At 72.3% G+C, this 115,343-nt stretch carries 100 protein-coding genes (2 of these 100 running past the window's edge); 50 read left to right on the top strand and 50 right to left on the bottom strand.

What is annotated here, in order from left to right; all coding sequences use genetic code 11:
* Nucleotides 1–348, top strand: the end of a protein-coding gene (locus AB0435_RS02245; protein ID WP_366425973.1) for an MFS transporter. Its footprint begins 993 nt before the window's first position; only the last 348 of its 1,341 coding nucleotides appear in the window; the start codon falls outside the window, past its left edge; it ends in the stop codon at nt 346–348.
* A 79-nt stretch (nt 349–427) separates the two neighbouring features.
* Here the strand turns inward: AB0435_RS02245 and AB0435_RS02240 are convergent, their stop codons facing one another.
* From AB0435_RS02240 to AB0435_RS02220, 5 genes are all read right to left on the bottom strand, one after another.
* Nucleotides 428–1,579, bottom strand: a complete 1,152-nt coding sequence (locus tag AB0435_RS02240) for a CaiB/BaiF CoA-transferase family protein (protein WP_366425972.1) — start codon at nt 1,577–1,579, stop codon at nt 428–430.
* Nucleotides 1,580–1,640: 61 nt separating this feature from the next.
* A complete protein-coding gene (locus AB0435_RS02235; protein WP_366425971.1) occupies nt 1,641–4,817 on the bottom strand; it encodes a glycoside hydrolase family 2 TIM barrel-domain containing protein in 3,177 nt (1,058 codons plus the stop codon).
* Between the two features lie 18 nt (nt 4,818–4,835).
* Complete coding sequence (locus AB0435_RS02230) at nt 4,836–5,492, bottom strand: lactate utilization protein C (RefSeq protein WP_366426037.1); 657 nt, start codon at nt 5,490–5,492, stop codon at nt 4,836–4,838.
* 92 nt (nt 5,493–5,584) lie between these two features.
* Nucleotides 5,585–7,033: a lactate utilization protein B gene (locus AB0435_RS02225; protein WP_366002386.1), complete on the bottom strand. Its 1,449-nt coding sequence runs from the start codon at nt 7,031–7,033 to the stop codon at nt 5,585–5,587.
* Between the two features lie 104 nt (nt 7,034–7,137).
* A complete protein-coding gene (locus AB0435_RS02220; protein ID WP_366425970.1) occupies nt 7,138–7,890 on the bottom strand; it encodes a (Fe-S)-binding protein in 753 nt (250 codons plus the stop codon).
* Nucleotides 7,891–8,017: 127 nt separating this feature from the next.
* On the opposite strand from AB0435_RS02220, the gene AB0435_RS02215 reads away from it, so the two are divergent.
* Nucleotides 8,018–8,443 (top strand): YjbQ family protein, encoded by a 426-nt coding sequence (locus AB0435_RS02215; protein WP_116215012.1) that lies wholly within the window; start codon nt 8,018–8,020, stop codon nt 8,441–8,443.
* A 203-nt stretch (nt 8,444–8,646) separates the two neighbouring features.
* On the opposite strand, the gene AB0435_RS02210 is transcribed toward AB0435_RS02215, so the two are convergent.
* The 3 genes from AB0435_RS02210 to AB0435_RS02200 form a co-directional block, all read right to left on the bottom strand.
* Complete coding sequence (locus AB0435_RS02210; RefSeq protein ID WP_366002290.1) at nt 8,647–9,573, bottom strand: serine hydrolase; 927 nt, start codon at nt 9,571–9,573, stop codon at nt 8,647–8,649.
* A 101-nt stretch (nt 9,574–9,674) separates the two neighbouring features.
* Nucleotides 9,675–10,160, bottom strand: coding sequence for an Lrp/AsnC family transcriptional regulator (locus AB0435_RS02205; protein WP_366002291.1), 486 nt, complete (start codon nt 10,158–10,160; stop codon nt 9,675–9,677).
* Between the two features lie 161 nt (nt 10,161–10,321).
* Nucleotides 10,322–11,830, bottom strand: coding sequence for an FUSC family protein (locus tag AB0435_RS02200; protein WP_366425969.1), 1,509 nt, complete (start codon nt 11,828–11,830; stop codon nt 10,322–10,324).
* 300 nt (nt 11,831–12,130) lie between these two features.
* Between AB0435_RS02200 and AB0435_RS02195 the strand changes: the two genes are divergently transcribed.
* A complete protein-coding gene (locus AB0435_RS02195) occupies nt 12,131–13,189 on the top strand; it encodes a lactonase family protein (RefSeq protein WP_366002387.1) in 1,059 nt (352 codons plus the stop codon).
* A 182-nt stretch (nt 13,190–13,371) separates the two neighbouring features.
* Here the strand turns inward: AB0435_RS02195 and AB0435_RS02190 are convergent, their stop codons facing one another.
* The 3 genes from AB0435_RS02190 to AB0435_RS02180 form a co-directional block, all read right to left on the bottom strand.
* Nucleotides 13,372–14,313 (bottom strand): hypothetical protein, encoded by a 942-nt coding sequence (locus AB0435_RS02190; RefSeq protein ID WP_366425968.1) that lies wholly within the window; start codon nt 14,311–14,313, stop codon nt 13,372–13,374.
* A 106-nt stretch (nt 14,314–14,419) separates the two neighbouring features.
* Nucleotides 14,420–15,448 (bottom strand): BadF/BadG/BcrA/BcrD ATPase family protein, encoded by a 1,029-nt coding sequence (locus AB0435_RS02185; RefSeq protein WP_366425967.1) that lies wholly within the window; start codon nt 15,446–15,448, stop codon nt 14,420–14,422.
* Nucleotides 15,449–15,461: 13 nt separating this feature from the next.
* Nucleotides 15,462–16,139: a uracil-DNA glycosylase gene (locus AB0435_RS02180; protein WP_366425966.1), complete on the bottom strand. Its 678-nt coding sequence runs from the start codon at nt 16,137–16,139 to the stop codon at nt 15,462–15,464.
* A 199-nt stretch (nt 16,140–16,338) separates the two neighbouring features.
* Between AB0435_RS02180 and AB0435_RS02175 the strand changes: the two genes are divergently transcribed.
* A complete protein-coding gene (locus tag AB0435_RS02175) occupies nt 16,339–17,436 on the top strand; it encodes an NADH:flavin oxidoreductase/NADH oxidase (protein WP_366002296.1) in 1,098 nt (365 codons plus the stop codon).
* A 97-nt stretch (nt 17,437–17,533) separates the two neighbouring features.
* Here the strand turns inward: AB0435_RS02175 and AB0435_RS02170 are convergent, their stop codons facing one another.
* Nucleotides 17,534–18,712 carry an Ig-like domain-containing protein gene (locus AB0435_RS02170; protein WP_366425965.1) on the bottom strand — a complete coding sequence of 393 codons (1,179 nt, stop codon included), beginning with the start codon at nt 18,710–18,712 and terminating at the stop codon, nt 17,534–17,536.
* A gap of 291 nt (nt 18,713–19,003) precedes the next feature.
* Here AB0435_RS02170 and AB0435_RS02165 point away from each other — a divergent pair, with 291 nt between their 5' ends.
* Nucleotides 19,004–19,366 carry a helix-turn-helix domain-containing protein gene (locus tag AB0435_RS02165; RefSeq protein ID WP_366002298.1) on the top strand — a complete coding sequence of 121 codons (363 nt, stop codon included), beginning with the start codon at nt 19,004–19,006 and terminating at the stop codon, nt 19,364–19,366.
* Between the two features lie 21 nt (nt 19,367–19,387).
* Here AB0435_RS02165 and AB0435_RS02160 read toward each other — a convergent pair whose 3' ends face one another.
* Nucleotides 19,388–20,737: an FAD-dependent oxidoreductase gene (locus AB0435_RS02160; RefSeq protein WP_366002299.1), complete on the bottom strand. Its 1,350-nt coding sequence runs from the start codon at nt 20,735–20,737 to the stop codon at nt 19,388–19,390.
* Between the two features lie 215 nt (nt 20,738–20,952).
* Between AB0435_RS02160 and AB0435_RS02155 the strand changes: the two genes are divergently transcribed.
* A complete protein-coding gene (locus AB0435_RS02155) occupies nt 20,953–21,510 on the top strand; it encodes a PadR family transcriptional regulator (RefSeq protein WP_366002300.1) in 558 nt (185 codons plus the stop codon).
* 51 nt (nt 21,511–21,561) lie between these two features.
* On the top strand, nt 21,562–23,277 hold the full coding sequence (locus AB0435_RS02150) for an acyl-CoA dehydrogenase family protein (protein WP_366425964.1): 1,716 nt from the start codon (nt 21,562–21,564) through the stop codon (nt 23,275–23,277).
* Nucleotides 23,278–23,333: 56 nt separating this feature from the next.
* Here the strand turns inward: AB0435_RS02150 and AB0435_RS02145 are convergent, their stop codons facing one another.
* From AB0435_RS02145 to AB0435_RS02130, 4 genes are all read right to left on the bottom strand, one after another.
* Nucleotides 23,334–23,939: an isochorismatase family protein gene (locus AB0435_RS02145; RefSeq protein WP_366002302.1), complete on the bottom strand. Its 606-nt coding sequence runs from the start codon at nt 23,937–23,939 to the stop codon at nt 23,334–23,336.
* A gap of 82 nt (nt 23,940–24,021) precedes the next feature.
* Nucleotides 24,022–25,005, bottom strand: a complete 984-nt coding sequence (locus tag AB0435_RS02140; RefSeq protein WP_366002303.1) for a DJ-1/PfpI family protein — start codon at nt 25,003–25,005, stop codon at nt 24,022–24,024.
* A 122-nt stretch (nt 25,006–25,127) separates the two neighbouring features.
* Nucleotides 25,128–26,447, bottom strand: a complete 1,320-nt coding sequence (locus AB0435_RS02135) for an aldehyde dehydrogenase family protein (protein WP_366426036.1) — start codon at nt 26,445–26,447, stop codon at nt 25,128–25,130.
* Between the two features lie 122 nt (nt 26,448–26,569).
* A complete protein-coding gene (locus AB0435_RS02130; protein ID WP_366425963.1) occupies nt 26,570–27,604 on the bottom strand; it encodes a hypothetical protein in 1,035 nt (344 codons plus the stop codon).
* 77 nt (nt 27,605–27,681) lie between these two features.
* On the opposite strand from AB0435_RS02130, the gene AB0435_RS02125 reads away from it, so the two are divergent.
* The gene (locus AB0435_RS02125; RefSeq protein WP_366002305.1) at nt 27,682–28,104 is read left to right on the top strand and encodes a MarR family winged helix-turn-helix transcriptional regulator; all 423 of its coding nucleotides are present in this window, start codon (nt 27,682–27,684) and stop codon (nt 28,102–28,104) included.
* Between the two features lie 79 nt (nt 28,105–28,183).
* On the opposite strand, the gene AB0435_RS02120 is transcribed toward AB0435_RS02125, so the two are convergent.
* From AB0435_RS02120 to AB0435_RS02110, 3 genes are all read right to left on the bottom strand, one after another.
* Nucleotides 28,184–29,041: a hypothetical protein gene (locus AB0435_RS02120; protein ID WP_366002306.1), complete on the bottom strand. Its 858-nt coding sequence runs from the start codon at nt 29,039–29,041 to the stop codon at nt 28,184–28,186.
* 10 nt (nt 29,042–29,051) lie between these two features.
* A complete protein-coding gene (locus AB0435_RS02115) occupies nt 29,052–29,618 on the bottom strand; it encodes a papain-like cysteine protease family protein (RefSeq protein ID WP_366425962.1) in 567 nt (188 codons plus the stop codon).
* A 586-nt stretch (nt 29,619–30,204) separates the two neighbouring features.
* On the bottom strand, nt 30,205–30,450 hold the full coding sequence (locus tag AB0435_RS02110) for an LLM class flavin-dependent oxidoreductase (protein ID WP_366425961.1): 246 nt from the start codon (nt 30,448–30,450) through the stop codon (nt 30,205–30,207).
* On the opposite strand from AB0435_RS02110, the gene AB0435_RS02105 reads away from it, so the two are divergent.
* Entirely contained in the window at nt 30,335–31,270 is a 936-nt protein-coding gene (locus AB0435_RS02105; protein WP_366425960.1) for an AfsR/SARP family transcriptional regulator, read from the top strand. The two genes, AB0435_RS02110 and AB0435_RS02105, sit on opposite strands and share 116 nt — an antisense overlap.
* 4 nt (nt 31,271–31,274) lie before the next feature.
* Here AB0435_RS02105 and AB0435_RS02100 read toward each other — a convergent pair whose 3' ends face one another.
* Entirely contained in the window at nt 31,275–32,087 is an 813-nt protein-coding gene (locus AB0435_RS02100) for a shikimate dehydrogenase (RefSeq protein WP_366425959.1), read from the bottom strand.
* 121 nt (nt 32,088–32,208) lie between these two features.
* Between AB0435_RS02100 and AB0435_RS02095 the strand changes: the two genes are divergently transcribed.
* The 4 genes from AB0435_RS02095 to AB0435_RS02080 all read left to right on the top strand — a co-directional run bounded on the left by AB0435_RS02095 (nt 32,209) and on the right by AB0435_RS02080 (nt 36,619).
* A complete protein-coding gene (locus tag AB0435_RS02095) occupies nt 32,209–33,237 on the top strand; it encodes an ROK family protein (RefSeq protein WP_366002312.1) in 1,029 nt (342 codons plus the stop codon).
* Between the two features lie 73 nt (nt 33,238–33,310).
* Nucleotides 33,311–34,855, top strand: coding sequence for an FAD-binding oxidoreductase (locus AB0435_RS02090; RefSeq protein WP_366425958.1), 1,545 nt, complete (start codon nt 33,311–33,313; stop codon nt 34,853–34,855).
* A 167-nt stretch (nt 34,856–35,022) separates the two neighbouring features.
* Complete coding sequence (locus AB0435_RS02085) at nt 35,023–35,532, top strand: winged helix-turn-helix domain-containing protein (protein ID WP_366002314.1); 510 nt, start codon at nt 35,023–35,025, stop codon at nt 35,530–35,532.
* A 55-nt stretch (nt 35,533–35,587) separates the two neighbouring features.
* The gene (locus AB0435_RS02080; protein WP_366425957.1) at nt 35,588–36,619 is read left to right on the top strand and encodes a 3-dehydroquinate synthase family protein; all 1,032 of its coding nucleotides are present in this window, start codon (nt 35,588–35,590) and stop codon (nt 36,617–36,619) included.
* 9 nt (nt 36,620–36,628) lie between these two features.
* On the opposite strand, the gene AB0435_RS02075 is transcribed toward AB0435_RS02080, so the two are convergent.
* Nucleotides 36,629–37,525 carry a hypothetical protein gene (locus tag AB0435_RS02075; RefSeq protein ID WP_366425956.1) on the bottom strand — a complete coding sequence of 299 codons (897 nt, stop codon included), beginning with the start codon at nt 37,523–37,525 and terminating at the stop codon, nt 36,629–36,631.
* Between the two features lie 124 nt (nt 37,526–37,649).
* Here AB0435_RS02075 and AB0435_RS02070 point away from each other — a divergent pair, with 124 nt between their 5' ends.
* Nucleotides 37,650–38,057 carry a PPOX class F420-dependent oxidoreductase gene (locus AB0435_RS02070; RefSeq protein ID WP_366002317.1) on the top strand — a complete coding sequence of 136 codons (408 nt, stop codon included), beginning with the start codon at nt 37,650–37,652 and terminating at the stop codon, nt 38,055–38,057.
* Nucleotides 38,058–38,154: 97 nt separating this feature from the next.
* Here AB0435_RS02070 and AB0435_RS02065 read toward each other — a convergent pair whose 3' ends face one another.
* From AB0435_RS02065 to AB0435_RS01995, 15 genes are all read right to left on the bottom strand, one after another.
* A complete protein-coding gene (locus AB0435_RS02065; protein ID WP_366002319.1) occupies nt 38,155–39,558 on the bottom strand; it encodes a cytochrome P450 in 1,404 nt (467 codons plus the stop codon).
* Entirely contained in the window at nt 39,555–40,418 is an 864-nt protein-coding gene (locus tag AB0435_RS02060) for a methyltransferase domain-containing protein (RefSeq protein WP_366425955.1), read from the bottom strand. Before AB0435_RS02060 ends, AB0435_RS02065 begins: the two co-directional genes overlap by 4 nt.
* Nucleotides 40,419–40,423: 5 nt before the next feature.
* Entirely contained in the window at nt 40,424–41,275 is an 852-nt protein-coding gene (locus tag AB0435_RS02055) for a methyltransferase domain-containing protein (protein ID WP_366002321.1), read from the bottom strand.
* A 62-nt stretch (nt 41,276–41,337) separates the two neighbouring features.
* A complete protein-coding gene (locus AB0435_RS02050) occupies nt 41,338–42,900 on the bottom strand; it encodes a serine hydrolase domain-containing protein (protein ID WP_366425954.1) in 1,563 nt (520 codons plus the stop codon).
* Between the two features lie 4 nt (nt 42,901–42,904).
* The gene (locus AB0435_RS02045) at nt 42,905–43,945 is read right to left on the bottom strand and encodes an LLM class flavin-dependent oxidoreductase (protein WP_366002323.1); all 1,041 of its coding nucleotides are present in this window, start codon (nt 43,943–43,945) and stop codon (nt 42,905–42,907) included.
* Nucleotides 43,942–44,658 carry an HAD-IA family hydrolase gene (locus AB0435_RS02040; RefSeq protein WP_366002324.1) on the bottom strand — a complete coding sequence of 239 codons (717 nt, stop codon included), beginning with the start codon at nt 44,656–44,658 and terminating at the stop codon, nt 43,942–43,944. The genes AB0435_RS02045 and AB0435_RS02040 overlap by 4 nt, the downstream gene beginning before the upstream one ends.
* Nucleotides 44,649–45,563 carry a transglutaminase domain-containing protein gene (locus AB0435_RS02035; RefSeq protein ID WP_366425953.1) on the bottom strand — a complete coding sequence of 305 codons (915 nt, stop codon included), beginning with the start codon at nt 45,561–45,563 and terminating at the stop codon, nt 44,649–44,651. The genes AB0435_RS02040 and AB0435_RS02035 overlap by 10 nt, the downstream gene beginning before the upstream one ends.
* A 70-nt stretch (nt 45,564–45,633) precedes the next feature.
* Nucleotides 45,634–46,782 carry an LLM class flavin-dependent oxidoreductase gene (locus AB0435_RS02030; protein ID WP_366425952.1) on the bottom strand — a complete coding sequence of 383 codons (1,149 nt, stop codon included), beginning with the start codon at nt 46,780–46,782 and terminating at the stop codon, nt 45,634–45,636.
* On the bottom strand, nt 46,779–48,020 hold the full coding sequence (locus AB0435_RS02025; protein ID WP_366002328.1) for a Gfo/Idh/MocA family oxidoreductase: 1,242 nt from the start codon (nt 48,018–48,020) through the stop codon (nt 46,779–46,781). Before AB0435_RS02025 ends, AB0435_RS02030 begins: the two co-directional genes overlap by 4 nt.
* On the bottom strand, nt 48,020–48,793 hold the full coding sequence (locus AB0435_RS02020) for an SDR family oxidoreductase (RefSeq protein ID WP_366002329.1): 774 nt from the start codon (nt 48,791–48,793) through the stop codon (nt 48,020–48,022). The genes AB0435_RS02025 and AB0435_RS02020 overlap by 1 nt, the downstream gene beginning before the upstream one ends.
* Entirely contained in the window at nt 48,790–51,084 is a 2,295-nt protein-coding gene (locus tag AB0435_RS02015; RefSeq protein ID WP_366002330.1) for an AMP-binding protein, read from the bottom strand. The genes AB0435_RS02020 and AB0435_RS02015 overlap by 4 nt, the downstream gene beginning before the upstream one ends.
* The gene (locus tag AB0435_RS02010) at nt 51,077–52,228 is read right to left on the bottom strand and encodes a radical SAM protein (protein ID WP_366425951.1); all 1,152 of its coding nucleotides are present in this window, start codon (nt 52,226–52,228) and stop codon (nt 51,077–51,079) included. The genes AB0435_RS02015 and AB0435_RS02010 overlap by 8 nt, the downstream gene beginning before the upstream one ends.
* A 39-nt stretch (nt 52,229–52,267) precedes the next feature.
* Nucleotides 52,268–53,050, bottom strand: coding sequence for a PIG-L family deacetylase (locus AB0435_RS02005; protein ID WP_366425950.1), 783 nt, complete (start codon nt 53,048–53,050; stop codon nt 52,268–52,270).
* Nucleotides 53,047–53,997, bottom strand: coding sequence for a glycosyltransferase (locus tag AB0435_RS02000; RefSeq protein ID WP_366425949.1), 951 nt, complete (start codon nt 53,995–53,997; stop codon nt 53,047–53,049). Before AB0435_RS02000 ends, AB0435_RS02005 begins: the two co-directional genes overlap by 4 nt.
* 4 nt (nt 53,998–54,001) lie before the next feature.
* The gene (locus AB0435_RS01995; RefSeq protein ID WP_366002334.1) at nt 54,002–55,159 is read right to left on the bottom strand and encodes a DegT/DnrJ/EryC1/StrS family aminotransferase; all 1,158 of its coding nucleotides are present in this window, start codon (nt 55,157–55,159) and stop codon (nt 54,002–54,004) included.
* 696 nt (nt 55,160–55,855) lie between these two features.
* Here AB0435_RS01995 and AB0435_RS01990 point away from each other — a divergent pair.
* The 6 genes from AB0435_RS01990 to AB0435_RS01965 all read left to right on the top strand — a co-directional run bounded on the left by AB0435_RS01990 (nt 55,856) and on the right by AB0435_RS01965 (nt 62,582).
* A complete protein-coding gene (locus AB0435_RS01990) occupies nt 55,856–57,397 on the top strand; it encodes an alkaline phosphatase family protein (protein WP_366425948.1) in 1,542 nt (513 codons plus the stop codon).
* Between the two features lie 81 nt (nt 57,398–57,478).
* Entirely contained in the window at nt 57,479–57,760 is a 282-nt protein-coding gene (locus AB0435_RS01985) for a phosphopantetheine-binding protein (RefSeq protein WP_366002336.1), read from the top strand.
* Between the two features lie 58 nt (nt 57,761–57,818).
* Nucleotides 57,819–59,231 carry an alkaline phosphatase family protein gene (locus AB0435_RS01980; RefSeq protein WP_366002389.1) on the top strand — a complete coding sequence of 471 codons (1,413 nt, stop codon included), beginning with the start codon at nt 57,819–57,821 and terminating at the stop codon, nt 59,229–59,231.
* A complete protein-coding gene (locus AB0435_RS01975; protein ID WP_366425947.1) occupies nt 59,231–61,066 on the top strand; it encodes a cobalamin-dependent protein in 1,836 nt (611 codons plus the stop codon). Before AB0435_RS01980 ends, AB0435_RS01975 begins: the two co-directional genes overlap by 1 nt.
* The gene (locus AB0435_RS01970) at nt 61,053–62,132 is read left to right on the top strand and encodes a phosphopantetheine-binding protein (RefSeq protein WP_366425946.1); all 1,080 of its coding nucleotides are present in this window, start codon (nt 61,053–61,055) and stop codon (nt 62,130–62,132) included. Before AB0435_RS01975 ends, AB0435_RS01970 begins: the two co-directional genes overlap by 14 nt.
* Before the next feature lie 12 nt (nt 62,133–62,144).
* Complete coding sequence (locus AB0435_RS01965; protein WP_366002339.1) at nt 62,145–62,582, top strand: type II 3-dehydroquinate dehydratase; 438 nt, start codon at nt 62,145–62,147, stop codon at nt 62,580–62,582.
* Between the two features lie 29 nt (nt 62,583–62,611).
* On the opposite strand, the gene AB0435_RS01960 is transcribed toward AB0435_RS01965, so the two are convergent.
* A complete protein-coding gene (locus AB0435_RS01960; protein WP_366002340.1) occupies nt 62,612–63,112 on the bottom strand; it encodes a hypothetical protein in 501 nt (166 codons plus the stop codon).
* 57 nt (nt 63,113–63,169) lie between these two features.
* Nucleotides 63,170–63,934, bottom strand: coding sequence for a phytanoyl-CoA dioxygenase family protein (locus AB0435_RS01955; protein ID WP_366002341.1), 765 nt, complete (start codon nt 63,932–63,934; stop codon nt 63,170–63,172).
* Nucleotides 63,935–64,026: 92 nt separating this feature from the next.
* Here AB0435_RS01955 and AB0435_RS01950 point away from each other — a divergent pair, with 92 nt between their 5' ends.
* Complete coding sequence (locus AB0435_RS01950) at nt 64,027–64,821, top strand: LLM class F420-dependent oxidoreductase (protein ID WP_366002342.1); 795 nt, start codon at nt 64,027–64,029, stop codon at nt 64,819–64,821.
* Nucleotides 64,822–65,057: 236 nt separating this feature from the next.
* On the opposite strand, the gene AB0435_RS01945 is transcribed toward AB0435_RS01950, so the two are convergent.
* Nucleotides 65,058–65,882: an LLM class flavin-dependent oxidoreductase gene (locus AB0435_RS01945; protein ID WP_366002343.1), complete on the bottom strand. Its 825-nt coding sequence runs from the start codon at nt 65,880–65,882 to the stop codon at nt 65,058–65,060.
* A 206-nt stretch (nt 65,883–66,088) separates the two neighbouring features.
* Between AB0435_RS01945 and AB0435_RS01940 the strand changes: the two genes are divergently transcribed.
* Entirely contained in the window at nt 66,089–67,471 is a 1,383-nt protein-coding gene (locus AB0435_RS01940) for an alkaline phosphatase family protein (RefSeq protein ID WP_366425945.1), read from the top strand.
* Between the two features lie 2 nt (nt 67,472–67,473).
* Here AB0435_RS01940 and AB0435_RS01935 read toward each other — a convergent pair whose 3' ends face one another.
* From AB0435_RS01935 to AB0435_RS01900, 8 genes are all read right to left on the bottom strand, one after another.
* Complete coding sequence (locus AB0435_RS01935) at nt 67,474–69,000, bottom strand: aldehyde dehydrogenase family protein (protein ID WP_366426035.1); 1,527 nt, start codon at nt 68,998–69,000, stop codon at nt 67,474–67,476.
* 105 nt (nt 69,001–69,105) lie between these two features.
* A complete protein-coding gene (locus tag AB0435_RS01930; protein ID WP_366002345.1) occupies nt 69,106–70,524 on the bottom strand; it encodes an FAD-binding oxidoreductase in 1,419 nt (472 codons plus the stop codon).
* A gap of 119 nt (nt 70,525–70,643) precedes the next feature.
* On the bottom strand, nt 70,644–71,831 hold the full coding sequence (locus AB0435_RS01925; protein ID WP_366425944.1) for a cytochrome P450: 1,188 nt from the start codon (nt 71,829–71,831) through the stop codon (nt 70,644–70,646).
* The gene (locus tag AB0435_RS01920; RefSeq protein ID WP_366002347.1) at nt 71,828–73,279 is read right to left on the bottom strand and encodes a hypothetical protein; all 1,452 of its coding nucleotides are present in this window, start codon (nt 73,277–73,279) and stop codon (nt 71,828–71,830) included. The genes AB0435_RS01925 and AB0435_RS01920 overlap by 4 nt, the downstream gene beginning before the upstream one ends.
* Entirely contained in the window at nt 73,269–73,637 is a 369-nt protein-coding gene (locus AB0435_RS01915) for a hypothetical protein (protein ID WP_366002348.1), read from the bottom strand. The genes AB0435_RS01920 and AB0435_RS01915 overlap by 11 nt, the downstream gene beginning before the upstream one ends.
* Nucleotides 73,638–73,727: 90 nt before the next feature.
* Complete coding sequence (locus tag AB0435_RS01910; RefSeq protein WP_366002349.1) at nt 73,728–74,120, bottom strand: VOC family protein; 393 nt, start codon at nt 74,118–74,120, stop codon at nt 73,728–73,730.
* A 178-nt stretch (nt 74,121–74,298) separates the two neighbouring features.
* Entirely contained in the window at nt 74,299–75,630 is a 1,332-nt protein-coding gene (locus AB0435_RS01905; RefSeq protein WP_366425943.1) for a nucleotide pyrophosphatase/phosphodiesterase family protein, read from the bottom strand.
* 219 nt (nt 75,631–75,849) lie between these two features.
* Nucleotides 75,850–76,221 (bottom strand): MmcQ/YjbR family DNA-binding protein, encoded by a 372-nt coding sequence (locus tag AB0435_RS01900; protein WP_366002351.1) that lies wholly within the window; start codon nt 76,219–76,221, stop codon nt 75,850–75,852.
* Nucleotides 76,222–76,725: 504 nt separating this feature from the next.
* On the opposite strand from AB0435_RS01900, the gene AB0435_RS01895 reads away from it, so the two are divergent.
* The 10 genes from AB0435_RS01895 to AB0435_RS01850 all read left to right on the top strand — a co-directional run bounded on the left by AB0435_RS01895 (nt 76,726) and on the right by AB0435_RS01850 (nt 89,340).
* Nucleotides 76,726–77,787 (top strand): methyltransferase, encoded by a 1,062-nt coding sequence (locus AB0435_RS01895; protein WP_366002352.1) that lies wholly within the window; start codon nt 76,726–76,728, stop codon nt 77,785–77,787.
* A gap of 50 nt (nt 77,788–77,837) precedes the next feature.
* A complete protein-coding gene (locus AB0435_RS01890; protein WP_366002353.1) occupies nt 77,838–79,478 on the top strand; it encodes a carbamoyltransferase C-terminal domain-containing protein in 1,641 nt (546 codons plus the stop codon).
* 43 nt (nt 79,479–79,521) lie between these two features.
* Nucleotides 79,522–81,243 (top strand): FAD-dependent oxidoreductase, encoded by a 1,722-nt coding sequence (locus AB0435_RS01885; protein ID WP_366425942.1) that lies wholly within the window; start codon nt 79,522–79,524, stop codon nt 81,241–81,243.
* Nucleotides 81,240–81,722 carry an adenylyl-sulfate kinase gene (locus AB0435_RS01880; RefSeq protein WP_366002355.1) on the top strand — a complete coding sequence of 161 codons (483 nt, stop codon included), beginning with the start codon at nt 81,240–81,242 and terminating at the stop codon, nt 81,720–81,722. Before AB0435_RS01885 ends, AB0435_RS01880 begins: the two co-directional genes overlap by 4 nt.
* Nucleotides 81,719–82,678: a sulfate adenylyltransferase subunit CysD gene (gene cysD / locus AB0435_RS01875; protein WP_366002356.1), complete on the top strand. Its 960-nt coding sequence runs from the start codon at nt 81,719–81,721 to the stop codon at nt 82,676–82,678. Before AB0435_RS01880 ends, cysD begins: the two co-directional genes overlap by 4 nt.
* A gap of 108 nt (nt 82,679–82,786) precedes the next feature.
* The gene (locus AB0435_RS01870) at nt 82,787–84,223 is read left to right on the top strand and encodes an MFS transporter (RefSeq protein WP_366002357.1); all 1,437 of its coding nucleotides are present in this window, start codon (nt 82,787–82,789) and stop codon (nt 84,221–84,223) included.
* Nucleotides 84,224–84,253: 30 nt separating this feature from the next.
* Nucleotides 84,254–84,739: a MarR family transcriptional regulator gene (locus tag AB0435_RS01865; RefSeq protein WP_366002358.1), complete on the top strand. Its 486-nt coding sequence runs from the start codon at nt 84,254–84,256 to the stop codon at nt 84,737–84,739.
* Nucleotides 84,740–84,877: 138 nt separating this feature from the next.
* Nucleotides 84,878–86,119 carry a xylan 1,4-beta-xylosidase gene (locus AB0435_RS01860; protein ID WP_366002359.1) on the top strand — a complete coding sequence of 414 codons (1,242 nt, stop codon included), beginning with the start codon at nt 84,878–84,880 and terminating at the stop codon, nt 86,117–86,119.
* A complete protein-coding gene (locus AB0435_RS01855; protein WP_366002360.1) occupies nt 86,116–86,391 on the top strand; it encodes a cysteine/serine endopeptidase inhibitor in 276 nt (91 codons plus the stop codon). The genes AB0435_RS01860 and AB0435_RS01855 overlap by 4 nt, the downstream gene beginning before the upstream one ends.
* A gap of 198 nt (nt 86,392–86,589) precedes the next feature.
* The gene (locus AB0435_RS01850) at nt 86,590–89,340 is read left to right on the top strand and encodes a discoidin domain-containing protein (RefSeq protein WP_366425941.1); all 2,751 of its coding nucleotides are present in this window, start codon (nt 86,590–86,592) and stop codon (nt 89,338–89,340) included.
* 40 nt (nt 89,341–89,380) lie between these two features.
* Here AB0435_RS01850 and AB0435_RS01845 read toward each other — a convergent pair whose 3' ends face one another.
* Both AB0435_RS01845 and AB0435_RS01840 read right to left on the bottom strand, forming a co-directional pair.
* Complete coding sequence (locus AB0435_RS01845) at nt 89,381–89,746, bottom strand: GntR family transcriptional regulator (protein WP_366425940.1); 366 nt, start codon at nt 89,744–89,746, stop codon at nt 89,381–89,383.
* A gap of 2 nt (nt 89,747–89,748) precedes the next feature.
* Nucleotides 89,749–90,684 carry a DUF1648 domain-containing protein gene (locus AB0435_RS01840; RefSeq protein WP_366002363.1) on the bottom strand — a complete coding sequence of 312 codons (936 nt, stop codon included), beginning with the start codon at nt 90,682–90,684 and terminating at the stop codon, nt 89,749–89,751.
* An 865-nt stretch (nt 90,685–91,549) separates the two neighbouring features.
* On the opposite strand from AB0435_RS01840, the gene AB0435_RS01835 reads away from it, so the two are divergent.
* The 18 genes in view from AB0435_RS01835 to AB0435_RS01750 are tightly spaced (at most 19 nt apart) and all read left to right on the top strand, a layout consistent with a single transcriptional unit that may run on beyond the window.
* Entirely contained in the window at nt 91,550–93,028 is a 1,479-nt protein-coding gene (locus AB0435_RS01835; protein WP_366002391.1) for a sugar transferase, read from the top strand.
* A gap of 19 nt (nt 93,029–93,047) precedes the next feature.
* Nucleotides 93,048–94,382 (top strand): nucleotide sugar dehydrogenase, encoded by a 1,335-nt coding sequence (locus AB0435_RS01830; protein ID WP_366002364.1) that lies wholly within the window; start codon nt 93,048–93,050, stop codon nt 94,380–94,382.
* Nucleotides 94,372–95,643 (top strand): glycosyltransferase family 4 protein, encoded by a 1,272-nt coding sequence (locus AB0435_RS01825; protein WP_366002365.1) that lies wholly within the window; start codon nt 94,372–94,374, stop codon nt 95,641–95,643. The genes AB0435_RS01830 and AB0435_RS01825 overlap by 11 nt, the downstream gene beginning before the upstream one ends.
* Nucleotides 95,633–97,000 (top strand): polysaccharide biosynthesis protein, encoded by a 1,368-nt coding sequence (locus AB0435_RS01820; protein ID WP_366425939.1) that lies wholly within the window; start codon nt 95,633–95,635, stop codon nt 96,998–97,000. Before AB0435_RS01825 ends, AB0435_RS01820 begins: the two co-directional genes overlap by 11 nt.
* Nucleotides 96,997–98,526, top strand: a complete 1,530-nt coding sequence (locus AB0435_RS01815) for a Wzz/FepE/Etk N-terminal domain-containing protein (protein ID WP_366425938.1) — start codon at nt 96,997–96,999, stop codon at nt 98,524–98,526. The genes AB0435_RS01820 and AB0435_RS01815 overlap by 4 nt, the downstream gene beginning before the upstream one ends.
* 4 nt (nt 98,527–98,530) lie before the next feature.
* Complete coding sequence (gene asnB / locus AB0435_RS01810) at nt 98,531–100,486, top strand: asparagine synthase (glutamine-hydrolyzing) (RefSeq protein WP_366425937.1); 1,956 nt, start codon at nt 98,531–98,533, stop codon at nt 100,484–100,486.
* On the top strand, nt 100,483–102,657 hold the full coding sequence (locus tag AB0435_RS01805; protein WP_366002369.1) for a bi-domain-containing oxidoreductase: 2,175 nt from the start codon (nt 100,483–100,485) through the stop codon (nt 102,655–102,657). The genes asnB and AB0435_RS01805 overlap by 4 nt, the downstream gene beginning before the upstream one ends.
* On the top strand, nt 102,654–104,636 hold the full coding sequence (locus tag AB0435_RS01800; RefSeq protein ID WP_366425936.1) for an alginate lyase family protein: 1,983 nt from the start codon (nt 102,654–102,656) through the stop codon (nt 104,634–104,636). Before AB0435_RS01805 ends, AB0435_RS01800 begins: the two co-directional genes overlap by 4 nt.
* Before the next feature lie 8 nt (nt 104,637–104,644).
* Nucleotides 104,645–106,168 (top strand): right-handed parallel beta-helix repeat-containing protein, encoded by a 1,524-nt coding sequence (locus AB0435_RS01795; RefSeq protein WP_366002371.1) that lies wholly within the window; start codon nt 104,645–104,647, stop codon nt 106,166–106,168.
* 1 nt (nt 106,169) lies between these two features.
* Nucleotides 106,170–107,468 carry an O-antigen ligase domain-containing protein gene (locus AB0435_RS01790; protein ID WP_366002372.1) on the top strand — a complete coding sequence of 433 codons (1,299 nt, stop codon included), beginning with the start codon at nt 106,170–106,172 and terminating at the stop codon, nt 107,466–107,468.
* An 8-nt stretch (nt 107,469–107,476) separates the two neighbouring features.
* A complete protein-coding gene (locus AB0435_RS01785; protein WP_366426034.1) occupies nt 107,477–108,751 on the top strand; it encodes a glycosyltransferase in 1,275 nt (424 codons plus the stop codon).
* The gene (locus AB0435_RS01780; protein ID WP_366425935.1) at nt 108,748–109,983 is read left to right on the top strand and encodes a class I SAM-dependent methyltransferase; all 1,236 of its coding nucleotides are present in this window, start codon (nt 108,748–108,750) and stop codon (nt 109,981–109,983) included. The genes AB0435_RS01785 and AB0435_RS01780 overlap by 4 nt, the downstream gene beginning before the upstream one ends.
* A complete protein-coding gene (locus AB0435_RS01775; protein WP_366002374.1) occupies nt 109,980–110,783 on the top strand; it encodes a glucose-1-phosphate cytidylyltransferase in 804 nt (267 codons plus the stop codon). Before AB0435_RS01780 ends, AB0435_RS01775 begins: the two co-directional genes overlap by 4 nt.
* Entirely contained in the window at nt 110,780–111,427 is a 648-nt protein-coding gene (locus AB0435_RS01770) for a PIG-L deacetylase family protein (protein WP_366425934.1), read from the top strand. Before AB0435_RS01775 ends, AB0435_RS01770 begins: the two co-directional genes overlap by 4 nt.
* 3 nt (nt 111,428–111,430) lie before the next feature.
* On the top strand, nt 111,431–112,456 hold the full coding sequence (locus AB0435_RS01765) for an SDR family oxidoreductase (protein WP_366002376.1): 1,026 nt from the start codon (nt 111,431–111,433) through the stop codon (nt 112,454–112,456).
* The gene (locus AB0435_RS01760; protein ID WP_366002377.1) at nt 112,444–113,727 is read left to right on the top strand and encodes a DUF4910 domain-containing protein; all 1,284 of its coding nucleotides are present in this window, start codon (nt 112,444–112,446) and stop codon (nt 113,725–113,727) included. Before AB0435_RS01765 ends, AB0435_RS01760 begins: the two co-directional genes overlap by 13 nt.
* Complete coding sequence (locus tag AB0435_RS01755; RefSeq protein ID WP_366425933.1) at nt 113,724–115,043, top strand: hypothetical protein; 1,320 nt, start codon at nt 113,724–113,726, stop codon at nt 115,041–115,043. Before AB0435_RS01760 ends, AB0435_RS01755 begins: the two co-directional genes overlap by 4 nt.
* On the top strand, nt 115,040–115,343 hold the 5' portion of the coding sequence (locus tag AB0435_RS01750; RefSeq protein WP_366425932.1) for a glycosyltransferase family 2 protein. Its footprint extends 644 nt past the window's final position; the window shows 304 of its 948 coding nt (coding positions 1–304); its start codon is at nt 115,040–115,042; its stop codon lies off the right edge, out of view. Before AB0435_RS01755 ends, AB0435_RS01750 begins: the two co-directional genes overlap by 4 nt.

Here is a 115,343-nt window from a genome sequence, read left to right as displayed (position 1 = left end):
GTCGGATTCGCCGGCCTCGCGGTGCCTCTGCTGCACGCGATAGACGGATCGTTCACCTCGCTGCTGTTGGTGCAGTGCGCCGGGATGGTGCTGCTCACGGGATACACCTCTGTGGCGGCGGCCGTGAACGCCGAGGTGTTCCCCGCCCGCGTACGGGCCGCTGGAATCGGCTTCCCCTATTCCCTGACGGTCGCGCTCTTCGGCGGCACCGCGCCCTATGTAGGCACCTGGTTCAAACAGTCCGGTCACCCGAGCGCCTTCCCCTGGTACGTCGCGGCGCTCTGTGTGGTCTCGGCCTGTGTCTATCTGGTGCTTCCGGAGACCGCGAATCGCCCGCTTGACCGCTGATACGGCAACCGCATCCGAGGGTTGTGGTCCTGGCATTCTCAGCGACCACGACCCTGTAAAGCCCCATGCGGTTGCGGTGCTAACGCGGGCCGGGGTCAGGGAACTCCGCGCGGATCGCCGTCGTGTGGGCGCCGAGCGCGGGCACCGCGCCCATCACCGGCTCCCGGCCGAGGGCCTCGACCGGTGGCAGGAGACCGCGCAACGGGCCCGTCGGCGAATCGAATTCGCGCCACCGGTCGCGCGCCGCCAGCTGAGGGTGGGAGGAGAATTCGGCGACTGTCCGAAGCCGTGCATGGGCGATTCCCGCTCCTTCGAGCAGGGCGAGAACCTCATCCGCCGTATGCGGGCGGAATTGCTTCTCGATCACGGCTGTCAGCTCGTCGTCGTGTGCCCGCCGCAGGGGGTTGTCCGCGAAGCGGGGATCGCGGGCCAAAGCGGGCTGCCGCAGGACCTTTTCGCACAGCGCCTCCCACTCGCGCTCGTTCTGCACGCTGAGGAAGACGCTGGCGTCGTCCCCGCAACGGTAGTGGCCATAAGGAGAGATGGAAGGGTGCCGGGCACCGCTACGGGAGACGGGCGGACCGCCGTATGCCTCAGCGAAGTATGGATGCCCCATCCATTCCGCGAGAGCGTCGAAGAGGGAGACGGACAGCTGTGATCCCTCGCCGGTTCGCTCGCGCTCGTACAGCGCGCTGAGAATTCCCGTGTAGGCGTACATGCCTCCGGCGATGTCCGCGATGGAGATGCCGGGCCGCGCCGGCGAGTCTGCGTCGCCGGTGATCGACACCAGTCCAGCCTCGCACTGCACCAGCAGGTCGTAGGCCTTCTTGTCGCGGTACGGGCCCGAAGTGCCATAGCCGGAGACATCGCAGGTGATCAGGCGAGGGTGCCGGGCGCGCAACTCCGCGCTGCCGAAACCGAGCCGTTTCGCGGCTCCAGGACCGAGGTTCTGTATGAACACATCGGCCCGAGTGAGTATGCGGTCCAGCAATGAGCGGTCCGGCTCGGATTTGAGATCGAGGACGACACTCTCCTTGCCCCGATTGACCCAGACGAAATAGGCGGACAGGCCCTTGACGCTGCGATCGTAGTCACGGGCGAAGTCGCCGCGGTCCGGCCGCTCGACCTTGATGACGCGCGCGCCGAGATCCGCTAGCTGACGGGTGGCGAACGGTGCGGCGACGGCCTGTTCCAGGGCGACGACGGTGATGCCGTGCAGGGGAAGGCTCAACTCGGCTCCTCGCTAGGTGAGATCATACGACCGGGGCTGTGGACAGCCCGTCACGCTCCGATCACTCCATGCCTAGTCTCGTGCCATGGACATCGGAGAGAGATTCAGCGTCGAAGGGTTCCACGGACGGTCGCCAGGAGGCGGGCCGCAGCCGGTAGGAGTAGCTGTACTCGCGGTCGGCATGCAGCAGATAGCGCTCCAGCGGCGCCGCTCCCCAGGAGTCGTTGCCGCCGACGCCCGTCTGCCGGTGATTGACGCACAGGAATGTCTGGCCGCGTGGCTGGAGCTCGTGCGGATGGCGGGGCCCGTCCAGGTCGAAGGGTGTCCAAGGGAGAGCGCTCACCTCCAACCACCCGGACGCGCCTCCCGGTTCGGCCAGCACGGTCAGCCCGACACCGTCCGGCCCTGTGAGCGAGACGTCGCGGACGCCTGTCACGTTGCCGCTCTCCTGCGGACGGGCGTACGGCATGGCGGCTGTGGCCAGGGAACGGCCGTAACGACCGACGAAGGAACCGGTGCACCGGTCCCGATAGTTCTCCCGCGGTCCTCGTCCGTACCAGGTGAGCGCCTGATAATCGGCCGGCACAGTCAGCAGGACACCCACCAGCGGCAGGTCCGGGAGGCCTCGGCCGGGGAGGAGCGTGTGGCGTACGCGGATCTCGCCGTCACCGCGCACGGTGAAGACGGTCGTCCATCGGGAGACGTCGGGGGAGGTCGGAAGGGTCGCCGCGACGGTGAGGACGACTTCTCCTGCCGCGGTCCGTGCGACTTCGACGCCGGTGACGGTGCGGTCGGCACCAGCGTCGCGCCAGGTGCGCGAGATGACCTGGGCACCACGTCCGATGTCGTTGTCGGTAGGCGCACGCCAGAAGTTGGGCACCGGACCGCCCGCCAAGAGTGTCCGCCCGGCATGGCGGTAGGTGGTGAACATTCCGGTGAACCTGTCCAGGACCAGGTCGAGTTCCGGGCCCATGACCGTGATGGCGCGCGTGGTCTCCGCGACAGAGACCGCCGGAAGGGCGGCCGCGGAGACGGGTGCGGATGCCGGGGCACGCCACGGGAGGGCGAACTGCTCGGCGGCGACGACATGGCCCGCTGCGGCCCAGGGGGTTGCGGTGCGAAGAGCGAAGGAGATGTTCAGCCAGTGCTCGGCGCCGGGCACCGGCTTCTCCGGTGGCTTCAACGGCAACTGCACGGTCGCGGATTCACCTGGCCCGGCCTGCGGCGGTGCAAGGGAACCGTGCTGGACGCGGGCTCCGTCGCGGGTGACCTCCCACAGCAGCTTGTATCCCTGGAGGTCGGTGAAGAGCTGGCGATTGGTGACCCGCACGGTCCCGGTGCCGGGCTCCACAGCGGACACCCGTACCGGCTGATAGATCTTCTTGACCTCCAGGAGAGCGGGCCGTGGGGTGCGGTCGGCGTCGACGAGACCGTTGCAGCAGAAGTTGCCGTCCGAGGGGTGGCCGGGCTTCCAGTCCCCACCGTAGGAAAGGTAGGTGCCATCGAGACCGCCTGGCAGCGGGAGACGGACTGCTTGGTCAGCGAAGTCCCAGATGAATCCGCCGTGAAGCAGGGGATGGGCGTCGATGATGTCCCAGTAGTCCTTGAGGTTGCCCGTGCTGTTACCCATCGAGTGGGCGTACTCGCAAAGGATGTACGGCTTGGTCGCGCCGGATCGTCCGTACGCCTCCACGGCGTCGGGCGCGGCATACATCTGGGACTCGATGTCGGCGACTTCGTTCATGCCCTCGTAGTGCACAGGGCGGGACGGGTCACGGTCGTGGACCCAGTCGGCCATCGTCCGGAAGGTGTCCCCCTGGCCGGCTTCGTTGCCCAGCGACCAGACCACGACGCAGGGGTGGTTCTTGTCCCGTTCGACGAGGCTGCGGATCCGGTCGAGGCAGGCGGGGGCCCACTCGGGGCGGCTCTCCGGCAGCGTGTCCCGCACGTCGTGCGTCTCCAGGTTGGCCTCGTCGATCACATAGAGGCCGTATTGGTCGCACAGTTCGAGCCAGTGTGGGTGATTGGGGTAATGGGAGGTACGGACCGCGTTGATGTTGTGCTGCTTCATGATGCGGATGTCCTGCACCATGCGATGCGGTGGGACCGCCTGCCCGTGGTCCGGATCGGATTCGTGCCGGTTCACCCCGCGGAAGACGAGGGGCTTGCCGTTGATGGTGAGTCTTCCCCGTGCGCAGGAGATGCTGCGGAAGCCGACGCGAGTGTGCTGGACTTCGAGCGTGCGGCCCTCGGGGTCGACCAGTTCGACCGTGAGGTCGTAGAGGTTTGGCGCCTCGGCGGACCACAGCAATGGCCCCGGCACATGGGCTACGAGCTCGACCGTCGCCTCCCCGGTGGCGGCGTCGAAGTGGGCGGTGCCGGTGCGGGAGAGAACAGGGGATCCGTCGGCGTCGTGCAGTACGGCACGGACCAGATGGTCGGCGGGGCCGGCCGTCGAGCCGGACCGCAGGGTCACCTGTGCCCTCAGGTCGGCGTCGCGGAAGTCGGCGTCGAGGCCGGTGCGGACGAAGAGGTCGTGCACATGGACCTCGGGCACGGAGACGAGATGGACGTCGCGGAAGATCCCGGACAGATCGATCATGTCCTGGTCCTCCAGCCAGCTGCCGTTGGACCAGCGGTAGACCTCGACCGCGAGACTGTTCTCCTCCGCGCCGGTGCCGCCGAGCAGATAGGGGCTGAGGTCGAACTCCGCGGGAGAGTAGCTGTCTTCGCTGTAGCCGACGAGCTCGCCGTTGACCCAGACGAAGAACGCCGACTTGACGCCCTGGAAAGAGATCAGCGTCCGGCGACCGTGCCACGCGTCGGGGACGGTGAAGGTGCGACGGTAGGAGCCCACCGGGTTGAACGAGGTCGGCGCGTGCGGGGGAGAGGGTTGCCCGTATCCGGTCCAGGGATAGCGGACATTGAAGTAGGTCGGCTCGGAGTAGCCCTGCGTCTCCCAGTTGCCGGGTACCTCGATGCGGTCCCAGCCGGTGTCGTCGAAGTCGCGGCCGTAGAAGTCCTGGGGACGATCCGCCGGGTTGCTGGACCAGGCGAAGCGCCACTCGCCGTTGAGCGAGCGGTAGTACGGCGACTCGGCGGGGCGGTGGGCCAGGCCGGACGGTACGTCGGCGAAGGGGATGAGCGGACTGCGGGCGGGTTCCCGGTTCAGTTGGAAGACCTCGGGGTATGCGCCGGTGACGGTGGCGGCGCGGGGGTCCGGGCGTGGTGCGCGCATGCGTCAACTCCGAACGTCTCAGGGGTACGCGGAGGCGGGTCGTGGATCTCCCGCCACGAGAATCACTTCCAAGGTGCGTGGACCATGGACCCCTTCGACCCGGTCCAGCTCGATGTCGCTGGTGGCGGAAGGGCCGGAGATCCAGGTCAGCGGACGGTCCGGGGTCAGACGGGGGAGGGCTTGCGGTACGGAATCCACGACCTGGTCCGCGGTCCGCACCACGCACAGGTGGTGGTCGGGCACGAGCGAGATGCTGCGGCGCCCCTGGTCCGGGCTCCCGTCGAGGACGATCGTGCCGGTCTCGGAGATCGCCAGGGCACAACCGGTGACGACACTGTCCATGGTGTCCAGGTCGCCCGGTGGCAAGGCGGCGGACGCGGAGTCGGGGACGACGTCCACCCGTGCCTCGGCGAGCCAGGTCCCTGGCAGCCCGGACGGCACGACCACGCGTCGCGCGCCCCGTTCGGCCAGCAGACGCGAAAGGAGCGCGGGCAGTCCGGAGGCGTCCGAGCGGTGGACGACGGCACGGTAGTCGGAGAGGTTCCGGGCGAGCAGATCGACGGACTCGGCAGGGGTGCGCTTCCCGTGCGTGGCGAGATAGTCGCGCACGACGGGATGGTCACCCGGGCGCTCGTCGCGTGGCACGTCGGCCAATGCGCGCCGGACACGCTCCAGAACCCGTTCCCTGCTCGACCCCGACCCCGACCCCGATCTCGACCCGGGCCCCGAACTCGATCCCGACACGGGCCCCGACCCCGACCACGTGCTCATGCCGTGTCCCCTCGCGTGCGGGCCCACCAGTCCCGGAAGGATTCGGTCGGCACATCGGGCAGTTCCCGCGTGTCCGTCCAGGCCCGGCCCGGGCCTGGGAGCCGGCCGGGGTGGAGTCGGCGGGTGCGGGAGAGCAGCCGCTGGCCGTGGCGCAGCGCGCCCGGGTGGTCGAAGGTCCAGCGGGCGGCTCGCATCATGACGCGCTCGGCCGTGTGTTTCCTGGCCGGCTTGATGACGGTGCGCGTTCCGCGCAGGGTCACCTCGCCGCCTTCCACGACCCGCTCGCGCAGGTGGACCAGGACCTCCGGGATGTCGATGGCGACCGGGCACACCTCGAAACAAGCCCCGCACAGCGACGAGGCGTATGGGAGGGACTCCTCCAGAGGGGAGGTGAGGCCGCGCAACTGGGGGGTGAGGATCGCGCCGATCGGGCCGGGGTACGGCGAACCGTACGCATGGCCGCCGGCCCTCTCGTACACGGGGCAGACGTTCAGGCAGGCCGAGCAGCGGATGCAGCGCAGTGCCTGGCGGCCGACCTGGTCCGCGAGGGTGTCCGTGCGTCCGTTGTCGAGCAGCACCAGGTGGAAGGAGCGCGGGCCGTCGCCGTCGGTGGTGCCTGTCCACATCGACGTGTACGGGTTCATGCGCTCCGCGGTCGAGGAGCGCGGCAGGAGCTGGAGGAAGACTTCCAGATCCCGCCACGTCGGCACGATCTTCTCGATACCGACGACCGAGATCAGCGTCTCCGGGAGGGTGAGGCACATCCGGCCGTTGCCTTCGGATTCGACCACCACCAGGGTGCCGGTCTCGGCGACCATGAAGTTCGCGCCGGAGACACCGACCTTGGCGCGCAGGAATTTCTCGCGCAGATGTGTCCGAGCCGCCTCGGCGAGGTCGGCGGGCCGGTCACTCAGACCCTCGGGGGCCGGGCGGCCCCAGCTCGCCATGCGGTCGCGGAAGATGTCGCGGATCTCGCCGCGGTTGCGGTGGATGGCGGGGACGAGGATGTGCGAGGGGAGGTCGTCACCGAGCTGGACGATCAGTTCGGCGAGGTCGGTCTCGTAGGCGTGGATCCCGGCGTTCTCCAGAGCCTCGTTGAGGCCGATCTCCTGCGTGGCCATCGACTTGACCTTGACGACTTCGGTCTCACCGGTGGCCCGCACCAGGTCGGTGACGATGTGGTTGGCCTCCCCGGCGTCGGCCGCCCAGTGCACTGTGCCGCCTGCCCGGGTCACCGACTCCTCCAGTTGCACGAGGTAGTGGTCGAGATGGCGCAGAGTCCGGTCCTTGATCGCGGCCCCGGCGGTGCGCAGTCGGTCCCAGTCCGCCAGTTCCGCGACCGCTTGGGCGCGCTTGGCGCGGATGGTGTGTGTCGCGTGACGGAGATTGGCGCGCAGGCGGTCGTCACGGGTCGAGACGGCGGCGGCCCGGGGAAAGGCAGGCATGCCCAGATAGGTGGCACCGCGCGTGCGGTCCTGAGGGCCGCCGTGGGCGGGGCCCGGCGCCCTGTCGGCCTGGCTGTTGACGGGACCGCTCCTGCGACCACTGTTCACCGGACGTCGCCCTCCCTGCCGGCGAGTATCTCCGCGATATGGACGGGGCGCACGGCCGAACCCTCACGGGAGAGGATGCCGCCGATGTGCATCAGACAGGAGTTGTCGACCGCGCACACGCCCTGTGCGCCGGTCGCCGTGATTGCGCGCGCCTTGTCGGTGCCCATCGCGGTGGACACGGCGGGGTTCTTCACCGCGAAGGTGCCGCCGAAACCACAGCACTCCTCCGCCCCTTCCAGCTCCCGCAGTTCGAGGCCCTTCACCTGCTCCAGCAGGCGCCGGGGGCGGTCGCCGAGGCCCAGCACCCGGAGTCCGTGGCATGTGGGGTGGTAGGTGACGATATGCGGGTAGTAGGCGCCGACGTCGGTCACGCCGAGGACGTCGACGAGGAACTCGGTCAGCTCGTAGGTCTTGGCCACCGCCTCGGCCGCCACCGTGGACAGCTCCTCGCCCCGGCCCTCCGCGGCGGCCTTCGCCGCGATCCGTGGGTAGTTGTCACGGACCATGGCGGCACAGGAGCCCGAGGGTGTGACGACGTAGTCGTGGTCGCGGAAGGCGGCGCCGTAACGGCGCATCAGTGGCTCGGTCTCATGGCGGTATCCCGTGTTGAACAGCGGCTGGCCGCAGCAGCTCTGTTCCGTCGGGAAATCCACCCGCACGCCGAGCCGTTCCAGCAGGGTGACGACCGCCCGGCCCGTGCGGGGGTAGAGAGTGTCGTTGACGCAGGTGACGAACAGTCCTACGCGCATGTCACCCTCCTCTTCCCGCCCTGATCATCCGGCGACTCATACTGCCGCAGCGGGCGACCGCTGTGAAGGACCGGCCGTGTGGACGGGGCGGCACCGGGGCCGTCACCACTCCGCTTGAATGTGAGGCATGGCTGATACCACCTTCACCTCCCGCACGATCGGCATCACGACCGGTTCCACGCAGACTGTGTACGACCTCACCGAGGAGTGCGCGGCGTTCCTCCGTGAAGTCGCCCCGGGGCGCGACGGACTGCTGAATGTCTTCACGCCTCACGCGACCGCCGGCCTGGCCGTCATCGAGACCGGCTCGGGCAGCGACCACGACCTGCTGGCGGCCCTCGGCGACCTGCTCCCCGCCGACGACCGCTGGCGGCATCGCCACGGCACTCCCGGGCACGGCCGGGACCACGTCCTGCCCGCCCTGGTCCCGCCGCACGCCACGCTGCCCGTGGTGGACGGCGAACTGGAGCTGGGGACCTGGCAGTCGGTCGTCCTGGTCGACACGAACGTGGACAACCCGGACCGGAAGGTCCGTCTGTCGTTCCTCGGCTGAGAGCGGTCGCGCCGCGCCCGTGGGAGTCGGCGCCTCGAAGCCTCGAAGCCCCGGCCCCCGGGCCCCCAGGCGGCCCGGACCCGGGTGCCCAGGTGCCCTCACAACCTCTCGCAAGCCCTCACAACAATGGCCCTACCAGGCATCCCCTGGTAGGGCCTTGGCGCATGGCCGGAAGGCTCATCCGCGGTCGCTCAGCGGGGCGATCAGTCCCGCTGAGCCGACTCCGGGAGCTGGCGCAGCTTGACATTGGACTTGGTCCGGTAGGCCCAGTCCAGCATCTTCACCGCGTCCGGGTAGCGGGAGACGGCGTCATTGAGGATGACGCCGACGACGGTCCGTCCGTCACGCTTGGCGGCGAACACCAGGCACGGCCCGGCTGCGGTGCCGGTGCCGGTCTTGATGCCGATCGCGCCCCTGTACGAGCCGAGCAGCTTGTTCGTGTTGTCCCAGTAGTAGGTCCGCTTGACGTTCGCGGCCTTCTGCTGGGTGCCGGTCGTCTTCACGACCGTGCTGAACGTGCTGTTCCCGATCGCGTGCCGGGCGAGCTGCGCCGAGTCACGAGGCGTCGTGTAGTTGGCCCCGGCCTGCGATATGCCGTCGAACGAGTCGTACTTGGTGTTCTTCATGCCGAGGTCGGACGCCCTCTTGTTCATCTTGGCGATGAACGAGCTCGTGCGTTCCTTCTCGGTGCCGCCGTTGCCGAACGTGTCGGCCAGCGCGTACGCCGCGTCGCACCCCGACGGAAGCAGGAGCCCGTACAGCAGCTGCCGTACGGTCATCTTGTCGCCCGTGCGCAGATCGGCGGTGCTCGCGCCGTTCCGCTCCACGTAGTCACGGTAGGACTGCTTGATGGTGACCTGCTTGTTCAGGTCGACCCCGCGTGTGTCCAGCACGACCATCGCGGTCATGACCTTGGTGGTGCTGGCCATCTGCCGCTTGGTGTCGGCGTCCTTGCTCCACAGCTGGCGGTTGCTGCCGCTGTCGAGCAGGAAAGCGCCCTTGGCGCCGGTCACCGCCGGGCCGCTCGCGGCCTGCGCGGTCGTCGCCGGCACCGCGACGGCGACCGCCGCGGCCGACGCGATCAGAGCGGCACCCCACCGGCGTGCCGGTCTTTCCCCACATCGCTCCATACATGCCTCTGTTTCTCGCGTGTTGAGTAGAGCGTGCAGATAATCGCACCTGCTTCTTCACGGTGAGAAACGGGGCCGCCCTCGCGCCGGGGAAGGCCCGTTCACGAACTCCGCTGAGCCGCCGCGCGCCCCACCGCGTCTACCAGCGGCACCACGCGATAGGGCACCCGCTCGCGCAGCACCATCTCGGTGCGCGTGCGCACCACACCCGGGAATTGAACCAGCCGCTGGATGACGTCCTCCAGGTGTCCAGCGTCCCGGGCGACGACGCGTGCCATCAGGTCGCCTCCGCCGGTGATCGAGAACGCCTCGATGATCTCCGGTACGTCCGCGAGCGAGGTGGCGACCGTGTCCAGGTGCCCCTGGGTGACCTCGATATGGACGAAGGCCAGCACGGGGTGGCCGAGTGCGGCGGGGGACAGCCGCGGTCCGGTGGCTGTGATCACGCCGTCGCGCTCCAGCCGGTCGAGCCGTGCCTGGAGCGTGCCGCGCGCGATGCCCAGCAGACGCGCGTACTCCCGCACGCTCGTACGCGGCTGCTCCAGCAGCAGCCGCAGAATGCTCGCGTCCAGCGTGTCCACGGCCATGGGCCGACGACCTCCCTGTGGTCGTACTTCTGGCCGGCAACAGTACCAATGGCTCAGCTCCACACGGCGTCAGGTGCCGTCGGCTCACTGCCACTCACGCTTGTCGGCGCTTTGCCGCTCGGCTGCTGGAGGAACTTCGGGGTCCGGCTGTCGGTCGCCGGTCAGGTCCCGAGCAGCGGAGACGGACGCGAGCTGTGCAGGGGCACCGCGAGTTCGGCCAGTGCCCGCTCCAGGCTGTGCAGGTGCGCGAGCGCCGGCTCGGCCAGCGAGTGCTCGGGCACCGCCGCCGTGGCCCCCACCGCGTCGCGGGCCTTGCCCGGCGTGGTCAGCGCCTCCACCGCGGCCTCCACGCGCCAGCAAGCAGCGGCGAGGCGGTTGTCGTGCGATGCCTCGGGGTCCGCCGCGACAGATGCCAGCCCCCGCACCTCGCGGGCGCAGTCGTCGAGGAGCGCCAGCACGCGGCGGGCCTTCTCCTTGCGGGCGCGGAACGGGTTCAACGGGTGGACGAGCGGGGCGAGCGAGAGCCGCACCCGGCCGAGCAGGAGCTCCAGTTCGGCGACCCGCGGGGCGGGGTCGGCCGCCTCGGAACCGGCGAGCCGTGCGGCGGCCTCGGCCGCGCAGGTGTGCACGCAGCGCAGGGCGCGCTGGATCCACGCGTCGGTCGCGGCGTGCGTGGTGACGGGCAGGACGACGAGGACGGCGAGCGCCGCACCGGCCGCCCCGACGCCGGTCTGGGTCAGCCGGAGTACCAGCAGGTCCGCGTCCAGGACCCCGAGGAGCCCGTAGAGCAGTCCGGCCATCATGGTCACGGCGAACATCATCCACGTGTACGAGACAGCGGACGTGTAGAAGATCCCGAAGACGCAGACGGCGACCAGGGCCGCGGTGGGCACGGCGGCCCCGTGCAGGGGAATGGCCACGAGGATTCCCGCGGAGATACCGAGCACCGTGCCCAGGACCCGCCGGAAGCCGCGTACGAGGGTCTCGCCACGCGAGGCGGTGTTGACGAAGATCCACCAGGCGGTGCCGACGGCCCAGTACCAGCGCGCGTCGGAGACCATCTGCCCGACGGCGAGCGCCAGGCCGCAGGCGAAGGCGGCCTGGAAGGCCTGCCGGGTCGTGACGCGCGCCAGTCCGCTGCCGGTGAGGGGCGCGGGGCCCGCGGGCGGCGGGGTGCGCCGCTCGATGCGCCAGAGCCCGAAGCGGACGAGGCCGGCCGCGGCCAGCGCCATGATCACGGCCGCGTACAGGTGCGGCAGCTGGGCGGGCACGGCGTGCAGGAACTGCGTCGCGAAGAACATCATGAAGCCGAAGATCCCGAGCGAGTTGCCCCGCGCCCCCCACCGGCGGGCGTACACCCCGCAGAAGACGACGGCCAGGAAGGCCGCGTCACGCACCAGTGGCATGCCGTGCAGCGCCGCTGCCAGCGCGAGCACGGGGAAACCGACGACCGGCAGCAGCGCGGTGGTGATCGCCTGGCGGCGTACGGTCGGGTCGGCGACCGTGAACAGCGCGAGCAGGGCGGTGAGCCCGCCCGTGATGGCAGCGGTCAGGGGCAGGCCCGACAGCTGGACCACGGCGACGGCGCCGGCCACGCCCATGACGGCCCGGACGGCGACCCGCAGTCTCGCCCGGCCCGGATCCGGTGCCATGAACGCCCTCTTCAGCACTGCTTCCCGCCCCTTCGACGCACGGACATGAAAAAGGCGCCGCGGATCTCCGCAGCGCCATCGACATCCCCATCAGACCATCTAACCGGCTGTTGGCTCAAGGGAGGCGGGAACGACTGTGCCAATGGCATGGTTACCCACCGTACTCTCCGTGCGCGAAAGGACCAATGGCAGCCCTGCGGGACGGATGCCGGCCCCGTTCCGTCCGGACCCCCACAACCGCCCTGACCTCGGACTTGTCAGTGGCTCCGTGTAGCGTCAGGTGCACAGAGTGATTCGGTGGGGGAAGGCGGCACGGTGATCAGCAGTGACCAGCACAGCCGACGGGGGCGGTTCGCGTACATCGGCTCGTTCACGGCGGCGGGCGGGCCCGGTGTGACGGTCGCCGAGGTCGACAGCCGCACGGGCGCGCTCACACCGGTGTATTCCACCGACGCCGTGGCCAACCCGTCCTTCCTCGCGCTGTCTCCCGGAGCGGATGTGCTCTACGCGGTGAGCGAGACCGACGAGGGCGCCGCCGCGGCCTTCTCGCTGGCCGATCCCGCCCGGCCCGAACCGCTCGGTGAGCCGGTCCTCGTGCGCGGTGAGGCGCCGACGCACCTCGCCTTCGCGGGTACGCACCTGTTCACCGCCAACTACCGCTCGGGCAGTGTCAGCGCCCTCCCGGTCCGGACGGGCGGAGCGCTCGGAGCGCCGTCCGCCGTCCTGCCGCACCGGGGTTCCGGACCCGTGGCAGACCGGCAGCGCGGTCCGCACGCGCACGCCGTGGTGCCCGATCCTTCCGGACGCCGGCTGCTCGCGGTGGACCTCGGCACGGACTCGGTGTGGATCTACGCCCTCGACCCGGCGTCCGGTCTGCCGCGCCCGCACCACGAGGCGCGGCTCCGCTCCGGGACGGGACCCCGGCACCTGGCCTTCCATCCCCGGGGCGACCGGGCCTACGTCCTCAACGAGCTGGACCCGACCGTCACGGTGTGCCACTGGGACGCGGCGGAAGGCTCCCTGGTGCCGACCGGGGAGACGCGCGTCCTCATCCCGGGCACGGGCACCGTCGACTATCCCTCGGAGCCCGTCGTCTCCGAGGACGGGCGGTTCCTGTGGGTCGCCGTCCGGGGGCACGACAGCATCACCACCCTGGCCCTCGACGCGTCGGGCGACATCCTCGGAATCCGCGCCTCGACTCCCTGCGGCGGCCACTGGCCCCGCGATCTGACGCTCCACCCGGGCGGACGGTATCTCTACGCCGCCAACGAGCGGTCGGGGGACGTCACCTGGTTCGAGATCGACCCCGACACGGGCATACCGAGCCCCGCCGGGTCGCTCGCCGTGGCCGCGGCCTCCTGCGTGATCTTCTCCTGAGGCGACGGAAGCGACGGAAGCGACGCGAGCGACCGAAAAGGCCGGAGGGGCTCCCGCATCACGGGAGCCCCTCCGGGCCGGACGGCTCCGGCCCGCGGTTCCGTGGCCGTGCCGTCAGGGTGTGCGGCACGTGGCGGCAGCGTTCGCCCTGCCGGTCACGCGCGTGCGTACGGGATGGAGCGTCAGCGGACCGGCGCGCCCTGGAGCGACGGCTGGGTCGTCAGCCCCAGCACGGCCGCGTACTTCGCCAGGGCCAGCTTGCCGATCGCCGGGTAGGCGCCCAGCGGCTCGGCCGCGGCGCAGGCCACCTCGCGCGCGGCCTCGGCCGCGAGACCCTCGGCCACCTCGGGGCCGATGATGCACGGCGCGAGCGCCAGGTTCCGGGAGCCGGAGGAGCGCAGCTGCTCCGCGGCGCGGGCGATGGCACCTTCCTCGTCCAGCGCCGCCGCGAGCACCGGCACGGCAAGGCGGGCCGACAGCAGCATTCCGGTGATGCCCGCCGCCTGCACGGCCTCCTCGCCACCGACGGTCGCCAGGATGATGCCGTCCGCGGCGGTTGCAACTGTGAACAGTCGTGCGCGGTCGGCGCGGGCCAGCCCGGCCTCGGAGAGGCGCACGTGCAGGGCTTCGGCGAGCAGCGGGTGCGGGCCCAGCGTGTCGGTGAGCTCGGTGACGGAACCGCTGTTCATCACCGCTTGGCGTATGCGGCGCAGCTGCGAGCTGTCGGGCCCCGCCAGCAGCGGCACGGCCACGGCGGTCGGGAAGCGGTCCCAGGAGTCGGCTCCGTCCCCCTCGGGGCCGTCCTGGGCTTCGCCGGCGCGAGCGGCCCGCTGGGCGGACGCGTGGGCCAGGACCGACTCCAGCGACGGATACCCCACGTCGCCGCCGTCGGCGTCCACGTAGCCGATGCGCGCGTCGAGCCCGGGGAGCTCGGAGCGGGCGATGCTGAGGGTCTCCTCGGCGAGCCGGCGGGTGGTGAGGTCGGGCGTCCCCGGCACGGCGAGGACGAGCGGCGGCGCGCCCGTCGGCGCGGCCGCCGGTTCCGGCCGCCGGTGCCGTCCGGGCTGGCGGGGACGCGGCATTCGTACAGGCAGGCCAGGCGCGGGCCCTGTGGGGGAACTCATGGCGCCGCATGTTAGCCGTTCATCGCACCAGGCCGTTCGGGCGGGGGCGATACAGCGCCGTCTGTCCGGATTTATTCGTCCTGACATACGGTCCACGCGGAGCCGTTCAGCAAATGATACGCAACATCACGGGGTCTGCCGGCAAGCGCAGACTGTCCGTCATCAAGGCTCCTGCCACGCGCAATGCGCCGTCGAGCGGTGTGCCCTGGGCGGGTACGAGCCGCGCGTGGGGTAGTTGCGATTGCAATTCTTCGCGCAGTGGTGCGAGCAGCGGGTCACCCATGCGAAACAGCCCGCCCGTGAGTGCGACTTCATGTGTCACACCAGCCGCTCCCGGAGCGGCCGTTTCCGCCGCCGAGCGCGCCGATCGGCCGGAAACCGGCCGTCGGCGCGGGCATACGGCAGCGGCGGCCCCGGCGATGTGCCAGGCCGCCTCACGGAGGATCCGGGCGGCGACAGGATCCTCCGGAGCGCACCGGGCCACCTCGGGTGCGAACGAGGCGAGGACCGCGGGCCGGTCCGGGCGCGGGTAGAGCGCGCCGGGCAGATCCGGCGCCGGGCCGAGGACGGCGGTCATCCGCGCCAGGAGCGCGTCCGACCCGCCGGCCCGTCCGTCGTACGCGCGCAAGCCCGCCTCGAGCCCGGCGCGGCCGATCCAGGCGCCGCTGCCGCAGTCGCCCAGCAGGTGGCCCCAGCCGTCCGCGCGGCGCCAACCGCCCTCCGGGGTCAGGTCGGTGCCGAGCGCGATCATCCCGGTGCCCCCGGCCACGACCGCGCCGGGGCGCTGCCCGAGTGCCCCCGCGTACGCGGTGACCGCGTCCGAGGCGAGTGCGAGGCGGCGCACCCCGAGCGCCTCGCGCAGCGCGTCGGGCAGGACGGCGCGGAGCTCGTCGCCCAGCGCGGCCATTCCGGCGGCGCCCACACAGGCGGCTTCGCAGGTTCGCGCTCCGGCGCGGGCGAGCAGGTCCCTGGCGGCGGGCAGGATGTCGTCCAGGAGCCGTCGGGCGGCCATCCCCGCCGGAGCCGGGGAGGCCCAGGTCAGCGGAGGGCCACTGTCGTCCGCGGGGGCCAGGGCGATCCGGATGCCCGAACCGCCCGAGTCGACCCCCAGGACATGGCCCGCCGCCCGTGTCACCGGCCCGGCCGGCTCACGGCAGCTGCCAGTTCACCGGGGCGGCCCCCTGGCGGGCCAGCAGCTCGTTGGCCCGGCTGAATGGCCGGGAGCCGAAGAAGCCGCGGTCGGCCGACATGGGGGAGGGGTGCGCGGACTCGACGGACGGCACGCTGCCCAGCAGTGGCCGCAGATTGCGCGCGTCGCGGCCCCACAGGATCGCCACCAGCGGGCCGCCGCGGGCGACGAGCGCGCGGATCGCCTGCTCGGTGACCTCTTCCCAGCCCTTGCCCCGGTGCGCCGCGGGCTTGCGCGGAGCGGTGGTCAGGGCCCTGTTGAGGAGCAGGACGCCCTGCTGGGTCCACGGCGTGAGGTCGCCGTTGGACGGGCGGGGGAGGCCCAGGTCGGTGTGCATCTCCCGGTATATGTTCTCCAGGCTGCCGGGCAGCGGGCGCACCTCGGGCGCGACCGAGAAGCTCAGCCCCACGGCATGGCCGGGTGTCGGATACGGGTCCTGACCGACGATCAGCACCCTTACGTCGTCGAAGGGTTGCTGGAAAGCGCGCAGCACATTCGCGCCGGAGGGCAGATAGGTACGGCCCGCGGTGATCTCGGCGCGCAGGAAGTCACCCATCGACGCGATGCGCCCGGCCACCGGTTCCAGTGCCTTGGCCCAGCCGTGTTCGACGATCTCGTTCAAAGGTCGTGCAGCCACGGGGCGTCACTCTACTGGCTCAGCGCGTGCCCGGACGAACGCGTCCGGCCCATGGGCCGCTTCCGGCCGGGCCGGTGTCCCTCGAACGAGGGTCTCCATGCCTTGTACGAAGGGTTTCGTAATTCGAGAATTCTCGTAGTACGGTGTTTCTCGTACCAGTCGCAGTGCGTCGGCTGCACCGGCGGAAACGGAGTCTTTGATGAGTGCCCTCTTCGAGCCCTTCACCCTGCGCTCGCTGACCATCCCCAACCGGATCTGGATGGCGCCCATGTGCCAGTACAGTGCGGACGACCACGGCCCCGACGCGGGCGTGCCGCACGACTGGCACTTCGCCCACCTCGCCGCGCGGGCCGTCGGCGGCGCGGGCCTGATCCTCACCGAGGCCACGGCCGTCTCTCCCGAGGGGCGCATCTCGCCCGCGGACCTGGGGCTGTGGAACGACCGGCAGGTGGAGGCGTTCCGGCGCATCACCTCCTTCCTGGAGGCCCATGGCGCGGTGCCGGGTGTCCAGCTCGGGCACGCCGGACGGAAGGCGTCGACCGAGCGGCCGTGGCGCGGCGGCGGTCCCGCCGGCCCCGAGGCGCACGGCTGGACGACCGTCGCCCCCTCCCCGCTGCCGTTCGCGGAGGGCTACCCCACGCCGCGCGAGCTGACCAAGGACGACATCGCCCAGGTGGTCGCCGACTTCGCGGCCGCCGCGCGGCGGGCGCTCGCGGCCGGCTTCAAGGTCGTCGAGATCCACGGCGCCCACGGCTATCTGATCAACGAGTTCCTGTCCCCGCACAGCAACCACCGCACCGACGAGTACGGCGGCTCCTTCGAGAACCGCACCCGGTTCGCGCTGGAGGTCGTGGACGCGGTGCGCTCGGTGTGGCCCGAGGAACTGCCGGTGTTCTTCCGGATCTCCGCCACGGACTGGCTCACGGAGAACCCCGAGGACGACCGGGAAGGCTGGACCGCCGACGACACCGTGCGGTTCGCGAAGGATCTCGCCGCGCACGGCGTGGACCTGCTCGACACCTCCACCGGCGGCAACAGCCCCGACGCCACCATCCCCACCGGGCCCGGCTACCAGGTCCCCTTCGCCGCCAGGGTGCGCGAGGAGACCGGTCTGCCCGTGGCCGCCGTCGGCCTGATCACCGACCCCGCCCAGGCCGAGGAGATCGTGACATCGGGCCGGGCGGACGCGGTGCTCCTCGGCCGCGAACTGCTCCGCGACCCCTACTGGCCGCTGCACGCGGCCGCCGCCCTGGGGCTGCCGCCGCGCCGGCCCGCGCAGTACCGCAGGGCCGCCTGACGGCTCGGGGGCCACGGGAGCAACTCCCGCGGCCCCCGGCCCACGTCGCCACGGATGAACCGAGGCAACGGCTACTTCGGATGGACCGAAGGAACGGTCACTTCAGCGCGCTGCGCTTCTGCCACTGGTCCCAGGACTCCTGCCAGACCTCGAGGCCGTTGCCGACGTCGGTCACCTTGGTGCTGCTGGTGTTCTTGACCTCGACGGTCGAGCCGATGGGCAGGAAGTCGTAGACCCGCTTGGCGTCGCTGGTGGTCATGCCGAAGCAGCCGTGGCTGTTGTTCTCCACGCCGAGCGACTGGTTCCAGGGTGCCGAGTGCAGGAAGGTGCCGGACGCGGTCAGGTGCGTCACCCACTTCGAGTCCAGCATCCACTCGTTGCCGTGGCCGATGGTGGACGAGTCCATGGTCTCGGCGGCGTTCTTGCTGCGCACGGTGTGGACGCCGCCGCGCGTCGGGTCCACGGGCGAGCCGGCGGAGCCCTTGATGTCCCCGACAGGCTTGCCGTTCTCGTACATCGTCAGCGTGTGGCTGGGGACGTCGATGACGGCCTTGTGGTCGGCGCCTATGGCGAAGCCGAACTGGTAGTTATGCGCGAACCAGCCGCCCTCGCCGGAGTCGACGCCGGCGAGGTTGCCGTTGACGGAGACCTTGGTCCCGGACGGCCAGTAGTCCTTGGGGCGCCAGTCGATCCGGTCCTGGCCCGACCAGTCCTTCACCCAGCCCCAGGCGCCCTCCACCTTCGGCTGGGTGGTGACCTTCAGGGACTTCTCGATCTCGGCGCGCTTGCTCTTGTCCACCGGGTTGTCGAAGAGGATCGAGACGGGCATGCCCGTGCCGACGGTCTGCCCGTCGCCCGGGGTGTTGGTGAGCTTGTTGAGCTTCGGCGCCTGCTTCGTGGTGAAGGTCGCGGTGGAGGAGGACTCCTTGCCCTTGCCGTCCTTGCCGCCCTTCGCCGTGGAACGCACGGTGTAGGTGGTCTGCGGGCCGACCTTGCCCTCCGAGGTCCAGGAGGAGCCGTCGTCGGTCAACTGCCCGGCGACCTTCTGCCCCTTGTCGTCCTTGACCTCCACGCCCGTGAGCCGGCCGCCCTCGGCCTTCACCGATATCGGGGAGCCGAGCTCGACCTCCTTGCCCTCGCCCGGGGTGACGGTGATCCGGGCCTCGGACCCGGCGGCGCTGGAGCCGCCGGACCCCCCGGAACAGGCGCTGAGCGCCAGGGAACCCATGAGGGCGGATGCCAACAGGACGGAGCGACGGCCCGATCCGACGTGCACGTGAGTCGACCTTTCTCGTTTCAGCAGAGCAAGCGGCGGTCACGGCCGCGTCGCCCGAACCGGTCGACAGCACCCCCCGCCACACTTCTACAGATGATCGACACGCATGTACGGTTGCGCGAAAAATGGAAACATTTGTGCGGCTGACCGCTTTTGGCCGGTGTCATGGCCGAAACTCGTACGATGCCTCTCGTAGTAGGCGGGGCGTCGAAGTACGATGGATCTCGTACACCGGTGCCCGGTTCCGCCTTCACGGGCCCTCCGAAGCCTTGCCGACCTGAAGGAGCAGCCGTGACGACGCAGACCCGGCCCCCGTCCCCGGGCCGTTCGCTGGAGCACCCCGAGCGGGACGAGATCCGTCTCGAAGGCGTGCTGCACGCGCTCTCCGACCCCATGCGGCTGAAGATCTTCCGCTGCCTCGCCGGCGCCGAGGACGAGTTGTCCTGTTCGGTGTTCGAGCTGCCGGTCAGCAAGTCCACCACCACGCACCACTTCCGCGTCCTGCGCGAGAGCGGCGTGATCCAGCAGATCTACCGCGGCACCGCGAAGATGAACGCCCTGCGCCGCGACGACCTCGAAGCCCTCTTCCCCGGGCTGCTCGACGCCCTTCTCACCTCGGCCACCCAGCAGGCCGAGCGGCTCGCGAGCGACTGAACCGCCCGGCCGCCGACGCCCTCAGCGCCGGGTGCGGGCCGCCGTCAGCAGCCCGTCCCAGTCCGGGATCTTCACCGGCCCCCGGCCCAGGCGACGGCCGAGCGCGGACTCCGCCGCCTCGATCCCCAGCCAGCCCGGCCACTCCACCACCTCCCGGACGCTCGAGCGCAGCGCGGAACGCGCGTCCTCGACGGGGCGGCGCGCCTTCAGCGCCTCGGCGTCGGCCAGCAGTGAGCCGACCGTCTCCTTGGCGCAGGAACGGTTGGTGCCGATCACTCCGGTCGGCCCGCGCTTGATCCACCCCGCGACGTACTCGCCGGGCGACGGGGCCCCGTCGCGCAGCACCCTGCCTTGCGCGTGCGGCACGGTCCCGCGCTCGCCGTCGAAGGGCAGCCCCGGGATCGGCACCCCGCGGTAACCCACCGACCGCAGCACCAACTGTGCCTCGATCTCCTCGAACCGGCCGGTGCCGGTCACGCCGCCGTGCCCGTCCGGCGCGGTCCGTTCGAAGCGCACCGCGCGCACCGCGCCGTCCCCGAGCAGGGCGACAGGGCGCAGGAAGAACCGCAGGTGGATCCGGCGCGCCCGGCCCGGCCCCGGCGCCTCCCCCCAGCCCCGCAGGACGTCGACGTTCCGTCTGCTCGCCGACGGCAGCCCCGACGGGTCGGCCCACGCCGGATCCAGCGCCGCCTCTTCGGGCCGTACGAGGACCTCGGCGCCCGGCAGGGCACCCAGCTCGCGCAGTTCCTTGGTGGTGAACTTCGCCTGGGAGGGCCCGCGCCGGCCCACCATGTGGACGTCCCGCACGCGACTGGCGGCGAGCGCCGCCAGGGCCGCGTCCGGCACGTCCGTGGGCCGCAGCTCGTCGGCGCCGCGGCCCAGCACCCGGGCCACGTCGACCGCCACATTGCCGACCCCGATGACCACCGCGGAGCGCGCGCCGAGGACGAAGCCGCCGGGCGAGGCGTCCGGGTGGGCGCTGTACCAGGAGACGAACTCCGTGGCCGAGAAGCTGCCGCGGAGGTCCTCGCCGGGAATGCCGAGCCTCCGGTCGGTCGCGGCGCCGACGCAGTAGACCACCGCGTGATAGAGCTCCAGGAGCCGACGCGGTGTCAGACCGCCCGGCCCGTCACCGACCGGGACATTGCCCAGGAAGGAGATGGCCGGGTGCTCCAGCGCCGCGCGCAGGGTGCCCTGGAGCGACTTGATCTTCTCGTGGTCGGGCGCCACCCCGTAGCGCACCAGCCCGTACGGACAGGGCAGCCGGTCCAGGACGTCCACCGTCACTCCGGGGACGTCCTGTTGCTGTACCAGCGCCTGGGCGGTGTAGACCCCGCTCGGTCCCGACCCGACGACTGCGACGCGAAGCACGGTGGGCCCCTTCCCGCGGGGCGCTCCCCGCAGACGTCCCGCAGATGCGTCCAGGATGACACCGGGGGAGGGCTGTGCGGGAGAGGCGCCGGGGGCGTGGCGATCACAGGGGGCCGGCCGTGGCCGCCCCGGGGCGGACACACGCCGGGTGAGCCGTGTCTCACCTGGGTGGCGCCGCTTGTATATGAAACGAGTTGCATAGCAGGATCCGGGGCATGGCGCTCGAGCACGCGATCCTCGTCTCCCTGCTGGAGAAGCCGGGCTCCGGCTATGAGCTGGCCCGGCGGTTCGAGCGGTCCATCGGATACTTCTGGACCGCCACCCACCAGCAGATCTACCGCGTCCTCAAGCGGATGGAGGGCGACGGCCGGCTCGATGTCCGGGACGTGCCGCAGCAGGGCAGGCCGGACAAGAAGGAGTATTCCGTCGCCGCCCCCGGCCGGGCCGTCCTCTCCCGTTGGCTGCACGAACCGATCGAGCCCGAGAGCGTCCGCCACGACCTCGCCGTGAAGATCCGCGGCGCGGCGTTCGACGACCCCGCCGCGCTGATCCGCGAGGTCGAGCGGCACCACCGGGCGCACACCGAGCGGCTCGCGCACTATCTCGCGGGCGAGGTGCGCGACTTCACCGGCACCGAGGCCCCCGGCGCGCTCGACGCCGGACAGGAGCTGCAACACGTCGTGCTGCGCGGCGGCATCGCGTACGAGCGGATGACGGTCGCCTGGCTCGACGACGTGCTCGCCACCCTCCACCGGCTCCGTCCCCAGCGCTGAACCCCGACTTCCCCGACCCTCTCAACCGTCAAGCCGGAAAGGCGAACATCCATGGCCGACCAGCTTCTGTTCAACCCGCGCACCTACGACCCGGCGCACTTCGACCCCGAGACCCGCAGGCTGCTGCGCGCCACCGTCGCCTGGTTCGAGGAGCGCGGCAAGCGCAAGCTGATCGAGGACTACCGCTCCCGCGCCTGGCTGGCGGACTTCCTCGCGTTCTCCGCCAAGGAGGGGCTGTTCGCGACCTTCCTCACCCCGGCCGCCGCCGGGCAGGGCGACGCGCGCTGGGACACCGCCCGGATCGCGGCGCTCAACGAGATCTTCGGCTTCTACGGGCTCGACTACTGGTACGCGTGGCAGGTCACCATCCTCGGCCTCGGCCCGGTCTGGCAGAGCGACAACGCCGCCGCCCGCGCCCGTGCCGCGGAACTCCTCACCCAGGGCGAGGTGTTCGCCTTCGGCCTGTCCGAGAAGGCCCACGGTGCCGACATCTACTCCACCGACATGCTGCTGGAGCCCGACGGCGACGGCGGCTTCCGGGCCGGCGGCTCGAAGTACTATATAGGCAACGGCAACGCCGCCGGGCTCGTCTCCGTCTTCGGCCGCCGCACCGACGTCGAGGGCCCCGACGGCTACGTCTTCTTCGCGGCCGACAGCCGCCACCCGGCGTACCACCTCGTGAAGAACGTCGTCGACTCCTCGAAGTACGTCAGCGAGTTCCGCCTGGAGAACTACCCGGTCGGTCCCGAGGACGTGCTGCACACCGGCCGCGCCGCGTTCGACGCGGCTCTCAACACCGTCAACGTCGGCAAGTTCAACCTCTGCACGGCCTCGATCGGCATCTGCGAGCACGCGATGTACGAGGCCGTCACCCACGCGCACAACCGCGTCCTCTACGGCCGTCCCGTCACCGCCTTCCCGCACGTGCGCCGCGAGCTGACCGACGCGTACGTCCGTCTCGTCGGGATGAAGCTGTTCAGCGACCGCGCCGTCGACTACTTCCGGTCCGCCGGGCCCGACGACCGCCGCTACCTGCTCTTCAACCCCATGACGAAGATGAAGGTGACCACGGAGGGCGAGAAGGTCATCGACCTGATGTGGGACGTCATCGCGGCCAAGGGCTTCGAGAAGGACACCTACTTCGCCCAGGCCGCCACCGAGATCCGCGGGCTGCCGAAGCTGGAGGGCACGGTCCACGTCAACCTCGCGCTGATCCTCAAGTTCATGCGCAACCACCTGCTGGACCCGGCCGACTACGCGCCGGTGCCGACCCGTCTCGACGCGGCCGACGACGCGTTCCTCTTCCGCCAGGGACCGGCCCGCGGCCTCGGCTCCGTACGCTTCCACGACTGGCGCACCGCGTACGACGCCTACGCCGCCGTGCCCAACGTCGGCCGCTTCCGGGAGCAGGCGGACGCCCTGTGCGCGTTCGTCACCACCGCCGCTCCCGACGAGGAGCAGAGCCGTGACCTCGATCTCCTGCTCGCCGTCGGCCAGTTGTTCGCGCTCGTCGTGCACGGCCAGCTGATCCTGGAGCAGGCGCGGCTGACCGGTCTCGACGAGGACGTGCTCGACGAGCTGTTCGCCGTCCTCGTCCGCGACTTCTCCGCGCACGCCGTCGAGCTGCACGGCAAGGACTCCGCCACCGCGGAGCAGCAGGGCTGGGCGCTGGGCGTGGTCCGCCGCCCGGTCGTCGACGAGGCCCGCTCCGCGCGCGTCTGGGAGCGCGTCGAGGCGCTGTCCGGCGCGTACGAGATGGCGGAGTGACAACAGGGCCGCTGCCGCCGGTGTTTGCGGCGGCAGCGGCCCTGCCGGCCGGGCTGTCAGCTCCCGAGCAGGTCGTCCACCGTGGGCGCCACGGTGCCGAACAGGTCCGTGACGGTGGTCAGGCTCGCCGCCTGGAGAACGGCGGCGGGCACGAGGGTGCCGTCGGGGGCGGTGAGGGGACGGGTGGCCGTGGCCTCGGCGACGACAGTGGGGCGGTAGCCGCGGTTGAAGGCGCCCTGGGCGGTGAAGGTGACGCACATGTGGGTCATGAAGCCGGCCAGGACCAGGTCGGGACCCGCGCCGAGGTCACGCAGGATCTTCTCGAGGCCGGTGTCGTGGAAGGCGTCCGGGAAGCGCTTGACCACGACGTGCTCGCCCTCGGCCGGGGCGACCTCGTCGCTGATGGCGCCGATCCGGGCGCGGATGTCGTAAGGGGTGCCCGCACCGCCGTCGTTGACGATGTGGACGACCGGGGTGCCCGCCGCGCGGGCCGCCGCGAGCAGGCGCGCGCCGGCGGCCAGGGCCGGCTCGGCGCCGTCCAGCGCCATCACGCCGGTGCGGTAGGTGTTCTGGAAGTCGATCATGATCAGGGTCGTGCCGGCCAGGCGGGGCAGCCGGCCGTCGAGGCCGATCACGTCGCGCAGGGTCGTGGAAGCGGTCATGGAAGGGTTCCTTTCCTGGAGGGATGCGGGCATGGCGAAGCCGCGCCGCGCCGCGGCGCTCGCCTGCCGGAGGAGGGATGGTTCAGGTGGTGGTGCGGAAACCGCGGCGGTAGGCCGCCGGGGTCGTGCCGAGCTGTTTGCGGAAGGCCCGGTGGAGCGTCTCCACCGAGCGCAGGCCGCTGGCCTTCGCGACCTTCTCCAGTGGTTCGTCGGTGCTCTCCAGCAGACGGCGGGCGGCCTCCACACGGGACGCCTCGACGTAGTCGGCCGGAGTGGTGCCGGTCTCCTTGCGGAAGACCCGGGCGAAGTGCCGCTCGCTGAGGTTCATGCGCCCGGCCAGCGCGGCCGCGGAGAGGTCGCCGTCCGGGTGGTCGGCGATGTGGTGCCGCAGCTCGTCGATGTCGCGCCGCGAGGTGGCGGGGCGGCTGAGCGGGACGCTGAACTGGCTCTGCCCGCCCTGGCGTTTGAGGTACATCACCAGCTGCCGGGCCACCGCCAGCGCGAGGTCCTCGCCGTGGTCCTCGGCCACCAGGGCCAGCGCGAGATCCATGCAGGCGCTGATCCCGGCCCCGGTCCACACCCGTCCCGAGCGGACGAAGATCGGATCCGGGTCCACCGTCACCCGGGGGTGTTCGGCGGCGAGCTGGGCCGCGGTCGACCAGTGCGTGGTCGCCGTCCGCCCGTCCAGCAGGCCGGCCGCGGCCAGCAGGTGCGCGCCCACGCACACCGACGCCACCCGCCGCGCGTGCGGGGCGGTGTCCCGCACCCAGTCCACGACCTCCTGGTCGATCCGGGCCACCGGGCCGTCCGGGCGCAGGTCCACCGCGCCGGGGACGAGGAGGGTGTCCACCGCGGCGCCGACCTCGCCGAAGGACAGGTCGGCGAGCAGCCGCACACCGGCCGATGTGGTGACCTCCCCGCGCTCCGGGCCCGCCAGGCGGACCCGGTAGCCCGCGCGGCCACCGGTCTCCCGGTTGGCGAGCGCGAAGACCTCGGCCGGGCCGGTGACGTCGAGGAGGTCGACATCGGGGAAGACCGCGATGACGACACGGTGGGTGCGGGACATGTGTCCATCGTCGCCGCCGGTCGCCATGACCGCAATGACGGGTATCTGTCACATCCGGCCATGGCGGGAGGCCGCGCCCGGCGTACCGGACGCGGCCTCCCGCCACGACTCACGACGGCCTCTCAGGCCAGCGGCTTCTCGAGCACGGCCTTGCGGTGGCTGAACGTCTCGATGGAGTAGCGGCCGTGGTAGTTGCCCATGCCGCTCTCGCCGACCCCGCCGAACGGCAGGTCGGAGACTGTCAGGTGGGCCAGCGGAAGGCCGAACCCGAGCCCTCCGGAGGAGGTCTCGGCCGCGAGGCGCCGCCGGGTCGCCTCGGAGTCGGTGAAGGCGTAGAGCGCCAGCGGCTTGTCGCGGTCGTTGATGAAGCCGATGGCCTCGTCCAGGCCTGCGACCGTGACGATGGGGAGGACGGGGCCGAAGATCTCCTCCCGCATGACCGGCGCTTCCGGGGCGACGTCGGCCAGCACGGTGGGGGCGATGTACTTCGTGGCGCGGTCAGTGCCGCCGCCGGTCACCACGCGTCCGGAGCCGAGCAGGGCGGACAGCCGGTCGAAGTGGCGCTCGTTGATGATCCGCCCGTACGTCCCGGACGCCGCCGGGTCGGATCCGTACAGCTCCTCGACGGCCCGGGCCAGGGCGGGCTCCAGCGCGCGGGCGGTCTCCGGGTCGGTGAGGACGTAGTCGGGCGCGACGCACGTCTGGCCGGCGTTGAGGAACTTGCCGGCCGCGAGCCGCGCCGCCACGACCGTGAGGTCGGTGTCCTTGTCGACGAACACCGGTGACTTGCCGCCGAGTTCGAGGGTGACCGGGGTGAGGTGCTTGGCCGCCGCCGTCATGACGATGCGGCCGACGGTGCCGTTGCCGGTGTAGAAGATGTGGTCGAACCGCTCCTCCAGCAGGGCCGTGGTCTCCGGGATGCCGCCGGTCACGACGGCCACCGCGTCGGTGTCGAGATACCGGGGCAGGAGCCGGGCGAGGGCCGCGGAGGTGGCCGGGGCCAGCTCGCTGGGCTTGGCGACCACGGCGTTGCCCGCGGCCAGCGCGCCCACCACGGGGGCGAGCAGGAGCTGTGCCGGGTAGTTCCAGGGCGCGATCACCAGGACGACGCCCAGCGGGTCGTACTGCGTCCAGGCCGTGGCCTCGCCGAGGTGCGCGGGCACCGGGGCCGGCTCGGGCCGCAGCCAGGCGTCGAGGTGGTCGAGGGTGTGGTCGATCTCGCGGATCGTGAAGTCGATCTCGGTGCGGTACGCCTCGTGCGCGCTCTTGCCGAGGTCCTCGTGGAGGGCGGCGGCGAGGGCCGCTCCTTCCTCGGTGAGCATGGTGCGCAGGCCGCGCAGCTGGGTGGTGCGCCAGGCGACGGGCTTGGTGCGGCCGGTGCGGAAGGTGGCGCGCAGCCGGGCGACGACGTCGGCGGGCTGCTCGGGAGCGGGGTGGTGCATGGTGCCTCGATCGTGGGTGCGGGGTGCCTCGCCGGTCGGGCTCGGCAGCAGGTGCTTGAGGTGCTCAAGCACCTGCTTCGATGTAAATACCAATGTTTCAGGATGTCAAGTGTTTCAGGATGTCAAGCAACAGCGGGGGAGGCCGGGAGTGCCCGCCGCGCCCGCCGGCTCTCGGCCGCGGCCGAGACCGCGAGCAGCGCCACGCCGCCGGCCAGCCAGCACACCAGCGACAGGACGCGGCCGTCGAAGCCCGCGCCGCCGTCGAAGTAGAGCAGGCTGCGGGCGCCCTCGACGAAGCCCGCGCCGTTCCAGAATGCGTGCAGCGAGCCGAAGAACCCGTTCTGGAGCTCCGGCCGGAAGACGCCGCCCGACGAGGTGAAGTTCAGCATCACGAACAGCACCATCAGCGCCAGCGTCGTCCAGCGCTTGAGGAAGGTGTGCAGGCCGATGCCGATGGTGATGACGCCCGCAGAGTAGAGCCAGCCCATGGCCCACACGGTCGCGTAGTCGTGGTCGACAATGTGGAAGACCGGCCCGGCGAGCGCGATGCCGATGACGCTCACCACGACGGAGGTGGCCAGGCCGATCGCCGCCCGGGTCCACAGCTTGAAGGCCGCGCCGGCGGCCCCGATGGCGGCCACGCTGCCGTACGAGCCGATGCTCAGCGCGACCAGCAGGAAGAAGATGCCCTGCCCGGTCGGGTCGCCCTTGGAGAGCGTGGTGAGGTCGGTGACCGTCAGCGGCACGCCCTGCCGGTCCGCGACGGTGCGGAAGACGGTCGTGGCCGCCACGGCGGTGGTGTCGGAATTGGCCTTGGCCACCAGCGCCTCGGGGTGCGCGGAGTCCGGGACGTACGCGCCGGCGAGGTCGCGGTCCTCCAGGCGCGCGACGGCGGTCTTGCGGTCCGCGACGGTGGTGACGTCCAGCGTGTCGCCGGCCTTGCTCTGGAGGGTCCGGGCGAGCGCGTCCGCCCTGGCCGAGGTGCCGACGACCGCGATCTTCATCTCGTGCGGCTCCGGCGAGTGGAAGGCGCCCAGGTAGGCGAGGCCCATGCCGAGGCACATCAGCAGCGGGGTCAGGAGGTGGAGGGTGACGTGCTTGGCGTGGTGGCGCGGCCCGTGTGCGGCGTGGAGTGGTTCGTGCGCGGCTGTGGTCATGGGGCGGCTCCTCCGGATTAGGTTGGTAAATGCAACCAATGTCAGATGTATTATGCAACGAACATGGAGGAGGACGTATGCCCGACCGCGATGTGACCATCGGCACCATCCAGCGCGAGCTGACCGCTTTCGCCCGCCGGGCACGCCACAAGGCCGCTCAGATCCACCCCGAGCTGTCCTTGGTCACCTACACCATGCTCGACCACATGAAGGAGACCGGTGGCTGCCGCGGCACGGACCTGGCCGAGCACTTCCTGCTCGACAAGTCCACGGTCAGCCGGCAGACCGCCGTACTGGAGCGCCTGGGCCTGATCGTCCGCGAGCCCGACCCCGACGACCGCCGGGGCCAGATCCTGCGGCCGTCCGAGGACGGCCTGCGGCTCCTGGAGGAAGCGCACCGGCAGCGCAGAGTGACCTTCGAGGAGCGCTTCACGGAGTGGGGCGACGAGGATCTGGAGCGCTTCTCCGGGTATCTCCAGCGGTACAACGAGGTGAGCTGACCCGTGTCATGGCTTCGCCCCGGCGTTCGGCCGAGCGGCCGGGCACCGGGGCGAAGAGGGGTGGCTCGTCGTGGCGGGGTCAGCGGGCCCTGGCCGCGCGCCTGCGGCGGACGGCGAAGGCGCCGCCGAGGCACGCCAGCGCCGCGCCCGAGCCGCCGATGATCAGCGGGGCCGGGGACGAGGAGCGATGTGCCGGGGCCGCGGCCTGGTAGCCGCTGGAATAGCCCTTCGTGTCGTAGGCCGAGCCCGGCAGCTTGTCGGCGAGACGGCCCTTCAGCAAATTCTGGTAATCGGCCAGGGACACTGACGACTTGCCGCCGAGAGCGCTCTTGGCCGCGTCGTTGAGGGGCTGCACGGTGTCGAGTTTGAGCTGGTACCAGGCGTGGTCCTGCGGTGCGGAGAACACGGCGGCGCCCAGGTCCCCCTTGGTGGGGTAGGTGGCGTCGCCGTCGCCCTCGCGCACGGCGGCCAGGTGCCAACCGCCGCCTTGGGTGGCGCCGAGCATGACGGTGGCGCTGCGACCGTTGTCCGCGCTGACCGAAGACACCGCGTAGGCGAGCCGGAGGGCTTCGGTGAGGACCGGCTTGGCCTTGCCGGCGACGAAGTCCGGGGTGACCTCGAACAGCGCGACCGGGTCCTTGACGGTGAAGGACGGCACGCCCTGGCACGGGTCCGTCTTGGCGGGAACGGACTGGGCTCCTCGGGCGCCGCCGTGCGGCACCGGAACGCTGAGGAACTGACAGATGGAGTTGTGGACGGCCGTCGACTTCACCGCGTCCAGGGCGGCCTGGTAGTCGGGGATGTCGAGGGGGCCGTCCGCGGCGTGGGCCGCTCCGGTCGTCGCTGCCAGCGCCGCCGACGCGCCCAGTGCGAGGCCGAGGGACAGACGGGCGAGTCGAGTGGTGCGCCGCGTGCCGGAGTTGCTGTTGTCGCGCATGATGTCCTCCCTAGCCCTGGATCCGCTCGCGGCTGTGCGTCCACTTGAACGAGCTGTTGCTGACGTAGTCGTTGTAGTTCCACCAGGTGTAGGTCTGGGTGTCCGGCCAGGGATCGCCGACGGCGATGGTGTTGTTCGACTCGTCGTAGCCGTAGACGACGTTCATGTGGCCGCCGCCGGACGTCCAGCCGATGCGCACCGCCATGGGCCGGCTGGCGTTGACCTCGTTGGAGACCTCGCTGAACGACAGCGGACTGTTCACTCCCTGGCCGGTGTTGCTGAAGCCCATGCCCTGCCAGGCGCCCGCCATGTCGCCGAGGGTGGCCGGCTGGTTGTCGCAGCTGACGCCGGTCGCGTTGTGGGCGAGATTGCAGAAGTCGGTCTGGCTGTAGTTGTAGCCCCACCAACTGGCGATGGTGTTGCCCGAGGCGTCCCAGCACCACTGGGACTTTTCCTGTTTCTGCATGTTGATGTTGTCGTAGGCTCCCGCCTGAGCCGTTCCGGTGGCGGCCGCCAGGAGCCCCGATACGGTCAGCGCGAGGGCTGAGGCGGTCGTGGTGAACCTGCTTCTGCTCATCTTTCTTTCCTTCCCGATGGTGCCGGATGCCGGGCGCATCCAACGCTTTACAGGGGGCGTGACAAGGACGCGGGGAAAAGAAAGTCGACAAGAACGCGGGCACTTCCAGGGGTTGCCCAGGCGGATGAAACAGGTGTCAAGCCGGGCAAATCGCGCCGCTGGTGGGAGACTGCTCTCCGATGAGACCCCGTGTCCGGAGAGGCGGAATTCCAGGAGAGCGCAACGAGTCAACGTTAGCCAGAGGTCTCGGTGGTGTTTCACTCGGACGAGCGAGTGAACGTCATATGAAAGACCCGGAGTTGGCGGCGAATTCCAGCCTCTGGATTCCCTTCGCCGCGGACCGGATTGTCAACGCCGCTCGAATGTCCGGGGTTCGCGGAGTTCGCGATCCGGGCCCCCTGCCGTTTTGATCGTCGCTGTTTCGGCAAGGCTCGCCTGAGTGAATTCCACCTGCCATGGCGGATGCCGGATGCGGACGTCATGGCCCTCGCGGCGTCGGCTGCTCTCGCCGCGGTCCGCAGGCCGATGGGCGCGAACCGCGGCGTGGGCGAAGCGGGCCCTGCCCGGAGGCGGCGCCCGCGCCGGATCAGGCCGCTCGGCGGCGGTCGGCCGGTCGTGGGAGGCCCAGGCGGTCGCGCAAGGTGGCGCCTTCGGCGGCGACCCGTCGCTTCAGGTCGGCGTAGGTCTCCTGGCCGTCGGACAGCCGCGTGTGCCGGGTGAAGATCACCTCCGCGTGCCGCGCGGCGAACTCCCGGCCCACGGGCGAGGCCCCGGCCTGGAAGATCACGGGACTGCCCTGCGGGGAGGCCGGCAGGTTCAGCCGGCCCCGCACGTCGAAGTCCGCCCAGGTCGGAATACTCGGTCCCTTGGAAGTCCGCTCGGCCGGAGATACCGGAACGGGTGCGGCGGTAAGCGGAATTCGCGTACGCACATTGCTGGCCGCGTTGACCGCCCGGCTGGGGCAGGCGATGTCGACCGAACGCATCCTCAAAGAGGTGTGGGCCGACAACCCGCCCGCCACCGACCGCAAGGCGGTGGCCGTCGCCGTCCTGCGGCTCCGGCGGGTCCTCGGCGACAACGAAGGGAGGTGGCTGCTCACCCGTCCCTCCGGATACGTCCTGGACATCCCTCCGGACCACCTCGACGCCGTACGCGCGGAGAGCCTGGTGCGGGAGGGCAGGACCGCCCTGGCCGCGGGCGCCCCGCGCCTCGCGTCCCGCTACCTCACGCTCGCGCTCGGCGAATGGCGGGGCGAGCCCTACGCGGACGCCAACGCCATCTCCACCGTGACCCAGCGCATCACGGAGCTGGAGAACCTCAGGTCCGAGGCCGTCCAGGCGCACATCGACGCCCGACTCGAACTGGGCCACCACCAGGAACTGGTCGGGGAACTGCGCTCGCTGACCGCCGCGAACCCCCTGCACGAGCCGCACTGGCTGCAGTTGATGCTCGCCCTCTACCGCTCAGGCAAGCAGGCCGAGGCGCTCGCCGCCTATATGCAGATGCGCCAGGGCCTGGCCGAGAACCTGGGCATCGACCCGGGCCGCCAGCTCCAGGAACTGCACCTGAGGATCCTGCGCGCGGACGCGGGCCTGCTGGCCCCGACGGGGCCGGCGGCGTCGTCCGAGCCGCTGCTGGTGCGGCAGTCCTGACGGCTCACGGCCACCCGAAGAACGCGCGGTAGCACGGGACCTGCTGCTCCAGCATGTGGATGCCGTGGTGCACGCGGCGCCCGACGGCGGCGGCCGCGGTCAGCAACGCCGTCTCGTGGGGCTTCATGACGACGTCGACCACCACGGCATCCGGGCGCGTCCTCGACGGGTCGAAGGGCAGCGAGTCCTCGGGGCGCATGCCCAGCGGCGTCGCGTTGACGGCGAAGCCGGCCGCCTCCAGGTCGCCGGGGCCGAGGGCCCGGATCCCGTCCGGCCAGCGGGATCCGAGCCGCAGGAGCAGCGCGTCGAGCCGGGCGCGGTCGGTGTCGTGCACGGACACCCGCGCGGCGCTGGCCATCAGCAGCGCCGTGGCGATCGCGCTGCCCGCCCCACCCGCGCCGGCCAGCGCCACGTGGCTGTCGCGCACCGTGTGCCCGGCCGCCCGGAGCCCGTGGACGAACCCGAGCCCGTCGAAGTTCTCGGCGGACCAGCGGCCGTCGGGGTCGCGCCGCATCGCGTTGGCCGTCCCGATGAGGGCGGCCGCCGGCCCGAGCCCGTCCGCGAGCGCGCACAGGGCCGCCTTGTGCGGGACGGTGACCAGCAGGCCGTCCAGGTTGCCGATCCGCTTGAGCCCCTCGACCACCTCGGTGAGATCCCGCGCCCGGACGTGCACCGGTACCACCACGGCGTCCATACCGGGTCCGCTCAGCAGCGGGTTGAGCAGTCCGGGCGCCTTGACCTGGGCGACGGGGTCGCCCAGTACCGCGTACAGCCGTGTGGTACCCGAGACACCGGCCACCGGCCCGAGTGATTCCATCGACCGCTCCTCATCTGTACCCCGGTCGGATGTTGCCCTACGGTGCTGGAGATGCTCCACAGCTTTGCCGTGACTGCCCGTCGGCACAACCAGGCCCCGTCGTGAACGGGCCGGACCTCCCGTGCAGTTGCTCGCGGCGGCTCCCGACCGCTCCCGACGGAGGGAAGAGGCGATCAGATACCTGGGAATCGACGTCGGAGGTTCGAAGGTCGCCCTGCGGGTGGCCGGGGACACCGGAGGTGAGCCGGACGGCGGCCGCGCCGAGGAGACGTTCCGCTGGCCCGCCGCCGGTGACGTCACCGCGGACATGGACCTTCTCGCCGCGAGGGTACGCGGCCTTCTGGGACGCGGCGGGGAGCCCCTCGCCGGGGTCGGCGTGGCCATGCCCGCGATCTGCGACGCGGCCGGCACGGTGCGTACGTGGCCGGGCCGGCCGAGCTGGGTGGGCCTCGATCTGACGGCCGCCTTCGGGAAGTTGCTGCCCGGCATCCCGGTGGCCTGCGCCGACGACGGTGATCTCGCCGCCCTGGCGGAGGCACACGCCGCCGGCCGCCGGAATCTGCTGTACGTGGGTGTCGGCACGGGCATCGGCGGCGGCATCGTCCACGAAGGCCGCTCCTGGCCGGGCCCCGGCCGCGGTTCGTGCGAGGTCGGCCATGTCGTCGTCGACCGCTCGGGCCCCCGCTGCGACTGCGGGCGCACCGGCTGCGTCCAGGCGGTCGCCTCGGGTCCGGCCACCCTCCGGCGGGCCGCCGAACTGCGCGGCCGGATGACCGGTTTCGAGGAACTCGTGGCCGGGGCGCGCCTGCACGCCCCGTGGGCGGAGACAGCGGTCGACGAGAGCGCCGCGGCGGTCGCCGCCGCCGTGACCGGCGTCTGCGAGCTGGCACACCCCGAACTCGTCCTCGTGGGCGGCGGGTTCGCGGCGGGCGTGCCGGGATACGTCGCGTCGGTGACGGCACACGTCGAGCGGCTGGCCCGCCCCGGAACGGATCCGGTGCGGGTGCGGCCGGCGGTGCTCGGCGGACGGTCCTCCCTGCAGGGCGCGGTACTGCTCGCACGGGAGACGCACCGGCGGGGAGCCGAGCCGCCGGACGGCGGTGTTTCTTTCGACGGGGTGACAGGTAGGACCGTCCTCCGGTCCGATTGAGCACAATCACAGGTGATTTCGCGCATGTTCACCATGCCTCGTGTGCTCGGGGTCGGCAGAAGGAGTCAGCGTCATGCTCGACAGACGGACCGTCATTCGCGTCGGCGCGGGGATGGCGGCGGCCGCCGCCGTGGCCGGTACGGCCGCCACCGGTGCGGCGGCCGTGGGCCTGCCGGGCGCGCGAGGGCGCACGGCGACGCGCGGGGCCGACTGGGCCTCCTTACGCCGCCATCTGTCGGGTGACCTCGTCCTGCCGTCGGACACCGGTTACGAGCGGGCGAGGAAGCTCTACAGCGGCCAGTTCGACGGCATCCGCCCGCAGGCCGTCGCGTACTGCCGGACCGAGGGGGACGTGCGGACGACGCTCGCGTTCGCCCAGGACAACGCGCTGCCCCTCACCCCGCGCAGCGGCGGGCACAGCTTCGGCGGCTACTCCACGACCGACGGAATCGTCCTGGACGTTTCCGAGTTCCACGCGGTGGGCCTCACCCGGAACACCGTCGTCATGGGCGCGGGCACCCAGCAGGTGGACGCCCTCACGGCCCTGTCGCCGCGCGGCGTCGCCGTGGCGAGCGGAAACTGCCCGGGCGTCTGCCCCGGCGGCTTCGTCCAGGGCGGCGGCCTGGGCTGGCAGAGCCGCAAGTTCGGCATGGCGTGCGACCGGCTGCTCTCCGCCCGCGTCGTGCTCGCCGACGGCCGCGCCGTGACCGCCTCCGCCACCGAACACCCCGACCTGTTCTGGGCGATGCGCGGCGGAGGTGGCGGCAACTTCGGCGTCGTCACCAGCTTCGAGCTGCGCCCCACGGACGTCCCCTCCGTCGTCAGCTACAACCTCACCTGGCCGTGGGAGTCGGCGCGGCGGGTCGTCGAGGCGTGGCAGCACTGGATCATCGACGGCCCCCGGGATCTCGGCGCCGCGATGGCCGTGCAGTGGCCCGACGCCGGAACCGGCGCGCCGGTCGTGGTCGTCACCGGCGCCTGGCTGGGCGCCCCGGACGCGCTCACCCCCGTGCTGGACTCCCTGGTGGCCTCCGTGGGCGGCGCCCCAGCCACCCGCTCCACCAAGACGCTCTCCCAGCACGACGCGATGATGGCCCAGTACGGCTGCGCCGACCTCACGCCCGAGCAGTGCCACACGGTCGGCTACTCGCCCGAGGCCGCGCTGCCCCGGCAGAACTTCTCCATGGACCGCAACCGGCTCTTCTCCCGGGCCATCGGACAAGGAGGCGTCGAGCGGATCCTGGAGGCGTACGCCGCCGACCCGTGCGCCGGACAGTTCCGCTTCCTGAGCTTCTTCGCCCTCGGCGGGGTCGCCAACCGCCCCGACCGCACCGCCACCGCGTACGTCCACCGCGACACCGAGTTCTACCTCGGATTCTCGGTCGGCCTGAACAACCCGAAGTACACGGAGGAGGACGAGCGGCTCGGCCGCGCCTGGGCCGCGCGCGGGCTGCGCACGCTGGACCCCTGCTCCAACGGCGAGAGCTACCAGAACTTCATCGACCCGGAGTTGGGCGACTGGAAGTCCGCCTACTACGCCGAGAACTACGGCCGCCTGGCCGCCGTCAAGGCGGACTACGACCCGTACCGGCTCTTCTCCTTCGCCCAGGCCGTCTGACCTTCCGTGGTTCCGTGGCCTCTCACGGGAGGGCCCTCTTCCCGGAAGAGGCCACGGAAACCTGTTCCCCTCCGCTGCCTCTGTGGGCACTGGTGCGCGCGTGCACTTCTGTGTGATTGAGTGAAGTCCGGGTGTATGGAGCTCAGTTGCCGTGGAGGGGGCGCGCGTTGCGAGCATCAGCGGTGGAGAGGGTGGAGCTGATCCGCTGGCCGGTGGAGTCCGGCCGGCGGGAGCGCTGCCGCGACCGGGGCGTCATGCGGATCCTGGTGCTGGAGGCGGGCGTCGAGGCGCCCCTGTGCGTCGACCTCAAGGAGGACTGGGTCCGCGCCCCCGTCAGCGCCGACGACCTGCGGGCCCGCGCCGAGGCACTGCGGATCAGGGGAGCCGCCGCCGAGTCCCGGCCCGAGGTCGACCCGAACGGAGTGCTGCGCTTCCGGTGGCGCTCCGCCCTGCTCTCACCCACCGAGGCCAGGCTCGTCGCCCGGCTCGCCGAGTCCTACGCCGAGGTCGTCACCCGCGACGACCTGCTCAGCCTGCCCCCGGGCCCTACCGTCCCGAGCCGCAACGCCCTCGACCTCCACATCATGCGGATCCGACGGCGCCTCGCCGCGCTGGGCCTGAGGGTGCGCACCGTCCGGGGGCGTGGCTACGTCCTGGAGAGCGCGGAAGGGCGCTGAGCGCCGGGCGTGGCCGCGCACCGCACCGAACGCCCCTACGAGCGAGGAGCCCGAAGTGCCGCAGCCTCAGCACAGCCGCATCGACGTGGAGTTGGGCGAGAGGTCCTATCCCGTGCACGTCGGGCCGGGGGTGCGCCACCTCCTGCCCGGCATCGTCGCCTCCCTCGGCGCGCGCCGGGCCGCCGTCGTGACCGCCCGGCCCCCCGGCCTGGTGCCCGATCCCGGGGTGCCCGCGCTGATCGTCCGGGCGCGTGACGGCGAGCGGCACAAGACGCTCGCGACCGTCGAGGACCTGTGCCGCAAGTTCACCACCTTCGGCATCACGCGCCACGACGTCGTCGTCTCCTGCGGAGGGGGCTCGACGACCGACACGGTCGGCCTGGCGGCGGCGCTGCACCACCGCGGTGTGCCGGTGGTGCACCTGCCGACCACCCTCCTGGCCCAGGTGGACGCGAGCGTCGGCGGCAAGACCGCGGTCAACCTGCCCGAGGGGAAGAACCTCGTCGGCGCCTACTGGCAGCCCAAGGCCGTGCTGTGCGACACCTCCTACCTGGAGACGCTGCCCGCCGAGGAGTGGACCAACGGCTACGGCGAGATAGCGCGCTGCCACTTCATCGGCGCGGGCGACCTCCGCGGCCTCGCCGTCCACGACCAGGTCACCGCGAGCCTACGGCTGAAGGCGTCCGTCGTCGCGGCCGACGAGCGGGATTCCGGCCTGCGGCACATCCTCAACTACGGCCACACGCTGGGCCACGCGCTGGAGATCGCCACGGACTTCGGACTCCGGCACGGCCTCGGCGTGGCGATCGGGACGGTCTTCGCGGGCCGGCTCGCCGAGGCGCTGGGGCGCGTCGGCGCCGACCGCGCGCGCGAGCACACCGAGGTCGTGCGCCACTACGGACTTCCGGAGGGCCTTCCGGGGAACACTGACATCACCGAGCTCGTCTCCCTGATGAGGCACGACAAGAAGGCCACGTCGGGACTGACCTTCGTGCTCGACGGGCCGTCCGGCGTGGAACTGGTGGCCGGGATTCCCGAGGACGTCGTCCTGCGCACGCTCGCGGCGATGCCGCGGGAGAGGGGCTGACCCCGTGGTTCACAGGCGGCCGTACGCGCACAAGGTGAGCAGGGCGGCGAGGGTGACGATCGGGCGCCACTCCAGTCGTGTCCCGGGCGCCCACGCGCGCCACAGGATCGGCCACCCGCCGTCCTCCTCCTGCCGGGCCGCGAGGAAGTCCAGGCAGTCCTTCATCTCCCGGCCGGTGAACCACTGTCCGGCGAGGGAGTCGGGGGAGCGGGCGACGTCGTAGGGAAAGTGGTGCTCGCCCGGCGCGTAGCCGCGCGCCACGGGGAATTCCTCCGCACGCTCCGGCTCGGTCACATACATCCGCCGCTCACGTGTCATGTCCCCCAGCCGGAGCGCCACGGACAGCGCCCGGTCGCGGTCGGGCACGCCGTCGAGGAAGTCGACCGCGGCCTCCACCTCGTAGGGATGGGTGGTGTCCAGCGCCTCGACGGCCGCCCAGCAGAACTCCGCGGCGCGCTCCACCCACGGGTGCTGGATGCCGTTGCGCAGCAGCAGCCCGACGACGGGACCGGTGGACAGGAGCGCGCCCGGAGGGTCGTCCTTCAGGGGCAGAACGGAGGCCGAGGGGTAGCCGCGGAGCGAGGGATGGACGGCCGGCAGCGCTCCGTCGGGCGCGCTGATGGCCTCGAAGTGCCGCAGGAGGGCTGCCGTACGGGCCTCGTCGCAGCGGCCGATCTCGTCCAGCACCCGCAGCGCGAAGGCCGCGTGCAGCGGCTGCGGGCCCGGACCGCGCAGATCAGGTTCCAGCGCGAAGCCGAAGCCTCCGTCGGGCCGCAGGTAACCCAGCAGCGCCGCCTCCACCCCGTGGGGATCGGGCGCGAGGAAGTGGTGGGCGAAGCGGCGCTGTTCCAGCAGCCGCGCGGTGAGCCAGACGTGACCCTCGGCTCGGACGACGGGATGACTCACCGGAGAAGACCCTTTCGGACGGTACCGATTGCCTCAAGTGGCTGGTGGTGCCTTCGTGTTCAGGGGAAAGTGGAGCTTCAGGAGAAAGTGGAGTGTTTCGATTCGGGAGGGGAGTGTTGTTTCTGTGTCGATCGAGCTGTCGGAACCGCTGAAGAAGGCCCTGGATTCCCTCGTGTTCGGTGTCGTGGCGACCGTCGGTCCCGACGGCCGTCCGCACCAGTCCGTCGTGTGGGTCCGGCGCGAGGGCTCCGACGTACTGTTCACCATTCTGCGTGGCAGCCGCAAGGAGCGGAACATCCTGCATGACGCGCGCGTGAGCGTCCTGCTCCACCCGGCGGACGCCCCCTACACCTATGCCGCGATCCGGGGCACCGCGCATTTCATGGACGTGCCGGACCCCGTTGCGTTCTTCGATGAATTCTCCATGAAATACCGGGGGATGCCCTATCGCGAGTCCTTCCCCGTACCGCCGCACGAGAGCGCCATCGTCGCCGTCCGGGTCGTTCCCGAGACGGTCTTCGAGCAGTGGTGATCACAAGCCGGTGAACCGGCGCGCCGGACCCGCCGCCGGGTCCGCCGCGCCGTGCCCGACTCCCCCTTCCCGAGGCCGGGGCTCCGGGAAAGGGGGATCAGGCGCGTGGTTCGGTGACCATGGGCAGCGGACCCACGCCGACCAGGGCCCGTGGCTCCGGCCTGACCACGGTGCCGGCCACGGGGCGCAACCGCCAGCGGGAGGCCACCATCGTCATCGCGAGTGTCGTCTCGTTCATCGCGAACTCGTCGCCGATGCACTTCCGGCTGCCGGTCCCGAAAGGGATCATCGCGCCGCGGGGCACGTCCTTGGCCCGCTCCGGCAGCCACCGGTCGGGGTCGAAGCGCTCGGCGTCGGGGAACAGCCGCCGACTGCGCTGGAGTGCGTACGTGCTGTAGATGATGACGGTTCCGACGGGCATGCGTACCCCGCCGAGTTCGGTCTCCTCGGCGACGACCCTGGTGACCAGCCAGCCGGGCGGGTACAGCCGGAGCACCTCGGTGATGACGCGCCGGGCGTAGTCCGGGCCGTCCTTGTGGCCTGACGGCTGGTCCGTCCCCGTCCCTTCTGCCCCGTCCGCCCCGCCCTGCTCCTCGGCGGAGATGCTGTCGGCCAGTTCCTGCAGCCGGGCCTCGCAGCCGGGGTTCTCGCCGAGGAGGTGGAAGGCCCAGGTGAGCGCCGTCGCGGTGGTCTCGGTGGAGGCCATCAGGAAGTTCATCACCTGGTCGTGGATCTCCGTGTCGGAGAGCCGGTCGCCCGTGGCCTCGTCGCGGGCGAGCAGCAGCCCGGAGAGCAGGTCACCGTGGTCCGCCCCCGCCGCCCGGTACGTGGCGATGATGTCGTCGACGATGGAGCGCAGTTGCCGCAACGCCTCGTCGAAGCGGCGGTTGCCCGGCGTCGGCACCCGGTGGAGGAGCCCCAGTGGGGAGATCATCCGCTCGTACATGCCCTCCATCACCACGGGGAGGTGACGCAGGATGCCTTCGACGGCCGGGACGCCGATCTCCGTGGACAGCAGCACCCGTGCGCCGATCCGGGCCGTCAGGGCGTGGAAGACGTCGTTGACGTCGATGACCCCGCCGGGCCGCCAGCGGTCCATCTCCGCCTCCAGCTCCCGGCGCATGACCTCGGTGTAGGTGGCCAGGCGGCCGCGGCGGAAGGAGGGCTGCACCAGCAGGCGCTGGCGGCGGTGGTCCTTGAAGGGGCAGTTGCCCAGGCTGTTGCCCATGAGCAGCTTGGTCTTCTCGTAGAACGGCCCGCCCCGGTCGAAGGTCCGCGGGTCCGCCAGGATCTGCCCGATCAGGTCGGGGTGGCAGGCCATGTACGCGGGCGTGCGGCCGAGCGAGACCTTCACCAGGTCGCCCAGGTAGGGGAGGGCCGTGAGGAATTCCAGGGGCATGCGGCGCAGCGGGATGGTGTGGCCGATCAGCGGCAGCCGCCCCGGGGCCTCGGTGACGGTCCAGGAGTCCGCCTGCCGGTGCGCTTCTCGCGTTTGTTTCACGGCGTTTCCGCTCCGTCGTCCCCCTGGGCCCGTGGGGCCGGTTTCCGCGCGGTGACCACCGAGTAGCCGACCTCCTCCACCGAGCCCATGCGGTCGATGCCGTCGACCATGCGGTGGAACGCCTCGTCGTCCATGTGGGAGCCCAGGCCGTCCCTGGCCGCGCGCATCTTCGCCGCCACGGCCTCGTACGACGGCCGTACCTCGTCCCCGATGTCGAGGAACTCCACCACCTCCAGCCCGACCGACCGCATGCAGTCCTCATAGGCCTCGCGGGTGAGGACGGGGCCCTGCTGGAAGTTGTCGTTGGCGGTGTCGACGATCGTCCTGGACCTCTCGCTCAGCGGCCGGCGCAGCACGAAGTCCGTCACCGTCACCCGGCCGCCCGGGCGCAGGACCCGGGCGATCTCGGTGGAGACGTCGGCCCGTTCCAGGGCGTGGCAGATGCTCTCGATCGCGTAGCAGGCGTCGAACGAGCCGTCGGGAAAGGGGAGCGCCAGCATGTCGCCGATGTGGAACTCGGTCGTGTCGTCGCCCTCCTTCTCGGCGAGTTCCCGGGACAGGTCCACCTGGTACGGGTTGATCGACACGCCGGTGGCCTGCACCCGGTGCCGGGAGGCGATGCGCAAGGTGGCCTTGCCGTTGCCCGACCCCACGTCGAGCACCCGTTCACCCGGGGTGAGGCCCAGGCGCTCCGAGACGTGGTCGGTCAGCCGGTCGCCGGCCTCCTCGACGGTCGTGGGGGCGTCGGGGCCCGCCCAGTAGCCGCCGTGCATGTAGCCGCCTTCCGCGTGCACCATCAAGTCGGTGACGCGGTTGTAGAGTTCGACCATCCGGTCGGAGGCGGACGCGGTGTCCGTCATGCCGCTCACTTCCCCGGGCGCTGGGCGACGAGCAGCAGATAGCCGAACTCCTTGATGCCGACGAGGTCGCCGGGGTCGAACTGCTTCACCATCTCCTCGCCGAACTTCGTCTCCAGGCTCTGCTTCGACGCCTTGATGCGCTCCGAGAGCACCACGAAGGTCTTCTCCAGGGTCTGGTCGCTGACGTCGAGGAACTCCTCCAGCCACAGGCCCGCCGAGCGCAGCAGGGGAGGGTACGCCTCGGCGCTGGTCATGGTCATCATGAAGTCGTGGAGGTAGCGCTGGACGGCCGCCCGCCCTTCGGGGGCGAGGGGGGCCCGCTCGAAGAAGTCGGTGAGCACCAGGCGGCCCCCGGGCCGCAGCACCCGGCCGACCTGGGCGAGCACCTGGGCGCGGTCGGGCATGTGGATGATCGATTCGAGGGCGATGACGGCGTCGAAGCGCCCTTCCTCGAAGGGGAGGTCCATCGCGTCGGCCCGCTGGAAGCGCGCCCGGTCGGCGAGCCCGGCCTCCGCGGCCAGCGCGTTGGCCCGGACGACCTGCTCCTTGCTCACCGAGATGCCCGTGACGTGCGCCCCGCTCAGGCGGGCGATGCGCACGCCGGGGGTCCCCACGCCGCAGCCGAGGTCCAGGACGCGGGAGCCGGCGCCGATGCGCAGCCGCTCCGTCATCATGTCGGTGAGCCGGTCGGTGGCCTCGGCCAGCGGCACCTGACTGTCGGGGGAGTCCCAGTAGCCGAAGTGCAGGTTCTCGCCCAGGGACGCGGCCCCCAGGGCGGTGAACCGGTCGTAGAGCGCGCCCACTTCCTCGGAGGCGGGCGAGGGCATGGGGAGTTCGGACAGCTCGGAGTGCGGCATGGAGGAGCCCTCTCGTGAAAGGTCGGGGGTCGGCCGGGGCCGTTCGGGGTCAGGAGGCGGGGTCAGGAGATGTGGAGGTCCTGGTAGACGGCGTCGGCCAGGCGGACGATGCGCTCGCGGTGGCGTTCGTGCTCCACCTTCCCGTTGAGGTGGAGGGCGACGACGAGAGCGGCGTCCGGGTCCGCGAACACCACCGCGGTCCACAGCCCGTCGTGCCCGTAGGACCGGGGGGAGGCGTACGAGCCGAAGCTGGTGAACCGCGGGTCCAGCTGCCGGCATTCGAGGCGGAAGCCCATGCCCCAGTCGGCGTTGCCGTAGCGGTCCTGGAGGCCGGTGCGGTGCCGGGCCGTGAGGGCGGCGACGGTCGGCGGCGCGAGGACGCGCCCGCCGGGAGCCGACCCGCCGCGCAGCAGCATCTCGAAGAGCCTTCCCATGTCCCGCAGCGGGCCACGGGTGTTGACACCGGGGATGCAGCGTGTGGTGGCCGCCTCGGTGGACCACCAGTGGGTGGGCCGCGGGCCGCCCTCGGGGTTGCTCACATGGATCAGCGGCAGCTCGTCCCCGAACGCGGCGAACTCCTCGCGGTCCAGCCGGACATGGGTGTCGGACATGCCGCACGGCCCCAGGATCTCCTCCTGGACGTACGCGCCGTACTCCCTGCCGTCGACGGCGGGAAGGATGCGCGCCAGGACGAACCAGGCCCACCACTGGCTGTAGTTGATGCCGGGCACGTCCCCCGGGCGCGGCGTCACCGGCACCTCGAAGGCGCGGCGCACGCGTTCCTCGTCCGGGCCGGCCACGACGCCGTGCAGCGGATCGTCGCCGGTGGGCAGCGGGCCCGTATGGGTCAGCAGCTCCATCGAGGTGATGGACTCCTTGCCCCGGTTGCCGAACTCGGGCAGATAGTGCGCGACGGGCAGGTACGGGTCGTACGCTCCCGCTTCCCACAGGCGGCCCAGGGCGACCGACAGCAGCGGCTTGGCGCAGCAGTACCACAGGGGCAGCGACCGGTGGGTCATCGCCACCCCGGGACGGGCCAGCCCCAGCCCCGCGTCCGCCAGGGGGACTCCGTCGAGGGAGACGTAGATCTGTGCCCCCGGGGTGGAGGTGCCCACCTCGCGCTCCAGCTCCCGCATGGTGCCGGGAAGCGCCGCACGGGCGCGCCGGACGGCCTCGGCCGCCTCCTCGGTGCCGGGCGGCGGGGCCACGTCCCGCGCCGCGGTGCCGGGAGTGCCCCTGAGCGCGGCCACGTGGCCCGATCCGTCGCGCTCCAGCGCGGCGTCGATGAAGAACAGCAGGCTGAAATTGCCCTCGGCCCGGACGTCACCCCGCTCGAAGACGCCGGCCCGCTCCCGCGCCGGGCCGAGCAGCAGGGCGCGGGCGGCCGCCAGAGGCAGCTGGATCCGCAGCCCCGGGCTCTCACCGGCCGCGGCCGTCAGGCCGAGCCGCCCGGAGACCAGGTCCACCTGTACGTCGACCGCCGGGGGCGTATCGCGTGGTGGGTCGGTGAGCTCCAGACGGAGCGCGACCGTGCTGCGTTCGCCGGCGGGCGGCCGCTCCAGCCCGCGGGCCCCGGCGAGCCAGGCGGTGGACAGGAACGGCGCGGTGGACAGGGTGTCGAGCACGGGCTCACTCCTCCGCTTCCTTGGCGGCGCCCGGCGCCACCTGGGGGACGACCTCGTGGAACAGGCGCTCCAGGCTGGTGGTTGCCGGGTAGTCGCGGAACCACAGCACGAACTCCTCCACGCCCGCGGCGGCCAGGCGCCGGGCGCGTTCGGTGAGCTGTTCCGGTGTTCCGTACAGACTGCGCCGCGCCAGCAGGTCGGGGTGGTGGCTCCAGAACAGCACCTCGTGCGGGGTGGCGAGCCAGCGGTCGCGTTCCAGTACGGAGTCGAAGATCCGGCACTCCGCCGCCCAGGCGTGCCGGACGCCGTCCGGATCGAGCCCGAGCTCCGCGCGGCGGCGGCGGAACGCGGTGACCGCCGCGGCGACCTGACCGGGCTCGCCCGTCCACTGGACGTGGGCGCACTCCCGCACGGTGGCGTCGGCGGGCAGCAGCGCACCGCGTCCGCCGTCCCCGGCCGGGGCGCGCAGTGCGAGGGGGAGGGGCCGCTGCCGCGGGGTGGGTACGCAGTGCGCCGACGCCAGGCGGATGTGCTCCCCGGTGAAGGTGACGGGCTGTCCGCTCCACAGCGCGCGCAGGGCCTGGGCCGTCTCCCCGAGAGCCCGGTGGGCCGCGGCCTCTTCCTCGTCGGGCTCCGGTCCCGTGGGCACCGTATGCCCCGTCGAGCGATGCTCCGGGAGGTACTCGCGGGCGGAGAAGCCGAGGGTGAGGCGGCCGTCGCAGACGATGTCCAGGGCCGCCGCCTGTTTGGCGATCAGCGCGGCGTTGCGGAACGGCGGGGCCGAGGAGAGCAGCCCCAGATCCAGCCCGGGCACCGCGCCCGCGAGAGCCGCGAGCGTCGTCCAGCCCTCCCAGACCGGCTCGGGCTCGCGCCGGGGCAGCGTGTCCGTGCGGTCCAGCAGCCAGAGGCCGCCGCGGCCGTGCCGGCGGACGGTGCGGGCGGTCTCCAGGAGGAGGTGCCAGCCCTCGTGGTCCGCCGTCCCGGCCAGTTCGAGGTTGGTGCCCTGCGGGGCGACGACGCTCCAGCGCGGGGGCGCGGGTGTCATGCGCGGCCGCCGCTGCGGACCAGCGCGAGCAGGCTCTGCGGCTTGTCGAGCAGGAAGTCGGGCCGCTCGGCGCTCAGTTGGCCGACCGCGCCCTCGCCCCAGGTCGCCCCCACGGTGGCGGTCCCCGCGGCGCGGCCGCTGCGGATGTCGATCACCGCGTCACCGACCATGACCGCGTCCTCGGGCGCCGAGTCCAGCCGGCGCAGCGCCTCGCGCACGATGTCGGGGTGCGGCTTGGGCCTCGGCACCTCGTCGCTGCCCACCACCTCGTCCAGCAGGGGCAGCAGCCCGACGACCTCCAGCACGGCGCGGGCCCGGGAGCCGGACTTGCCGGTGGCGATCGCCGTGCCGACACCGTCCGCCCGCAGGTCCGCCAGCAGCTGCGGCACATCCGGATACACCTCGACCCGGTCCATCATCCGGTGACTCTCCCGGACGAACGGCTCCTCCATCTCGCCGGGCAGGCCCATCAGCCGCATGATGTCCGGGAAATAGCGGCCCTGGTGCGTGCGGTACTCCTCGAAGGGCGGCTCACCCGCCCCCACCACTTCGCGGTAGGCCAGGGCGAACGCCTCGCGCATCACCGCGAAGCTGTCGATGAGGACCCCGTCGAGATCGAAGACGACCGTGGTGAACCGGGAGGGGCCAGGAGCGGGGGGCGTGGGGGGCGCGTCCTTCGCGGCCTGCGGGACGGGCGGGGGGTTCAGGGGCATGGCAGGAGCTCCGTGGGTAGGGACGCCGGGGCCCAGACCCCGGCGTGGCTGACGACTTTCGTGAAGCGGCCCGCGAGCCGGTGGTAGATGGCCCCCGGCGAGCTGTGCGGCGGGTGGGCCGCCGCGTCCAGCCCGCCCCAGGCGGCCATGGCCCGCAGCAGCAGCGGATCGGCCGGCACCCAGCGGCCGCCCACCAGGAACTCGGCCCAGCAGTGCGGTGTGGAGTACGGCTTGGCCACCAGCAGGCCGAAGGAGAACCGCACGTCGAGCCCGCGCCGCCGGCCCTCCGCCACCAGCCAGGCCGCCGCGCCGCCGCAGTCGGCCATGCGCGTGCTCCACAGGAACTCCGGGTCCCAGCGGATCGCTTCGGGCAGCAGGAAGAAGCCGACCGGCTCCAGGGTGCGCAGCAGGTCGAGGACGGCCGGGGGGAAGTCCGGCCAGTGGTCGCGCGACCGTACGTACAGCCGCGCCAGCGTGGTCTCCTGCGGTGAGGCGGCCTCCACCGGGCGGCGGGCGCCGGGCAGCAGCACTCCGTAGCGGCACGGGCCCGCGTGGCCGGGCACCGGGCAGGAGGCCGTGACGTCGACGCGACAGCGCGTCCCTGCCGCGGCCGACGCGGTCCGCAGGGAACCGGCCCACGAGCGGACGGCGCGGCGCTGCACCGAGGCCAGGCCCAGGTGCAGGGCCGCGTTGCCCAGGTCGTAGCCGTCGAAGAGGCGTGCCGCTCCGGTACCCACGAAGGGCACACCCGCCTCGCACAGCGCGGCGAGCAGCTCCGGTCCGATGCGGTTCAGCCGGCGCGCGCTCTGCTCGTCGACGGTGAAGCGGCGGTGCTCGTCGGGCACGAGCAGCAGCCGTGTCACGAGTGCCTGGAGCTCCTGGGTGGAGGGGGGCCGGGCCGGCATGTAGACGCTGATCTCCTCAGTCCTTTCGCCGGGGCGGGACAGCCGGTGCGGCCGCCGGTGGGGTGCCGCGTCAGTCGATGTAGCCGAGGGCCTGGAGGCGGGCCGCCACCTGCTGCTCGTCGCTCGCGGTGTACGCGGGCTCCTGCGGGCGCGGCGCGTAGGGCGTGAAGGGGCGCAGCGCCGGGGCCACCTCGTGGGCGAAGAGCTCCATGGACTCGATCCGGTGCCGGTCCGCCAGCTCGCCGAAGGCGAACTCGCCCAGCAGCGTGTCGAAATGGCCCTCCAGGGACGCGGCCCTGATCCGGTCGGCAACGGTCGACGGCGAGCCGACGAAGACCAGGTTGTTCTCCAGCAGGAACCGGAGGTCGCCGGAGCCCGCCAGGATGTCCGCCGTGCTGAGCCTGCTCGCCGGGGCGTGCTGATCGCGTGAGCGGGACACCTGGCCGTACCGCAGCGTCTTGGTGAACGTCCCGGTGATGTGCGCGGCCGCCCGCTCCTCCGCCTCGGCGTCCGTCCGGGCCACGTGGACCAGCGTCCAGTAGCCGATGCGCGGGTCCGTCGCGTGGCCGTGGCCGCGCCACCAGTCGAGGTAGTGCCGGTAGACCAGCGCCATGGACGCGCGCGGCACGATCATCGTGGAGCTGGTGTGGGCACCGGCCTCGCTGAGGTGGCGCAGGGTGTTGCGGTTGGTGGTGGGCACCCACACGGGCGGGTGCGGGCGCTGCACCGGCGGGAAGGACAGGGTGATGTCGCGCAGTCGGTGCGCGGGTCCGTCGAAGTCGAAGGCGCCCGGCGTGGTGTACGCGGTGTGCAACAGCTCCAGGGCCTCCCGGGTCAGGAGGTGACGGTTGTCGAAATCGGCGTCGAAGGGCAGGAAGGGGTCACGGCTGACGCCCGAGGCGAGCCCCACCTCCAGGCGCCCGCCCAGGAGCTGGTCCAGGGTCGCGACCTCCTCGACCAGGTGCAGCGGGTGGCGCAGCGGCGGCACCCACCCCATCGGCCCGACCCGGATGCGCTCGGTGCGCAGCGCGGCGCCCGTGCAGAAGACCGCGGGCGAGGGCATCCAGCTCTCGTGCGGCGTGCAGTGGTGCTCCACCGAGAACGCGTAGTCGAAGCCGAGCCGGTCGGCGTCCTCGACCTCGCGCCAGAGCTCTTCGTAGCGCTCGCCCGGAGTGATTCCGGGACGGCCCCAGACATGGGAGAAATAGGCGAATTTCATTGGCTTCCCCGGGTGGGCAGGACGCGTGGACAACTGGACGTGCCGGGCGCCGCGTCGCTCTCCGGCGGGCGCAGAGGGGAGGGCGGCTCGACACCGGCGGCCGAGTAGATGTGGTCGATGCAGGAGGCCAGGATGGTCACTTCGGCCATCGAGCCCTCGCCCAGACCCGACACCGGGCCCTGCCCGTCGGCCGAGCCGCCGAGCCGGCGGGCGAGTTCGTCCACCTGCCGCCTGTATTCGACGCCCACGGGCTCGTCGGGCAGCGCGATGGTCTCCTCCACCCCCTGGCGCAGGACCACGAGGCTCGACTCCTGCAGCCGGTGCGGGCTGAAGCCGAAGGTGCCGCGCAGCGTGGCCACTCCCTCGGTGCCCTCCACCGTGATCGTGGTGACGTCCAGCGCCTGGTGGGAGGCCCAGCGCGTCTCCAGGGAGATGCCCACGTCGGTGTCGGTGACGAGGAAGCCGCGGGCGGTGTCCTCCACCGTCTCCCCGGGGCCGGACCGCGCGGTGCCGGAGGAGCGCCGGCTCCAGTCGGCCGTGGCCTCGCCCCGGCTCATCCAGTCCGCGGACATCGTGCTCGCCGCCCGGACCACGCGCGGCCACCCCAGCAGGTGCAGCCCCACGTCCAGCAGGTGCCAGCCCAGGTCCAGCAGCGCGCCGCCCCCGGCGAGCCGGCGGTCGACGAACCATCCGGTGCGCTGCGGGATGCCGGTGGCCCGGATCCAGCTCAGCCCGACACTGCGCACCGTGCCCAGCGAGGGCAGGAGCTCCGCCAGGCGGCAGACGTCGGTGCGGTGCCGGGCGGCGCTCCAGGCGTAGAGGGTGATGTCCCCGATGCTGCCGCCCCGCGCCTGGTGGTCCAGGGCGAGCGCCTGGGCCTCGAAGAGCGTGCGGCACACCGGCTTCTCGACGAACACCGGCACGTCCCGCTCCAGGAGGGCCTTGGCCACGGGGAGATGGAGGTGGTTGGGCAGGGCGATGATGGCCGCGTCCACGCTTCTCGGAGCGAGCTCCTCCGGTCTGCTCAGGACGCGTGTCCGCGCGCCCTCGGGCAGGGCCGACCTGGCGGCCACGGGGTCGTCGTCCACGAGGAAGTCGACCCGGAACGCCGGGTGTTCCGCCAGCAGCGGCAGCCACACCTTGCGCGAGACCCACCCCGCGCCCAGCACTGCCATCCGGAGGGGTTCGCGCGCCGTCGCCGGCGGTGTCACGACCGGTGCCTTTTCCGTGATAGCCATCAGAAGCGGGCACCACCGTCGACGACGAGCGTATTGCCGTTGACGTACGAGGCCGACGGCGACAGCAGGAACGACACCGCCGCCGCGACCTCCTCGGGCTCACCGAGCCGCCCCGCCCCGATGAACTGCAGGACGAGATCGCGCTCGGTCTCCGAGAAGTCCATCACCTCGGCGCGGATCGCCCCGGGCGCGACGACGTTGACGGTGATGCCGTGCTTGCCGACCTCACCCGCCACCGAGGCCGCCCACGGCTGGAGCGCCCCCTTGGTGGCGGCGTACGCGCTGTGGCCGGGCAGCCCGCTGGTCCCGGCCCGGGAGCCGAAGAGCACGATCCGCCCGTACCTGGCGCGCATCATCGGCTTCAGGCACGCCTTGGCGAGGTTGACGGAACCCGCCAGGTTCACCCGCAGCAGCTTCTCCAGGCTCCGGGCGTCCGTGGCCATCGCGAGCCTGCGGGTGCGCAGGCCCGCGGCCGCCACACAGCCGTCCAGCCGCCCGAACCGCTCGACGGCCGCGGCCACCAGCGCGTCGGCGCCCGCGGGCTCGCTCAGGTCCGCCGCGACGGGTACGAGCGTGCCGCCCTGGCCCTCCACCTGCTCCCGCAGTTTGCGGATCGCCTGCTCCCCGCTGTGGTATCCCGCGACGACGGTGGCGCCGAGCGCGGCGAGCTCCAGCGCGCACGCGCCGCCTATCTGCCCGGACGCGCCCGAGACCACGACCACGCGGCCGCTCTGTCCCAGGCGCTCCGCGGCCCGGTCGGTGACGCTGCTCATGAACCGGCCTCCTTGGCGATGATCAGATGACAGGGGGACGCGTCCAGCGGCACGTGGCGTGCGACCTCCGCCCCCTCTTGCAGCAGCCCGGCGACCAGGTCGCCGGTGGTCGGCCACGCGGTCCCGCCGTGCGTGAGCCAGTCCAGGGCCAGTTCGCTCCCCGGCCCGGACGCCGGCAGGAAGACGTCGTCGACCAGCAGCCGCCCGCCCGGCCGCAAGGAGCCGAGCAGGGCGCCGAGAGCGCTGCCCGGACCCGGGCCGTGCACGGCGTTGGCGACCACGCAGAAGTCGGCGTCGCCGACGGGCAGTCGGGGGCCGACGGTCACCCTGCCCTCCTCGACCGCCGCGGTGATGGCAGGGGAGAGCGGCCCGCTGAGCCGGCCGACGGTGACCAGATGGCCGGTCGCCCCGGGGTCCGAGGCGAGCAGGCGCTCCAGATAGCGGCCAGGACCCGCGGTCACCTCCACCGTCCGCGCCCCCGGTCCCGGCCGCAGGAGCCGCAGACCGAGCGCGGCCCTGGCCCGTGCGCCGGGGCCGTCCATCGCGCCCTGGTACAGGGCGACGAGCGGATCGAGGCTCTCCGGCGGCCTCTCGTCGAAGGGGCGCCGCGCCGTCCCGTTCCGGGCGACCGCGGCGAGCTCCTCACGGGAGACCGGCCCACGGGAGAGGTGCTCCTCCAGTGCCACGAACGCGGCCACCTCCCCGGCCCGGACCCGGGCTCCGGGCGCCTCCGCCTCAGTGGTCAGCACCCCCAGAGCGGTGGCCGTGCGCAACAGCCACTCCAGGGCATCGGCGTCACACCCCAGCTCCCCGGCGAGGAGAGCCGTGTCGGCGCCCCGGGCGAGCGGTTCCAGCGCGCCCAAGTCGTGCAGGGCGAAGAGCACTTCGGAGGTCTTGTACGCGCGGGCGGCCTCGGCCGCGCTCCGGGTGAGGCGGTAGACGGACGCCGCCCGCACCTTGCCCGCGGCATTGACCGGCAGGCTCTCCCGCAGGACGAACTCGTCGGGCACCTTGTGCGGCGCCAGCTCCCGGCGGGCGTGCTCGCGCAGCGCCTCAAGGGCCAGCCCCGGCGCCGCCGAGACCTCCGCGACGATCCCGTCCTCGCCCTGGTGCCGTCCCCGCCGGGCGCCGACCCGCACGTTCACCACGTCCGGGTGCCCGCGCAGCACCTCCTCGATCTCCAGCGGGGAGACCCAGCGCCCGCCCCGGCGGATCGCCCGGTCCTCACGCCCCAGGATGCGCAGGCCCCCGGGCACGGCCACGGCGAGGTCGCCCATGGCGTACGGCTGTCCGTCCACCCGTACGCTCAGCAGCCCCGGGGTGCCGGGGGGCGCCACCGCGCCGTCCCGGCCGGTCAGTTCGCACTCCACCCCCGGCAGGGGGGCGCCGGCGCACAGGGGCTCCAGCCCCGCCGGTCCGGCGAGCACGGCGCCCGTCTCCGTGGATCCGTAGTTCCGGGCGAGGCCGGTCCCGAACGCCTCGGTGAACGCGCGGTCCAGCTGCTCGTCCACCGGCCCCGCGCCCACCATGGCCAGCCGGAGGGCGGGCGCCGCGGGCACCCCCGGCGGCCGTCCGGCCGCGGCTCCCCGCAGCCGACGGGTCGCCAGCAGCCGGGCCACACTGGGCACCAGGGCCACCACCGTCGCACCACTTGAGAGCTCCGCGGCGATACGGCCCAGGGCGGCCGGCGGTACGGGGCGCAGCGCGGCCCCCGTCAGCAGTCCGCCGAACAGCCAGCCCAGCGCGTAGGCGTGGGACAGCGGCACCGGCAGCAGCAGGGTGTCCTCTCCCGTGAGACCGACCCCGTCGCGGTAGCGGCGGCCCTCCGCGAGCAGGCTCTCCTCGCTGCGGGCGACGAGCTTGCTCGCACCGGTCGACCCCGAGGTCGGGAGCAGGACGGCGGGCCGGGCCCTGGAGTGTTCCCCGGGCGGGCCGGTCAAGGCCGGCGGGAGGCCGTCGTCGGTCCCGGGGACGATAAGGGACCTGCCGCCCCCGGCCGCCCGCAGCAGCCGCGCGGTCTCGGCGTCCGGTGTGTCGGGTTCGAGCAGCAGGGGTCTGGCGCCGGACGCCAGCAGTGCGAGGAAGGCGACGACCCACTGCGGGCTGTTGGGCGCGCGCAGGGCCACGGCCTCGCCCTCGACCGCCTCGGCCTTGAGTGCCGCCGCGGCCGTACGCACCCGCTCCAGCAGGGCGTTCGCGTCCATTCCGGGCAGCGGTGTCCGGCCGGACGGCAGCCGCTCCACCGCGCCCAGCAGGGTGTCCGCCTCGTGACCGGTCGCCTGCTCAGTCATGGCCGCCCTGGAGGTAGTCGGCCTTCGCGTCGGCGAGCATCTGCCGGATGCGGGGCGGGGAGTAGGTGGGGGCGGCGCACAGCTCGTCGAGGGTGATCTCGTCCTCGAAGTACATCGAGAGCGTGTCCCAGGGGGTGAAGCACCCGTGGCACGCCTTGAGCCGGGGCTTGGGGGCGAGCAGGGCCTTGTAGAGACCGCTGGTGCCGACCGTGTCCAGCATCTCGCTCCAGTCCTCCTCCAGGGCGTTGCCCATGTCGGAGAACCAGATGTTGGGGCAGGGGGTGACGACTCCGTCGCTGAAGCTGGAGACGACGAGCCGCGGCAGGTGGCAGCGGAAGGTGCGGCGCCCCTCGCGGTAGAAGCTCGTCAGCCGGTCGAAGTAGGGCCGTGGCGGGAGGACCCGCGCGAACTCGTCGTAGCGGTCGACGAGTTCCCGGAGGTGGCCGAACTGCTCGGGCCGCACCTTGAAGTCCTCCGAGTCCGGGCCGCGCACCGGGAAGGGGAAGAACACCGGAGGCCGGGAGAACCCCGACAGCCACTCGGCGAAGGCGCAGACCTCCGTGACGCTCCGGTCGTTGAGCACCGTGTAGATCTCCACCGGCAGCCCCGAGTCCAGGATCCGGGCGATGGCGGCGACGACCTTCCCGTGCAGGCTCTCCGACGGCACGCGGTGGCTGTTGCCGTGGTGGAGGTGGCTGTCGAGGGAGACCTGGAGCACGACGTTGCCCCACGAGCGGAACCGCTCCAGGTGCTCCTCGCGCACCAGGACGCCGTTGGTCTGGATGACCAGCACGTCGTACTTGCGGGCCTCCTGCTCCAGGAAGTCCATGATCCCCCGGACGAGGAAGATCTCGCCCCCGGTCACCTTCAGCAGCGGCAGGCCGAAGCGGTCCCGGATCCGGTCGGCGACCTTGTCCATGCGCTGCCCGAGCCCGCTGTCCTTGGCGTAGCTGTCGCGGCGCGGGGGCTCGAAGATCAGTTGGAGGGAGTGACCCTCCTTGAGGTTGCTCTGTCCGGTGAGGCAGTAGGTGCAACTGAGGTTGCAGGAGTCCTCGTTGATGACCAGGTCGTTGCCGATCAGCGGCAGGCGCCGCCTGGCGCCCGCGTCGGGGGTGGCCGTCGGCGGGTGGGTGCTACGGGACATGAGTGGCCTCTCTCGTGGTGGGGCTGCGCGCGGCGTGGGTCACGGCCCCCTTTCCGCGAGTGCCGGCCGGGTCTCCCCGTGGCCGTCCCGGCCCGCGGGCACCCAGTGGCGGTCGGTGTGGCCCGGCCCGTCGGCCCCGCCGTGCGCGCGGGCGCGGGCGAGCAGGGCCTCGCGCAGGGCGGCGACCCCGCCGAAGTGGGCGCTCGCCTGGCTGGTGTAGTGGCCGGCGGCGGTCAGCCAGCGGTCCACCGCCTCGGACGGCAGCCGCTCCGTGCGCGGCCGCAGGCCCGTGTGATCACGCGCGCGCAGCCGGTAGGGGAAGTCCTCGTAGAAGACGGTGCGGTCGGGGGCCAGGGCCTCCACCGCGCCTCGGACCAGGCGGTGGTCGACGTGCCGGCCCGCCGCCAAGGGGACGTGGACGCTCGCCGCCCCCGCGCACAGAGGCCGCAGAGCCGCCCGGACCTCGTCCAGCAGGGGCAGATCGGCCGGGTGCCAGGGGCCGAACAGTCGGCGTGGGGAGGCGTAGCGAAAGGTGCCCGAGGCCGTGCGCAGTGCCGCGTCGGTGAAGTCCAGCGGCACGTGGCGCACGCCCAGTTCGGCGCACGCCGCCCGGTCCTCGGCCCGGCGCACCGCGGGATCGGCGGCGGCGCGCCACGACCCGGCGGCCCCGGCCGCGGACCCGGCGAAGACCGTGACGACGGTCGGCCGCAGCCCCTCGGCGGCCCAGCACGCCAGGCGCCCGCCCAGGGACCACACGGCGTCGTCCGCGTGCGGGGAGAGCACCACGGGCCCGTACGGCACGGTGGCCGGTATGCCGCTCACCGCGCGGCGTCCCGTGCCGGCGCGACCTCTTCGGCCAGGACGGCGCGTACGTACCCCTCGGGCGTGCCGTCCGGCCCGAGCAGGGCCTCCAACGCGCGTACCGACGGGTGCGGGTGGGCGGCGGAGAAGTGCGTCAGGTTGCGGTGGTGCTGCTCCCAGCGGCCGGGGCGGGCGTGGCTGAGGTGTACGCCGAGGGCGTCGGGTGCGAGGGCCCTGCGGAGCCCGGCGGCGTACAGGCGGAACCCGAACTCCAAGTCCTCGCACCCCCAGGTGAGCCCGAACTCCTCGTCGAATCCGCCGGTGCGCTCCCATACGGCCCGGTCGACGGCGACGTTCGCGCCGACGAAGCCGAGCCAGGGGGCGACGTCCGGCAGGGAGCCGCCGTCCATGGCCTCCACGGCCCGCTCCAGGGCGTTGGCGACGAGCCGCCGGTGCGGCGGGCGCCGCTCCGGGGTGGCGGCCGGGGGAGCGGGTTCGAGGCCGGCGCGGGCGTGCCGGACCTCGGCGGGAGCGGCTCCCCCGACCGCGGTGAGGAACCTTGCCGCGGTGGGGAGTTCGCGCAGCCGGCCGTGGATGAAGGCGCCAGGGTCCGCGGCCCCGGCGTGTGCCGCGAGGAACCCGGGCCCCACCAGCACGTCGTCGTCGAGGAAGACCAGCCGGGGCGCGAGGGCCGCGGCCGCCCCGGCGTTCCGGGCGGCGGCCCGCCCTCGCCGGGGCCCCCGCACCACGCGCAGCGGGAGCGGACCGCCCATCTCCCGCGTCACGGCGGACAGGTGGTCACCCGCGTCGCCCCCGTCGTTGTCGTCGACGACGACCACCTCGAAGGGCGGTGTCCCCGGGCCGGACCCGGTCAGGCACGCGAGGGTCGCGCGCAGGCGTGCTGCGGGACCCCGGCTGGGGACGACGACGCTCAGCCGGGGTTCGGTGCTGTCGTTGGGGGACCGCATCGGGTCAGAGCGCGCCGACGAGGCCGGAGAAGACCTCCGCCAGCCGGTCCAGCGTCGGCGCGTCGGCGAGCAGGACGCGGTGGTGCAGCCATAGGCAGTCGCTGCCGATCTCCTCCGCCACGGGACAGTTCTTGGCCAGTTCCTCGGCGTCCGCCGGCACCGGGCCGCGCGCGAAACCCTCGGTGCGGTAGACCGGGGGGAAGCCGACGAACGCGGGCACCCCCCGCTCGACCAGCGCGTCGACCAGGGCGAGGCGGCGCACGGCGGAGATGCCGGGCAGCCGGACCATGGCCATGTAGTGGGAATGGAGGTCGCCGCGCTCGTCGCGCCCCTGGGGCACCACGCCGTCGATGGTGGCCAGCGCCGTACGCAGCCGCGCCCAGCGCTCCTCACGGATGCGCAATTGGTCGTTCAGGCGCTTCAGTTGAGCACGCAGGACGCTCGCGGAGAACTCGTTCATGCGGTAGTTGGAGCCCTGTGTCAGGTGGCGGTAGACACGGTCCCCGGGTGGCCGGCCGCAGCAGTGCTGGAGGAACGCCTCGTGGTAGGAGTCGTCGTCGGGCAGCAGCAGGGCGCCGCCCTCGCCGGCGGTCATCAGCTTGCCGTTCTGGAAGCTGAAGGCGGCGAGCGAGCCGAGCTCTCCGACCCGCCGGCCCTGCCACTGCGCGCCATGGGCGTGCGCCGCGTCCTGGAGGACCGGTACGCCCGCGGCGAGGGAGAGCTTCTCCAGGGCGTCCATGTCGGCGAACTGGCCCGCCATGTGGACCGGCATGATCGCTTTGGTCCGCGGCGTCACCAGCGCCGCCGCGGCGTCGACGTCGAGGCAGTAGGTGTCGGGCCGTACGTCCGCCGGCACCGGCACCGCGCCCACGCGCTGCACCGCCAGTGACGACGAGATGAAGGTGAATGCCGGGACGACGACCTCGTCGCCGGGGCCGATCCCCATGACTCCCAGGGCGAGTTCCAGGGCGTGGGTGCCGTTCGTCGTGGCGATCGCGTGCGGGGCGCCGTGATGGCCGGCGAATTCCCGCTCGAAGAGGTCGACCTCCTGCCCCGCGTCGCGCCACCACCCCTTCTGGTCCAGGGCCCGGAGAAGACCGGCGCGCTCCTCCGCGCCGTGTTGCGGCCATGAGGGAAAGGACAGGACGTCATCACGTGTCATTGAGCAGCCTTTCGGTCCTGCGGGTGCGGCATGGTCGGCTTCAGGCGCTGTACGGCAGGCGGGTGGGTGTCGAGGCCGTTGCCTTCGGGGGCCGCGGTGCACGGCTCGTTTCCGTTGTGTTCACGCTGCACCGAGGCGATGCGGGACCCGGCGGGAAACGCCGTTCCTCGGGGGCGAAGGGAAATTGGCCCGCGGCGTGCGGGTGGCCGGAGCGGGCATGTGATCCGGCCCCCGGTCGTGGGCCGGATCACATGCCAAGCACGAGCCTCCATAGGGCAGTTGCCGGAGTCAACACCCTTGCCGGGAAGGCCTGCCCCGGCGGCCGGTCGGCGGTGGATTCTCGTCAGCAGGGTGGTTGAGCTGTGAAACTGTCTTTTCCCGGAGGGAATTGATCCAGTTCACGGACTGCCCGGCAGACCTGTAGGCGACGTTATCCGACGCCGAAGTGGCTCAAACCGCATGCCTGGAGGGAGTGGGAAGCGTCGCGTATGGTGGGCCCGACACCGTCCTGGTATGCGCTGTGCGCATGGTTCATTGAGTCGAATCCCACTCCGGACCTCGGATCCGGGCGCCATACGACCACCGTTGTGCGGTCTGTGGACGCACCGGTGAGGGGCTGTTACAGTCCTCGGATCATCGATGATCGGCAGTTTCTGCCTGCAATCATGATGAGTTTTCAGAGCTGGAGGCAATTTCGTGCCACCCTCTCCCCGCGCCCTCGTCATCGGAATCGACGGAGGCACATTCGATACGGTCGACCCGCTGATCGAGTGCGGTCTGCTGCCCCATATGGCGAAGCTGCTGCGCGAGAGCGCCAGCGCCGCCACGGACTGCACCTGGCCCGCCCACACGGCGCCGGGGTGGAGCACGTTCGTCTCCGCCAGCGACCCCGGCGGACACGGGATCTATCAGTTCTACGACACCCAGGACCCGGCCTACGGGGCCCGCGTCACACGCTCCGGTGATCTGGGCCGGTCCAGCGCCTGGGACTGGCTGGCCGCGCAGGAGTACTCGCTGGGCCTCGTCAACATCCCCATGTCGCACCCGCCTGCCGACCTGCCCGGCTATCAGGTCACCTGGCCGCTGGAGCGCACCCTCAAGCACTGCCGTCCGGATTCCCTGCTGCGTGAACTGGCCGCCGCCAAGGCCCACTTCCAGTCGGACCTCGCGACCATGTTCCGGGGCGACATGGCCTATCTGGAGGAAGCCGAGCGCAATGTGGCGGCGCGGGTCCGCTCCGTACGGCATCTGATGACCACCCGGCCCACCGATGTCGTGATGGTCGTGCTCACCGAGGCCGACCGGGTCGGACACCACTACTGGCACTACGGCGACCCCGACCACCCCGGCCACCGGGCAGCCCCGGAAGGCAGCGGCTGGGACGTCGCCATGCCCCGGATCTACCGGGCCATCGACCAGGCGGTCGGCGAACTCCTGGAGCTGGTCGACGAGGACACCTCCGTCGTGCTCGTCTCCGACCACGGCCTGGGCACCGGGCGGTACGGCCTGTCGGTGCACACGCTCCTGGAGGAGGCCGGACTGCTGGCCACCGCGCCGGGGGAGGAACCGCAGGAGGCGGCGGCGAGCTGGTTCGCGGGCGACGGGCGCCACGTCGACTTCCGCCGCACCAGCGTCTACATGCCCGTTCCCGGCAGCTACGGCCTCAACGTCAACGTGCGCGGACGCCAGCGGCGCGGCACCGTCGCCCCCCGCGACCGCGCACGGGTCATGGACGAGGTCGCGGGCCTGCTCTCCGGGCTGACCGGCCCCGACGGACAGAAGGTCTTCCGGGCCGTCCGCCCGCGCGAAGAGGCGTACCCCGGGCCGCACACGGGCCGGGCACCCGACCTCCTCCTCGTCCCGCAGGACGAGACCGTGCTCCCCGTCCCCGACCTCGGCGGCGAGGTGTGGCGGCCGAGCGCGCAGACCGGCCTGCACCGCTACCGCGGCATGTGGGCACACCGCTCGCCCCGCGTCCGTCCCGGCCGCCTGTCCGGCACCGTCGCGCTCACCGACACCCTGCCCACCCTGCTCACCGACCTCGGGGCCGCGTGGCCGGAGGACGTCCACGGCCGCCCCGTGACCGCCGTCCTCGACGACGGCGTACGGATCCCGCCCGCCGACCCCCGGGTCGAGGCCACCGGCACCCCGGCCGCCACGAGCCCGGCCGCCGTCGCGGCCGCCGGCGGCGAGGACGCGTACACCAGCGACCGCCTGCGCGAAATGGGCTACCTGTAACCACCGCCGGGCCGTACCGGCGCTTGTCCCCACCGGAGTCCCGCCGCTCGCGGCGGCGTGGAGGAGAGAGGTTTTTCTGCCATGGAGACCCTGACCACCGACAAGATCAAGGACCGGCTGCGCAAGGTGCTCGTCGATTCCCTCGAACTGTCCCTGGAGCCCTCGGCCGTACCCGACGAGGGGCTCGTGGAGAAGCTGGGCCTGGACTCGATCAACACCATCGAGTTCCTCATCTGGGTCGAGAGCGAATTCGGCATAGAGATCGCCGACGAGGACCTGTCGATCAAGCTCATCGACAGCCTCGACCTCCTCGCCGGCTATGTGTCCGAGCGCATGAACGGCGTCACCGCACCGGCGGAGTGACGGCCGTGCGCGCCTTTGCCTCCGGGCCCACTCCCCGCAGCGGAAGGACGTGAGCGCGATGGACCGGCACGCCCTGGTGATCGGGCTCGACGGCATGCCGAGGACCCTGCTGACCCGCCTGGCCGACGACGGGACCATGCCGCACACCGCGGCGCTGCTCGCCGAGGGTCACTGCGCCGAACTGCTGGCACCCGTACCGGAGATCAGCTCCACCTCCTGGGCCACCTTCCTCACCGGCACCAACCCGGGCCGGCACGGCATCTACGGCTTCACCGACCTCGCCCCCGGCGACGGCTACCGCATCCGCTTCCCCGGCGTCGAGCAGCTGCGCGAACCCCCGCTGTGGGAACTCGCCTCCCGCGCCGGCCGCAGAACCCTGTGCCTGAACGTGCCGGGCACCTATCCCGCCCCCGCCATCGACGGCGTGCTGGTCTCCGGCTTCGTCGCCCCCGAACTGGAGCGCGCCGTCAGCCCGCCACGGCTGCTGCCCCTGCTGCGCGGCCTCGACTACGAACTCGACGTCGAGGTCGGCGACGTCGCCGCCGACCCGGCGGCCTTCCTCGGACGCGCCGTCCGGGCCCTGCGCGCCCGCACCCGGGCGATGGAACACCTCCTGCGGCAGGAGACCTGGGACCTCGCGGTCGCCGTGCTCACCGAGACCGACCGCGTCCACCACTTCCTGTGGCGCGCCGTCGCCGACCCCGCCGACCCCCTGCACGGGGACGTCCTCGGCTTCTACCGCCTCGTGGACGACTGCGTGGCCACCCTGGTGCGCACCCTCCCGCCGGACGGTGAACTCTTCCTGATGAGCGACCACGGCTTCGGCCCCGCCGCCTGTCAGGTCTATCTCAACGCGTGGCTCAGGGAGTCCGGCTGGCTGGCCGGGCTCGACGTCTGTCCGGACCTCACCGCGGTCGACGCGCGCAGCACCGCCTTCGCGCTCGACCCCGCCCGCGTCTACCTCAACCGCAAGAGCCGCTTCCCCGGCGGCGGCCTGACCGACACGGAGGCGGACGACGCCGCCCATGAGATCGCGCGCGAGCTGGCAGCCCTGCGCTGCGACGGCACCCGGCTCGGCCCCGACGTCGACGGGCCGCTCCTCGTGCGCGACCTCTACCGCGCCCCGGAGGTCTACCACGGCCCGCTCCTGGGCAACGCCCCCGACCTGGTGGCCGTGCCCGCCCCCGGCGTGCAGCTGCGCGGCGGCTGGGGCGGCACGGACACCGTGCGCGACGACATCCTCACCGGCACCCACACCCGCGACGACGCGGTCTTCTACCGGCGCGGCGCGCCCGCGCCCGCCCCCGGCGCGGACGGCGGCCCGCTCGACATGACCGACGTGGCCCCGACCGTCCTCGCCTCCCTGGGCATCCACCCCGGCGGGCTCGACGGCGCGGCCGTGCTCGGCACGGCGGGACCCGCGTCCGCCCGCGGCCGCACGGACCCCCCTCTCGACATCAGGGAGCTCTGATGAAGCACGACCTCGGTCTGGCACCATCGGCACCCAAACCGGGAACACTCGACCTGGCCCTGGATCCGCGCATCACCGATCCCGCGTCCTTCCGGGTGAGTTTCCTGATCCTCCTCGACGGCGACCTCGTGATGTCCCCCGAACACCTCGGCGTCGCCTACATGGCCAGCGTGCTGCGCCACACCGGCTTCACCGCGGAGATCCGGGAGGTGGAGCACGGCGACGACGAGGCGGCCGCCACCGTCGAGGCGCTCAAGGAATACCGGCCCGACCTCGTCTGCTTCACCCTGATGAGCCTGAACCTGGGCAGCTGCCTGACCCTGTGCCGGCTGCTGCGGGAGGAGCTGCCGGGGACGACGATCGCCTGCGGCGGCCCCGCCGGCACCTTCGCGGGCCTGGACGTCCTGCGGAACAACCCCTGGACCGACGTCGTCGCCGTGGGGGAGGGCGAGCCCACCATCCTCGACCTCGTCCAACGGCTCTGCCTCAAGGAGCCGTTGTCCGCCTGCAAGGGCATCTGCTACCGCGACGAGGACGGCACCCCGCGCCAGAACCCTGCCCGCCCCCTGATCCACAATCTGGAGGACCTCCCCTTCCCCGCCCGGGACCAGCTCAGCCAGCACGGCGACAAGCTGGAGTACGTCCGGGTGAGCACCAGCCGGGGCTGCGTCGCCAACTGCGCCTTCTGCTCCGCCCCGCACCTGAAGAACCGCGTCCAGGCGGGCAAGGCGTGGCGCGGCCGCGGACCGGAACAGATCGTGGACGAGGTCGCCGAGATCGTCGCGCGCCACCAGTTCCGGACCTTCGACTTCGTCGACTCCACCTTCGAGGACCCCGACGGCGGCCGCGTGGGCAAGAAACGGGTCTCGGCGATCGCCAACGGCATCCTGGAGCGCGGCCTCGACATCTACTACAACGTCTGCATGCGGGCCGAGAACTGGCGCGACACCCCCGAGGACCACGCCGTGCTCGACCTGCTGGTCGCCTCGGGCCTGGAGAAGGTCAACGTCGGCATCGAATCCGGCACCGCGGAGGAACTGCTGCTCTGGGAGAAGCGCGCCACCGTCGAGGACAACGTCACCATCATCAGGATGCTGCGGGAACACGGCATCTATCTCGCCATGGGATTCATTCCCTTCCACCCGTACGCGACCCTGGAGACGATCGTCACCAACGCTGCCTTCCTGCGCGACAATTCCGGGCACAACCTCCGGCGCATGACCGAACGCCTGGAGATCTACCCCGGAACCACCATCGTGAGCCGCATGCGGGCCGACGGACTCCTCGGCGAGACCTATCTCGAAGGGCTCGACCCGTACGGCTACGACTTCAAGGACCCCCGGGTCGGACGGCTCGCCAAGCATTTCGCCCAGCTGTACAACAACGACGACTACCACCGGCACGGCGTCATCACCGAGCAGTCCTCCGTCTTCGCCTTCGAGACCTACAACGTCGTTCTCCAGACCTTCATCTCCCGGCTGCACCGCCGGTTCACCGCCCTGCCGGGGGTGGACGAGGTGATGGAGAACTTCAAGGCCCGGGTGCACGAGATCCGCCAGGAGATGGGCCGGCACAATCACGGCTTCTTCATGTCCAATGTCGAGGCGGTCATGAACGACTCCCTCGACCCGGAGAAGCAGGGCCGGCAGGTGGTGGACGTCGAGCACTTCTTCCGCGACCGCCTCGACCTGCTCCGCAGCGAACAGCTGCGCGTCGGCAAGGCCCTCACCCGGCTCGGCGCCCGGGTGGCGGAGGTCAGCTCGACCATCCCCAAGGAGCGCCCCGGCGGACTGCCGCGCCAGTACACGGGAGAGGGCAGCGGTGCCACGTGGTGAGACGGAAACCGCCGCGGCGAGAGTGGCGGTCTGCACGCTGAGCAGCAGGGAACTGGCCGACCCCCTGGCCCGGTTGCCCGGCGTGGCCGTCGCCGGCACGCTGATGACCGCCAACCTGGGCATCGAGCAGGTGGTCAAGGCCCTGCGGCACGACCGCACGGTCCGCGGCCTGCTCGTGTGCGGCCGCGACTCGCCCCGCTTCCTCGCCGGCCAGAGCCTGGTCGCCCTCTTCCAGCACGGCCTCCGCCCCGAGGACGGGCACATCCGGGGAGCCATCGGCTACCTCCCCGTCCTGAGGTCCGTGACTGAGCCGGAGATCGAGGAGGTACGCGCCCGCGTCGAGCTGGTCGACGCCCGCGGCGAGCGCGACGTGGAGACACTGCGCACCGAGGTCGCGGCGCTCCTCGCACGGGTACGGCGCACACCGGCCCGCCTCTCCCGCGACCGCGGTACGGGTCAACCACCCTTCACCGAGCCCGGCTTCGGCCGTCTGCACCCGGTGGGCCGCCGCCGCTCCCTGGACGCGGGCATCGGCGGATTCGTCCTGATCGGCCTCGACCGCGAGCACCGGCGGATCCTGTTGCGGCACTACACCTCCGATGTGATGCCCTGTCATGAGATGTGGGGCACCCGTGGGGAGTCGATGCTGCTCGGGCTGCTGGAGGCCGGGGTCGTCGAGGACCCCGCCCACGCCGGATACCTCGGCGCCGAACTGGCCAAGGCCGAGACGGCGCTGCGGCTCGGCCTGCACTACGAACAGGACCTGCCCCTGCGCCCGCCCGGCAGGCCGCCCGCCCGCCTGCGGCACCGGACCCCGAAGGAGCGAACGACCATGGCGCAAGCGCCCGCGCTGGAGGACTTCCTGCGTCTCGTGACGAGGACGCTGGGGGCCGAGGACACCGTCCTGGACCCCCACACGCCGCTCGGTGAACAGGTGGCGGTGGACTCCGCCCGGCTCATCGAACTCACCGTCGTCCTGGAGGAGGAGCTCGGCGCCGACCTCCCCGACGACGCCGACCTGGCCAGGGCCACCCCCGCGGAACTCCACAAAGCACTCGTGGGCTGAGAGGAAACCGACATGCGCAGCGTGTTGTTGCTCAACGGACCCAACCTGGGGACGCTCGGCAAGCGGCAGCCGGAGATCTACGGCACGGAGACCCTGGCCGAGATCGAGGCCGCGGTGGCCGAGGAGGTGGGCGCGCGCGGCTGGCGGCTGATCTCCGAACAGCGCAACGGCGAGGGGGAACTGGTCGATGTGCTCCAGAACCACCACGACGCGGTGGGGGCCGTGGTCAACCCCGGCGCCCTGATGATCGCCGGCTGGTCACTGCGTGACGCGCTCGCCGACTTCGCCCCGCCCTGGGTGGAGGTGCACCTGAGCAACGTGTGGGGACGCGAGGCGTTCCGGCACACCTCCGTCACCGCCCCGCTGGCCTCCGGTGTGGTGATGGGGATGGGAGCGCTCGGCTACCGGCTGGCCGCCCGCGCCCTCACCCGGCTGGTCCCCGAGGGCTGACGGTGACCCGGACCGGCGCGTACGCACGCTCAGGCGGGCCACACCCGCAGCTCCTCCTTGATCACCTGGGCGCCGGCCCGGTCGCACGCCCCGGGCAGCGGGCAGGCCGCCGGAAGGATCCGTACGGTCAGAGGCGCCTCGGTCAGGCCGCGCCAGGCGGGGACCACGGCGCGGTGGCGCTCCACCGCCGCCGACGCCAGGATCGTGACCGGACAGGGCAGTTGACAGAAAGACTCCTCCGTCTCCTCGCCCGGTCCGCGGTCGCCGAGCCACAGCAGCACATGAACCGGCGGGCGTGCGGCCCGCTCGGCGGCCCGCAGCGCCGCGCCCGTCCCGGCACCGGCGCAGAACAGCGCCCACGGCCCGCCGTCCCCGGCCGCCTCCGCGATCGCGCCGATGCCGTGGTCCGCCACCAACTCGGGGGCGAGCGCCTCCCGCCAGCCCTCCGCGTCCGGCCCGTCCGTCACGGTGACCAGCCGGACCACCGGCACCACCACGCCCCCGGCATTCCCTTCAGCCGCTCGCGACATCCCCACGTCCTCTCTCCCGCACCGCTCCGACAGCGTCCCCTCTCCCGCCCGGCGCCGCTACGGCAGGCCGTCGGTCATCCCGAGGGAGAAGTAGTTCTCGAACCCCAGCAGCCGGCGCAGCTCGGGCGTCGCGCGGGTGGCGACGTCCTCCCGCAGGCCCGAGAAGAAGTTCTGCTGCTGCCGGACGTAGCCGCGGCAGTAGTAGTTGAGGATGCCGTGCCGCGGCCGGCCGGTGGTGTTGGCGCCCGTCTGGTGCCACAGGCGGCCGTCGAAGACCATCACGCTCCCCGCCGGCGCGCACACGGCGACCGACTCGGTGTTCCCCTCGCCCCGGTCGTAGTCCGGCTGCCGGCCCAGCAGATGGGAGCCGGGCACCAGGCGGGTCGCGCCGTTGTCCTCGGTGAAGTCGTCCAGCATCCACATGCTGTTGGCCACCAGCGGATACGGGGGCCACGGCGGGCGGGCGAAGGTCTGGTCGGCGTGCAGATGCATCCGGGAGCCACCGGGACCCGCGATATTGGCGTGCGTACTGGAGAGCAGGAAGCCGAAGCCCAGGATCTCCTCCATCAGGAGCATGACGGTGGGGTCCTGCACGTTCTGCTCGAATTCCTCGCCCTTGTTCAGCAGGCTGAAGACGCGTTGGTTGCCGCCGTCGTAGAGAAAGGCCGAGCCGTTCTCCCGCTCCTGCTCGGCGACTTCCAGCAGTCGCCCTCTGAGTTTTTCGAAGACCGCGGCCGGCAACGGGCACTCGATCAGGCAGTATCCGGCTTCCACCAGATCCCGGGAGGCTTTCTCGACGTCATTCGTCAAAGTCGCATCCATATGGCGAGGCTAGCAGCCTAAATCTCGCCCGCACCATAGCGCGAAAAACGCCGGTCCATGATTTTTTCACGTATGGGAAGGACGGATTCTCCATGGCACACACACCGCGACGGCCGGACGGCCCCCTCCGCGTCGGGGTCTGGCTGGCCCCCCAGCACACCTCGGTGGCCGAACTGCGGGCCGCCTGGCGCGCGGCCGACTCCCTGGGCGTGGACTCGCTGTGGCTGTGGGACCACTTCTTCCCGCTCACCGGAGACCCCGACGGCAGCCACTTCGAGGCGTGGACCCTGCTGGCGGCCATGGCCGCCGACACCCGCGCCGCCCGCCTGGGCACCCTGGTCTCCAACTACGCCTACCGCAACCCCGACCTCCTGGCGGACATGGCCCGCACGGTCGACCACCTCAGCGACGGCCGGCTGATCCTCGGCATGGGCGCCGGGTGGGTCGAACGCGACCTGAAGGAATACGGATACCCGGCCCCCGGAGCGGGGGAGCGGGTGGCGGGGCTCATCGAGGCGGTGGAGCGCGTCGACCGCAGACTCGGCCGGCTGCGCCCCGGGCCGCTCGGCGAACTCCCCCTGCTCATCGGCGGGGACGGACAGCGGCGCCTGCTGCGCTTCGCCGCCGAACGGGCCGCCATCTGGAACACCATGGCGTGGCGCTTCGCCGAGGGCAACCGCGTGCTGGACGAGTGGTGCGCGCGGGTCGGCCGCGACCCGGCGGAGATCGAACGCAGCGCCTTCGTCACCCGCGACCAGACCGACGAGGAATTGCGCCGCCTGGTGGCGATGGGCGCCCAGCACCTGATCTTCCAGGTCGGGCACCCCTTCCGCTTCGACGGGGTGGAACGGGCCTTGCGGTTCGCCGGGGGCTGGAGCGAGGGGTAGGCGGTGTGCGGTGGATCGTTGCCCGCCTGCGGGCCGTCCGCCGCCTGCGGCGGAGGCGCCCTGCGGGCGGGTCCTCAAGCTCCCGCAGACTCCGTCCGGGGGTGCCCCCACGGGCTGAATTGTGCACCCACATCAGCCGAAGCCAGCCTGTCCGGCGCTTGAGGACACCGCCGCGCAGCGGTGGTGCGGACGACACCACCCGCAGACGACCGACCACAAGACCCCCGGCCCCGCCCCTAGAGCAACACGTCCGCCAGCCGGTCCACTTGGGACAGGGCCGCCGCCGTGGGGTGGAACACGACCTCGTCCACCCCGCCGTCGGCCAGCGCCGAGACCGCCTCGCGGATCCGGCTCGCGGTGTGCGGGGTCTTCGCCACGAACTCCTCCGCCTCCTCGCCCAGCACCGCGAAGTAGTCCCGGACGAACGCCGCCGACTCCTGTGCCACGTCCTCGCCCAGGGTGTAACGCGCCAGCGCCACCACGCGCGGCGCCCCCGCGCGCCCCGCCTCGCCCCAGGCGCGGCGCACCCGCTCGGCGACCGGCACGATCTTCCCCGGCTCCAGGCCGGGCGCCGTCCAGCCGTCGGCCCAGCGCACCACGCGGCGCACCGCCGCCGCGCTGACCCCGCCGACGAGGACCGGCACGCCGGGGCCGCCCGCGCCCGGTCCTGCGCCCCGGCCCAGCAGCTCCAACTGCTCCTCGAACGCCGCGCGCCGGTCGCCGAAGACGCGGCCCGCGGCCTCGAAGTCGTCCTCCCGCACCCCGGGCCCGACCCCCAGCGTGAACCGCCCGCCCGACAGCGAGTCCAGACTCGCGACCGCCTTCGCCAGCACCGGCGCGGTGCGCAGCGGGCCGATCAGGACATTGGTGAGCAGCCCGATCCGGGAGGTCGCCCCGGCCGCCGCCGCCAGCGCCAGCAGCGGGTCGCAGCCCGGATACACCAGGCGCTCGGTGGCCGCGAGCGAGGCGAATCCCCGTTCCTCCGCCCGCCTCGCCCAATCGGTCATCAGGTGCCCGTCCGCGCCGGGCACGGTGTTCGGCAGAGCAATGCTGATCTTCATCGGTCTCCCCGAGGTTTCCCAGGATTTACGGTCGAATGCGACAGGGGATTGCGGCATGCCCGCCGGGATTGCGGCAGGAGTTCACCGCCGGCCCGGCGCGGAGAAATGCGACGGCATTTCCGCGGCCCCCTGTCGGACCGCCGGACCGCCGTGTACGTTTTCGGGAAAGCAATGTCGCACGGTGCGCACAGCGAGAGGAATCCGCGATGCCCGCTGCCGGAAAAGTGGCCGTGATAGGACTCGACTCCGCGACTCCGCAGTACATGTTCGACCGGTTCGCCGAGGACATGCCGGTGTTCACCGCCCTCAGGCGGAAATCCCTGTGGGGTCCGATGCGCAGCATCGACCCGCCCATCACCATGCCCGCCTGGTCCTGCATGATGTCCGGCCGCTCGCCCGGCGAACTCGGCGTCTACGGATTCCGCGACCGTGGCGCCTATGACTACGGACCGCTGAAGTTCGCCACCTCCCACAGCATCCGTGCCCCCCGGATCTGGGACGAGATGACGGCCGCCGGGCGCACCAGCGTGGTCCTGGGCGTCCCCGGCACCTACCCTCCCGCCCCCATCCGCGGCGCCATGGTCTCCTGCTTCCTGGCCCCCTCCACGCAGTCGCGCTACACCTCCCCGCCCGGCCTCGCCGACGAGCTGGAGAAGCTCACCGGCGGCTACGCCCTGGACGTGGAGGACTTCCGCTCCACCGACCTGGAACGCGTCTCGCAGGGTGTCTTCGACATGAGTGAGCAGCGCTTCGAGGTCGCGCGCCATCTGGCGACCACCCAGGAGTGGGACTTCCTGTCCTTCGTGGACATGGGCCCCGACCGCCTCCACCACGGCTTCTGGAAATACTGCGACCCGGACCACCCGCGCCACGAGCCGGGCAACGCCTACGCCGGGCTCTTCCGCGACTACTACCGCGCCCTCGACCGGCACCTCGGCCGCTTCCTGGAGAGCCTCCCCGAGAACACGACCGTCCTCGTGGTCTCCGACCACGGAGCCCAGCCCATGGTGGGCGGACTCTTCGTCAACGAATGGCTGCGCAAGGAGGGTTACCTCGTCCTGGCCGAGGAACCCGCCGGCCCCACCCCCGTCGCCCAGGCCGCCGTCGACTGGAAGCGGACCACCGCCTGGGCCGAAGGCGGCTACTACGGACGGATCTTCCTCAACGTCGAGGGCCGGGAGCCGCACGGCACCATCCCGGCCGCGGAGTACGAGAGCACCCGCGACCTCATCGCCTCCGCCCTGGAGGCGCTGCCCGACGACCAGGGCCGGCCGATGGGCACCCGGGCCCTGCGCCCCGGTGACCTCTACGGCGAGGTCAACGGCATCGCCCCCGACCTCCTGGTCTACGTCGGCAACCTGCGCTGGCGGGCCCTGGCCACCCTCGGCATGGGCAAGGGCCTCTACACGACGGAGAACGACACCGGCCCCGACCACGCCAACCACGGGGACACCGGCATCTTCGCCCTCAGCGCCCCCGGCGTCACCCCCGGCCGCGCGGACGGCCTGTCGCTGTACGACGTGGCCCCCACCCTGCGGGAACTGCTGGGTCTCGCGCCGCGGGGCTCCCGCGGCTCCGTCCTCGGCTGACATCACCCGCCCAGGAGCCCGTAGGGAGTGGGCGGCGCCGACACCCCGCCCGCTCCCGCCCCGCCGCCGTGCACCACGTGCTTCCGGCGGTACGCGTCCAGTTCGTTGGTCAGCCGGTCCCAGACGGCCGAGCGGGGCCCGGCCGCGCCGGGCAGCTCCAGGTCGACCAGCCGGTAGTCGTTGATCCACACCCGGTCCGCGCGCAGCCGCTCGGCCACCGCGCGGGCCCGCGCGGGATCGCCGGACCACACCCCGGCGCTGAGCCGGTAGCGCGAGCCGTTGGCGATGCGCACCGCGTCGTCGTCGGACTCCGCCCGGACGACCGCGAGCACCGGCCCGAAGATCTCCTCCTGCGCGACGGCGTCGTCCGCGCCGACCGACGCCAGCACCGTGGGCAGGAAATACGCCCCGGCGTCCAGCCCGCGCGGGAGTTCGTCCGCCGTCGGGGCCCTGCCGCCGCACACGAGCTCCGCGCCCTGGGAGAGGCCGAGTTCGGTGAAGCGCCTTGCCGTACGCGCCTGGTTGCGCGAGACCAGCGGCCCCAGGTCGGTGGCGGGATCCAGCGGATCGCCGACGCGCAGCCGGCCCACCCGTTCGGCCAGCAGCCGCAGGAAGTCGTCATGGACGTCGGCGTGCACCACCGCTCGCGTACCGGCCATGCACACTTGCCCGTTGTGCAGGAAGGCGCCCCACGCGACGCCGGTGACGGCCCGGTGCAGATCGGCGTCCGCGAGCACGATGTTGGGGGACTTGCCCCCCAGGTCCAGCCGGGCGCTCGTCCCCGCCGAGGCGGCACCCTCGCGTACGGCGGCCCCGGTCTCGTCGGAGCCGGTGAACGCCACCAGGTCGACACCGGGCGAGCGCACCAGCTGCTCCCCGGTGACACCGCCCGGACCCGTGACCACGTTGACCACGCCCGGCGGCAGGCCGCACTCGTGGAGCAGCCCGACCAGTCGCAGCGTGGAGAGCGAGGCGAAGGAGGCCGGTTTGATCACGCAGGTGTTGCCCGCGGCGACGGCGGGGGCGATGCGCCAGGCCGCCAGCAGCAGCGGCAGGTTCCACGGCACGATCGCGGCGACGACCCCCACCGGCCGCCACACGACGTAGGAACCCGCCCCCGGTGCCTCCGGCTGCCGCTCGGGCAGGCGCTCCGCCCACCAGGCGCTCCACTCGAAGGCGGCCGCGGCCCCCGGCACATCGGCCCCGAGGGCCTTGCGCAGCGTCGAGCCGTTGTCGCGGGCCTCCAACCCGGCCAGGGAACCGGCCTCTTCGCGCAGCCGCTGTGCCGCCCGGCGCAGCAGGCCCGCCCGCTCGCCCGGCGACATCCGCGGCCACGGACCCTCGTCGAAGGCCCGCCGCGCGGCGGCCACCGCCCGGCGGACGTCCTCCGGGCCGCCGCTGGGCAGGTCGGCCAGATGCCGCCGCGTGGCCGGCTCGAAGGTGCGCAGGACGGCACCGTCGTGGGCCTGCACGGCCTGCCCGTCGATGTACATCGGGAACCGCTCGACCGCTGTGTCCACCCGGTCCATCGTCTTCACCGTCTCCTTCTGCTGACCCGTGGGGATGCGCCCGGCCGGGCCCGCTCGCCACCGCGGCCGTCGGCGGGGCACCCGCCCCGGCGCGACCGCGCGCGATCAGGCCGGCAGCGGCGGGATGTTGGTGTTGAACCGGAAGACGTTGCCCGGGTCGTACCGCGACTTCAGGGCCTGGAGCCGCGCGTAGTTCTCCGGCGTGTAGGCGCTGCGGGTCGTCTCCCTGGAGGTGTTGTGACCCGCGAGGAAGTTCAGGCACACCCCCGGGGTGGTCCACGGCCGCATGGTGTCGACGAACTCCTGCTGCGCCGCGTCGACGGCCGCCAGGGTGTCCGGGTCGGCCGGCGAGGCCACGTACGCGTTGAACACCGCCTCCGGGAAGTGGCCCACCGCGCTCGGATGCCGCGGCGGCCGGGAGAGGGCGCCGCCCAGATGCCGCAGCTCCACCCCGAACACCGCGCCCGTCCCCGGACCCGCGAGCCTGAGGATCTCGTCGACGGCCACCTCGTCCAGCCGCCCGAACATGAACGTCCTGCTGTGACTCGACACCGGGGTCGGCGGGTCGTTGTGGATGATCCCGGCCCGCGTGTACGGGAGCGTGCCGACCGTGTCCATGAGCACCGTGCCGGCGGCCCGGAGCTCGGCGAAACAGCGCTCCCCTTCCTCGGCGTCCCCCAGGAAGGCCAGCCGGATGTGGGTGACGAACCGGCCGCGCAGCGGGCCGGGCACGCCCTCCGCGTCGGGGTACGCGGCCAGGAACACCGACGAGGCCATGTCCTCGGACATCCGGGCCGCCCACCGGAGATAGGCGTTGAGCACGGCGCGGGTCGATCCGGCGTCGAAGAACAGCCCCCCGCCGTGGACCTGGCTCACGGGGAACAGCTCCACCTCGACGGAGGTGACGATGCCGAGGTTGCCCCTGCTGCCGCGCACGCCCCAGAAGAGACCGGGGTGCTCCTCGGCGGAGACCTGGAGGAACCTCCCGTCGGCCGTCACCAGGTCGAGCGAGACGACGTGGTCACCGGCGAGCCCGTACTTCCGCGACAGGAGCCCGAGCCCGCCGCCGAGGAGGTACGAGACGGCGCCGACGAAGGGCGCCGAGCCGCTCAGCGGCGCCAGCCCGTGTGCCGCCGCCTCGTGGATCACCTGCTCCCAGCGCACGCCCGCCTCGATCCTGGCAGTTCGGGTCCGTGGGTCGACCCTGACGCCGGTCATCCGCCGGGTGCTGACGAGGACGTCGGTGGCCGGCGAGGACTTCCCGTGACCGGTGGCCTGGACGGCGACCCCGAGGCCCCGGTCCCCGGCGAAGCGCACGGCGGCGATGACGTCCGCGGCCCCGGTGGCGACGACCACGACGGAGGGGTGATGCTCCACGGACAGTTCGAAGCCGGAACGCTCCTCGTCGAACCCCTCGTCCCCGGGCAGGAGGACGGCTCCGGCGACCTGCGCCGTGAGCTCGTCGACGTCCGCGGCGCCGAGTGCGGCGGACGCGTCCGTCGCGGAGTGGCTGGCTGGTTTCACCGAGGGACCTTTCTGGCCGGGGCTTCGGGAAGCGCGCAGCGCGTGCGCGGGCAGGGCCGCGGACGTGCCGGCCCTTGAACGGGGGAGACAGGGGAGACGGGGGAGGTGAGGGAGGGGAGTCAGCGGCGGGGTCCGGGGACCACCGGCAGCGACCGGATGCCCAGGGGCAGCAGTTCGGAGCTGTGCTCGACCTCGTCGGGCCGTACGGCCAGGGCGAGGCGGGGGAAGGCGGCCAGCAGACGGCCGATGCCGACGGTCAGTTCGGTCACGGCCAGTCCCGTCGCGGGGCAGGCGTGCTGTCCCGCGCCGAACGCGATGCCGCGGTCGGCCACCCGGCCGATGTCGAGCACATCGGGGTCGGTGAAGACCGCGGGGTCGCGGGAGGCCGCCGAGACCAGCGGCAGCACCGCGTCACCGGCGGCGATCCGCCGGCCGGACAGCACCACGTCCTCGGTGGCCACCCGCAGCAGGCCGTCGTGGCTGGACGGGTAGTAGCGCAGCAACTCCTGGACGGCCGAGGGCAGTACGGCCGGGTCGTCGCGCAGGCGCGCCGCGAGGCCGGGGGAGGAGAGCACGCCGAAGAGGTGCCGGGCCAGCAGGTCGCGGATGGTGATGAAGCCCGAGATGATCAGACCGTGGAGCAGCGGGCGCCGGTCGTCGTCGGTGAGCTCCTCCGCGCCCAGCAGCGTGTCGGTGACGCTGTCGCCCGGCTCGGCCCTGCGGGCGGCGAGCAGTTCGTCCAGCACCTGCCCGAGCCTGCCGCGGGCCTCCTTCAGCGCCCCCTCGGTGGCGCCGCGGGGAAGCAGCAGCAGTTCGACATCGGAGGTGACCTCCTGCCACCGGTCCCCGGGCAGCCCGAGGAACTCGCAGGTGACGCGGCCCGCGAAGGGCGCGGTGTACGCCTCGACCAGGTCCACCGTCCCGGCACCGGCCGGGAGCCGGTCCAGGATCTCCCCGGCCGCCGCCTCGATGCGGTGCGCGAAGCGCGCGGTGCGCGCGGCGCCGAACGCGGCCGCGACAGGACCGCGCAGCCGGCCGTGCTCCGGCGGGTCGAGGTCCACGATGCCCGACCCCTGGGACCGGCCGAACCCCGACCCCGGCAGTGTGGCGGCCCGGTGCCGGCTGAAGCGGCCGCCGTCGAGGACCGTGCGCACGTCCTCGTGCCGGGTCACCAGCCAGATGCGTGAGCCGTCCGCCAGGCAAACCTCGGCGACCGGGTCCTCGGCGAGCAGCCGCGCGTACTCGGGCGGCACCGTGCCCCTGGGGCCGGGCGGAAAAGGGAAGGCGGGCGGGGCGGTGGCGGTCATGCGCCCCGGCCCCTCTCCTTGGTCTCCTTGGTCTCCTTGGTCCCACCCGCCGGGGCGGCGGCGCGCGGCTGTCCGGGCCAGGTGAAGTCCTTCGCCAGGACGCGGTTGTCCAGCTGGTGTTCCACGACGATGTTGCCGCAGCCGTAGTCGTCGGCGATCACCTCGACGTCCTCCGCGGACACCAGGTGGCCGGGGTCGGCCAGCAGGCTCGCCACGCCCTTGGCCGGGGCCAGGACCTCCAGGGCGAAGCCGCGCGCCACGTGCTGGCGGTGGGTGTGCGCCGCCGCGATCAGGAAGGTGTCGTCGGGGTCGCAGATCAGGTGCCACAGCGCGCGGGCCAGGAGGAAGCGGCGAGGGCGGTCGGTGAAGCGCCGGGAGGAGACCAGGACCGGCCCGTCCGCGCCCCTGCGGGTGCCGAGGGCGACCAGGCCGCGGTCCATGTAGGGGACCTGCTCGGTGCGGTAGCCCATCAGCGGGGCGGGGTCGAAGGGCGCGGTGTCGTCGATCCCGGCCCACGCGCGTACCCGGTGCGCCACCTCGTAGCCGAGGTCCCAGGGGTTGTCGAGCCGCCCTGGTGCGAAGAACCGCTCGCTCAGGTCGGCGCAGTCCTCCCGCAGTTCCACCAGCGCGGTGGGAAGCGGGGCGTCCTCCGGAGCGGTACCCATCAGGGTGCGTACGCGCGCGATCCACTGGAGCTGGTCGGCTATCCGTTCCGGCCGCACCCCGTTGAAGAAGTCACTGGCGAGCGGCTCCGTCAACTGCTCGGCGGCCTTGAGGATGTCGGCCTCGTACGGCTCCGCCTCCGCGTAGGGGTCCAGGCCCAGCCGCGCCGCGGTGCGGCAGAAGGCGGCCTCGTCCTCGCCGGTGGCGCGGACGGCGGCCCACTCCTCCTGGAGCGGGGTGCCGGTGATGCCCTGCCCGGTGAGGCGCTCGGTCACCGCGTCGACGAACGAGGCCAGCGTGGCGGTGAACGCGGCGCTCTCCACACAGGAGTTGCCGCGGCTCGCGAAGCGGTCACCCGGGCGCGCGTCGGGGCCCATGTCGGGCATCCACACGATCCGGGTCTCCCGGCCCTCGGGCACGAAGAGCATGTCCGGCCAGCGGAAGCCGTCGCACGCGGCGCGCAGGACGTGGCGGCGCGAACGCCTCCACCACGAACCGCGGTCGTCGCCCACGCCGTGGCGGTAGGCGAAGCGCAGCTGCGATATCTGGGTGCCGGGTCGCGCGTCGGCCACCAGGGACCACCAGTTGAAGGCGATCCACTCGGCCAGGGGATAGAGCGAGCCGGTGATGTGTTCCCGGAAGGTCCCCTGCCCGGGCTCCTGGACGAGCGTGACGGTCTCGGCGCCCACGGCGATGCGCAGCCGTGCCCAGGTCGCCCGCAGCTCGCCTCCTCCGCCGGCCGGGGCGTCGAGCCAATTCCACTGCAATTGGAACTCAGGAAGCATGGTCCGCCAGCCCTTCCGGCCATTCGCTCGGGTGGAGTTCGTATCCGGTGTATTCGCCCGGCGTACGGCCCGTCAGCCGGAATTCCACGACGGAGTCACCGGACCGCTGCCAGACATAGCGCGGGAAGCCGTCCTGCCAGGGGCCGCCGAGGAATCCGGTGCGGATCCCCGAGCGGAGGGTGCCCAGCGGGGCGGACGACAGCGAACCGGTGACGGCGAGCAGATCGGCCGGGGCCGGGCCGTATTCCTCGCGGACGAATGCGACCCGCCCGCAGATCTCTTCCCGTTCGGTACGGGCGGGCAGTGACGTGATCGCGCGGCGTGGTTCGCGCCGGCGCCCGGGCGCTCGTAGGACCATGGCGGACACCTTTCGGGCTTTCGGGAACGTGCCGGTGGGCAAAGCCGGCGGGGCCCGGACGCGCGGTCCGTCCGGGCCCCGCCCAGGGCGTTACGGAAGCGGTGCGTAGAGGTCGACGACGTTGCCGTCGGGGTCCTTCACGATGGCGTAGCGCTGGCCCCAGACGGCGTCCCACGGCTTGAGGTGGCCCTCGTAGCCGGCGTCGACGAGCTCGGCGTACTTCCTGTCCACGCTCGCGGTGTCGGGGAACTCGAACGCGATGGCGAAGCGGTGTCCGCCGGTGGGGGCCTGCCACTCGGGGTCGTAGCTGCGCACCGTCGCCACGGTGTCCCAGGCGAGCCGGATGCCGCCGTCGAGCACGGCCTCCGTGTGCGGCGCGGAGTCGGCCTCGGCGGGGATCTCGACGCCCAGCTTCCGGTAGAACTCCAGCGACTTGGCCATGTCCTCGACCACCACGGCGAAGAGGGAAATCCTTGCTGACATGCGCGTTCCTTTCTTGCACTTTGAAATAGGTCTCCGCGCCGGACCGTCTGATTTTCCGGGCCGACCGGACCACGAAGTCCGAATGTGCTGGACGCGCCGTACGCTAGTGACTGCGCGATGACTTTGGCCAATCGGGGTATCCCTCGCCGGAGTCAACGCCGCTGGCAGGACATCGATTTCAGGACAGCGGTACGCCGTCCCAATCAGCCGGTACGTCACGTCCGAGCAGAGCGCAGACAGTTGCGGGAATATCGACCGGCGCGGCGGTGCGGGTCTGCCGCGTCCCACCGGTGAAGTGGGGGCCGACAGCCGACCAGTAGGACTCCCTGCGGTGCCAGCCGCTCTGCCAGTCCCGGTGGACGTGGGAGGCCCAGTGCGGGTCGCCCAGCGGGAGGTAGCGCCAGTCCGCCGGCTCCAGGACGAGGTCGGGGGCGTGCACGGTGGCCTCGCCGGGATAGACCTCCTCCCGGCGGCGCACCGCCTCGAAGAACGGCCTGCCCGTACGGGGATTGCGCCGCTCCAGCAGCGCGGCCGCCAGATCGGTGCGCACTTTCTCGTAGTCGCGCTCCGGGACGAGACCGTGCTTGTAGCGGTCGCGCAGGTTGATGTTCACCCCATGGGTGCCCTGCACCGCCTCGAAGGCCGCACTGCGGGCCCACTCGACGCGGCCGTCCTCGGCGGTGGTAAGGAAGCCCGCCTGCTCCATCTCGTCGTTGATGGAGCAGTAATTGCGCAGCGGCCCGAAACCTATCTCCGAGAAGGCCACCACGCTGGTGCGGTCGTCGGCCGCCCGCAAGGCGTCCTGGATCACCTGGTCGCAGGTGCGGTAGGCGGCGAAGACGGCACTGTCCCGCTCGTGCTCGGGGCCGTGCTCCAGCTCCTGCCAGTAGATGTGCGAACAGCGGTCGATGCTCGTGAGGTTGACGAGCACCACATCGGACTCCTCCAGCAGCGCCAGCGCGGCGCGCCCGCGCTGCACGTCCGCCTCCAGCAGTGAGGGCAGCAGCTCGTCGCGGTCCTGGCCGGTCCAGAAGATCGACACGTCGTGGACGGGCCGGATGCCCTTCTGCGCCAGGGTGCGCTGGAGGCTGCGCGGGTGGCAGGCGTGGAGGGTGGCATACATCGGATAGGTGATCAGGGAACCGTCGAAGGGCTCCGGGGGATGGGTGCCGAAGAGACCTATCGAGGCGAACCTGACGCCGTGGAAGACCTCGTGCTGCCACAGCAGCGGGTGGCGGCGGTGCTCGGGGGTCAGGACCTGCGGTGCGTACTCCGGGTCGTGACAGGTCCAGTAGGAGTAGAAGCCGTGGTCCGCGGCGCGCCGGCCGGTCAGTACGCTCAGCAGGCCCGGCGGCTCGTAGGGGGTGCCCTCGGCGTGGAGCGGCCCGGAAGCCCCCTGCGAGCGCAGGGCGGCGAAGCCGGGCAGCAGCCCCTGGGCACACCAGCGGTCGAGCAGCTCGGGCGCCGCTCCCTCGGTGATCACGACGACGACACGCTGGCGGATGGTCACGGGCGACTCCCTCGGTTTGCGTGGCAGTTGGCATGCCGTCATCCGGGAGGCGCCGGAAAGGCCGAGGCGTTCCGGCGCCGGACAGGCGTCGATCGTCGGATCAAGCTAACAGCGGGACGAGGACTCTCTCCAGACGACGGAACGAAGGAAATTCAGAGAGATGAGAGAGGGGCGTGAGAGAGAGGGGCGTGCAGGCAGAGGCGGGAGAGTGGGGTGGGGTCACACGGTGCGCAGGAGGCGCAGGCGTTCCCGTACCGCCTTCGGCAGCCCCGCCACCACACGATCGTGCGAATGCTCCACCATCTCCCGAAGCTCATCCACGGGAACCGTGCCGTTCAGGACAACCGTGTTCCAGTGCCGCTTGTTGACGTGGTAGCCGGGCACCACCGCCGCGTACTGCTCGCGCAGATGCAGTGCCAGATCCGGTTCGCACTTCAGCGTGACCTGCGCCGGACGCTCCTCGGAGGCGTCCTGGAGGATCGCGAAGACCTTCTTCTCCACCTTGAAGACCGCGGCTCCGGGGCCGAACGCCTCGTCGTCCACCGCCTCCGGCAGCTCCAGCGCGAAGTCGGAGAGTTCCTCTGGTGTCATCGCCGGTCCTTCTTCCTGCGGCTCGGCACGGTCGGCCGTACCGCGTGGTCATGGGGTCGCCCAACAGCCTAGAGCCGGGGGAGGAGTTGCCGTGCGGCAGGGCGCGGCCGCTGATCCACGATGGCCGAAACACTGCGGGGGATTCCGGTCGTGAAGAGGCGGCACCGGACGGGATGTTGACGGGCGCTCCGGTGGTTGGCACAGTTTGGCTGGCTCCACACAGGTTTTCGGTGGACCGTTCGACCCTCTCCCGGTGCTGCCCGGTCGCAGTACCGGTGTCCGCGCGATCCGTGCGCCGCCCGCGCCGTCCCGAACCGGCCGCGCGCCATATTTCTCCCGGCCGTCCGCCGCCGGTTCCCGAATCGCCGCCCCGCCCGCCGGGGCGGCTCCGACGCCCGCACGCCGGCCGCGGCCCCGCCGACGGCCGCGCCCGCGCACCCCGTCTCCCCGGCCCTGGCCGTGCCTCGTGCCGCCTTCCCCCGATGCCCTGTGGAGGACCCCCGTATGACCGTGGAGCAGACACCCGAGAACCCCGGGAACCCCGAGAACACGGCCGCCCGCGCTGCCGCGGAAGAGACCGTGAACGACATCCTGCAAGGGGCGTGGAAGGCCCGCGCCATCCACGTGGCCGTCGAACTCGGCCTCCCGGAACTGCTCCAGGAAGGCCCCCGGACCGCGGCCGCCCTCGCCGAGGCCACCGGCGCGCACGAGCAGACCCTGCGCAGACTGCTCCGCCTGCTCGCCACGGTGGGTGTCTTCGACGACCTCGGCCACGACGACCTGTTCGCCCAGAACACCCTCTCCGCCGTCCTCCTGCCCGACCCCGCGAGCCCGGTCGCCACCGACGCGCGCTTCCAGGCGGCCCCCTGGCACTGGCGGGCCTGGGAACAGCTCGCGCACAGCGTCCGCACCGGCGAGGCGTCCTTCGACGTGGCCAACGGCACCTCGTTCTGGCAGCTCACCCACGAGGACCCGGACGCGCGGGAGCTGTTCAACCGCGCCATGGGGTCGGTCTCCCTCGCCGAGGCCGGCCGGGTCGCCGCGGCCTACGACTTCTCCGGCGCCGCGACCGTCGTGGACATCGGCGGCGGCCGTGGCAGCCTCATGGCGGCCGTCCTCGACGCCTTCCCCGGCCTCCGCGGAACCCTGCTGGAGCGCCCGCCCGTCGCCGAGGAGGCCCGCGAACTCCTCACCGGCCGCGGCCTCGCGGACCGGTGCGAGATCCTGCCCGGCGACTTCTTCGAGACCATCCCCGACGGCGCCGACCTCTATCTCATCAAGCACGTCCTGCACGACTGGGACGACGACGACGTCGTACGCATCCTCCGCCGGATCGCCGCCGCCATGACGCCGGACTCCCGGCTCCTGGTCATCGACAACCTCATCGACGAGCGGCCCGCCGCCTCGACGCTCTTCGTCGATCTGCTGCTGCTCGTCCTCGTCGGCGGTGCCGAGCGCTCGGAGAGCGAATTCGCCGCCCTGCTGGAGAAGTCGGGCCTGCGGGTGGAGCGCTCGCTGCCCTGCGGCACCGGCCCGGTGCGCGTCGTCGAGATCCGCAGGGCCTGAGACCGCCCCTCCTGACCGAAGCCGGCCACAGCTGAAGGAGCAATGACACCATGACGGTGCTGGGTCTGGGTGGATCCGGACATGACTGGGCCTCCTGTGCCACCGACGGCCGACGGCTGGTGGCGATCGACGAGGAGCGGCTGGTCCGCAGCAAGTACGGCCTGGGAGCGGACCTCCTGGCGGGCCACAGCCGGCGCGCCGTCCTCGACGCCCTCGGCACGACCGCCGAGGCCGTCGAGCACGTGGTGGCCTGCGAGCTCGTACCACGCCCCTTCTACCACTCGTTCCGCAAGCGCGTGACGGTCGTCAACCACCATCTCGCCCATGCCTACAGCGCGTTCGGCGCCTCCGGCACGACCCGCGCCGCCGTACTGGTCTGCGACAACTCCGGCAGCCTGGTGACCGGCCTGAAGTCCGGCCCCGGGCCGCGCGAGGCGGAGACGATCAGCTGCTACACCGCTGACGCCTCCGGGCTGCGGCTGGTCAACCGGGTCGCCGGGACCCACGCCGTGGACGCCTCCTCCGAGAGCGCCTACTACCAGCCGGGCGAGACCGACAACTCGCTCGGCCACTTCTACCGCTCGGCCAGCCTCGCCCTCGGCCTCGCCTACTCCGGCCCCAAAACCCGCTACCCGGTCAGCGAGGACGGCAAGACCATGGGCCTCGCGCCCTACGGCGACGACCGCTTCGTCGACGAGGTCGCCGAGCTGGTCACCCTGCTGCCCGAGGGCGGTGTGCAGATCTCGGCGAGCAAGGTGAACCACCTCTTCGAACGACTCGTGGAATCGGGTGAGTTCGAGGACCGGGCGGCCCTGGCCTACGCCGCCCAGGAGACCCTGGAGCGCGCCCTCGTGCACTGTGCCCGGGACCTGCACCGCCGCACCGGGATGACGGACCTGTGCATCGCCGGCGGCGTCGGCCTCAACAGCGTCGCCAACGGCCGGATCCTGCGCGAGACCCCCTTCGAGCGGGTCTTCGTCGTTCCGGCCGCCGGCGACAACGGGATCAGCCTCGGCTGCGCCTACTACGGTCTCCACACACTTGAGGGCCTCTCGCCGGCGGAGCTCCCCGCCCTCGACACCGCCTACCTCGGCCCCGACTACCCCGCCGAGCGCGTCGACGCGGCCCTGGCCACCTCGGGCTTCACCGTCGAGACCCCCGACGACCTGCCCGGCAGGGTCGCGGGACTGCTCGCCGAAGGAAAGATCATCGGCTGGTTCGACGGCCGCTCCGAGTTCGGCCCCCGGGCCCTGGGACACCGCAGCATCCTCGCCGCGCCCTTCCCCGCGTCCGTACGGGACCACCTCAACGACAACGTCAAACACCGCGAGTGGTTCCGCCCGTACGCGCCCATCGTCCGCGAGGACCGGGCGGCGGACTACTTCGACCTGGCCCAGCCCTCCCCGTTCATGCTGGTCGTCGCGGGCGTGACCCGGCAGGACGCCATCCCCGCCGCCACCCACGTGGACGGCACCGCCCGGCTCCAGACCCTGAACGCCGCACAGAACCCCAAGGTGTACGAGCTGCTCGGCAGGTTCGAGTCGCTCACCGGCTGCGCCGTGCTGCTCAACACCTCCTTCAACGTCGCGGGCCAGCCCATCGTCGAGACCCCGGAGGACGCCGTCGAGGCGTTCGCGGGAATGCGCCTGGACCACCTTGTCGTCGGGGACCGGCTGGCGACCAAGTCCTGACAGCGGCCCGAGACCCGCGACCGGCAGGGAGGAGAGCCAAGCGGTGGACGTCCCGGTGCTCGTGGTCGGCGGAGGACCGACGGGCTTGGCGATGGCGCTCTTCCTCGCACGCCACGGCGTCGGCTCCCTGCTGGTCGAACGGCACACGACCACCTCGCCCGTCCCGCGCGCCACCCACGTCAGCCGCCGCTCCATGGAACTCTTCCGCGAGGCGGGCCTGGAGGAGGAGATCCGCCGGGCCGGGTTCGAGGTCGTGCGCGAGGACGACCCACGGCTGCGGACCCGGCCCGGACGCCACCTCCCCCGAGTGGTCCTGCAAGCCCCCTCGCTCGCCGGCCCCGAACCGGCACAGGTGCTGGAGACCGGCGACGAGGAGCTGGCCGTACCCGGCCCCTGCGCACCCTTCTGGTGCGGCCAGGACCGGATGGAACCCCTGCTCGCGAAGGCCGCCGCGCGCCACGGCGCCGACGTGCGCTTCGGGCACGAACTGACCGGCCTGTGGCCGGGGGAGGAGAGGACGCGGGCCCGCGTCCGGGACGGGAGGACGGGCCGGACCTACACAGTCGACGCCCGCTTCGTCATCGCCGCCGACGGCGCGCGCGGCCGGATCGCCGAGGGCGTGGGCATCGCGCGCGAGGGGCTGGGCACGGTCGCCCACCGGGTGAGCATCCTCTTCCGCGCGGACCCGGGCCGCTGGGTGCGCGACCGGCGGTTCTTCATGTGCATGATCCAGAACCCCGGGTTCGACGGGGCGGTGATGGAGCTCAACACCCCGGGCCGCTGGTGCGCCGCGGTGGACTACGACCCGGCCCGCGCCGAACCCGACGGCACCTACTCCGACCGCACCTGCCTCGACCTGGTCCGAGCCGCCGTCGGTGACGGCCGGAGCGACGCGAGGATCGACACCGTCTTCCACTGGAAGGCCCGGCACCGCATAGCGGCGGTCTACCGCAGTGGACCGGTGTTCCTCATCGGTGACGCCGCCCACCTCCACCCGCCCTCCGGGGGCTACGGCTCCAACGTCGGGTTCCAGGACGCGCACAACCTCGCCTGGAAGATCGCCGCCGTGCTCGGCGCCTGGGCCGGGACGCGGCTCCTGGACACCTACGACGAGGAGCGCCGCCCCGTGGGGAAGGCGACGGCGGAGCAGTCGATGCTCCTCGACGGCGTGCCGCCGGAACCGCTGGGAGGAAGTGTCCGCTGCGACCCCCGCACCCTGATCATGGGATACCGCTACAGCTCCTCCGCCGTCCTCGGCGCCCCGCGCGGCCCCGCGTTCCCCCCGGCCTTCGCCCTGCGGGGAGACCCGGGCACCCGGCTGCCGCACGTGTGGCTGCGCATGAACAGAGGGGACAGAGGGGACAGAGGGGAGCGCGTCTCCACGCTCGACCTGTGCCACGGGCGCTTCGTCCTGCTCTCCGCCGACCCGGTCTGGGCGGCGGCCGCCGCCCGGGCGGCGAAGGAGACGGGCGTACCCCTCCGGGGTCATCACCTGGCGGCCTCCGGCAGCGAACTCGCCGATCCCTCGGGTGAGTTCCCGCGGGCCTGCGGAACCGGGCCCGCGGGCGCCGTGCTCGTACGGCCGGACGGCATGGTGGCCTGGCGCACGACCCGCGACGTGCCACCTGATCCGGACGGGGCACAGGACTTGATCACGGCGGCGGTGACCCAGGTCCTCGCGCTGCCGGAGTGCGCGGCGCCACCGGTGCCCGGTCCGCCGCGGTTGTCACGCAGTACCCATCGGCGAGTCGGGAGCGACGGGTGAACCCTCATTCCTTCTGCACGTGCTGGCCGGGCGCCACCGTATGGCTGACGGGCCCGCCGGGCGCGGGCAAGACGACGATCGCCCGCGCGCTGGCGGAGCGGCTGCGCGACCGGGGCCGGCGCGTGGAGGTGCTCGACGGCGACGGGACCCGCGCGGTCCCGGCCGCGGACTCCTCGTCCGAGGACCGCGACACCGGCGTCCAGCGGATCGGTCTGATCGCCGAGATCCTGGCGCGCAACGGCATCGTCGCCCTCATCCCGGTGACCGCCTCCCGGGCGGGCGGCCGCGAAGCCGTACGCAGACGCCACGAGAGGTCCGGCACCGCGCACCTGGAGGTGCAGGTGGTGCGGGACGGAGCGGCCGCGCGAGGGCTCCCGGCGCCGCCCGGCCCCGACCTGCGGATCTCGGTGCGCGAGCAGAACGCCGAGGAGTCGGCGCGGGCGCTGCACCGGCTCCTGGCGGAGAGGGAGCTCGCTTGAGCCCCGGGCGGAGCGGTCCGCACACCGCCGGGCGCGACGGGGTCCGCGGGACGGCACGCCCTCATGAGCTGACGCACCTGGACCTGCTGGAGTCGGAGTCGGTCCACATCTTCCGCGAGGTGGCGGGCGAGTTCGAACGGCCGGTGATCCTCTTCTCCGGCGGCAAGGACTCGATCGTCATGCTGCACCTGGCGCTGAAGTCCTTCGCACCCGCGCCCGTACCGTTCGCGCTGCTGCACGTGGACACCGGCCACAACTTCCCGGAGGTGATCGCCTACCGGGACCGCGTCGTGGCGGCGCTCGGACTGCGGCTGGAGGTGGCCTCCGTGCAGGAGTTCATCGACAGCGGCACCGTGCGCGAACGCCCGGACGGCACCCGCAATCCGCTCCAGACGGTGCCGCTGCTGGACGCGATCGAGCGCCACCGCTTCGACGCCGTCTTCGGCGGCGGCCGCCGCGACGAGGAGAAGGCCCGCGCGAAGGAGCGCGTGTTCTCCCTGCGGGACGAGTTCGGCGGCTGGGACCCGCGCCGTCAGCGCCCCGAACTCTGGCGGCTCTACAACGGCCGCCACGCCCCCGGCGAACACGTCCGCGTCTTCCCCCTGTCCAACTGGACCGAGCTCGACGTGTGGCAGTACATCGCCCGCGAGGCGATCGAACTCCCCTCGATCTACTACGCCCACGAGCGCGAGGTCTTCCGGCGGAGCGGCATGTGGCTGGCGCCCGGGGAGTGGGGCGGGCCGCGGGACGGGGAACCGGTGGAGAAGCGGCGGGTGCGCTACCGCACGGTGGGCGACATGTCCTGCACCGGCGCGGTGGAATCGGCGGCGGCCACCGTGGCCGACGTCATCGCCGAGATCGCCGCCTCCCGGCTCACGGAGCGGGGCGCGACCAGGGCCGACGACAAGCTGTCGGAGGCGGCGATGGAGGACCGCAAGCGGGAAGGGTACTTCTAGCGCGCGGAGGCCGTCGGGCCGTAAGCGGAGGACTAGTCCCTAAGTATGAAGTCCCCTACTTCGCTGGCCTGTTGAGGGAGGGGGTGCCACCTGAGGATGATGCGGTCCATGTCACAGTTACTTTCCGGGAAGGACGGCGCCCAGGGGGCGCGGAGTCGCGACGGGGCCACGTGGGTGGCGGTCCTCGCCGCCTGCGTGGGGCAGTTCGTGGTGGTCCTCGACGTGTCCGTCATCAATGTCGCGCTGCCGTCGATCCGTTCCGGCCTCGACATCGGCGAGACGGGCCTGCAGTGGGTGGTCAACGCCTACGTGATCACCTTCGCGGGCTTCCTGCTGCTCGGCGGCCGGGCCTCCGACCTGTTCGGCCGCAAGGCCGTGTTCGTCCTCGGCCTCGGGGTGTTCACCGCCGCGAGCCTCCTGGGCGGCCTCGCGCAGGCGCCGTGGATGCTCATCGTCGCGCGCGCCCTGCAGGGCATCGGGGCGGCCGTGCTCTCACCCGCCACGCTCGCGATCCTCACGACCACGTTCCCCGAAGGCCCGGCGCGCGTCAAAGCCGTCGCGATCTGGACGGCGGTCGGCACGGGCGGCGGCGCCGCCGGCGGTCTCATCGGCGGCCTGCTCACCGACTACCTCTCGTGGCGCTGGGTGTTGCTGATCAACGTGCCGCTGGGCCTGATCGTGATCGCCGCGACCGTGGTCCGGCTGGCCGAGAGCCGGAGCGACCAGGCACGCAGGCGCCGGCTGGACCTCCCGGGAGCGGTGCTGGTGACCCTGGGCGTCGGCAGCCTGGCGTACGGCATCTCGCAGAGCGAGGGGCACGGCTGGGGCTCCGCGCGGACACTCGTCTTCCTGATCGTCGGTGCCGTGGCGCTCCTCGCCTTCGTCGCCGTGGAGCAGCGCACGCGCGAGCCGTTGATGCCGCTCGGTGTCTTCCGGGTGCGCTCGGTGTCGGCGGCCAACGCCATCACCATCGTCAGCGGTATGGGCTTCTACGCGATGTGGTACTTCCTCTCGCTCTACATGCAGAACGTGCTGAAGTACTCGGCTGTGCAGACCGGCCTGGCCCTGCTCCCGCACACCGCCACGATCATCCTCTCCGCGCAGTTCGCGCCCCGCCTGATGGGGTGGATCAAGGGGCGCACCCTGCTCGTGATCGCGGGGCTGCTGACCGCGGCGGGCTTCATCTGGCAGGGCAACATGGACGCCGACGGCTCCTTCCTGGTGACCCTGCTCGGTCCGGGCGTCGTGATGTCCTTCGGCGCGGGCCTGATGATGACGATCCTCGCGGTCTCCGCCACGACGGGTGTGGAGCTCTCCGAATCGGGTCTGGTGGCCGGCCTCGCCAACACCTCCCGCACCATGGGCGGCGCGCTCGGCCTGTCGGTCCTCGCGTCCGTCGCCGCCCGCCGCACGGCCGACCTGGGGTCCGGTGCCCACGCCCTGGCCTCCGGCTACGGCCGGGCGTTCGTGGTGTCCGGGGCCATCATCCTGGTGAGCATGCTGATGATCCCCTTCCTCCCCAAGCCCCAGACCGCGGCGGAATGACCTGTGGAAACGGACATACGAGGAGGCGTCGTGGGGCAGGAGCCGCAGTGGCTCGCCGAGGGGGAACAGCGCGTGTGGCGCGCCTATTTGCAGGCCACCAGGCTGGTGGAGGACCACCTGGACCGCCGGCTCCAGCGGGAGGCGGGCATGCCGCACCTCTATTACGGGCTGCTCGTCGAACTCTCCGAGGCCCCGCGCCGGGGGATCCGGATGACCGACCTGGCGCGCAAGGCGAAGATCACCCGGCCCCGGCTCTCGCACGCGGTCACCCGTCTGGAGAAGCTCGGCTGGGTGCGCCGGGAGTCGTGCTACGGGGACAGGCGCGGCCAGAACGCCGTCCTCACGGAAGAGGGGCGCGAGGTCCTGGAGAAGTCGGCCCCGGGCCATGTCGCCGCGGTACGCGCGGCCGTCTTCGACAGCCTCACCCCGGAGCAGGTCGAGCAACTGGGCCAGATCTGCCAGGCATTGGAGGCGGGGCTCGACAAGGAAGGCGCGGATCTTCCGTGGCTCCGCTGAGGCGGACAGCCGTCACGAGCGTGGGGGCCGTCAGGATCCGACGGCTTCCGCCGCCCTCCCGCACGGGATCCGGCCGGCCGCGCCCCGGATTCGCGCGAGCCCGGGAGAAGGCCGGACGGCACGGATATCCTGGATGCCGTGGAACGACACGACGGGGCACCGGGCTGGGGCTTCACCCATACCCAGCACAGCGCGGAGCACGGTGAGCCCGACGCCACCCGCAGGGCCGGTGCCTTCCTCTCCGCGCGGCCCCTGCCGCAGAACCAGCACATCATGGGCTGGGGCGCGGAGAATCCCGAACCGGCCCCCGGGCGGTACGACTTCGAGGCCCTCGACGAGCGCGTCGCCTTGATGCGCGCCACGGGGGCCGTCCCCGTCCTCACCCTGTGCGCCGCCCCCGACTGGATGAAGGGCGGCCGGGCCGGGCGCACCGACTGGTCCCGGCTGGAGGCCGCCCCCGACCCCCGGCACCACGCGGACTTCGCCCGGCTCGCGGGTGTGATCGCCCGACGCTACCCGGACGTCCGGCACTTCCTGGTGTGGAACGAGCTGAAGGGCTTCTACGACGAGGACAGGCGGCGCTGGGACTACGAGGGATACACGCGGCTGTACAACCTCGTGCACGCGGAGCTGAAGAGGCGGAACCCCCGCAATCTGGTGGGCGGTCCCTATGTGGTGGTCGACCACGACCCGCCCGCCGGCGACGCGGAGGAGCGCTCGCGCGAACTGCGCGGCCCCTGGGGCGAGCTCGACCAGCGCTCCGCCGACGTCATCCGCTACTGGAACGCGCACAAGGCGGGCGCGGACTTCGTCGTCGTCGACGGTTCCAGCTACACCCGCGAGGGTCACCGGGCGGTTCCCGACGAGTTCGCCGCCACCGAGAAGTTCGCCGACGTCACCCGCTGGGTGAGGCGTGTGACCGGACTCCCGGTGTGGTGGGCCGAGTGGTACGTCGAGCCGCCCGCCGAGGACGACAGGCCGGGCGGCCGGGACGGCTGGGGCGAGCAGCACCGCACCGCAGTGCACGCCACCGCGATGATGCGACTGGCGGAGGGCGGCGCGTCGGCGGCCTTCTACTGGAACCCGCAGCGGACCGGGAAGGCCTGCCCCGGCTGCCTGTGGCGGAGCACCCATCTACACGACGGGGGAGGGGAGTTGCCCATGGCGGGGCTGCTGGGCAGGTTCGCCCGCGAATTCCCCCCGGGCACCGTCTTCCGGCCGGTCGCCGCCACCGCCGGGGCGGGTGACAGGATCCAGGTCCTCGCCGACGACGCGGCCGTGCTCGTCGTCAACACCGAGTGCCGGCCGGTCGCGGCCAGGGTGGACGGGCAGGCGCTCTCCCTCGCGCCGTACGAGGTGCGCTGGCTGGCCTGCCCGTGATCCCGTGCGGCACCCCCATCGACGCCACTTCCCAGGACCTCGTCGCCGTCCCGGCCTCGTGGTGGACCTCCGTCAACCCCAACAACGACCCGCTGTGCAAGGGCATATCGGTGGAGGTCAGCTACCAGGGCAGGACCATCAGAGTGCCGGTGAAGGACAAGTGTCCTTCGTGCGACCGGACCCACATCGACCTCAGCAAGACGGCCTTCCAGAAGCTGGCGCCCCTCGACAAGGGCGTGGTCAACGGCATCACCTGGAAGTTCGTCCGCTGACCCCGCCCCGCCGGGTCCCCGGTCGCCCGGGGGCCCGGCGGGCCTCGCCCGGTCCGGTTCCGCCATGGCCTTCCGGCGTGTCGGCGCAGGGTTCGTCGTCTTCAAGAGTCATAAAGACAACCGCGACTGTTGACGTTGTGAGTTCAGTAAATTTAAGGTCGCGGGACTCTTGGAACAGATGCAAGACGACGGAGAACAATGACGTACTCCCCCGGCGCGCGGCCGCGTCCGGCCCGGCTGTCCGCACTGCTGCTCGCAGGCGCGCTCGTCGCCCCGGTGCCGCCCGCGGCCGCCGCGCCAGTGCCGCGACCCCCCACCGCCGACCGTCCCGCCGCCTCCGCCTCCCCTGCCGGCGGCTGCCGGACAGGTGACGGCTGGACACTGGACTCCACCCGTATCGACACCCACGACACCCACCACGCCTACGTCGGCAACGGCTACCTGGGGCAACGCGTACCGCCCAACGGCGCCGGCTACACCGACAGCGACACCAAGACCGGCTGGCCGCTCTTCACCCCTGGATACGACGGCTCGTTCGTCTCCGGGCTCTACGCGCACAACAAGGGGACCACCGACGACCGACAGGCCGTCGCCGCCCTGCCCACCTGGACCGGACTCACCGTCGGGACCGGCGGCGAGCACGGCGACATCTTCAACTCTTCGACGGAGCCTGGCCGGATCTCCGGATACCGCCAGACCCTCTTCCAGAGCTGTGGCATCGTGCGGACCTCCCTGACCTGGACCGCCGCCGACGGGCGCGAGACCGACCTCGTCTACGAGGTGCTGGCCGACCGCGACGACCCGCACACGGGCGCCGTACGGCTGAGCGTGACGCCGCGCTGGAGCGGCGAAGCCACCGTCACCGACCTGCTGGACGGACGCGGCGCCCGGCGCATGCGGCAGACCGGCGGCGGCGACCGCACCGGTGGGTCCGGCCGGGACGACCGGACCATGGACGTGGCCTTCCGCACCGACGGCACGGACACCGACGGAGCCGTCGCCTCCACCCTGCGGGCCGGGCGGGGCGTGCGCGCGACCGGCGGCCGGCACGCAGGATCCGCGAAGGACCTGAGCGCCGGCCAGTCCCTCACCTTCCCCGTCCGCGAGGGCCACGCGTACGAACTCACCAAATACGTGGGCGTCGACACCGCGCTGACCTCGCGCGCGCCCCGCCAGGACGCCACCACCGCCGCACTGCGCGCCGCCCGGCGCGGATGGGACGGGCTGCTGCGCGCCCACACCGCGGCCTGGGCCCGGCTGTGGCGCTCCGACATCGAGGTGCCGGGACAGCGCGATCTCCAGGCATGGGTGCGCTCCGCCCGGTACGGGCTGCTGTCCAGCACCCGGGAAGGCGCGGCCGACAGCATCGCCCCGGCCGGGCTGACCAGCGACAACTACGCGGGCCTCGTCTTCTGGGACGCCGAGACCTGGATGTACCCGGCCCTGCTGGCCACCGCACCCGAACTCGCCAGGACCGTCGTCGACTACCGCTACCGGACCCTCGCGGGAGCCCGTGAGAACGCCCGCGAGCTCGGCTACCAAGGGCTCTTCTACCCCTGGAACAGCGGCAGTAAGGGCGACCTGGCCCAGGAGTGCCACAGCGTCGACCCGCCCCATTGCCGCACCCAGATCCACCTCCAGTCGGACATCTCCCTCGCCACCTGGCAGTACTACCTCGCCACCGGCGACACCGCCTGGCTGCGCGAGCGCGGCTGGCCGGTGATGAAGGGGATCGCCGACTTCTGGGCCGGCAGGGTCACCCCCAACGCCGACGGCAGCTACTCCGTCAAGGACACCGCCGGACCCGACGAGTACAGCAACGGCGTCGACGACGCGGTCTTCACCAACGCCGGAGCCGCCACCGCCCTGCGCAACGCCGCCCACGCCGCGCGGCTGCTGGGCGAGCGCGCCCCGGGGGAGTGGACGTCGATCGCCGACAGGATCCGGATCCCGTACGACGCGCGGCACAAGGTCTTCCAGCAGTACGACGGTTACCCGGGCAGCAGGATCAAGCAGGCCGACACGGTGCTGCTGATGTACCCCCTGGAATGGCCGATGTCCCAGGCCGACGCGGCGCGCACCCTCGACTACTACGCCCGGCGCACCGACCCCGACGGCCCCGCCATGACGGACTCGGTCCACGCCATCGACGCCGCCGCGACCGGCGAACCGGGCTGCTCGACGTACACCTATCTCCAGCGCTCCGTCCGGCCGTTCGTACGCGGTCCCTTCGACCTGTTCTCGGAGGCCCGCGGCACCAAGGCGGGCGCCGACGACCCCCTCGCCGGCTCGCCCGCCCAGGACTTCCTCACCGGCAAGGGCGGCTTCCTCCAGGTCTTCACCAACGGCCTGACCGGCATGCGGATGCGCGAGGACCGGCTCCACCTCGACCCGACGCTGCCCCCGCAGCTCGGCCGCGGCGTCACCCTGCGCGGCCTGCGCTGGCAGGGCCGCACGTACGACATCGCCATCGGCGCCCACGACACCACCGTGCGGCTCACCGAGGGCGCGCCCATGACCCTCGACACCCCGAAGGGCGAGCAGGTCCTCACCAAGGCCGCACCGGCCGTGCTGAAGACCCGCCGCCCCGACCTCATCCCCACCGGCAACCTGGCCCGCTGCACCACCGCCACGGCCTCCTCCGAGGAACCCGGTATGTACGCGGCGGCGGCCGTGGACGGCAACTCCGCCACGGCCTGGGTCCCCGACGGGCCGAACGGTGAACTGACCACCGACCTCGGCAAGTCCGTACGCGTCACCAAGGCCACCCCCGTCTGGAGCGGCCCGGCACCGGCCTCGTACAGCGTCCGGCTCTCCCTCGACGGCCGGCACTGGCACGACGCGGCCGCGGGCGGCGGGCCGGTGTCCGCGCGGTACGTACGCGTCGCGCTGCGCGGTCAGGCCGACGCCAAGTCCCGTACGGGGATCGCCGAGCTCACGGTCTCGTAGCGGGGAACCGCGCCGTCGGCCGGCGGTGACGCGTGGGACCTCACACGCCGTCGGCCGACAGGGACGTCCTGACGAGACCGAGCACCTCGTCGTCACTCAGCCCCAGCGCGCGGGCGTCGGCGACCAGTCGCCGGGCCTGTACGGTGAGCCGGGCGCGCTCGGCGGTCCGCCCTCCGGTGACGACGGCGCCGCGCCCCCGGCGCAGTTCGAGGAGGCCCTCCTCGCGCAGCCGTTGGTACCCACGGAGCGCGGTGTGCATGTTGACACCGAGCGACGCGGCGAGGTCGCGGGCGGACGGCAGGCGCTCGCCGGCGCGTACGGTGCCGTCGGCGAGGGCGCCGCGGACGCAGGCGGCGATCTGGTCGCCCAGGGGCACGGAGGACGAGGGATCGACGCGGAAGAGCACGGTCACCCTCCCGCGGAGGTGCGGCGTTCGCGGTCGGCGAGGGTGTTGAGCAGCGCGGCAGCCGTGGCGGCGTCGTCGACGGTGACGACGAACTCGCTGCCGGTGGTCAGCCGGGCGCTGATGGCGTCACCGGAGCGCAGCACGATGCCGCTGGCGCCGGGGCGGACGCGGTAGCCCCAGCCGCCGAAGTCCCGCAGTGGGGAGACGGTACGGTGTCCGGCTTCGGTGATCCGGTGCAGCGGCACGTTGAGGCGCGGCCAGGGGGCGAGCGAGGGAGTGACGGTGAGGCCGCGCCGGTCCGCGGTGACCCGGGCACCCGTCAGCAGGGCCAACAGCGCTCCCGTGAGGAGAAGCGGCAGCGCGGACAGCCATCCGGCGGTGGCCCCGACCAGGACGCCGGCGGCCAGGACCAGGACACCGGTGACGGGCAGGACCCGGGAGCCCGCCACCCGGGTCCAGCCGGCGATCTCGGAGTCGCCGAGCGCGAGGCGCGCGGCATCGGCGGACGATCCGGGGACCGTTCCGGTCTCCTCGCTCCTGCCGCAGGCGGCCCAGCCCAGCGCCGCGTAGAGCGCCGTGGCCCCGAAGGCGAGTGCGGCCCGCGTCCCGGGCAGGGTGACGGAGGAGGCTTCGTCGACACCGGTGTTGGCCAGCAGCACGGCGGTGGTCAGCCATCCGGTCAGCACCGCGACGGCACCGCCGAGGACGGCCAGCACGCGCTGGCCGCTGTTGTTCGGCCGCGCCCAGTGGACGAGCGCGCCGAAGAGGACGCCGTCGCCCAGCAGTACGCCCAACGTGGCGGCCAGAAAGGCGCCTTGGCCCGAGAAGCCGTCGGCATGGCCTCCCGGTCCGATGTGGGAGGCGATCCGGCCGGGCAGCCGGTCCCGCACCGAGAGGAACACCGCCAGGACGACGGCGGTGGCTATGAGCGGCGGCACGATGGCGACGGCAAGACGACGAGCGTGGACGGATGTGTGTCGTGATCGCGGCATGAAAGTAAACCCCCACTTGTTTGCACACTAGTAGAACAAATGGAGGTGGGCTCGGGGAAGGGGGATGTCCGCGATCTTGACGCGATCCGAACACCGTCCTTGCCGCCCGGGGATGTCGGGCGAACCTGCCACGCGAAAGCCGAACCGTGGCCGGAAGCCGACGCGTCCGCCGGTGACGGGCGTCCATCGGCGCCAGGGCCGGGTTCGCGGCACGCCGCAGTGCGCGAACAGTGGGATGAGGGTGCTGAACTGGGCTCCGTGGAAGGCCCGTTGCGGCCGGCCGATCACTGAGTGCAGAAGCCGCGCCCGGGGGCGGGCGAGCCGCTGGGGCGAGCGGTGGTGTCAAGGCACCTCCAGGAAGTCACCCGATCGGTGGATCCAAGCCACAATGCGTGAGCACAAATTGCACACACCCTCTCTACAGGCCGCCTCCGATGGTCTAGGTTGTCCGTGCTTCAGCTGCTCGGGTACGAAGCGATCAATCAATGATCCATGGGTCCGGCCCTGCGGACGGCCTGTGGTCGCGTCCCTGGTGCCAGACGTGGGGGTGATCCGTTTTCGGAGCCCGGGAGCGGGTCTCGGGTGCGGGGAACCCGAGGCCGCGACGGGTTCCCGCGTCCCTCGGGAGTCTGGCAGGACACGCGAGTCCGCTGTCTCCAGGGTGAGTTGTTCAAGCAACGCTGAAAGAGCCGGAGTGTCACGGGGGGCGTGGGCCTCCCGAAGGGAGACACCGTGCGGGGGGTGGGGGCCTCCCGGGGGGAGGAACAGTGTTAGGCGAACACGTCGAGCCACTGGTGACATGGGGGGTCCTGTGCGGCAGGGGGGATTAGTCAGCCCGTTTCCGTCGGCGCGAAGACGTCCGGCGAACGGGACGATCAATGAGCCGGCGACCGACTGGGAGCAGCGGTACCGCCGTGCAGTGATCACCAGCGATACGCTGGCCACCGCCTTCGTGGTGGCGGCGATCGGCATCTTCTTCGGGGCCCGGGACGCGGCCAACTGGCATGAGAAGTGGGGAATTCTCGCCTTCGGCACCGAGCTGCTGGTGCTGGGGGCGCTCGCGGTGAACCGGGCGTGGGCCCCGGCCGTGCTCGGCCAGGGCGCCGAGGAATTCCGCCGGCTCGGACGCTCACTGTCCACGGCGGCCGTCGTCCTGGCGCTCGGCGGGATCGCCCTCACCTCGCGCAACATCAAGCTCTGGATCTTCGTCGCGATCCCGGCGATCGCGCTCGTCACCATGACCGAGCGGTATCTGCTGCGCCTCTGGCTGTACCGACAGCGCAAGGAAGGACGGTGCCTGCGTCCGGTGCTCGCCGCCGGGAGCCCGGCCACCGTGTACGACCTGATCACCCGGACCCGCAAGTTCCCGCACCTCGGCTGGCGGGTGGAGGCCGTGTGCACGCCGGACGGCCTCGGGCTCGACGGTGACCGGCTGGACGGAGTGCCGGTCGTCGGCCGGCTGGCGGACGTCGCCGGTCACGTCCGCCGCGACGGCTACCGCGTCGTCGCGGTCACCCCGGACCCGCACTGGTCACCGGACCGGCTGCAGCGGCTGGCGTGGAACCTCGAAGGCGGCGACGCCGAGATGGTCGTGGCCCCCGTGCTGATGGAGGTGGCCGGCCCGCGGCTGCACGTCGACGCGGTGCTCGGGATCCCGCTGCTGCGGGTCAGCATGCCGACCTTCACCGGGGGCCGCCGGGCGGTCAAAGAGGTCGTCGACCGGATGGGCGCGGCGGTCCTGCTGATGCTGTTCGCGCCGCTGATGGTGCTCGTCGGGCTGCTCGTGCTGGCGGACAGCCGGGGCGGGGCGCTGTACAGCCAGCGCAGGGTCGGCAAGGACGGCCGCGAGTTCACCATCTTCAAGTTCCGCACCATGGTCGCCGGTGCCGACAGGGCGCGTGCCGAGCTGGCCGGCCTCAACGAGGGCGCCGGCCTGCTGTTCAAGCTCCGCCGGGACCCGCGGCTGACCCGGGTGGGAGCGATGCTGCGCCGGTACTCGATCGACGAGCTCCCGCAGCTCTTCAACGTGCTCACCGGCTCGATGTCGCTCGTCGGCCCGCGGCCTCCGCTGCCGGAGGAGTCCGCCGCGTACGGCCCGGACATCCGGCGGCGGCTGCTGGTCAAACCGGGCCTCACCGGCCTGTGGCAGATCAGCGGACGCAGCGACCTGCCGTGGGAGGAAGCGGTCCGGCTGGACCTGCGGTACGTGGAGGACTGGTCGCTCGCCCTCGACTCGGTGATTTTGTGGAAGACGCTGCGTGCCGTGCTCCAAGGGCAGGGGGCCTACTGATGCGGGGGAGGAACGGGACATGAGGGTAAGCGTCTTGGGGCTCGGCTACGTGGGCTGCGTGTCGGCCGCGTGCCTGGCCCGCCTGGGGCACGAGGTCATCGGGGTGGACGTGAACCAGGCGAAGGTCGACCTGGTCAACGACGGCAGGGCCCCGGTGGTCGAGGAGCGGATCGGCGAGCTCGTCGCCGAGGCCGTGCGGACCGGAGCGCTGCGCGCCACCGGTGACGTCCGCGAGGCGATCATGGGCAGCGAGGTGTCTCTGGTCTGCGTGGGCACGCCGTCGGAGCCCAACGGCAGCCTGTGCACCACGTACTTGGAGCGGGTCACCGAACAGATCGGCGCCGCGGTGGCCGAGGGGGCCGGGCAGGCCGAGGAGGGCGGCCGGCAGACCGTCGTGTTCCGCAGCACCATGCTCCCGGGCACCTGCCTGAACCTGCTGGTACCGATCCTGGAGAAGCACACCGGCGGCACGGCCGGGGTGGACTTCGGGGTCGCGGTCAACCCGGAGTTCCTGCGCGAGGGCACGAGCGTGCGGGACTTCTTCGACCCGCCCAAGACCGTCATCGGCGAGCTCGACCCGGCGAGCGGCGACGTGGTGGCGGCGCTGTACGACGGCCTGCCCGGCGAGGTGTTCCGGGTGCCGGTCCCGACGGCCGAGGCGATCAAATACGCGGACAACGCCTTCCACGGCCTCAAGATCGGCTTCGCGAACGAGCTGGGCGCGGTGTGCCAGGCGCTCGGGGTGGACCCGCACCAGGTGATGGACGTCTTCCTGGCCGACCGCAAGCTGAACATCAGCCCCGCCTATCTGCGGCCCGGCTTCGCCTTCGGCGGCTCCTGCCTGCCCAAGGACCTGCGCAGCCTGGTCCACGCGGCGCGGCGGGCCGACGTCTCGGTGCCCATACTCGCCCACGTGCTGCCCTCCAACTCCGACCATCTGCAGCGCGCGGTGGAGCTGGTCGGGCGCACCGGCAGGCGCCGGGCGGGCCTGTTCGGGCTGTCCTTCAAACCCGGCACCGACGACCTCCGCGAGAGCCCGCTCGTCGAGCTGGCGGAGAGACTCATCGGCAAGGGCTACGACCTGCGGATCTACGACGCCAACGTGAACCTGTCCCGGCTGCTCGGCGCGAACCGCGAGTACATCGAGACCCGGCTGCCGCACATCGCGCAGCTGCTCGTGGACTCCGTCGGCGAGGTGCTCGAGCACGCCGAGGTGTGCCTGATCGGGACCAAGGACCCTGCCGTGCTGTCGGAGCTCCCCCATGGCGGCGGCACGGTGCTCATCGACCTCGTCCGCATACCCGACGCCGAGGCGCGCCGGGCCGAACCGGGGTACGTGGGCCTTGTCTGGTGACACAGCGTTCGGTGACACAGCCGGCGGCGGCCGGCCGGACCGGCGCGCGCTGATCCTGGTGGAGAACCTGTCGGTGCCGTTCGACCGGCGGGTGTGGCAGGAGTGCACGACGCTGCGCGACGCGGGCTGGAAGGTGCACGTCATCTGTCCCCAGGGGCGTACGCGGGACACGGAGCCGGAGGCGGAGATCGACGGGGTGCAGATCCACCGCTACCCGCTGCGCGCGGCCACCGGCGGGCCGGTCGGCTACCTGCGGGAGTACGGATCGGCGCTGTGGCACACGGCCCGGCTGGCCCGCAAGGTCGGCCCGGTCCACGTGGTCCACGCCTGCAACCCACCCGACCTGCTCTTCCTGCCCGCACTGTGGCTGAAGCGGCGCGGCGCGCGGTTCGTCTTCGACCAGCACGACCTGGTGCCGGAGCTCTACCTCTCCCGGTTCGACCGCGGCGAGGACCTGCTCTACCGCGCCGTGTGCGCGCTGGAACGGCTGACCTACCGGGCCGCGGACGTCGTGCTCGCCACGAACGAGAGCTACCGGGACGTGGCGGTGCGCCGTGGCGGCCGGCGGCCGGCGGACGTCTTCGTGGTGCGCAGCGCCCCCGAGACCGACCGGTTCCGACCGGTACCACCCGAGCCGGAGCTGAAGCGCGGCAAGCCCCATCTGCTGTGCTACCTCGGCGTCATGGGCCCTCAGGACGGCGTCGACTACGCCTTGCGGGCCCTCGCGAAGATGCGCGACGAACTCGGGCGGACCGACTGGCACGCGGTGTTCGTCGGCGCCGGCGACGCCTTCGACGCGATGGTGGAGCTGTCCCGGCGGCTCGGGCTGTCCGATCAGGTGCAGTTCACCGGGCGCGTTCCGGACGCCGATCTGGTGCGCTACCTCTCCACCGCGGACGTGTGCCTTTCCCCCGACCCGCGCAATCCGCTCAACGACGTGTCGACCATGAACAAGGTCCTGGAGTACATGGCGATGGGCCGGCCGATCGTCTCCTTCGACCTCCGGGAGGCGCGGGTCTCCGCCGGCGACGCCGCCGTCTACGCGCCCGCCAACGACGAGACCGAATTCGCCTGGCTCATCGCGCAGTTGCTGGACGACCCGGAGAAGCGGGCCCGGATGGGCAAGACCGGCCAGGAGCGGATCGGCGGGCGGCTCTCCTGGCGGAACTCGCAAGCGTCGCTGCTCGCCGCCTACGCCGCCGCCTGCCGTGACCGCACTCCGGTGCCGGGACGGGGAGGAGGCCGCGCCGTTGAGCGATGACACGATACGCCTGGCCACGATGGGGCGGATTCTCCGTGGGCGCTGGCGGTTCCTCGCCATCCTCGCCGTGGTGGGCGCGCTCGTCGGCTACGGCATCTCGGAGCTGTTCCCGCCGCGCTACACGACGTCGGCGTCGGTACTGCTGCCGGGCCAGTGGGAAGAGCGCGAGCTGCTGACCCAGGCGGAGATCGCGGCCAGTTCGGCGGTGGTCGACCGCGCTGCCGCCACGCTCGGCCGGACGGGCGCCGACGCCGCCGAGCTGCGGCATCGGGTGAGCGCCAAGGCCGCCGACGGGAACATCATCAAGATCTCGGGCACGGCCGACACCCCGGAGCGCGCGCAGCGGCTCTCCGACCGGGTGGCCCAGCAGTTCGTCACCTTCGCCGTGCGGCTCGCGGGCGACAGCACGGACCCCGACACGGCCACGGGACCCGAGGCACTGCGGCAGAAGGTGGCGGAGACCAATCAGCGCATCACCGACCTGGCCGACGCGGCCGGTCCCGGGCGGACCGTGGAGAGCGTGCAGACCCGCACTGAGCTGGAGAAACTGCGCGCCGGGCTGCAGGAGGCCATGAAGAAGCTGGACAAGGCCGACCCGGCGGCCAACAAGGCCGGCATGGTCGTCATGGGGCCGGCGGCCCGGCCGGCCGGCGAGGCGCCGCCGACCAGGACGCAGCTCGTCGCCGCCGGGGCGCTGCTGTTCTTCCTGCTCGCGGTCATCGGCCATCTGGTTGCCGCACGGGCGAACCGCCGCCTGCGTACGGAACCGGAGATCGCCGCGGCGCTGGGCTCGGCGCTGCTGGGCACCGTCGACGTACCCGGCGGACGGCGCGCGTACCGGACGGAAGTCCGTGGCGCACGGGCCCGGATCCGCCGGCTGCTGGGCGTCGACATCCGGTGGGACGTACCGGCTCCGCAGACGTCCGGCGACGAAGCCGGCAGACGGATCCGCTACCGGCGGGTGTGCGCTCGCCTCCGGGACCAACTGCCCGCCCCCCGGCGGCTGCTGGTCGTCGTGCCGGACGGCGACGAGATCGCCCGCCGGGCCGCCGGGCAGCTCGTCGCCGAGGCCGGGAGCGATCCGTCGCTGCGGGTGGTGGCAGTCTCGGTGCTCCAGCCGATGGTGCCGGACCGCGACGCCGAGTCCGGTGCCCTGGTCGTGCTCAGCGCGGGCAGCTGGACCGCGGAGGAACTCGCCGGCATCGCCGAGGCGTGCGCGGACGGCAGGCACGAGGTCGTCGGCACCGTCGTCGCCGGCGCGGTCCGGGCCCGTCCGGAGCGGCCCGCCGACCGCCCTCCGGACGACGCCCCTCCGGCGCTCGCGGTCCAGGGCAACGCGGGGAGGGGTTCTGTGTGACGGCGAGCGAGACTTCGGAGCCGTCGGCCGCCGCTCCGCTGCTGGACCTGCACGCGCTGGTGGTGGCGGTGCGCAGACGCCGCCGCCTCTGGTGCTCGATGGCGCTGCTGGGGCTGCTGGTCGGCGCGGTGGTGGCGGTCCTGCTGCCGTCGCCACCGACCGCGGTGACCAAGGTGCTGGTCGCGCATCAAGCGGACCAGCCGAACGACCCCGGAACACTGATCCGCACCGACGTCGCGCTGCTCCAGACCACGCGGATCGCCGACCAGGCCCTCAAGTCCCTCAAGTCCCCGGAACGCCCGGAGGACTTCATGCGGGACTACCGGGGCACCGGCTTGACCAACAACCTGCTCCAGATCACCGTCACCGGTGACAGCGAAGCGGAAGCGGCGGCCCGCGCCAAGGCGCTGGCCGACGCGTTCGTCGCGAACCACGTGCGGCGGATGCAGGACGCCGCGGACGCCGAGGCCAAGGCCCTGCTCGACCAGCGTGACCGGATGCAGGACGAACTCGCCCAGGTCAACAAGGCGATCGGGGACCGGTCGCCGGGGAGCGACCCGAAGGCGTCGGCGAGCATCGAGTCGCTCTTCGCCCACCGGGCCGAGCTCAACTCGCGGATCGCCGACTTCGGCCAGCGCGCCGCGGAGGCGCGCACCGGCACGCCCAAGCTCGTCGCCGGCACGCAGATCGTGGACGCCCCGCGCGCGGTGCGGCACTCCCTGCCCAGGACCGCTGCCACCGACGCCGCGATCGGTCTCGTCCTCGGTCTCGTCCTCGGGCTCGCGCTGGCCGCGGTCGGCGCGGTGGTGGCCGACCGCCCCGTGCTGCGCCGGGAGATCGCGGCGAACCTGGGCGCCTCGGTCATCGCGGAGCTGCGCCGCGCGCCCCGCCGGCCGGCCGGGCCGTGGCCGTACCGACGGACCTGGACGGCGCGCGAACGGCTCACCACGACCCTGGCCCGCACCGTGCGCGCCTCCGCGGGACCGGTGTCGCTGCTGGAACTGGGCTGCGCGCGCAGCACGAGCGTGATCGCCCTGGACGTCGCCAGGGCACTGGAGGCGGAGGGGCCGGTGGTCGTCGTCGACGGTCTGCCCGGCCCGGAGCTCGCCGACAGCCGCCAGGAGCCAGGAGGTCCGGCCGTGGTCAGCGGCGAGCGTGCCGCGGCCGTGCCGCGTCAGGTGCGCCGGCTCGGCGTCGGCTCGGTCGCGCCCGGCACGGCGTGGACCGACCTCCAGTACCTCGGCGGCCGGACGGTGCTCGTCGTGCGGGCCGGGCACGGCAGCGCCGCATGGCTGCACACCGTGGCGCGGCAGTTGGCGGACCAGCGCATTCCGGTGATCGGTGTGGTGCTGATCGACCCCGATCCGCGTGACCGGACCGACGGCACGCTGTGGGAAGGGCCGCACACCGCACCGCGCGGCCATGACGAGTGGCCGGCCCGGTGGAACGGGACGGGCCGGCCGCGCGCGGAGCGGCCGTCGACGCCGGCCGCGCGGGTCCCGGACAGCGACCAGGAGGCGCGGTAAGAACATGTGTGGCATAGCAGGCACTTATCGATGGCCGGACGGGAAGGCCGTGACCGACCGGCTCACCGAGACCCTCGCCCACCGCGGTCCGGACGGGGCGGGCCGGTACAGCCACCCCGCCGGTGACGGCGAGGTGCACCTCGGGCACCGCCGGCTGGCCATCATCGACCTGTCCGGGACCGGCGCCCAGCCGATGGTCTCGGACGGCCTCGCCCTGACGTACAACGGCGAGCTGTACAACGCGCCCGAACTGCGCGCCGAGCTGGCGGCCGCCGGGGTGCGCTTCCGCGGTACCTCCGACACCGAGGTGCTGCTGGAGGCATGGCGGCGCTGGGGCACGGACTGCCTGCCCCGGCTCCGCGGCATGTTCGCGTTCGCGGTCTTCGACGAGCGGACCGGTGACCTGGTGCTCGCCCGCGACCAGCTCGGCATCAAGCCGCTGTTCCTGCTCCGGCGCGGTGCGGGCCTGGTGTTCGCCTCCGAGCTCAAGGCGCTCGCCGCCGTGACCGGCGGGTCGCTCCAGGTGGACCATGCGGCGCTGGTGGCCTCGCTGCTGTACTACTGGGTGCCGGACTCGCGCTGCGCGTTCCGCGAAGCGGGGAAGCTGCCGCCGGGGAGCTGGCTGAAGTGCCGGCCCGACGGGCGGGTGGAGCGCGGCCGGTACTGGCACTTGAAGGACGTCGCCGCCGAGGGCCGGGAGCGGGCCCGGAGCGGCGAGCGGCCGGACCTGGCCGCCGTCGTCGAGGAGTCGACCCGGCGCCACCTGCTCTCCGACGTCCCCGTGGCGACCTTCCTCTCCGGCGGTCTCGACTCCAGCTACCTGACCGCGCTGGCGGCCCGCCACCAGCCCGGGATCTCGGCCTACACGATCGGGTTCCGCGCCGAGGACGCCAAGTTCGAGGCGATGCCGGACGATCTGCGCTACGCCCGGCAGGTGGCCCGGCGGTTCGGCGTCGACCTGCACGAGATCGAGATCGCCCCGGACGTGCTCGACCTGCTGCCGCGGATGACGTACCACCTGGACGAGCCGATCGGCGACCCCGCCGCGATCAACACGTACCTGATCTGCTCGGCCGCCCGGGAGGCCGGGGTCAAGGTGATGCTCTCGGGGATGGGCGCCGACGAGCTGTTCGCCGGCTACCGCAAGCACCTGGCCAACCTGCTCGCGCTGCGCTACCAGCGCGTCCCGCGACCGCTGCGGCGCGGCCTGTCCGCGGCCGTGGACAGGCTGCCGGTCGCCACCTCCCGCCGGGGGTACCGGTCGGTGCGCTTCGCGAAGCGGTTCCTCTCCTTCGCCGATCTGCCGGAGGAGACCGCGTTCCGGCGCAGCTACACCATGTACGACCAGGACGAGCTGCTCGCCTTGATCCACCCGGACCTGGCCGGGACGGTCGAGGACGTGCTGACCGAGCACGCGGACACCTACCGGGACAACGACCTCGACGACTTCGTCAACCGCATGTGCCTGGGCGACGCCCGGATGTTCCTGCCGGGCCTGAACCTCGCGTACACGGACCGGTCGAGCATGGCCGCGTCGACCGAGGTGCGGGTGCCGTACGTGGACGTCGAGGTGGTCGAGGCGGCGTTCGCCGTGCCCGGCGACCGCAAGATCGTCGGACGGCAGGGCAAGGCCGTGCTCAAGGAGGCGGCCGCCTCGATCCTGCCCCGGGAGATCGTGTACCGGCCCAAGGGCCTGTTCAGCGCCCCGCTGCGCGCCTGGATGAGCCGGGATCTGGCACCGCTGGTGCGCGAGGTGGTGCACGACGGCGTGCTCGTCCGTTCCGGGTTCCTGCGCCGCGACGCGCTGGCGCGGCTCGTCGCCGAGGACGCCGCCGGGCAGCGGGACTTCTCCAAGCATCTGTGGCACGTGCTGACCCTCGAGTACTGGTACCGCGGCGCGACCTCCGGGTCCGGCCAGAACTCCCCTTTCGACGGCGTAGAGACAAGAGGAATGCGTTGAAACAGGTCGTGCAGAACTACAAGAGCGGCGAGCTGGCGGTACTCGACGTGCCGGTGCCGGGGTGCAAGCCGGGCGGTGTGCTGGTCCGCAGCGCCTACTCGCTGATATCCACCGGGACCGAGCTCATGAAGGTGTCCGAGGCCGGCATGTCGATGCTGGGCAAGGCCCGCTCCCGTCCGGACCAGGTGGCCAAGGTCGTGCAGAGCGTGGCCACCAACGGAGTGCCCGCCACCTACCGCAAGGTGATGGGCAAGCTGGACTCCTACACGCCGCTGGGCTACTCGCTGTGCGGGGTGGTCGAGCAGGCCGGCACCGGGATCGACGACGTGGCGGTCGGTGACCTCGTGGCCTGCGCCGGCAACGAGCACGCGCTGCACGCCGAGCTGAACTGGGTGCCGAAGAACCTCTACGCCCGGGTGCCGGACGGCCTCGCGCCGCGGCACGCGGCCTTCGGCACCGTCGGGTCCATCGCGTTGCAGGGCGTCCGCCGCGGCGAGTCGCAACTCGGCGACGTGGCGCTGGTCATCGGCCTCGGGCTGATCGGGCAGCTGGTGGTGCAGCTGCTGGCCGCCTCGGGAGTCCGCGTCGTCGGGGCCGACCCCGACCCGGTGCGCTGCGAGCTCGCCGAGCGCCTGGGCGCCGCGGCCTGCGGGGACCCCGCGTCCGCGGCCGTGGAGGCCGCCGTCGCCGAACTCACCGGCGGCCACGGCGTGGACCAGGTGTACCTGGCGGCCGGCGGCGGCAGCAACCAGCCCGTCGAGCTGGCCGCCCGGCTGAGCCGGGACCGCGGCCGGGTCGTCGACATCGGCAAGTGCCGCCTGGACCTCCCGTGGAACGCGTACTACGAGAAAGAGCTCGACGTCCGCTTCTCCCGCAGTTACGGCCCCGGGCGCTACGACCCGGAGTACGAGCTGGAGGGCCGGGACTACCCGATCGGCCACGTGCGCTGGACCGAGCGCCGCAACCTGGCGTGCTTCCTCGATCTCCTCGCCCGCGGCCGCGTCGACGTGGAGCCCCTGGTCTCCCACACGGCCGATTTCGACGACGCCGTCGAGACGTACCAGCGTCTGAAGGACGGCGACCTGAAGGCCGTGGCCGTGCTGTTCCGGTACCCCGGACACGAGGCGGAAGCCGAGGCCCCGGCGGTCGCGGTGCCCACGGTGAACGTGCGGCGGAGTCCGGCCCGGGCCGCCAGGACGCCGGTGCGGCTCGCGTTCGTCGGCGCGGGAAACTACGCGACCTCCATGCTGCTGCCGCACCTGGCACAGCGCGACGGCGTCGAGTTGTCGGCCGTCGTCACCACGACGGCGCTGTCCGCGGCCAACGCGCAGCGGAAGTTCGGCTTCGCCCGGGCGACCAGCGACCTCGACGCCGTGCTCGGCGACCCGTCCGTCGACGCGGTGTTCGTGGTCACCCGGCACAGCTCGCACGCCGAACTGACCCGAAGGGCACTGCTGGCCGGCAAGACGGTGTTCGTGGAGAAGCCGCTGGCGCTCACCGAGGACGAGCTGACCGGCGTGCTCGCGGCCGTGGAGGAGTCCGGCAACGACCGGATACAGGTGGGCTTCAACCGCCGGTTCGCGCCACTGCTCCAGGAGGCCAGGAAGCGGTTCGGGGCCCGGACCGGTCCGGCGAGCGTCCGCTACCTGGTCAACGCGGGCCGCCTCGAACACGGCAGCTGGTACCTCCGGCAAGGCTCCGAGGGCTCGCGGTTCGCCGGCGAGGGCGGACACTTCATCGACACGGTGAGCTGGCTGCTCGGCGCCGACCCGGTCTCGGTGTACGCGGTCGCCACATCCGGCAACAACGAGGACCTGCAGATCGTGCTGCGCTACCCGGACGGCTCCACCGCCACCATCAGCTACGTCACCACCGGCGCGCCCGGCTTCCCCAAGGAGACCCTCGACCTCGTCGCCGACGGCAAGGTCCTGAAGCTGGACGACTTCGTCCGCGCCTCGGTCCACGGCCCCGAGCGGTGGGTCAGCTCGCGGCTGCCCAAGGCCCGGGACAAGGGCCAGAACGCCGAACTGGCCGCCTTCGTCAAGGCCGTACGGACCGGCGGGCCGATGCCGGTGCCGCTGGAGTCCCTCGTCGCCACCACGGCCGCGACCCTCGCCGTGCGGACCGGCCTGGCCGGCGGCGCGCCGGTGACGTTGGCGAGGGCGCGATGAGCATGAGCGCGGGCTGGTACTTACGACGGCTTTCCCGCATGGGGCCGCGGGAGGTCGGCGGCCGGGTGGGCGACGCGGTGCGCAGGCGGCGGTGGCGGTCGGCGCGGCCGGCCTGCCCGACCGTGACCGGCGCCCGGTTCACCGCGGTACTGCCCGCGGGGACGATCGCCGCGGTGCCACCGGCCGCCGCGAAACGTCTCCTCGCGGAGGCGGACCGGCTGATGGCCGGGCACGCCGAGTACTTCGGGGTGGACCGCGACGACCTGGCCGACCCGGACTGGTGGTACGACCCGAAGACCGGGCGCAGGGCTCCGTGGGGCTACGCCTTCGACGTGCCGTACCGGAACGAGGAGGTGGCCGGGGACATCAAGCAGATCTGGGAGCTGTCCCGGCACCAGTACCTCACCGTGCTCGCCGCCGCCTACGCGATCACCGGGAACGAGCGGTACGCCGAGCGAGTGGCCGAGCACCTGCGGTCGTGGTGGGCGGCCAACCCACCGCTGCGCGGCGTGCACTGGACCAGCGGCATCGAGCTGGGCATCCGGCTGCTCTCCTGGGTGTGGATCCGACGGCTGCTCGACGGCTGGCCGGGCGCGGCCGGGCTGTTCGAGGACAACCCGGCGGCGCGGAACCAGATCTGGCACCACCAGCGCTGGCTGGCCGCCTTCCCCAGCCGGGGGTCCTCGGCGAACAACCACGTCATCGCCGAGGCCGCCGGGCAGTTCGCGGCGGCCTGCGCGTTCGGGTGGTTCCCCTCCTCGGCGCGCTGGCGGGCCGACGCCCTGCGGTCGCTGGAGAGAAACCTGCGCGGCAACACCTTCGCCTCCGGCCTCAACCGCGAGCTGGCCACCGAGTACCACGGACTCGTGCTGGAACTCGGCCTGGCCGCGCTGGCCGAGGCGGATGCCGCCGGCGTGCCGGTCCCCACGTCCGTCCGGCTGGTGCTGCTGCGGATGACCGACGCGCTCGCGGCCGTCGTGGACAGCCGCCTGCGGACACCCCGTCAGGGGGACGCGGACGACGGCCACGGCCTGGTCCTGGACGGCGCGGGCACCGACCGCTGGGCGTCGCTGCTGGCCACCGGGGACGCCGTGTTCGGCTCTCTCGCCTGGTGGCCGGCGGTGGCCGGCGCCGATGCGCGCACCGCGCTGCTGGCGGCGCTCATCCGGCCGTACGCGAGGAACGGAACCGTGCCGGCCGTGAGCCGCCCGGCAAGCCGGCCGGGCCACTTCGCCGACGCGGGCATGACCATCCTGCGCGGCCCGGCAGGGATCTGGTGCCGCTGCGACGGCGGTCCGCACGGCTTCCTGTCCATCGCCGCGCACGCCCACGCGGACGCGCTGTCCGTGGAGGTCCGGCACGACGGGGTCGACGTGCTCGCCGACCCGGGGACGTTCTGCTACCACGGGCAGCCCGAGTGGCGGCAGTTCTTCCGGTCGACCCTCGGCCACAACACCCTGCAACTGGACGGCACCGACCAGTCGGTCTCCGGCGGCCCGTTCCTCTGGACCCGGCACGCCCGCAGCCGCGTCCTGGTCGCGGACCCCTCCGGCGCCTCCGACGGGACGGCCCGCTGGTGCGCCGAGCACGACGGCTACCAGCGCTCCGTGCACCGCCGCCGGGTGGAGCTGACGGCCGCGAGCCAGGAGCTGAGGGTGGTCGACGAGGTCCGCGGCCGACACGGCCCGCGCCGGGCCGTGCGCCTGGCGTTCCACCTCGGCCCGGCGGTCGCCGCGGACCTGGTGGGGAACCTGGCGGTGCTCACCTGGACCCGGGACGGCGAGGACCGCTCAGCGGTCCTCGACCTGCCCGGGCAGCTGCGCTGGCGGGCGCATCGCGGTGAGACCGACCCGCCGCTGGGCTGGTACTCCGCCGGCTTCGGGCGCAAGGAACCCGCCACGACGCTGATCGGCACCGGCTCCGCCGACGGCACCGCGCCGTCGGGGGAGTTCACCACCGTACTCAGGTTCCACGGCTAGGAGGACGTGTGGGGAACAAGCGGCGGAACTGGGCGTTACTGGCGGCCCTGGCCCTGTCGGCGACCGGCTGTGCGAGCACGTCGGGCGGTGACCGGACGGAGCCGACCGCCCCGCCGTCCACGTCCGCGGCCCGGTCCGCGGCCAAGGTGTGCGCCAAACCCGCGGCCGGGCCGGCGAAGGCACCGGCGGGCGCGGTGACGGTCGACCCCGCGGTGGCCGGTGACCTGGCCGCGAAGACCAGGAGCAGCCCCCCGAAGACCACGTTCTGGCTCCTGCCGGGCACGCACAAGCTCGAACAGGACCGCTACGCCCAGGTCATCCCCAAGGAGGGGGACAGCTACCTCGGCGCGCCGGGCGCGGTGCTCGACGGCCGGAAGACCAACCAGTACGCGTTCGGCGGCACCGCCGGCGACGTCTCCATCCGCTACCTGACCGTGCAGGGATTCGTCGCGCCGCAGAACGAGGGCGTGGTCAACCACGACTCGGCCGACGGGTGGGTGATCGAGCACGCGGCGATCCAGTACAACTCCGGTGCCGGGCTGATGGCCGGTGCCCACCAGCGGGTCCGCGCCAGCTGCCTGCGCGGCAACGGGCAGTACGGAATGAACGCGTACAAGACCGGCGGCCCCATCAGCGGCCTGGTGCTCGAAGGCAACGAGATCGTGGCCAACAACACCGACGACTGGGAGCGGAAGCAGCAGGGCTGCGGCTGCACGGGCGGCGTCAAGTTCTGGGCCGTCAACGGCGCCGATGTACGGGGCAACTGGGTGCACGACAACCGCGGAACCGGGTTGTGGGCGGACACCAACAACAACGACTTCCGCATCGAGGACAACGTGCTGGAGGCCAACGACGGTGCCGCGCTGATCTACGAGACCAGCTACAACGCGGTCATCCGCAACAACACGATCCTGCGGAACAACTGGGTCGAGGGCCGCAAGTACGCCGACCGCGGCGACAACTTCCCCTATCCGGCCGTCTATCTGTCCGAGTCCGGCGGCGAACCACGGATCCGGGCCCGCACGGACAAGATCGAGATCTACCGGAACGTGCTGGAGAACAACTGGTCCGGGATCACCCTCTGGGAGAACGCCGACCGGTTCTGCAACAGCCCGGCCAACACCTCGACCGGCGACTGCACGCTGCTGGTGCGGCGCTCCGACCGCTGCGCGCGGCCGACGATCGCCACCACACCGCTCTACGCCGACTGCCGGTGGAAGACCCAGCGGGTGGACATCCACGACAACCGCTTCGTGCTGGACGAGTCGGTCGTCAAGTGCACGGCGAAGTGCGACCGCATGGCGGTGCTGGCCAACTACGGCACCTACCCGGACTGGTCGCCGTACCAGGGCGAGCGGGTGGCCCAGGCGATCACCCTCAAGCAGGACAACCGCTGGCACGACAACGTCTACCTCGGACCGTGGAAGTTCGTCGCCCACGACCCGAGCCGGGTCCTCGACTCCGGGCAGTGGCAGGGCGCGCCGTACCAGCAGGACGCGGGCAGCACCTTCGCCCCACAGGACGGTGGCTGAGATGGGCGAAGGCCCCGGGCTCGATGGGCTGTCGGCCGGACCGGACACGGCGGATACGCTGCCCGGCGCCGCACCGCGCCCCGCCGGCGCACCGAGGGTCGTCGGGGTCGTCTGGGGGCTGCTGATCCTCAACACGCTCGGCTCCGCCGGGGCGAGGACCATCGTGCCGCTGCCCCGCTCCTTCATCCAGGTCGTCACCATGGGCGCGCTGGTCGCCGCGTTCGCGCTGGCGCTCATGGTCAATCCCCGGCTGCGGATCCGGGCCGGCGCCTTCCTGTTCCTGCTCACCCTGCTGCTGGTGCCGAGCGTGATCTCCAGCGCGCACCTGGAGTCCGGGTTCGGCGCACTGTTCCGGTGCGGCCGGCTGGCTCTCTTCGCCGGCACGCTGTGGCTGCTCAGCCACCGGTGGGACGGCGGCCTGACGTTCGTCCGGCACCACATCCGGGTGTACTTCGCGGTGCTCGGGTCGGTGGCCGCCGGCCTGGCCGTCTCACCGGGCGCGGCCATGCCCGGGCTCTACGGCGGGCGGCTGGTGGGCGCGTTGTGGCCGCTCACGCCGCCGCAGATCGGACAGTACGCCGCGGTGGTCATCGGGCTCACCGTGCTGCTCGTGCTGGGCCGCCGGACCGACAGGGTCAGCGCGACGGTGATCATCGTGCCGTCGCTCGTCCTGCTCGCGCTGACCCACACCCGGACGGCCACGCTCGGCCTGTTCATCGGGCTGGCGTTGGCGATCGGCTCGCTCGTCCTGACCAGTGCCGCGGCCCGCCGCTTCTTCACCTGGGCGGTGCTCAGCGCCGCGGTGGCCGCAGTGGCGCTCGGCCCCCTGCTCCAGGCGTGGTTCCTGCGCGGACAGAGCCAGGAGAACTTCACCAGTCTCACCGGCCGGGCCAAGGTCTGGGACGCCTTGCTGGCAGCGCCCCGGACGCCCCTGGAGAAGCTGTTCGGCGTGGGCCTGGGCGACAAGTCCTTCGGCGGGCTGCCGATCGACAACAGCTGGCTGGCCGTCTACCACGAGCAGGGCATGACCGGCATCGCCCTGGTGGCGGCGATCATCATCGTGCTGGGCGGCGTCGCGCTGCTGCGGCCACCGTCGCTGCCGAGAGCCTGCGCGATCTTCCTGATCAGCTACTGCGCGATCGCGTCGTACACCGAGTCCGGACTGGGCGACGCCTCGCCGTACCTGCTGCATCTGGCCGTGGCCGCCTCGCTGTTGGCGGCACCCGCCGCGGCCACGCCCCTCGCGGTGCCCGAAGCCCCTCGACGACATACCCCGCGATGGGCCGGGGACCGGAGGTGACCGCACGCATGCACGTCCTCGTGGTGCACAACCGCTACTCCTCGGCGCAGCCGAGCGGGGAGAACAACGTCGTCGACCAGGAGGTGGGGCTGCTGCGCGCGGCCGGCCACCGGGTCGGGGTGTTCGAGCGGCGCAGCGACGACATCGCCGCCCGGTCCCTGCCGGGCAAGGTCGCGGTGCCGCTGCTGGTGCCGTGGAACCCGGCGGTCCGCGCGGAGCTCGCCGCCCGGCTCCGCGCCGAGCGGCCGGACGTGGTGCACGTCCACAACGTCTTCCCGCTCCTGTCGCCCGCGGTGCTGGCGGCCTGTGCCGACGCCGGCGTGCCCGCCGTCGCCACGCTGCACAACTACGCCCAGGTCTGCCCACCCGGCACGCTGCAGCGGGACGGCCGGCCGTGCACCGAGTGCGTCGGGTCGGCGCCGCTGCCCGCCGTCCGGCACGGCTGCTACCGGAACTCCCGGCTGGCGACGGTGCCGCTCGCGGTCAGCCTGTCGGTCAACCGGCGGCGGTGGTGGACCGGCGTGCAGCGGTTCTTCTGCATCTCCGCGGCGCAGCGCGACGTCCTGGTGCGGGCCGGCATGCCGGCCGAACGGCTGGCGGTGAAGCACAACTTCGTGCCCGAGCCGGGCGTCCGCCGATCGGGCGCCGGCGAGCACGTGCTCTATCTCGGCCGGCTCGCGGAGGCCAAGGGCGTGCGGCTGCTGATGGCCGCGTGGGACGCGATCGCCGCGGAAGGCGGGGTGGGCGTACCGCTCGTGGTCGCGGGCGCCGGGCCACTGGAGCGGGAGGTGACCGCCTGGGCGGCGGGCCGGGACGACGTGCGGTACGTCGGCCTGTACGGCCCGGAGGAGTGCCGGCGGGCCATCGCGCGATCGGTCGCGGTGGTGGCTCCCTCGACGTGGCTGGAGGCGTTCGGCCTGGTGGTCGTGGAGGCGATGGCGGCGGGGGTCCCGGCCGTCGCCGCCGGGCACGGCGCCTTCGTCGAACTCGTCGAGGACGGGGTGACCGGGCTGCTGCACCGGCCGGGCGATCCCGCCTCGCTCGCGTCCTGCCTGCGCCGGATCACGGCCGACCCGGCTTCCAACCGGGAGATGGGCCGGGCGGCCCGGCGCCGTTACGAGCAGGCGTTCAGCCCGGCAGTCGGGCTGGAGCGCCTGGTGGAGGGGTACCGCGCCGTGATCGCGGCGCGGTCCGGCGGCGGGGACGGCCCGCCGCCGGCAGGGGACAACAGCACCGGCTCGCGGCGGGGGCTCCCGCGCGAGCGGGATGGGGGCAGTAGATGACACGATGCAGACTCTGCGGCTCGGCGGCGCTGGCGAGCGTCGTCGACCTCGGGGCGACCCCGCCGTGCGAGAGCTTTCTCGCCGCGGACCAACTGGACCGGCCGGAGCCGGCGTACCCGCTGCACCTGCGGGTCTGCACCGACTGCTGGCTCGCGCAGATCCCGCCGCTGATCACCCCGGAGGAGACGTTCACGCAGTACGCGTACTTCTCCTCCTTCTCGACCTCCTGGGTGGAGCACGCGCGCACGTTCGTCACCGACGCCGTGCAGCGGGTGGGTCTCGGCCCCGACGCCTTCGTCGTCGAAGTGGCGAGCAACGACGGGTACTTGCTGAAGCACGTGGTGGACCGCGGGATCCGCTGCCTCGGCATCGAGCCGTCGGTGAACGTCGGCGCCGCCGCGCGGGACGCGGGCGTGCCCACGCTCACGGAGTTCCTGTCCCCGGCCACCGGCTCGGCCGTCCGCGCCGAGCACGGCCCGGCGGACCTGGTCGTGGCCAACAACGTGTACGCGCACATCCCCGACGTCGTCGGGTTCACCCAGGGGCTGCGCGCCCTGGTCGCCGACGACGGCTGGGTCTCCGTCGAGGTGCAGCACCTGCTGACCCTGATCGAGGAGAACCAGTACGACACGATCTACCACGAGCACTTCCAGTACTACACGGTCGCTTCCGCGACCCGGGCGCTGGCGAGCGGCGGACTCGCGCTCGTGGACGTCGAGTTGCTGCCCACGCACGGCGGCTCCATCCGGCTGTGGGCCCGGCCGGCCGAGGCGGCCGGCGAGCCGACCCGCCGGGTGGCCGAAGTGCTGGACCAGGAGAAGGCCGCCGGGCTGCGGGAGCTGTCCGGGTACACCGAGTTCTCCGCCCGGGTGGCCAAGGTGCGCCGGGACCTCCTGCGGTTCCTGATCGAGGCGGCCGAGCGCGGCGAGACGGTGGTCGGCTACGGCGCCCCGGGCAAGGGCAACACCCTGCTCAACCACTGCGGCATCCGGCCCGACCTGCTCCCGTACACGGTCGACCGCAACCCCTACAAACACGGCAGGTTCACCCCGGGCACCCGCATCCCGATCCTGCCGCCCGAGCGGATAGCGGCCGACAGACCGGACTACGTCCTCGTCCTCCCGTGGAACCTGCGGGCCGAGCTGGCCGAGCAGTTGTCGTTCGTGCACGCCTGGGGCGGCCGGCTGGTCTTTCCCATCCCGGAACTGAGCATTGTCGAGGTCAAGCCATGAAGGTCGTTCTGTTCTGCGGCGGTTACGGGCTGCGCATGCGCAGCGGTGCCGCGGACGACATGCCCAAGCCGATGGCGATGGTCGGCCCGCGGCCACTGATCTGGCACGTCATGCGCTACTACGCGCACTTCGGGCACACGGAGTTCATCCTGTGTCTCGGATACGGGGCCCACCACATCAAGGACTTCTTCCTCAACTACGAGGAGACGACGTCGAACGACTTCGTGCTGCGCGGCGGGCGGACCGAGCTGCTGTCCACCGACATCGCCTCCTGGACGATCACCTTCGTGCAGACCGGCATCGAGTCACCGATCGGGGAGCGGCTGCGCCGGGTGCGCCACCACCTGGACGGCGACGAGATGTTCCTCGCCAACTACGCCGACGTGCTCACCGACGCCCCGCTGCCGGAGATGATCGACCGGTTCGCCCGGCGCGACGCCGGCGCGTCGATGATGGTGGTGCCGCCGCAGTCCTCGTTCCACTGCGTGGACCTGGGCGAGGACGGCCTGGTGGGGGGCATCACCGCGGTGAGCGAACTGCCGCTGTGGGAGAACGGCGGCTACTTCGTGCTCCGTCAGGAGATCTTCGACCACATCCCGGAGAACGGGGACCTGGTCGCCGACGGCTGCGCCCAGCTGGCCAAGCGTGGCCGGCTGGTGGCGCACCAGCACCGCGGCTTCTGGAAGCCGACCGACACCGTGAAGGAGCGGGCCGCGCTGGACGCCGCCTACGCCCGGGGCGACTGCCCGTGGGCCGTCTGGGAACACGGTGGCGCGGGCGCCGGGGCGAGGACCGCGTGATCCGGCTCGGCGCCGGGCGCCTGGACCGGATCGTCGCGGTGGGCGCGCACTGCGACGACATCGCCATCGGCGCCGGCGGCACGCTGCTGACGCTGTGCCTCGCGCGTCCGGGTGTCCGCGTCGACGCGCTGGTGCTCTCCGGCGGTGGCAGCGAGCGCGAGCAGGAGGAGCGGGCCGCGCTCGCCGCCTTCTGCCCGGGCGCCGAACTGCATCTGACCGTGCACAAGTTGCCCGACGGCCGCCTGCCCGCCCACTGGGAGGAGGCCAAGGCCGCCGTCGAGGAACTGCGCGCGGAGGCCGAGCCGGATCTCGTCCTCGCCCCGCGCGCCGATGACGCGCATCAGGACCACCGCTGCCTGGCGAAGCTGATCCCCACCGCGTTCCGCGACCACCTGGTCCTCGGCTACGAGATCGCCAAGTGGGACGGCGATCTCGGCCGCCCGTCGGCGTACCAGCCGCTGTCGCCCGGGATCGCCGAGCGAAAGGCGCGGCTGCTGCAGGAGCACTACCCCTCGCAGCGGCACCGGCCCTGGTACGACCGGGAGGCCTTCCTCGGCCTCGCCCGGATCCGCGGCATCGAATGCCACGCGCGCTACGCCGAGGCGTTCGCCGTCACCAAACTCACTCTCGACCTGGGGGATTGAACCTTGCGCGTACTGCTGACCGGACACCAGGGCTACCTGGGCACCGTGATGGCCCCGGTCCTCACGGCCGCCGGGCACGAAGTCGTCGGTCTCGACGCCGGCCTGTTCGCCGACTGCGTGCTGGGCCCGCCGCCCGCGGACCCGCAGGGACACCGGGTGGACCTGCGCGACGTCACGGCCGAGCACGTGGCCGGGGTGGACGCCGTGATCCACCTGGCCGCCCTCTCCAACGACCCGCTGGGATCGCTGGCGCCGGAACTCACCTACGACATCAACCACCACGCGTCCGTACGCCTGGCCCGGCTGGCCCGCGACGCCGGAGTGCGGCGCTTCCTGTACGCGTCGACCTGCTCGGTCTACGGCGCCGCCGGCGGGAGCGACCTGGTGACCGAGGACGCCCCGCTGCGCCCGGTGACGCCGTACGCGGAGTCCAAGGTGCGGGTGGAGGACGACCTGCACACGCTGTCCGACGGCGACTTCAGCCCGGTGTACATGCGCAACGCCACCGCCTTCGGCTACTCACCCAGGCTGCGCGCCGACATCGTGCTGAACAACCTGGTGGGCCACGCGCTCCTGTCCGGCGAGGTGCTGGTGCTCTCCGACGGCACCCCCTGGCGCCCGCTGGTGCACGCCGCCGATATCGCACGGGCCTTCGCGGCCGCGCTGACCGCGCCGCGCGAAGCGGTGCACGACCGGGCGTTCAACATCGGGAGCGAGATCAACAACGTCACGGTCGCCGAGATCGCCGAGCAGGTCGCCGAGGCGGTGGCGGGCGCGAAGGTGGTGATCACCGGGGAGACCGGCGCCGACCCGCGGTCCTACCGGGTGGACTTCTCCCGCTTCCGCGCCGCGATACCCGGCTTCGACTGCGCGTGGACGGTGAAGCAGGGCGCCGTCGAACTCGCCGACGCCTACCGGAAGTTCGGGCTGACCCGCGAGGACTTCGAGCGGCGCTTCACCCGCCTCGCCGTGCTGCGCGCGGCCTCCGACGCCGGTGCCGTCGACGACACCCTGCGGTGGCGCCGATGACCGCGGTCGGCGAGGAGATGCACGCGCTGGTGGAGCGGTTGTACCCGCTGTGCCGGAGCATCACCGGCGACGGTGTGCGCGCCACCCTGGAGATCGTCGACGAGTACGTCCCGCTACAGGTGCACGAGGTGCCGACCGGGACGCAGGTGCTCGACTGGACGGTGCCACAGGAGTGGAACATCCGGGACGCGTACGTCGCCGACGCCGCGGGCCACCGGGTCGTCGACTTCGCCGCGTCCAGCCTGCACGTGCTCGGCTACAGCGTGCCGGTGTCGGCGGCCATGCCGCTGGCCGAGCTGCGCGCACACCTGCACACCCTGCCGGACCACCCCGCCTGGGTGCCGTACCGCACCAGCTACTACAAGCCGGAATGGGGGTTCTGCCTGGCCCAGGAGACCCTGGACGCGCTGCCGGACGGCGAGTACGAGGTGTGCGTCGACTCCACACTCGCGGACGGTCACCTCACCTACGCCGAGCACGTGGTCCCCGGGCAGGTCGCCGACGAGGTGATCGTCTCCTGTCACGTCTGCCACCCGTCGCTGGCCAACGACAACCTGGCCGGCATCGCGGTGGCGACGTTCCTGGCACGGGCGCTGGCCGAGCGGACGCCGTACTACACCTACCGCTTCCTCTTCGCGCCCGGCACCATCGGTGCGATCACCTGGCTGGCCCGCAACGCGGAGCGGATCGACCGCGTCAAGCACGGCCTCGTGCTCGCGTGCGCGGGCGACCGGGGGCAGCTGACGTACAAGCGGAGCAGGCGCGGCGACGCGGAGATCGACCGGGTGATGCGGCACGTGCTGACCGCGTCCGAACGCCCGCACCGCGTCGCCGAGTTCACTCCGTACGGCTATGACGAGCGGCAGTTCTGCTCGCCCGGGTTCGACCTCGGGGTGGGCTCGCTCAGCCGGACCCCGTACGCCGGCTACCCCGAGTACCACACCTCGGCGGACAACGTGGACTTCGTCTCCCCGGAGGCGATGGCGGACACGCTCGCCGTCTGCCGCGAGGCGTTCGCCGTGCTGGACCGCAACCGGCGGTACGTCAACCTCAGCCCTTACGGCGAGCCGCAGCTGGGCCGGCGCGGGCTGTACGACTCGCTCGGCGGCCGCAGCGACGCGAAGCAGGCCGAGATGGCCATGCTCTGGGTGCTCAGCCTCTCCGACGGCGAGCACGGTCTGCTGGACGTCGCCGAGCGGTCCGGGCTGCCCTTCGACACCGTCGCCGCCGCGGCCGGCGCCCTGCACGGCGCCGGGCTGATCAAGGCATGACGCCGGTGCCCACCGAGGGGGAGAGGGCGACGACACCGGCGGCCCCGGCCGGAGACACCGGGCGGACCGCCAAGCGGGCCATGGCCGGCCGGCTGTCCTGGGGACTGGCCGACCAGGCGGCCTCCAGCCTGTCCAACTTCGTGGTGGGCATCTACGTGGCACGCTCGCTGGGGCTCGCCGCGTTCGGTGTCTTCAGCCTGGCCTGGGTGACCTACGGCGTGGTGCTCAGCGTCTCCCGCGGGCTGGCCACCGACCCGCTCGTGGTGCGCTTCAGCGGTGTGCCGGACGCGTCCTGGCGCGGGGCGGTGGCCCGGTCGTCGGGTACCGCGCTCGGCGTCGGTGCCGCCATCGGCGCGGTGTGCCTGGTGGCCGGCCTCGCACTCGGCGGCCGCGTGGGGCCCGCGTTCGCCTGCCTCGGCGTCGTACTGCCGGGCCTGTTGCTCCAGGACGCCTGGCGGTACTCGTTCTTCGCCGCGGGCACCGGGCGGAAGGCGTTCGTCAACGACCTCGTGTGGGGCGTCGCGCTCGTCCCGGCCATGGTGGTGGCGGCCCGCGCGGGCAGCGTGGCCGCGTTCGTGCTCGCCTGGGGCGCGTCCGCCGCGGTGGCCGGGGCGTACGGCTGTCTTCAGTCCGGCATCCGGCCCCGGCCGGCCGGGGCCCGCGACTGGCTTCGCGAGCACCGCGACCTCGGCTACCGGTACCTGGTCGAGAACGTCTGCACCAGCGGCGCGAGCCAACTGCGGGCGTACGGGCTCGGCGCGATCGTCGGCGTCAGCGCGGTCGGCGTGGTCCGGGGCGCCGAACTGCTGCTCGGCCCGTTCATGGCCGTGCTGATGGGTCTCTCACTGGTCACCGTCGCGGAGGCGGCACGGGTGCTGCGGCGGGCCCCGCACCGGCTGGGCACGTTCTGCCTCCTGCTGGGCGGCGTCCAGGCCGTCGCCGCGCTGCTCTGGGGCGCGGCGCTGCTGCTGGTGCCGGACCGGCTCGGCGAGCTCGTGCTCGGCGACGTCTGGAGCTCCGCCTCGGGGCTCATCGTGCCGGCCGTGCTCGGCGTCGCGGGCGCCGGCCTCGGCACCGGCGCGGCGGCCGGGCTGCGCGCGCTCGCCGCGGCCCGGCGCAGCCTGCGCAGCCAGCTGTTCGCCTCCACCTGCTACGTCGTCGGCGGGCTCGGCGGTGCGGCCGCCGCCGGCACGACCGGCTCGGCCTGGGGCGTCGCCGCCGCGACCGGCTGCGGCTCGGCCGTGTGGTGGCTGCATCTGCGGTCCGCCCTGCGCGAGCGCCACGACAACCCCATCCGCGAAGTGAGGACGCCATGACCGCCCATCCCCGGCTGAGCATCGGCCTGCCCGTCCACAACGGCGAGGAGTACCTCGCCGAGTCGCTCGACGCCCTGCTCGGCCAGACCTACGAGGACTTCGAGCTGGTTGTCTCCGACAACGCCTCGACCGACGGGACCCAGGACATCTGCCGCGCGTACGCCGCGCGGGACCCGCGCGTCCGGTACCTCCGGCTGCCCCGGAACATCGGCGCCGCGCCGAACCACAACTACGTCTTCACCGAGTGCCGCGGCGAACTGTTCAAGTGGGCCTCGCACGACGACCTGTACGCCCGGGACC

It is taken from the genome of Streptomyces sp. NPDC051173 (genome assembly GCF_040689515.1).
Lineage (GTDB): Bacteria > Actinomycetota > Actinomycetes > Streptomycetales > Streptomycetaceae > Streptomyces.
The sequence above is the reverse complement of the archived record's forward strand: the minus strand, read 5'-3'. Positions and strand labels throughout refer to the sequence as shown.

What these genes read in the sequence shown, in the direction of transcription:
- AB0435_RS02100 (WP_366425959.1), bottom strand. Translation starts at nt 32,087, where the DNA reads ATGGAATCACTCGGGCCGGTGGCCGGTGTCTCGGGTACCACACGGCTG.
- AB0435_RS01975 (WP_366425947.1), top strand. Translation starts at nt 59,231, where the DNA reads ATGAAGCACGACCTCGGTCTGGCACCATCGGCACCCAAACCGGGAACA.
- AB0435_RS02140 (WP_366002303.1), bottom strand. Translation starts at nt 25,005, where the DNA reads ATGTCCCGCACCCACCGTGTCGTCATCGCGGTCTTCCCCGATGTCGAC.
- AB0435_RS01940 (WP_366425945.1), top strand. Translation starts at nt 66,089, where the DNA reads ATGCCCGCTGCCGGAAAAGTGGCCGTGATAGGACTCGACTCCGCGACT.
- AB0435_RS01985 (WP_366002336.1), top strand. Translation starts at nt 57,479, where the DNA reads ATGGAGACCCTGACCACCGACAAGATCAAGGACCGGCTGCGCAAGGTG.
- AB0435_RS02020 (WP_366002329.1), bottom strand. Translation starts at nt 48,793, where the DNA reads ATGAGCAGCGTCACCGACCGGGCCGCGGAGCGCCTGGGACAGAGCGGC.
- AB0435_RS01780 (WP_366425935.1), top strand. Translation starts at nt 108,748, where the DNA reads ATGACACGATGCAGACTCTGCGGCTCGGCGGCGCTGGCGAGCGTCGTC.
- AB0435_RS02225 (WP_366002386.1), bottom strand. Translation starts at nt 7,033, where the DNA reads ATGCCTGCCTTTCCCCGGGCCGCCGCCGTCTCGACCCGTGACGACCGC.
- AB0435_RS02130 (WP_366425963.1), bottom strand. Translation starts at nt 27,604, where the DNA reads ATGACCACAGCCGCGCACGAACCACTCCACGCCGCACACGGGCCGCGC.
- AB0435_RS01945 (WP_366002343.1), bottom strand. Translation starts at nt 65,882, where the DNA reads ATGAAGATCAGCATTGCTCTGCCGAACACCGTGCCCGGCGCGGACGGG.
- AB0435_RS01910 (WP_366002349.1), bottom strand. Translation starts at nt 74,120, where the DNA reads ATGTCAGCAAGGATTTCCCTCTTCGCCGTGGTGGTCGAGGACATGGCC.
- AB0435_RS02235 (WP_366425971.1), bottom strand. Translation starts at nt 4,817, where the DNA reads ATGCGCGCACCACGCCCGGACCCCCGCGCCGCCACCGTCACCGGCGCA.
- AB0435_RS01915 (WP_366002348.1), bottom strand. Translation starts at nt 73,637, where the DNA reads ATGGTCCTACGAGCGCCCGGGCGCCGGCGCGAACCACGCCGCGCGATC.
- AB0435_RS01960 (WP_366002340.1), bottom strand. Translation starts at nt 63,112, where the DNA reads ATGTCGCGAGCGGCTGAAGGGAATGCCGGGGGCGTGGTGGTGCCGGTG.
- AB0435_RS01920 (WP_366002347.1), bottom strand. Translation starts at nt 73,279, where the DNA reads ATGCTTCCTGAGTTCCAATTGCAGTGGAATTGGCTCGACGCCCCGGCC.
- AB0435_RS01785 (WP_366426034.1), top strand. Translation starts at nt 107,477, where the DNA reads ATGCACGTCCTCGTGGTGCACAACCGCTACTCCTCGGCGCAGCCGAGC.
- AB0435_RS01935 (WP_366426035.1), bottom strand. Translation starts at nt 69,000, where the DNA reads ATGGACCGGGTGGACACAGCGGTCGAGCGGTTCCCGATGTACATCGAC.
- AB0435_RS02210 (WP_366002290.1), bottom strand. Translation starts at nt 9,573, where the DNA reads ATGGAGCGATGTGGGGAAAGACCGGCACGCCGGTGGGGTGCCGCTCTG.
- AB0435_RS02010 (WP_366425951.1), bottom strand. Translation starts at nt 52,228, where the DNA reads ATGTCCCGTAGCACCCACCCGCCGACGGCCACCCCCGACGCGGGCGCC.
- AB0435_RS02135 (WP_366426036.1), bottom strand. Translation starts at nt 26,447, where the DNA reads ATGCACCACCCCGCTCCCGAGCAGCCCGCCGACGTCGTCGCCCGGCTG.
- AB0435_RS01925 (WP_366425944.1), bottom strand. Translation starts at nt 71,831, where the DNA reads ATGACCGCCACCGCCCCGCCCGCCTTCCCTTTTCCGCCCGGCCCCAGG.
- AB0435_RS02045 (WP_366002323.1), bottom strand. Translation starts at nt 43,945, where the DNA reads ATGACACCCGCGCCCCCGCGCTGGAGCGTCGTCGCCCCGCAGGGCACC.
- AB0435_RS02155 (WP_366002300.1), top strand. Translation starts at nt 20,953, where the DNA reads ATGGCGCTCGAGCACGCGATCCTCGTCTCCCTGCTGGAGAAGCCGGGC.
- AB0435_RS02025 (WP_366002328.1), bottom strand. Translation starts at nt 48,020, where the DNA reads ATGGCTATCACGGAAAAGGCACCGGTCGTGACACCGCCGGCGACGGCG.
- AB0435_RS01900 (WP_366002351.1), bottom strand. Translation starts at nt 76,221, where the DNA reads ATGACACCAGAGGAACTCTCCGACTTCGCGCTGGAGCTGCCGGAGGCG.
- AB0435_RS02215 (WP_116215012.1), top strand. Translation starts at nt 8,018, where the DNA reads ATGGCTGATACCACCTTCACCTCCCGCACGATCGGCATCACGACCGGT.
- AB0435_RS01895 (WP_366002352.1), top strand. Translation starts at nt 76,726, where the DNA reads ATGACCGTGGAGCAGACACCCGAGAACCCCGGGAACCCCGAGAACACG.
- AB0435_RS01980 (WP_366002389.1), top strand. Translation starts at nt 57,819, where the DNA reads ATGGACCGGCACGCCCTGGTGATCGGGCTCGACGGCATGCCGAGGACC.
- AB0435_RS01830 (WP_366002364.1), top strand. Translation starts at nt 93,048, where the DNA reads ATGAGGGTAAGCGTCTTGGGGCTCGGCTACGTGGGCTGCGTGTCGGCC.
- AB0435_RS01890 (WP_366002353.1), top strand. Translation starts at nt 77,838, where the DNA reads ATGACGGTGCTGGGTCTGGGTGGATCCGGACATGACTGGGCCTCCTGT.
- AB0435_RS02175 (WP_366002296.1), top strand. Translation starts at nt 16,339, where the DNA reads ATGAGTGCCCTCTTCGAGCCCTTCACCCTGCGCTCGCTGACCATCCCC.
- AB0435_RS02035 (WP_366425953.1), bottom strand. Translation starts at nt 45,563, where the DNA reads ATGCCGGCCCGGCCCCCCTCCACCCAGGAGCTCCAGGCACTCGTGACA.
- asnB (WP_366425937.1), top strand. Translation starts at nt 98,531, where the DNA reads ATGTGTGGCATAGCAGGCACTTATCGATGGCCGGACGGGAAGGCCGTG.
- AB0435_RS01950 (WP_366002342.1), top strand. Translation starts at nt 64,027, where the DNA reads ATGGCACACACACCGCGACGGCCGGACGGCCCCCTCCGCGTCGGGGTC.
- AB0435_RS02150 (WP_366425964.1), top strand. Translation starts at nt 21,562, where the DNA reads ATGGCCGACCAGCTTCTGTTCAACCCGCGCACCTACGACCCGGCGCAC.
- AB0435_RS02205 (WP_366002291.1), bottom strand. Translation starts at nt 10,160, where the DNA reads ATGGCCGTGGACACGCTGGACGCGAGCATTCTGCGGCTGCTGCTGGAG.
- AB0435_RS01995 (WP_366002334.1), bottom strand. Translation starts at nt 55,159, where the DNA reads ATGACACGTGATGACGTCCTGTCCTTTCCCTCATGGCCGCAACACGGC.
- AB0435_RS02040 (WP_366002324.1), bottom strand. Translation starts at nt 44,658, where the DNA reads ATGCCCCTGAACCCCCCGCCCGTCCCGCAGGCCGCGAAGGACGCGCCC.
- AB0435_RS02115 (WP_366425962.1), bottom strand. Translation starts at nt 29,618, where the DNA reads ATGAGCAGAAGCAGGTTCACCACGACCGCCTCAGCCCTCGCGCTGACC.
- AB0435_RS01790 (WP_366002372.1), top strand. Translation starts at nt 106,170, where the DNA reads ATGGGCGAAGGCCCCGGGCTCGATGGGCTGTCGGCCGGACCGGACACG.
- AB0435_RS02220 (WP_366425970.1), bottom strand. Translation starts at nt 7,890, where the DNA reads ATGCGCGTAGGACTGTTCGTCACCTGCGTCAACGACACTCTCTACCCC.
- AB0435_RS02145 (WP_366002302.1), bottom strand. Translation starts at nt 23,939, where the DNA reads ATGACCGCTTCCACGACCCTGCGCGACGTGATCGGCCTCGACGGCCGG.
- AB0435_RS02120 (WP_366002306.1), bottom strand. Translation starts at nt 29,041, where the DNA reads ATGCGCGACAACAGCAACTCCGGCACGCGGCGCACCACTCGACTCGCC.
- AB0435_RS01955 (WP_366002341.1), bottom strand. Translation starts at nt 63,934, where the DNA reads ATGGATGCGACTTTGACGAATGACGTCGAGAAAGCCTCCCGGGATCTG.
- AB0435_RS02060 (WP_366425955.1), bottom strand. Translation starts at nt 40,418, where the DNA reads ATGACGGACACCGCGTCCGCCTCCGACCGGATGGTCGAACTCTACAAC.
- AB0435_RS02015 (WP_366002330.1), bottom strand. Translation starts at nt 51,084, where the DNA reads ATGACTGAGCAGGCGACCGGTCACGAGGCGGACACCCTGCTGGGCGCG.
- AB0435_RS01850 (WP_366425941.1), top strand. Translation starts at nt 86,590, where the DNA reads ATGACGTACTCCCCCGGCGCGCGGCCGCGTCCGGCCCGGCTGTCCGCA.
- AB0435_RS02190 (WP_366425968.1), bottom strand. Translation starts at nt 14,313, where the DNA reads ATGAGTTCCCCCACAGGGCCCGCGCCTGGCCTGCCTGTACGAATGCCG.
- AB0435_RS02090 (WP_366425958.1), top strand. Translation starts at nt 33,311, where the DNA reads ATGCTCGACAGACGGACCGTCATTCGCGTCGGCGCGGGGATGGCGGCG.
- AB0435_RS01755 (WP_366425933.1), top strand. Translation starts at nt 113,724, where the DNA reads ATGACGCCGGTGCCCACCGAGGGGGAGAGGGCGACGACACCGGCGGCC.
- AB0435_RS02125 (WP_366002305.1), top strand. Translation starts at nt 27,682, where the DNA reads ATGCCCGACCGCGATGTGACCATCGGCACCATCCAGCGCGAGCTGACC.
- AB0435_RS01965 (WP_366002339.1), top strand. Translation starts at nt 62,145, where the DNA reads ATGCGCAGCGTGTTGTTGCTCAACGGACCCAACCTGGGGACGCTCGGC.
- AB0435_RS02030 (WP_366425952.1), bottom strand. Translation starts at nt 46,782, where the DNA reads ATGAAATTCGCCTATTTCTCCCATGTCTGGGGCCGTCCCGGAATCACT.
- AB0435_RS02055 (WP_366002321.1), bottom strand. Translation starts at nt 41,275, where the DNA reads ATGCCGCACTCCGAGCTGTCCGAACTCCCCATGCCCTCGCCCGCCTCC.
- AB0435_RS01775 (WP_366002374.1), top strand. Translation starts at nt 109,980, where the DNA reads ATGAAGGTCGTTCTGTTCTGCGGCGGTTACGGGCTGCGCATGCGCAGC.
- AB0435_RS01870 (WP_366002357.1), top strand. Translation starts at nt 82,787, where the DNA reads ATGTCACAGTTACTTTCCGGGAAGGACGGCGCCCAGGGGGCGCGGAGT.
- AB0435_RS01800 (WP_366425936.1), top strand. Translation starts at nt 102,654, where the DNA reads ATGAGCATGAGCGCGGGCTGGTACTTACGACGGCTTTCCCGCATGGGG.
- AB0435_RS02000 (WP_366425949.1), bottom strand. Translation starts at nt 53,997, where the DNA reads ATGCGGTCCCCCAACGACAGCACCGAACCCCGGCTGAGCGTCGTCGTC.